This window comes from Legionella navarrensis (assembly GCF_052527415.1).
On sequence record NZ_JBNVZR010000013.1, the window covers coordinates 1 to 96,168 of the forward strand.

Here is a 96,168-nt window from a genome sequence, read left to right on the forward strand (position 1 = left end):
AATTCACATGAAATGGCGGCTGTGTTTATTTATCAATCGCGTTGTATTCGTACTTTAACAATTCGTCTTTTTCCTACCTGGATTACAAGACTTTCATCAGCATTCAATACCATGGCGGCATCCGCAATTCGCTCACCATTCACTTTAACGGCACCCTGCGTAATCATGCGATTGGACTCTGATGTGCTTTTGGTGAGGTCCAGTTGCTTTAACAGCTGGGCTATTGTCTGCTCTGCGGAACATATAATGTTCTGTTCAACGAGGTCAGTTGGAATTTCGCCTTTTTGGAATCGTTCTATAAATGCCTGGTGGGCATCGTCTGCCTGTACCTTATTATGGAAGCGTTCAATAATTTCCTTCGCCAGCTCGATTTTGATGTCGCGTGGATTGGCTCCCTGCTCTACAGATTTTCTTAGCTGAGCAATGTGAGCCAGCGATTTGAAGCTGAGTAAGTCATAGTAGCGCCACATCAACTCATCGCTAATCGACATAATCTTACCGAACATGCTGTCGGCACTTTCACTGATACCAATATAGTTGTTTAGAGACTTAGACATTTTTCGAACCCCGTCCAGGCCTTCTATTAATGGCGTCATCATAACGACCTGCGGTTCGTGGCCGTAATGCTTCTGTAATTCACGGCCCATCAGCAGGTTGAATTTCTGGTCTGCTCCGCCGAGCTCAATATCCGCTTTCAGCTGCACGGAATCGTAACCCACGATCAAAGGATATAGAAATTCGTGAATGGCAATCGGTTGACCACTGCTGTAACGCTTACTGAAGTCATCTCGTTCGAGCATTCTGGCAACTGTATGCGTGGCAGCGAGGCGAATCAAATCGGCGGCGTCCAGTTTCCCCAGCCAGTCAGAATTGAAGCGGACGATTGTTTTTTCGGGATCCAGTATTTTGAAAACCTGGCTTTGATAGGTTTGCGCGTTCGCCAGGACCTCTTCTTTCGAGAGTGGCATGCGGGTCACATTCTTACCTGTGGGATCACCTATCATCGCCGTAAAGTCACCGATCAGGAAAACAACCTGGTGCCCCTGAATCTGGAACTGGCGCATTTTGTTGATCAAAACCGTATGGCCTAAATGGAGATCAGGGGCGGTTGGATCAAAACCCGCCTTGATAATCAATGGCCTGTCTTTGGTTAATTTTTTCTCAAACTCTTGTTCGGGAAGAACTTCTTCACAACCCCGTTTTAATTCAGCACTTATGGACTCTTGATGTATCATAACGTATAAAACCTGTTTTAATGATTGACCTGACTTCTGACAGCGAGTATCTTAGCTCGGTTATTCTGTTCTCGCTAGAGAATTTATCTAACAGTTCTGTCAGGAATGCTCCGTTGTAAAAGGCGAAACATGGATCTACCAACCAATGTCTCATTAGGTAATTCGAGAAAACCATCAAAACTGCTGGCCTTAATTGCGCTTGTGGTCGCGTTTGCGTTGCCGTTTTTACTTGTCAAGACATTCCCGCACAAGCAAATATCGTATGTAACCAGCATTCCTCAGTCCCTGCAGGATTCGCAGGACACCCAGGATGCCGATGAAAGCAATTCATTATTACCGCCAGAGGATGAAAACGGAGACGACGGCGATGAAGAAAGTCCCGCTGAAGAAACCAGGGTGGAACCCGTCAAACCTGTAGCCAAACCCGCAGAACCTGTTGCCAAAACGGCTGAAAAGCCGGTCAAGGCCGCTGAAACCAAACCGGAAAGCGACTGGAAAATAATCAAAACCCGGAGCAAGGACTCTCTGGCCAGCGTATTTAACCGGGTTGGCCTGGGTCCTCAGGCTTTAAGTGCCGTCATGAAAGACAATCCTCATAACAGCACCCTGTCGCGCCTGAAGCCTAATCAGGAAATACAGCTGCTGATAAAAAACAAATCGTTAGAAAAAATGATTATGCCGTACACCACGACGCAATACATTGTGTTTTACCGGGAAGGCAATCGTTATCGCAGCAAGATTAATACGAGAAAAATGAACAGTTATAATCATTTTTTAACTGCTACCGTGAAAGGCTCTCTCTACACCACCGCCAAGCGTCAGAACATACCCTACAAGCTTATTCGCCAAATGACCGAGATTTTTACCTGGGACATCGATTTTTCGAAGGGCGTGCGACAGGGTGACCATTTCAGTATTGTTTATAAGGCGTTCTATATAGAAGACAAGCTGGTCAACACGGGTGATATTCTAGCGGTTTCCTATACCAGTCATGGTAAAACCTTCCAGGCCGTACGGCATACCGACCGCTCGGGTCGAACGGATTACTACAGCCCTCAAGGGAACAGTCTGAAAAAGGCATTTATCCGTTATCCCCTGCGTTTCAGTCATATCAGCTCTACGTTCAGCCTGTCACGCTATCATCCCATTCTTCATTATCGCCGCATGCATAAGGGTATTGATCTCGCCGCGCGTATCGGCACCCCCATCCAGGCTACCGGTGATGGCCGTATTGAGATTATTGGCCGCCAGAACGCCTATGGCAACATGATAAAAATCGCGCATAACAAAAAATACAGCACCATTTACGGACACATGCTTAAGTTTCAAAAAGGCCTAAGCAAGGGCGATTACGTCAAACGCGGCCAGATTATTGGCTACGTCGGCCAGACTGGTCTGGCATCGGGCCCTCATTGTCATTATGAGTTCCATATTAACGGTTCACCCAAAAATCCAGCGACCATCGACCTGCCACGCGGAGATCCTCTCTACGGCCGCGAATTGGCCAGTTTTAAGGCCAATACTCAGACCTTACTGGCACAACTGCATCTTTATGAGCAAGGCCGTCTGGCCAGCGCCAATAAGCCGCCGCATCGAGCCTGACAAACGGGCCGAGCGCAACAAAGCCTAATACCGTTGTAACACCGTATAAAATACGGAAGTTAAAAAAAACAGGCGAAGTATACTGGCGGAGAAAAAAAATAATAATAAGAGAGGATATTTATGCACGATTTAAGTTATTTCCGCGCTCATCAGCATCTTGCGCCATTCTGGGCTGTTAAGCCGCATCCCGGTATACGAGGGTTTATGAGTCAGGCTGATAGAAGTGATCAAATTGGGGATGTGGAGCAGTTAACAGGTAAGGTTTCCGTACTTATTTCCGATCCGGAACATCCGGGCAGGCAGCTGGTGATCTGGGGGCAAACGATGTCACTGCCAAGGGATAAAAGCTGGCTGGTAATAGACGGCACCAAAATCGTATTGTCGGCTGAAAAACAAGCCTCTCCCACAACGCCTATAGGCGCTCCTTCAAGTTCTCCAGCCTTTTTTGCTCAGACTCCTGCCATGAGACCCAGTCAGCCTGATACAGAACATACTATCAAGGCGCAGCTAGCCCGTTTTGAACAGGAAGTGATAGAAAAATATTTCGGACGAGGCGGGCGTGTTGGATTGACATTTGGGGATCAATTAATGTCAATGTCCACACCCGGTTCAGATGAGTATTTGCTGACATATAAAGCGCAGATGTTGGCAGGCACTGATAGCAATGGGCAAGCGAAGATGTTTCAAAATATTAATGAATCAAAACGTATACGGCTGGATTTTTCCCCTGCGGCAGAAGCCAGTTCAAGTTCAGGGTATATGTATTAATGTGTCAATTCCTGTGACGCCACTCACCCCCGTGTGATGTGGTGTGGCGGGAGAGTCTTCTCCCCCTCAAAAACAACCTGCTCAGACTAAGCCTGAACCTCACGGCGATTTAACCTTATAATATTTGTGCTCTATCAATATTGAATCCCAGGATAGGGTGGACAAGGCAATAGTACCGTTTCCATTTAGTTTTGACATGTAATCATCACCCCACAGGCGGAGGCTAATTGGAAGAGCGGGGATTTATTCTCCAGCGTAGCATTGTGCGCAAATCATGGATGGTTCCCCGCCTGCTCGGGGACGACATGTATTGGCATCGCCTGCAATATTTCTACCTGTCAAAACTAAATGGAAATAGTACCAGATCACATATCGACCGGCGGCAGCATGATTTTGCAGAGGCCTGAAGCGTTCGACGATATCCGACAACTCTCCGTTTCCTGCATTCTTGCCAGTGCAAATGTAGTGGAATGATACGCAAAAATCTATCGCCATATAGTCCAATTGTACGCAATGAAATCAACCTAAACACCCGTAGAAACTACGGTAATAACGGGGCAGCACTTTGTTTATAGTCAGCGACTTTAAACAGACTTCAAGGTATGGATACGGCTATGAAAGCACCCATTATTGATTACATTCAACCCTCTGATTTATCAGACTTTCTGAAAGACAATGCGTCCTTTGAACTGGCCTCCGATGGATACGATATCGCAGCATTTCAACAGGATAACGCGATCATTTGTCACTGGTTTGAGCAGTTGCGGTTATTGTTTGAAGGCTGGCTTACCGAGCGTGGTCAAACTATGGATTTATCGGTGCTTGCCATGACCGGCTCCCGCAGCTTTGGCATGTCGTATACCGAGTCTGATTTGGAATGCGCCATCGTCTCGGATAATTTTGACGATTTTCTGCTGTTTGCAGCATTTTTGAATGACCGCTATGTCAAAACGCATGTATTCGAAGCAAAGAAAACGCAGGCCGGTCTGCCCTTGCTTACAATCAGAAAAAGAAGCTCACATTTTCAGTGCCCGCTGCTGGATACGTTATACCCTGATAACGCATTACCCAAACTGGAAGTAACGTTTCGACATCCTTCTGTGCATCAGACAATCCAGCAGGCAGGCGCCTGTTTTTTTGAAAAACTTCCGGAGGATGCTAAAAAAAACTACGTCTATAACAAGCGTTATATAAGTCAATCGCTAAAAAAAGCACAGGAAAGCTCAGACGCCTCCTCTAGACAATCACTCCTGGAATTAAGAGACAACCTGATGCAGGCCATCATGATCTTCAGACAGGGAGCCTTACAGGAAACCCCCGATTTCAATCAGCATGTTTTAAGACAGGCAATCGAATTACAGGCCGGAAACCAAACCGCTTATGGCGATCAGATACCTGAAACTATCGGCCGTGAGTCGGACATATTGATATCGGGCTATTTATCCAAAAATAACCCGGATAACGAACAGTCGTATTTATTTTCCTTACTAAAACAACGACATCGCATGACACCGGATGACTGGGCGTTGGGGCAGGAATGCTTTGAGCGCGACACACCTTTTTTCAATTTCTTTAAAATGCACCGCGACAGCCTGTCCAGCCAGTTAAAAATAGCAGGACAGTATCTTACTGCCGTGCCAATTATTACCTTTAACCATCGGGGGGAACTGTACGTTTTACTGATGGAAAATCCGGGCCTGTATCGTTCGTCGGACGTCAATGAAACAGAATGGACGGCGCACGGAACCAGAGTGGACTCCAGGGAAGAATCCCTTCTGCAAAACAAGGATTTATGGGATTTGTTCCAACACATCAGCCGTGGCGACTCCGTGCAGACAATCCTGCTTGCGGCAGTCTATCGGCGCGTAACGGGTATGGGTATCAACGTCAACCCCGAACACCTGAAGTCTATACATCCCATCGACAGAAAAACCGCTGGATTTGAAGAAGAAAATCCGTTTTACCAGACGTCATATTTTCATCTGCATCTTGGTGATCGCCAGCCTGAACAGATCATCCATTCCTGCCAGGCACCGTCATCCAGCCGCTACGGAAAATGGACGGAATGCTTCAAGGTGAGCGATCTGGTCAGCGCTGTTAAAGAAACACCGCACAAAACAAAAAAACGCGAAAGCTATCAGCTTGAACATCGCGGTAAGCAACTGACCGTTCGCATCACATCCATGCGTTTTATTCTTGCATTGAGCTGCATGACAGATATTGCCAAAGATGATGACATCCAGAGTCCCTGGGATATCGGCGGGCTGTCTACTTTAGAGCGCTCATTGACGTGGATCAAAAATCGCGAAGATGCACGCGTACAAAACACCCTGTTTTCAGAAAAAACCAATATAGTGAGTTCAGCCCGTATTCATGCCTACGCCAACAAAGCGGGTATGAACGAAGAGAACCTGGCCTTGCTCACGCTAAAACGCGAGCGAATCGTGTTGCATCATGTGCTGGCACAACTCACCATCAAAACACAAATACAGGATAAAGATGAGCTAAAAACATTCAGCGATCGGCTCATGGAGCAATATCAGAAGGCGTTTGCTGATTCCTGCGGGCAATACAACGCACAGTATGAAAACACGCATGCCCAATACTGGCAGATTGCGACACAACATCCTCTAGACCGGGATTTACCACTCGACAACAGCCTGTCTCCGGCTGAGCTTGTGGCCTGGGGGGAGATGCATGCTTTATATGAAAAACTCAGCAAAAACGTATTAAGCGATCGACACAAGGCAATTTACCATTTGACGGAGTCGGATCAGAGCATTGCGGTTGCAATTGCCGCCTGCCAGTGCTGGCATCAGAGCACATCCTCAGCTATCAGTCAGGAAGTGGCACGTTTGATTGATCATGATCTGGCCGATGGCAAACTGAAGGCCCTGGAAAGCTGTGCTCTCGATCAACAATATTTTTTTGGCGTCACCGGCCCGGTAGCCAGCGGTAAATCAGTCAGCGAAGGGTTGGCAAAAATCCTGCTGAAGGGGAGACCGGCTGCCTTTATCAGTTCCGATGAATGGAACGATATACTGGTCGCCTGCCTTGATTTGCAACACTACAGCAAACAACGTGGCCCCCTCTCTCTGGCTGAAGCCTGGTTTATTAAAAACCTGATTTGGGATCTGACCGAGACCATGGCTGCCAGTGGCCGAGGCGTTCACGGTATTCAGGAAGCCATGAATCCGGTTTCGCTGCGTATTCCCCCCTCAGCCATCAGCACCGTATTTATCAACACCGCAAAACCGGATCAAGCCGTAGATCGGGTGAAGGCGCGCGGCGAGCGAACCGGTAGATACGTGTCCGGATCGTCAACATTCAGCTCGTATCGCTGGCCATGGCATCAGATTCTACAGGTACTGAACACGGGCATGAGCAAGCGCTCGAATCTCGATATTCGCATCATTGACACCGACATCAGCCATAGCTTCGGCTCTGATGCGGCCTGTATTGCTACGCTGCGAAACCAGGTTCTCAATATTCTTAATCCTGATGCATTTATCGCCATGGTTAATCGCGGTTACATGATAAACCCTGCGCCACAAAATGCAGGAGATGGATGGTTGATGACCACGCCAGATACCGACCGTTTGCAGACAGAACTGGAAAAATTATTTGATGACCAGTATCAGCTCACCATACAAATCAACGGCCAAAACATAAGCCACGCTGAACTATGTCCGAATTCATTCACCAATAACAATAATAAAGGAGTAAAAACCATGTCTGAATTCACCACCTGGGTACATCGCCTGTCCCTGGAAAATACAGCGTACCTGTCGTATTATGGCCATCAGGATCTGTCTGCTGAGGCACGAAGCGCATTGAGTATCACCGGCCGTGATGAGTTTTATGCGATTCGTCAATCGTTGTACCAATTGGCCATTGTGCTGCAAAAAGACAGTGTTGACGATATGAAAGCCGCACTGTTCCAGTCCAATAATGCCGCCGAAGACGGCTTTGTATTCCCGGCGATTGCTGACACAGCAGGCCTGTCTCAAAACCTGACTGCACTGAGTAAAATCCGTGACGAGGCACGCAGCAAATATGGCAAAGAACATGCAGACGAACTGTTGATCAAAACCTTTCTCCTGCATGATCTCGGAAAAATGAAAGCGTTTATAGCCATATTCAGACTGGCGCCATTAGAGACTGTTTCTGCCGCCAGCGGTGATCTGTATCTGTACCATTGGATGAAATCACACCCTGAACTGCAGGCCTTTTTTAAGGAGTTTGCCAATTGGGTGGATGTGTTTGACGGTCTGGGCTACAACCCACAAAAGCTGTCTGAAGCGGGCTATGTTGGTCTGTTAACCATCATTAATCAGCATCTGGATAAACTGCAGCAGTTAAACCAAAGCAATCCTGATTATCGTGGGAATAACGTGGAAGTGTATAATGCGTATCTGTTTCAAAAAGCAAAAGCGGCACAGTTACCCCTGTCAGATTTTTCGTTTCTGATTGATGAAGCAACGCGCAGAACGCCCTGGTCCAGCCTGCTGGATGAGCAGAAAAACTACCTGGTCATGTTGATTTGGTACTGCCCCCTGATTTTTGTCAAAGAATTAAAGGATGGCGAACGTGTGCTGGTCGATCCGATTCAGGTTCGTGAGCAGTTTATATCCGAATGGCTCAGCGGAAAGCATCAGAAAATCACCGCCGAATTAACGGACTTTATGATTAACAATATGGAGTCGGACGACTTTCTGTTTTTATTCAATATCACGGGATTGATTCATCACACAGCAGCTCAGGGCGGCAGTCATTTTGCAACACCCTTAAGTACCGAAGAGCTGTTCACCCGTCTCTTTCCCTTCGTGCTGGATGTGGTGAAACATAATCGGCATGATGTGCTGGTACAGGCAGCCAGTGAACGCGGTTTGAATAAATTCCAGGCCCTGCAGGCGGTAGAACTGCCGGCGTCCATGTTTTCTCTGCTGCTGCAAGGCACGAAACCAACGTGGCGAGCCATTGACTTCTCAAGCCCCGACTGCAAGGCAAGCTATCAGCGCTATGTGAGCCAGCTTCAATCCACCGCGGACAGCTCCTGTTCATCAAGCAGCAGCTATCCAATGTTTTTCTCCGCGGCTCGTTCAATCCCCGATATGAGCGTCCCTGTCCCTGTTGAAGACGATAAAAGGCCGGCCCTTCTGTAAGTCGCCTTGACAGTCAGATCCTGACCCATAGCCCATATCAGCGATAGCGTTATATGGGCTACAAAATGAAGTCTGGCGAGCTGGCGGGATATTGACCCGCACTGTGTAGAATGTACAATGCCCCTGATATTCAGACAGAATCAGCCAGACAATCCGAGTTTAAAATGCCAGAACCTTCAAAAACACATTACGAAATACTCCAGGTAGAGTGTACAGCTAACCCTGTTGAGATAAGAAAGTCGTATTTATCGCTGGTAAAAAAAGTGCACCCCGATCATAATCCTCATCCTTCTGCTGGCCAGGCATTCGATAAACTGCAACAGGCATACCTGATACTTAAAGATCCCATCGCGCGGAAAGAATATGACAGACAGCTCATGATAGAGAACTCAGACGAGTATTTAGACAATATTATGGATCTGGCCGTCAGCTGCTGCCCTGTATTTTAAGGCTTGCCGGGGTCACAGCCCTCAGGTAAAGAAATACCGGCAGACCAGAACACTGGCTACCACACCGGCAAAGTCTGCCAGCAAACCAGCTGGTATGGCATGGCGGGTGCGTTTGATGCCAACAGCACCGAAATACACCGCCACCACATAAAACGTGGTTTCCGTGCTGCCCATCATGGTGGCAGCAGTTTTTGCAATGAACGAATTGCCGCCGTGTTCGTGAATCAGATCGGCCATAATCCCGATTGACGCGCTACCGGAGAAAGGGCGAATCAAGGCCAGCGGTAACAGCTCAGACGGCATGCCAATGGCGCTGAGCAATGGCGCCAGCAGCGCGCTGAGCAGGTCAAAAAAACCAGAGGCACGCAACATGCCAACGGCCACCATCATGGCAACCAGATAAGGGATGATGTTGACACTGGTTTCAAAGCCTTGTCTGGCACCGGTCACAAACACATCAAACACACTGACTTTTTTTATCAGCGCGTACAATGGGATGCCGGCCACAAACATCAGCAGCAGCCAGTTGGAAAGATGATTGGCAAAATCAATCATATTGTTCAAGCCTCTTGATGCGATACGCGGGAAGTCTGGCCAGCTGCCTTACCGCAATAATAGCCACTGCGGTTGAACAGAGGGTTGCAACAAGCGAGGTCACGATTACACTGCCTGGATTCAGGCTGCCGTTAGCGGCCAGGTAGGCAATGGCGGTCATGGGTATCAATTGTACGCTGGAGGTGTTGATGGCCAGAAACGTGCACATGGCATTGCTGGCCTGGCCTGCATGTTCATTCAGTTTTTCCAGTTCCTTCATGGCCTGCAGACCAAAAGGCGTAGCCGCATTGCTGATCCCAAGCATGTTAGCGGCAATATTCAGCACCATGGCACCCATGGCAGGATGCTCGGTAGGAACGTCTGGAAACAGTGGTTTCATGATGGGTTTCAGAGCACGCGCGAACAGGTTGACCAGGCCAGACTCTGTTGCAATGGCCATAATACCCATCCACAAGGCCATGATACCAGTCAGACCCAGAGCAATTTCAAAGCCAAGTCTGGCCGACTCGGTGACGGCATGTGCCACCTGATCAATACGTCCCTGAACGGCGCCGACAATCACAGACAGAAATATCATCGACAACCAAATAATATTAAGCATTCCTGTACCTCTGAGCCTTCGCAGGTTAGAATTCGCACATCAACCCCATTCAAGGAGCATCATGAACTCGTTTTCCCGACATTATCGGTTCATACGCATGGCCGCCCTGACAGGTTTTCTGCTGACAGGCTCTCATTCATATGCCCAGCCGCAATCGCCCGAAGCAGCCGATAAAGCGATCGACAAACTATATCACAGCCTTGGCAACAACTCGACCACTATGGCGGAGCGACTGGATGAAATCAGTGCAGGCTTTCTCGGTGTACCGTATGTACTCGGGGCTTTGGGTGAAGGGCCGGAAGGACGCTTTGATCGTTCTCCTCTGTACCGAACGGATGGTTTTGACTGCGAAACATTTGTAGACACCGTGCTGGCGCTGGCTTTTGGGCAAAACAGAGCCTCATTTCAACAGTGTATCAAGAACATTCGCTACCATCAGGGCAAGGTTGATTTTCTCACTCGCAATCATTTTATGTCACTGGACTGGGACGGCCATAATCAGCAACAGGGATATATTAAGGATATAACGCAGACATTCCGTAATAAAGACAATCAGCCGGTTGCGCTGATGGCAACGGCTCTGATCAACAAACCGTCCTGGTATCAGCATTTGACCCTCAGCCACATCAAACTGCCAGGCGCCAGCGAAGCCGAGCGAACAGCCGCCCTTGAAAAACTGCAGGCTGAAGGCAGTCAACTGCCTAAAACGGAAGCGCGCATTCCTTATATTCCCTTCACGGCGCTGTTTGATAAAAACGGTCATCCTGACACACGTTTGATTGCTCAGATTCCTGACGCATCTATTGTTGAAATCGTCAGGCCAAACTGGGATCTGGAAAAGAAAATTGGGACGCGGCTGAATGTTTCTCATCTGGGTTTTGCGTTCTGGAAAGGTGAAACGCTGATTTTCCGGCAGGCTTCGTCTCAGCTTGACAAGGTGATTGATATTCCTTTGATCGAATACCTTGAGCAGATTCGCTCAAGCCCGACCATCAAGGGAATTAATGTTCAGGCCATTCTTCCGCAAAAGCCTTTGGGTAAGAACTGCCGGGTGTATTGATATGGGCCACGGCCTGACCGATATTGCGAGCCCGGCTCAGTTTGAAGCCAGCATCTGAAAAAAACGTCATCCCGAACGCGTTCAGGATGACGTACTTCTTTAAGAGCGACAACAGAGCAAATCTGAAGTATAATATGACATATGAATAATAAATTGACCATAGGAACCATGCCGTGCCGACAGAATGGAAAAACCTGCTCACTCAATTGAATAAAGATGCCGACGCGGTCAGCGGCGAGGATGTAGCGGCATTGCTTGCCGATGATCCCTGTATACCACGAGCCGATCTGGATGGGCTGAGCCCGATGCACTATGCCGCCCTGCACGGGTATGACCGCTGCCTGAGATACCTTTTGCGCAGCCATCCAGCCGTGCAAGACATGGTCAATTATCCCAGTGCTGCGGGCATGACGCCCTTGCACCTCGCCACTCTGGGTGGGGACGAAAACACCGTGGCCTTATTGCTGGAGCACGGAGCGGATCCGCGGTTGAAAAACAAACTGGGACAAACGACTCTGCATACGGCCCTGACCTTTCTGCCTGGCGACAAGGTTCGTGACAAGGCAAAAAAGACCGCCATTTTCAACCTGCTTCGCAGCAAGGATACCAGCTTGATACGCGTGACGGACTTAAGTGGCAATACGGTAGCCCACCAGATGGTACTGGATGATTTCGATGAGTTGCTGGCTGAACTGGCGCAATCAGATGCACGCGATCTGTTACTGAAACCGAATTTTTTTGGCCGCACTCCGCTGCACGTGGCCATCATCAACAATCATGCCCCCTGCGTTGCCGTGCTGACACGAATTCCGGCCTGCCTGCTGGTGAGTGACAGCAACAGACGTCTTCCCCTGCATTATGCGGCGCAGAAAGGCAGTTTAATGATGTTCAGGAGCTGCCTGCCTCCAGGGAAAGAGGCTCTGCAAAAGGACGATTACGGTCTTGATGCACGTGCTATCGCTGAGCAAAACAAGCGGGATGACATCGTAGCCTGTCTCGATGAAATCGCACAGGCAAGTTGTTCATGCTGACATTTTATGTTGACACGCCCTGACGTTTTGAAGCTCAGGAAAATGACAATTGACTGAATGTGTGACACGGAGGAATGTGGAATGCTTAGTCGGATTAATCTGGTGTCCAATGAAGGATTAGAGCACGAAATCGACGAGGATTTATTGTCTCGTGTAAACCATCACCTGGAGGGCATGAACCGATTGATCGATCGCTTCAACCAGCTCCCTCCGGGTTCGCCTGCCGCATCGTATTTGCTGGTACGCCTGTACGAGAGACAAAAGCTCGTTGACGACTCCATTCAAACCGAACTTTCTGTGGTATCCGGTTTATATCCGCCCCTGATAAAACAGTACATTGAATCCTTTCATCATCAGTTCATACCCAGTCTGCAACAGGAGTTTGAGACGCGCGGTGTATTGTCGTTTACCGAGCCTGCGGTAAATCAATGGGATATTGTCACCAATAAACGCGCGGGGAAATTGCCCGAGGCTCATCAGTTTCGACGTGGATCTGAAATCGCCCGTATTCTGGCCGGCATCAACCGAAGCACGCTCTCGAAGCCTTCCATGGAGAATTATTGGCAACTCATGAAAGCGAAGCGGGAAATTGGTTTGCTGTTGACCGGGAGTAAGGCCTTGAGTAAGAGCGAGGAAATGCCGCTTGAAAACCTGATTTTAAAGGTTAACAAAACGATAGAAATGGTGTTATTGAAAAATCCACAGCTGCAGTCCCGCCTCACTCCGGAACCATCGCTCGCGTCAATGGTGATTGAAAACTTCCCTCTGGACAGGCTTGCTGAGATGATAGCACCTCTGGTGATGCCGCGTTCGTCAAGCTCGTCCAGTACGGATGACAACGATCCCTTAACAGACTATTGGGGCAGCATCGGTTATAACGTGCAATACCTCGGTGGCGGCAATGCACATAACATATTGTTGACCGATCCCATAACCGCGGAGCAACGCGTGTTGAAAATCTCCCCTCGATTAGGCAATGCGACACGTTGTGTCGATCGTCTGCGCTATACCGAGGCCAGCGATCATCTGGCAACTTTATATAGTAGCCGATCTGGCCTGCAGACTGAGGATGGAAGATTGTGGACAATGGAAATAACCGAATATTGTGCTCAGGGTGATTTGCTGGCCCACAGCAGACACCAGGTCAACCCACAGGAGCGTTTGCGCAGCGCGGCCGATATGTTTACGCAAATGTCGACTGCGCTGCTCCGGGTGACGCGTAACAATGCCTTGTTTGTCGATATGAAACCGGGTAATTTTTTGATTAATGCGGCGGGTCGTCTGGTGATAGCAGACACAAAATCGTTTCTGGACACGCCAGGCAAAACCTTCAGTCAGGCCCAACTGCATAGCGATCAGAGCGCTTTGATTACGGCAGGTTTCAGCCCGCCGGAGCTGGCACGAAGAAGGGATTCGTCCCACACCGACAAGCACCACGCGTATCTGATGGGGTTGAATCTGTATCTGTACCTGACACAAAAACCTTATGAAGCAATTATTGACGGCCTGAATGTAAATCCAGATGCGATTCGTTTTGATGATCCTGTGTTCGCCTCGAAGGAAGGGCAGGAATATCAACGCTTGATTGAGGGCCTGTTGCAGCCCGATCCCTCTCAGCGTCTGGGCTTGCTGGAAGCCCAATCTCACTTGCTGCAGATTAGACAGCTTCCTGCGATTACGCCATCGCCTTCATTCGCGGCCTCGTCCAGTGTACCCAGCCTGGCTCCTCCCCCGGACGATGCGACGCCACATCATACGCCGGCAAAGCATGAAGAATACCGATGGCTTATCGTGTTTATACGTGTTTTGCATGAAAATTTTGCCAAAATGGGCACGGCAGGCAGGTGCCCGAAAAACATTGAAAAAATGTTAAACAGCCGATCCTTAGGAGAAATAGGCGCGATAGCCTATAGCCAGAGCAGCAGAAAGAAACCCTTGAGACGCGATGAGAAAATACACGAGTTATATGGCGTGTTATCCCAATTCGCACGCCCCGGCGCCGATCCACGCACGATTTTAGAAGAAGTCAGCAACCTGATTAAGCCCGAAGCACCAGCCATACGTATGAGGCCAAACTAATGCCTTGTCAATTGGCTCAAATAATACAATAGGTGCCAATCGCTATCGTGCGGTTGTGTGGCAGTTTGTAGAATTCGATATTCAGATTGGCTGAATAGTTACGCATCAGGAAAACAAACAGTTTTTCCTGCCAGTAGAAGGTCAGTGTTTTTTTGGTTTTTGATGCCATGATGTTGGGTATTTCTACCAGATAGGTGGCTCGGTCCAGCTGCAGTTCAAAGGGCAGCAGCTGTTTTTCATTTAAAACACCCAGGGCCTTCGGAATCGCGATGGTGTCCATAAAACCATAATGCAGAGTCAATTGACAAATCCTGTGATCCAGCGTTTGCAGCTCAAATCGATTTTTCAGATGAACGTGCGGGATGTTTTCAACCACGTAATTTACAATCAGGATATTTTCTGGAACCGCCATGCTCAGTTTGAGGAAATGCAGAAAGCTACCGCCGCTGCGATCGTAGGTGTCTGTGATAAAAATGGCCGTCAACCCATGCAGCTGATTCAGTGACTTATAATGCAGCTGCTTGATAATCTTGAAAATACTTTCCTGCTTCATGTAAAAATTGGTCTTTAAATAATGCAGGCCTGAATTCCAGGTATGCATAACCGTCGCCACCAGCAACGCAAAACCGGTAGGAACCCAGCCACCGGTGAGGAACTTATGTGAGTTAGCGCCGAGAAAAGCCAAATCCACCAGAATAAACCCACTGAAAACCAGAATGCTGCGCGGTAATGACCAGTTCCAGACCTTGATGGAGGCATAGGACACCAGAATCGTAACCATCAACATCGTCAGATTCACAGCAATACCATAGGCATGCGCGAGGCCGGCGGAGTTTTCAAACACATAGACCAGCATCAGCGTTCCTATCAACAGCAGCACGTTCATCTGGGGTATGTAAATCTGGCCGGCATGTGCCTTAGACGTCTGGATGATCGGAATTTTAGGATAGAGCCCTAACAAAATAGCCTGTTTGGTCAAGGAGAAAGTGGCTGAAATAACAGCCTGTGACGCAATGACGGTGGCCAGGGTTGAGATTACCAGCAGGGGAATAAAAAACCAGTCTGGTGCGAGAGCATAAAATGGGTTTGCAATCGCCTCGGGATGCTGCATGAGATTAGCTCCCTGTCCGAGGTAATTCAGAATCAGACAGGGAAAGGCCACAAAGAACCAGCTTATGCGAATAGCGTCTTTACCAAAAGCCCCCATGTCCGCATACAGCGCCTCGCCACCGGTAACAACCAGAAACACCCCACCCAGCAGAAAAAATCCCTTCATGCCGTTATCATACAAAAACTCAAAGGCATAATAGGGGTGAAAGGCCTTCAGTACGTAGGGGTATTGGATAACCTGAACCACGCCAAGAATGGCAATGGTTATGAACCAGACAAACAAAATGGGGCCAAAGGCATTACCAATTTTCCCCGTTCCCCAGGATTGAAAGGCAAAAACCAAAAAAAGAATAATGCACGAGAGCACCTGAACCATATCCTCAAAACGCGATGAGATCATTTCCAGGCCTTCGATGGCGCTGATCACCGATATCGCGGGTGTCAGCATCGCATCTCCCAGCAACAGACCGGCGCCAAAAATGGCAATAAGATAAAACAAACCAGCCCGTTTCGTGTTTTTTTGCTTTATCAGCGCCAGCAGAGCCAGAATACCGCCTTCCCCATCGTTATCAGCACGAAATACCAGCACCAGATATTTCAATGAAATCACGATGATCAAAGACCAGACAATAAGCGACAGAACACCGAGAATATCCAGTGAGGACAGCGAAAGGCCACTCAGGGTTTCGCGCATGGCATACAATGGGCTGGTACCAATATCACCAAACACCACCCCCAGCGAGCCCACCACCAGACCCAGTGAGACTTTTTTGTTATGCATCAGATTTTTGTTTCTGCTTTATTCAGGACATCATCAGAATATAAACCAAACCAGGATTTAAAGCGAAGAAATGTTATGATTGCGAATTACACGTAGATCCTTGATAATAAAAAGTCTATCAGCGAGAGGAGCGGACATGACAAGCAGACGATTTGCGAAGCATCTGGCAGGTGTCAGCCTCTTATCGCTTATTTTATCGGGTTGTTTCCATCCTCCGTTTAATAACTTCAAGCCCTATAACAGGGCACCCAAAGACGCGGTCATTGGCGCAGGAGTTGGTACTGTGATTGGAGCGGCAGCTGGTACGCCCCTGATAGGGACAGGAGTGGGCGCCGTCGCCTTTACCGCCCGGGGACTGTACAAGGACAGCAGAGCCAACGTGTTGCGCGAACTGAAACGGGCGACCATACAATACGTTAATTATGGCGATACACATACCCTGATCGTGCCCACTGATCGCTTTTATGTATTTAATTCATCCCGGCTGAACGAAGCCTGTTACCCAGGCCTGGTACTCATTGCTAAATTACTGCGGTTCTATCCCAACAGCACGATATACGTGGCAGGATTTACAGACAATATCGGCACCAGATACCATAAAAACAAACTGTCCCAGGCGCGTGCGGAAACCATGCTGACCTTCCTGTGGGCCAACGGCATCCAGGCACAGCGGTTAAGTGCTGAGGGCTATGGTGACAAACACGATGTTTCGGATAACAGTATCGTGCATGGAAGCGCTCAAAACAGGCGCATTGAAATCCAGTGGTTTAATAACCCGGCGCCTCAGGCTTCCCGCGCCATGCCTTATTCTGGTGCGACCAAATAAGCGGATTGACCATGAACTCACGATTTTTAGGTGGTATTCTCCTCATCGTAGGAACGTCTGTTGGGGGAGGCATGCTTGCTCTTCCTGTCGCTAATGTTGCCGCAGGATTCTGGTTGTCTTCACTGATGCTGATTCTTTGCTGGGGCATCATGACCCTCGGCGCTCTGTTTATTCTGGAAGCCAGTCTTTATCTGCCACGGGGCACTCATATGGTTTCCATGGCGGCAGCGACGCTGGGGAATCCAGGCCTTGTTCTGGCCTGGGGCAGTTATCTTTTTCTGCTGTATACCTTGTTATCGGCCTATATTTCCGGCGGCGCAGACGTGCTGGGCAGTCTGGTGGTCACAAGCGGCCTGTCCCTGACAGGCTGGCAGGCCAGCACGCTGTTCACTCTGATATTTGGCCTGATTGTGTATGGCGGTATTCGCCGGGTTGACCTGCTCAATCGTGTGCTGATGTTTGGCAAGCTGGCAGCTTTTGGCCTGCTGACACTGATGATAGCGCCACATGTCAATCTCCATGGTCTGAGTGGCGGCAGCGCACGCTTCATTACAGGCAGCGTCATGATTTTGATTACGTCCTTTGGTTTCGCCATCATCGTGCCCAATCTGCGGGATTACTTCAATGACGATCTGAAAACCCTGAAAAAAGTTGTGCTCATCGGCTCGCTGATCCCACTGCTATGTTATCTGGCCTGGGACGCGGTTATCATTGGCAGCCTGCCCACGGAGGAATTGACCCGGCTGATGAGCAGTGATCACAGCACCAGTGAACTGGCCGCGATTTTGTCAGATACCGTCAACAGCAGCCTGATTAGTTCCAGTTTCAATTTTTTTACATCAATCTGCATGTTAACCGCATTTCTCGGGGTTTCTCTGTGCCTGATAAGCTTTCTGGCCGATGGCTTGCGGGTGGAGCAACGCGGCTGGGTGGGACTGGCTTTGTTCCTGCTGACGTTTCTGCCGCCCCTGCTGATTGTAATCTATTATCCCGGGGCTTATCTGCAGGCATTAAATTACGCAGGAATATTCTGTGTGATTTTGTTATTGCTTCTGCCTGCCTTGATGACTTTATACGGGCGTCGAAAGTATAAGACAGATTTTCGGGTGCCGGGTGGACAATTGACCCAATGGCTTGTTATTGTGTGCTCTACCGGTTTGCTCATTCATTCCGGATGGCAATTATTCTACACGGTATCTTGACAGCAATTCCCTTGATACGATACCATAATTGAATTATATTTAACCAAAGAGCTTTAAATTAGTGCTTAACTCGAAATTCATTGGTGGGCTTTTACTGATTGTGGGTACCTCCATTGGCGGAGGCATGCTTGCGCTGCCAGTGTCCACAGCCGAGGTCGGATTTTCCAATTCACTGGTTTTTCTTGTGTTATGCTGGCTCATCATGACCACCGGCGCCCTGTTGATTCTCGAAGTTAATCTGCGTCTTCCTGCTGGCAGCAACATGGTTTCCATGGCCAGACATACCTTGGGATTACCCGGCCAGATTGTTGCCTGGTGCGCGTATCTTGTGCTGCTCTATGCCTTACTGGCTGCTTATATTTCCGGTGGCAGCGATGTGTTTCATGGTCTGCTGAGTCAAGTGAATATTAACATGCCGGAATGGATAACATCACTGCTGTTTACCGGTGTTTTCAGTCTGGTGGTTTATGGTGGTATTCGTTCCGTTGATTACGTGAACCGGGGGCTGATGTTTGGTAAGCTTGGCGTGTACTTACTGCTGGTGATCATTATCAGCCCTCATGTTGATTTATCTACCCTGAGTGGCGGCTCGCTGAAGGCCATTACCGGCAGCCTGATGATCCTCGTCACGTCATTTGGATTTGCTTCCATTGTGCCCAGTCTGCGTGACTATTTTCAGGATGACGTTGTCTCCTTACGCAAGGTTATTTTATTCGGCTCGCTGGTACCGTTAAGCTGTTATATCCTGTGGGACGCAGTGATCATGGGTACGGTGCAGCGCGAAGGCAGTGATGGCCTGATTGCCTTGATGAATAATGAGCATGCAACCAGTGGTCTGACGCAGGCACTGAGCACGGCTGTACAGAGCTCGCTGATCAGCGGCTTTTTTGGCTTTTTCACCTCGATTTGCATGATCACAGCCTTTCTGGGTGTATCTATTGGCTTATTCGATTTTCTGGCTGATGGTCTGACACTGAAAAAGACCGGGCTGCAGGGGAAAGGGACGCTGGCCTTAACATTCCTGCCACCGCTGGCAATTGTCCTGTTCAACCCAGGCATCTATCTGCATGCTCTGGGTTATGCGGGCATCTGCTGCGTTATTCTGCTTCTGCTACTGCCTTCCCTGATGACGTGGCAAGCACGTCGCCTGGATCCTGACAGCAGCAATCGCCTTGTGCCCGGTGGCAACAAAACACTGACGGTACTTATTGTGGCGGCCGTGATGATTCTGTTACAGCAGATACTGATGTAACATTCCGCCGAACCATGACCGCTTCTACTCTGCCTTGTTTTCCTGCTATCATTCCTTTTTTTCCTTGATACTCATCACGTGCTCACTCAATCCTGTGAAACCCTGTCTGGAGTTGGTCCGGCCATAGCCGACAGGCTGGCCCGCTGTGGCATTAAAACCATTGCTGATCTGCTGTTTCATCTGCCCTATCGCTATCAGGACCGAACGCGCATCACGCCGGTTCAGGATTTACGCCTGAACGATTATGCGGTCGTCAGCGGACGCATCACCAAAACAGAAGTGACCTATGGCAAGCGGATGATGCTGTATTGCTACGTGGAGGATAAAACCGGCCTGATTCGGCTGCGTTTTTTTCACTTTAATAAACAGCAGGCCAAAGCCTTGAGTGAAGGCAGCTGGATACGTGCGTTTGGCGAAGTGCGCCAGTTCACCCACCAAAAAGAAATGATTCATCCGGAATACCGCCTGCTGGATAACGAACACGAGCAGGTCATGGAAGAAACCCTGACGCCCATTTATCCTCTGACGGAAGGACTGAGTCAAAGCCGCCTGCGCCAGCTGGTCAGGCTTGCGCTGGCCGATTACAAAGCAGGGATGACAGATCTGGAATGGATGAGCGAGGAGCAACTGCAGGCCCATAATTTTCTGCCACTGGCCAACGCGATTGAGCTGTTACACAGCCCTCCGCCGGATACATCTGTCCAGGCGCTGGAAGAAGGCCGTCATCCTGCTCTGCAACGCATGGTCTTTGACGAATTGCTGGCACAACGCCTGAGCATGCAGTTTGCCCGGCAGCATCTTCAGCGTCTGACGGCGCCGGTCATACCCATCGAGACCAGGCTGCGGTCGCAGTTTCTGGCTCAGCTGCCCTTTGCGCTGACTGGCGCACAGGAAAAAGTCTGTGCCGAGATAGCCCACGATTTAACGCTGGACAAACCCATGCTGCGGCTGGTGCAAGGCGATGTGGGCTGTGGGAAAACAACCGTGGCCGCACTGGCGGCTCTGCAGGTCATTGCCCATGGTTATCAGGCGGCACTGATGGTACCGACGGATTTGCTCAGCGAACAGCACATGTTGAATCTGCAACGCTGGCTGGCTCCCCTGGGGATTAACTGCCGTCGCCTGAGTGGAAAAATGAAAGCCAGGGAACGCCGTGAAACCCTGGCCAGTCTGGCTGCCAATGAGTGCCAGCTGCTGATAGGCACGCATGCTCTGTTTCAGGATGGTGTTGAGTTTCACAGACTGGGATTAATTATTATCGACGAACAACACCGCTTTGGAGTAGAACAGCGTTTGCTGCTACAGCAAAAAGGTCAGCAGGATAACAGCATCCCCCATCAACTGCTCATGACGGCTACTCCTATTCCCAGAACGCTGGCCATGACCCAGTTTGCTCATCTGGATATATCCGTCATTGACGAGCTGCCTCCGGGGCGCATTCCCATCAACACCGCGATTATCAACCAGGCAAAACGTGAACCGATTATTCAACGCCTGGAAGCAGCCATTCAGGAAGGCAAGCAGGCTTACTGGGTTTGTACTCTGATAGAAGAATCGGAAGCCATGCAATGCACCGCAGCGACCATAACCGCGGAAACCCTGCAAAAGCAATTACCACAGACCCGGGTTGGTCTGGTTCACGGACGCATGAAGGCGGTGGAAAAAGAAGCCACCATGGCCGCGTTCAAGCAGGGCGAACTCGATCTGCTGGTTGCTACCACCGTCATTGAAGTCGGAGTGGATGTGCCCAATGCCAGCCTGATGATCATTGAAAATGCCGAACGTCTTGGTCTGTCCCAGCTGCATCAGCTTCGTGGCCGCGTCGGCCGCGGTAACCAGCAATCTCATTGTCTGTTATTGTACCAGACTCCCCTCTCATCTGTGGGCACCGAGCGGCTGCGCATCATGCGCGCAACCAACGACGGCTTTCTAATCGCAGAAAAGGATTTGCAGTTACGCGGCGCCGGTGAAGTGCTGGGCACGCGCCAGACCGGCTATCGCAGCTTCAGACTGGCCGATCTGACTCGCGACAGCGCATTGCTTCCCGCTGTTGCGGAAATGGCCCGGGAATTACTGCACAAGAGTCCCGCTACCGCCCAAAAAATAGCCCGGCGCTGGCTGGGCGACTTTGAACAGTTCCTGCAGGGCTGATGTCTTGTTTCTGTACAATCCTTGATCCAAAAATCGACTATACTGAAATGCAGGAGACCATGATGCCCGTGCGTCGCGACGAGTGAATCGGCCTTTCAGCCCATTCAGGAGAGACGGTTTGACAACAACACTGGGAACAGAGAGCATACCGTTGACAGGCAGGTTCGAATCCGCTGATCTGTCAAAACTTGTTTACATGGAGCAGATAAGGCTTATCGGCAGACAGACCCCTGCTATCATGCTTGGCGAGATCTTTGCCTCCGGCTTTCTTTGTTTTGCTCTCTGGAATGTATTCCCTCACTGGCAATTAATTTACTGGATGGCCTTTATACTGTTTACGTCTGTCTGGAACCGCAGTTTTCTGGCCTGGTATGTTCAAAAAATCAAGCCCAATGATTCAACCAGAATCTGGACTGCCCTGTTTTTAATCGGCGCTTTTTGTTCAGGTATTGGCTGGGGAATCACGGGACTGATTTTTATGAACACTCCGGAATTACTCCATCAAACCTTCGTTGTCTTCATTCTGCTGGGCGTAACCGCGGGTGCCAGCACGTATTATTCGTCTATTCCCAGTTCATATACATTGTTTCTGTTGCCAGCCATTCTGCCCTTTTCATACTGGTTATTTACTCAGGGAACCTCATATTTGTTTCTGGGAGTGGGCAGTCTGATATTTGTTACGGCCATGTTGATCAGTTCATTTTACGCCTCGCGACTGCTCAAATCGGCCATTACATTACAGTTTGAATTGCGCAACATGGATTACGATAACAAGCTGCTGGAAAAAAAAGTAGCGGATCGCACGGCCGCTCTGGAAAAGGCACTCGACTTCACCAAGTCCACGCTGGAGTCAACTACCGACGGCATCATGATGATTGACAGTGCCGGAAGGATTGAATATTTCAATCAAAAATTTCTGAGCATGTGGAAAATCACAAGACAACAGATTGCCAGTCAACGCACTGACCGGGTTATTCAGCTGATTGCGACACAGCTGAAGCAACCGGATGATCTTCTGATGAACATCAAACAGGTGAGCCTGAATAACGGGATTGAAACCTATATGGACCTTGATTTTATCGATGGCAAGGTGTTTGAATGTTATTCCAAACCTCACTGGCATGAAGGTGAGATTATCGGGCACGTATGGAGCTTTCGCGATGTCACGGTACGTAACAAACTGGCTCATCGAGCCAATCACGATCAATTGACCGATTTGCCCAATCGCTCACTGTTTTATGACCGTATCGAACAGGGCATTGTTTTCGCCAAGAGGCGGCACACGCAACTGACCCTGCTGTTTATTGATCTGGATAACTTCAAAACAATTAATGATACGCTGGGGCATAGCGCGGGCGATTTGTTACTCAAAGAGATCGCCCGACGCTTGAAAGAAAGCATCCGTGACAGCGACACGGTGGCACGTTTTGGCGGAGATGAATTTGTTATTTTACTTGTTGAAAGTGAGCAGACGGGTATTTTACAGCTGTCGCAGTCGCTGCTGAAGAAAATCTCCGAGCCGGTAAGGCTGAACACCCAGGATGTGGTTATTTCGGCCAGTATTGGCATCAGCATGTACCCAAAAGATGGGGATAATGCCATGTCGCTGCTCAAAAATGCTGATATGGCGATGTACCTTGCCAAGAAAAAGGGACGTAATAATGTCCAGTTTTATAATGAGATCATTTACCAGCAATCCATCGATCAGTTAAAGACTCAAACGGAATTATACGATGCTCTGGTTAATAAGGAATTTTTTATCGAGTACCAGCCGATTATCTCGCTAAAGGATGCCAGCGTCACCGGCGCGGAAGCTCTGGTTCGCTGGCATCATCCCAGCCGAGGGGTGATTTACCCGGGAGATTTTATTCCACTTGCTGAAAAAAACGGGATCATCTACCAGCTCGGCTCATGGGTGTTTCATGAGGCCTGCCAGCAAATCAAACGCTGGCATAACGAGGGTCAATATATCTGCATGTGCATTAATATATCCTACGCACAAATGAAAGGTACGATCTTCAGCGACATGGTGGAAAAATCACTGACAGAGTTTGATCTGGATGCCAGGTATCTTGAGCTGGAATTCACAGAAAAAGCAATCATGGAAAACATCGATCAAATCAAGGAAACCCTTTCTCGCTTCAATAAAATGGGTATCCAGATGGCGATAGATAATTTTGGCATAGGTTACTCCAGCATTAATTATCTCAAGGCGTTTCCCATCAACAAACTGAAAATTGATCGCTCGTTTATCAGTCAATGCGACTCGGATCCCGATAAACAGAGCATCATAAAAACCATCATATCTCTGGGGAAAAATCTGAATTTAACGCTGCTGGCAGAAGGTGTTGAAACGCTGGCGGAACTGCGTTTTCTCAAGGAAAATGGCTGCAACGAAGTCCAGGGAAATTTATTCAGCCAGTCGGTAAACAATGCGGTATTCATGGATATCCTGACCCATGATTTCAAAAAAATTATTTTTGATGCGGATATGCCTGAGAAAAATTGATATCATGCCTTAAGCCCGGAAAAAACTAATCCCATGTCGAGAGATGAATGACTGAACGCTACTGGCAGGCTAAAAAAATCACACTGATCGGTGCAGGCATCAACGCCCTGCTGGGTATTATAAAAGTCATAGGCGGCTGGGTGTTTCATTCACACGCGCTGCTTGCGGATGGCGTACACTCGTTTTCTGATCTGTTCACCGACATCATGGTCTTGTTTGCATCCAAATACGGCAGCCAGGATGCTGATGAAAAACATCCTTACGGCCACCAGCGCATCGAAACCGCTGCCACGCTGTTACTGGCGATGCTGCTCATACTGGCGGGCTTCGGGATTGCCTGGGACGCCATTGATGAACTCATCAGCAAAAGCAGCGACATGCCCGGCTGGTGGGCTTTGCCTATTGCCCTGATCTCAATCCTGGCTAATGAACTCTTATTTCACTACACCCAACACGTTGGCAGACGAATCAAATCACAACTGATCATCGCCAACGCCTGGCATCATCGCTCAGACGCAGCCTCCTCGGTTGTCGTGACGCTTGGTCTGCTGGGCAGTCTGGCCGGCTTTGTCTACCTTGATGCTCTGGCCGCCGTTATTGTTGGTGGGATGATCATCCAGATGGGTCTGTCTTATGGCTGGAACAGCGTTAAGGAACTGGTGGATACCTCCGTTGAACCCGAGGTTCTGCTTCAGCTGGAAAAAATTATCCAGGCTGTTGACGGTGTCGAAAAAATCCACCAGCTGCGCAGCCGCTCAATGGGCAGCGACATTCTCGTTGACGTACACATCCTGGTATCGCCCTGTATATCTGTATCAGAAGGCCACTTCATTGCCCAACACGTGCATCAGGCCCTGATAACCCAGCTGGATCACGTCAAGGATGTAACCGTGCACGTGGATCCGGAAGATGATGAAACAAATTGTCCGTCCATACACTTGCCCAGTCGCAGCACGATTGAAAAAAACCTGCTTTTACCCTGGAAACAGCAATTTTCATCGATTCGATACTGGCGTTTACATTACCTTGATGGCACAATGCGCATCGATCTGATACTGGACACCCATGTTGACAGGGCGGATGAACTCCGTGCCCGCATCAACTCGGACTTAAGCCATTTTCCCGAGATCAAAAGCGTTCGCCTGTTCTCTGAACACAGGGTTCTGGATACTCACTAAACGAGAATATTATGCTGGCCACGGCCGCCTCATTGAAATTAATTTTTGCTCTGATCATTGTCGCCATTATTTTGCTGGCTGGCTGGTACCCCTTTAAAAAGAGAGCCAGCTCTGATGGTGAGCACTTTGACTTCCCGATCGGCGAAACGCTGGCGACCGGTGTTTTTCTGGGAGCGGCCCTCATGCACATGCTGCCGGAAGCCAATACGGAATTCAACCAGATGGGATTCCATTATCCCTATGCCTTCATTATCACCGGTGCCGTGTTTCTGTTTTTTTTATGGTTTGAACACCTGGGTAAGGAGTTGTACCACCACCATGAAACCAATCATCCGGCCTTTGCAATCCTGGCCTGGGCCATGCTGTCCATTCACTCGCTCATGCTGGGGGCGGCGCTTGGCCTGAACCATAACCGCTCGCTGGTTATCATGCTGTTTATCGCCATTATTATTCATAAATGGGCTGAAAGCTTTGCCATCGCCATGCAGTTAAACAAAAGCTCGCTCAGCCGCCGGAACAGCCTGTTATTTTTTATCAGCTTCAGCATGATGACCCCGCTGGGTATCTTTATTGGCTGGTATTTTGACCATGGCATCGAAACCCATTCCCTGTTTGATCCCATTCTCATTGCTGCGTCTGCCGGTACGTTTTTGTACCTCGGTACGCTGCACGGCCTCGAACGCTGCGTTATGGTCGAACGCTGCTGCAATCTGCGTGATTTCAGCTACGTCATCATAGGTTTTCTGCTTATGGCATCTGTTGCGGCTTATACCTGATCAAAACTTCAGTCTATACTATGTACATATAGTCAAACGGAGTGAGGCAGGGAAATGAGCCGAGTCAAAAAGGGAAAACACCACACGGAAGCCATGGGGCTGATTAACAGACCCAAATCTCAGAATACTCTCCAGCATAAACAGCACTACGACAGAATAGCCTGCGTCTTCCAGGGCGGCGGTGCTCTGGGAGCCTATCAGGTCGGTGCTTACCGCGCCTTACAGGAAAACGGCTACACCCCCAATTATCTGGCCGGCGTATCCATTGGCGCCATTAACTGCGCGATTATTGCCGGAAATCCACGCGAGAAGCACCTGGAAAAACTGCATGCGTTCTGGGATTTGATTACGCCGCGGCTGCTGACGGATATGTTCATGGATGATTACACAAGTTTCGACATCACCCATCACATGCACAACCGGATGGGAGCGATGCGAGCCTTGATGTGTGGACTGGACGGCTTTTTCAAACCACGATTTCCACCGCCAACTCTCTTTTCGGAAGATACACCCGACAAGCTGAGTTATTACGACACATCGGAGTTGAAAAACACGCTGGAAAATCTGATTGATTTTGATTTAATCAATCAAAAAAAAGTGACGCTTTGTCTTGGCGCAGTAAACGTGGTGTCGGGTGAGATGATTTTTTTCAACAATCAGAAAATGGAAATCACAGCGGATCATGTAATGGCCAGCGGAGCGCTGCCACCTGGCTTCCCAGCTATCAAAATTGGCGATGATTATTTTTGGGATGGTGGTATTTACGCCAATACGCCTCTGGTTACGGTGATGGATGCTCTGCCTGAGCTGGACACGCTGTGTTTCGTGGTCGATTGTTTCAAGCTGCAGGGGAAACTGCCCAAAAATATGGATCAGATGGAAGAGCGGCAAAAGGATATCCGCTACGCCAGCCACTCCCGCCGTTTAACCAATGTGTACGCCAGTCGCCAAAACCTGCAGATAGCGATTGAATATCTGGGTAAAAAATTACCGGCAAAACTACGCAATGATCCGGAGATTCAGCAAATTCTCGCCCTGGGGCACGCGAAGCGGTTTAGCGTGGTACACGTTATTTACGAGGGAACGCCCTACACCCACTCCTTCAAGGATTATAATTTTGTGCGCTCTGCCATTGATTACCGCATGGAGGCGGGTTACAAAAATACTGTTGATATTCTCAAAAACCGCGAATGGGAAAAACAAACCTGCCAGACCATGGCCTGCTCTATCTATGGTGTACCGCCCAGCTATTTTGAGCAGCATTAGAGCGTCGAATGATTTAACGCAGCATGTTGGGCCTTGGCCTAATGGCACTACCTTAAGGATAAAATCCTATCCTCCAACGTCCCGCGACTTGTTCGCGGGATCCAGAAATCTACGCACAGAGCAAGATTCATGGATCCCGCGAACAAGTCGCGGGACGTAGGATTGGTAAAATCTTATCCAAAATTACTTAAGGTATCGAGGCTAATTGTTGGGCCCTGGCCCAACCTGCTGCCAGTGCCTCATTAACATTCAATCCCGGCGCTTATAGATCAAAAACCTTGTTGATAGACAGGGTTAATGCCTGAGTACCTACACGCATCGTATCTTTGGTGAATAAAGTGCCTGACGTCGTGTATGCGGTTGAACCCACACTGGATGAATTGGTGAAAGCCTGTTTGTGCGGCGTTTCGTTGTTGCCTGTCATGGCATAGGTGTAGGATGCATCCACGAACCAGGTAGGGCTGATGAAGTACGTCATACCCAGCTGAGCGGCGCCACCCCAGGCCCAGATCGTCGGGGATGAATAACTGACCAGCCCGGTCACGTTGACTGTCACACCTTCATAGTCAGCATAGCCGATGGAATAATAGTTCTTTGAACGCAGGTTAAATAAGGAAGGACCGGCTCCCAGGTACACAAATTTATTACCAAAAGAGCGCCCAATAAACGCCAGCAGAGACATTTCATGACTGGTGGTTGCCTGAACAGAATCAGCAATCACGTAACCGTAAAGTGAACTGGTTGCTCCTGTACTGCTGACCATCGTTCCTGTCTGTGGAATATACAGATCGGAGTTGGTTGCCGTAGCTCCGAGATATTGATAGGAAAATTTAATCCCAAAGAGATTATCAGTCCCTGCGAAATGCTTAAAATAACCAAGCTGCACTTCTGGTGCAAATGTGTTGTCCGTATTATGGAACGGAGCACCGGTTCCCTGGGCTATTCCGTTAGAATTGGAACCTGTACTGGTCTGAATATTGGAGATACCCTGCCCCCAGGACTTCTGTGTAAGCTCTATGGAATTATAATTACCGCCAAGTCCAAGAAAAAAACCATCATGCATTAAATCCGGTTCAACAGCACCCATGCTGCCTGCAAGGCAGACACCGGCACACAACACATTCGTACTTAAAAACATCCATCTATTCAAAATATTACTCCCTGTTGATTACAAAATATGGGGGCTCATAGTGCCAGAAATAATCAAGGCTGGAAAGCCTTGATTCAGGCAAATATTTACGGTCAGGCACAGGTAAATTATACAAATCGGCTGCTGAAGTGTATAATCGCCCAAAGTCACCACAACAACAGTGGAATAATTATGGGAAGCATATTTAATATGTTCGGGCCCTCTCCCATCAAGCCCATTGAACAACATATCTATAAAGCCTACCAGTGTGCCAAGCACCTGCTGCCATTTTTTGAGGCCGCATTAAAGCAGGACTGGAAACTCGCCGCTGAAATCAATGATAAGATTGCAGCGCTTGAAAAAGAAGCCGATCTCATCAAGCGAGACCTGCGCCTGCACCTCCCCACTGGCCTGTTTCTTCCTGTATCACGCACTGATCTGCTGGAACTTCTAAGCGCCCAGGATCGTATTGCCAATCGCTCCGAAGACATCGCCCAGCTGGTGCTCAGCCGCAAAATGATTCTGCCGGCCCCCCTGGCCGACGTATTCATGCCTTTTTTGAGCTGCAGCCTTGATGCGTCCAAACAGGCATGCAAGGCCATTAATGAGCTCGATGAACTGCTTGAAAGCGGGTTTCGTGGCAGCGAAGTCAAAATCGTTGAAGAAATGATCGTCACCCTCGATAACATCGAACACGTCAGCGACGACAAGCTGTCTGATATCCGCCAGCGGATTTTTCAGCTTGAAAAAGACCTGCCCGCGATCGACATCATGTTTCTCTACAAGCTGGTACAATGGGTCGGTGATCTGGCTGATCATGCCCAGACCGTTGGCAGCCGACTTCAAATTTTAATAGCGCGGTAATTTTTTCTATGGATTATTCATTCGTCATACTTTGTATTGCTGTCGCACTGTGTTTTTTTATGACATGGGGTGTTGGCGCCAATGACCTGGCCAACGTGATGAGCACCACCATGGGCTCCAAAGCGGTCACAGTCAGACAGGCCATGATCATTGCGGTTGTGTTTGAATTTGCCGGCGCATTTCTGGGCGGCGGCGGTGTCACCGAAACCATGCGGGATGGGATCATCAACAGCAGTCAGCTGCACGATCAGCCGCTTATTCTGGTGGAAGGCATGCTCGGCGTACTGCTCGCCTGCACGTTCTGGATGAACATGGCCAGTTACCTTGGCGTTCCAGTGTCGATTACCAACGCACTGGTTGGCTCCATGGTGGGCTTTGGAGCGGTTGTTCTGGGTACGGATGCTGTTCACTGGGATCAGGTCACACGCATTGCCATGGGCTGGGTTACCTCCCCCTTAATTGCCGGTGTCACAGCCTACATCCTCTTCATCAGTATTCAACAGACCATTTTTGTTAAAAGCGACCCACTGGAAAAAGCCAAGCTGTATATCCCTGTTTACCTCTTCCTGGTTGGTTCCATTCTGTCTTTTATTACGGTGTTCAAGGGCCTGAACCATTTTGGGATTGAATTAAATCTAAAGCAGAATCTGGCGGTTACACTGGCTACAAGCGTCAGTATCACGGCAATTGGCATGTTGATAATCAAGCATATTCCCGAGACACCGCACATTCGACGCCGCGAGAAATTTTTGCAGGTTGAGAAATATTTTGCCGTTTTAATGGCGCTTACCGCCTGTGCCATGGTGTTTGCGCATGGTTCAAACGATATCGCGCTGGCTGTTGGCCCATTAACGATTATCCACAGTCTGGTGACAAACCCAGGACAATCGCTGGCCGTCGATAACTATCCGTCATGGATTATTCTGCTGGGCTGCACCGGTGCCGTATCTGGTCTGCTGATTTATGGCCGCAAGGTCATTGAGACGGTGGGAAGTTCTATCACCGCATTAACGCCCAGCCGTGCATTTGCCGCGACCCTGGCTGCGGCAACCACCGTCGTGGTTGCTACCAGTACCGGTATTCCGGTATCGGCCACTCAGACTCTGGTTGGTGCGGTACTTGGGGTCGGTCTGGCACGTGGTATCGGCGCCTTGAACCTGATTGTGATTCGCAATATTTTTATGTCGTGGATACTGACGCTGCCAGTGGCATCGTTGTTGACCATTCTGGCTTACAAAGGGCTGCATGCCGTCATTGGCTAGTGCCTTATCAATATTCAATCCTGGGGTAGGGTGGGCAAAGGAGCGACAGCGACGTGCCCACCAGGCATTGGCACAGCGCACAACCGTGGTGGGCACGTCGCTGTCGCTCCTTTGCCCACCCTGCCGGTTTTTAAATTAAAACTCAGTCCAGATTGGCTCTTGTTTATCCAGTGGAACAGCGTTGTCTCTCAATCTGGCAATACGTTCGTGTTTTTTGATTTCCTTTTTTTGCGACTCTGATTTTTCATGATCGCGATCAAAGGCATACATAAACCTGTCGTATGGGCTAACATAAGATTTATCAATATCGTTCATACTCATTGTTGAATCTGCTCATTCTGCGTAAAATGCAATTTTATCGGGTTTTTCTGTAAGTTACCATTGGAAGAAGCGCAATGACCATAAAAAAAGCTGAATTACACGTGCATCTCGAAGGCACCATCCCACCGCATCTGGCCGTCCAGATTGGCCAGCGTAACAACATCAGTCTGCCGGAGGGATTAATTTCCGCCGATGGCAAATCCTATAATTACAAGGATTTTCCTGATTTTTTAAAGGCCTATGATGCCGTCGCCGCTGTCATCAAACACCCTCGCGATTACTACGATCTCACCTACGACTACCTGAAAACCTGTGCCGAAGCCGGTGGTATCTATGTTGAAATGATGTACTCGCCTGATCACGCAGAACAATCCAGCGGCATTCCATCCAGCGAACACCTGCAGGCCATCGATCAGGCCATCCGTGATGCGCAGGCAAAGCACGGCATCCTGGGGCGTATCATCATTACCGCTGTGCGCCATTTTGGTGTTGATTCAGCCATCAAGGTTGCCAGTCAGGCCCTGAAGGAAACCGTGCCCTGCATCGGCGGCTTTGGCCTGGGAGGAGACGAGTTCAATTTCCCCCCCCGCCTTTTTGAACGACCCTATCAGATTGCAGCCGAAGGCGGTCTGTTTTGCACCGTGCATGCGGGTGAGTTTGCACCAGCCAGCGGTATGATGGAAGCAATGGATTACCTGCCCATTCAGCGGATTGGTCATGGCGTCATGTCCATGCATTCTCCCGAAACCATCGCCCGTCTGCTCGACAAAAACATCGCACTGGAAATCTGCCCATCGAGCAACATTGCACTGGGTCTGTTCCCGGACATGGCCAGTCATCCCCTGCGTCAGCTCATGGATGCCGGCATCTCCATCAGCCTCAATTCAGATGATCCGCCGTTTTTTAATACAACGCTGGGTAATGAGTACGACCGTGTGCAGCAGTTCCACCAGTTCTCTGACAGCACCATGCTGAATTTTACCCGCATGGCGCTGAACGCTGCCTTCGTGGATGAAGAAACAAGGAAAAGACTGCTCGACCGTTTAAACTAAGGATGGACACTATGCTTTCCAGGATGGGGAGAATAATCAAAGACTGCAACCCGGCCAGCTATACCGGTGTGTTGACGCATAGCCTGGCCTGGCTGACTGCCGGCGGAGAGGAAAGAGTTTATAAAAATACGCAGTACGATGAAAAAAGAGCAACAATCGAGGAACCCATCGACATCTATTGTGTACACGGAACAGCGGATCGGGCCGGCGCGTTTAAAAAAATAGTGAAGCGTTTACTCAAGACGGACCTGCCGACCAATATCCGCTACATCTATCTTGTGTCTTTTGAGGGGCGCTTTCAGGGGAATAGTATTGAGTTTTTTTCTCATCAGCTCCTGGCAAAAATTCAGGCTAACAAGAGTGGCGTTGTTGATCTGATTGGGCATTCCCGTGGAGGACTCGTTAATGCCTGGTTTGCGGAGAATCTGGCAATAGAAAATAACATCCGGGTTCGTAAGCAGTTTGGCTTGGGAACACCTTATTCAGGCTCCGATCTGGCCCTGCCCATACTCGCTGAGTTTTCCATGTCAGTTGAAGAAATGAAACCAGACAACAGGTTTCTAACGGATCTTCAGGAACAGATTCTCGTTTCCAAAAGCCAGTATTATTTTGTGGTGGGCGGTGATGATATCATTGTCCGCGACGGACGCTCGCATATTCCTGCCTACGTTGAGCAACATCCTGAATCACTTATTAAGCTGCAGACAACGCATGGCCACCTATCCATGATGACCTCAGAAAAACTGGTCTACCAGATTAACGCCATTCTAAGAATGTCTCCCATTGGCACGGTTAAGCCAGCAATCATGTTTCATCCCATTGCAGACATCGAGCCCATACCGGACTACAAGCCACCGGCAAGCCAGGCAGCCAGTTCATCGGCCACTCCGGATGAGAGGGAAGATGATGACGATACAATGTCTTTGTTTGCACCCTGGTAGACTGGTGCTCTCTCGATATTCAATTCTGCCGTAGGGTGGGTAAAGGAGCGTAGCGACGTGCCCACCATGGTCGTGCACTGTGCCAATGACTGGTGGGCACGTCGCTGTCGCTCCTTTGCCCACCCTACCCCAGGATTAGATATTAATAATGCACAAGACACCAGTATGCCTCAATGAATCAGGAGTTTTTGATCAACACTTGGCCCTGCTGAATCATGCTGGCGCCCAGCTGATACAAAACCTGCTCCTGAGGCAGTAGTAATGATACTTCTGCTTCGGTCAGGCCCAGATTCAGAACAGGCAGAAAACTGGCTGTTTCGATGTAAAATGAAGAATGTTCCCTGATCCAGGGACGGTTCTGTGCGCCACCATAGCCGGCAAAGCGGCCAACAGAGGCATGCGCCTCCCAGTCACTGAATCCGTCCCCCATGAGGAAGGCTCGCTGTGTATCGGGCACAATCGTGGCAATCTGCCTGTTTTTGCCCTGAGACTGCACAAGATAGCTGCTCGAGTCAAAGCCTCTGTAGCCGCCCTGCTCATCAAAATACAGATCAACCGCCAGCACCTGATTTTCAGTCATGCCAAGTGAGAGAGCGAGCGGAATAATGGTTTCCTTGATACCGCCAGACAAAATATAAATACGTTTGCCGAGGCGACGTAACACATTAAGGGTGTCCTGCACATCGGGTGAGATTGCCTGGAGATAGAGTTGGGCCAGCACGGTCATCTGCTGTTTATCTGGCCTGACCAGATCCAGTCGCTTTTTGTAAACCTCAGGATTAAGGCCCGTGCGATCCATGCAGCGCTGACTGATAGCCCGGGTTTCGGCACCCACGCCGTTGAGTTCTGCCAGCTCATCCAGGCCTTCTATCTGGGTGATGGTACTGTCGCAGTCAAAAAAGAAAACATCGAAAGCCTGCTTTGGGCGCCACGACGGATTATCGCTCATTATGCCAGTGCCATTTCCATTGATTGCCGTAGTTTTTTCATGGCATTTTTTTCCAGCTGCCGCACCCGCTCTGCCGACACACCGTATTTGGCGGCCAAATCGTGCAGAGTGGCCTTGTCCTCGTTTAGCCAGCGCTGCTGCAGGATATCCTGGCTGCGTTCATCAAGGCACTCGAGCGCCACGTATAAGTCGTCGCGTCCCTGTGCTTCTCTGTCTTCCGCCTCAATGATTAAGGCCGGATCGCTGCGATGATCGTGCAGATAGTGGGCCGGTGACTTGAAACTGTCTTCTTCTTCATCGGACAAAGGGGCATCGTAAGGCGTATCCATGGCATTGAGGCGTTGTTCCATACGGACAACCTCTTCGCGGGGTACGTTCAAATCGCTGGCGACCGCATCAACTTCTTCGTTGCTCAGCCAGCCCAGACGGGTTTTCATCTGTCGCAGATTAAAAAACAGTTTTCTTTGTGCCTTAGTGGTCGCCACCTTGACGATACGCCAGTTGCGCAAAACAAATTCATGAATTTCAGCCTTGATCCAGTGAACCGCGAAGGACACCAGACGCACTCCAATGCTCGGATCAAAACGCTTAACGGCCTTCATCAGACCAAGATTGCCTTCCTGAATCAAATCATTGAGAGGTAAACCATAACCAAGGTAGCCACGGGCAACCCGGACCACGTAGCGCAAATGCGCCAATACAAGACGGCGGGCACTTTCGATATCACCCTCATTCTGAAAACGCTCGGCACACTGGTGCTCTTCCTCAGCCGACAGCATGGGAATCTGATTCACCTGATAGATATAGGCATCAAGACTGCCAATCGGAAGAGTTAACGATGCCAGTTGCAGTGCTTTACTCATACGACTCTCTCCAGTTAAAAACACAAGGCATGTAATGTTCAATTATATCAAATTTTACGCACATGAGTACAGATCTTTTAAACATACATCACGAAGCGCCATCATTGCGATTATCTCTTTTGTATTGAGTCGACTCCGTTAACACGCCCATATTACATATAAGGCTCAATCAATCCAAGCTGTCGTTTGACGGATAATTTCGCGCCCAGCCAGCCCAGACAAATCGCAACCAGCACAATCATATACGCCTGTTTGACCGAAAGACCCAGTAAAGGATAGTGCATGTGATACACCAATGCCAGTTCATCGACCGCCAGCGCTACGCTCAGCATAAAAATATTAACGAATAATACCGCAAAAACGGCTCCTGCCAAACCATACCATACCCCTGTATACAAAAATGGGCGAAGAATATAGGCATCCGTGGCGCCTATCAGTTTTAAAACCTGAATTTCCTCATGACGGTTATGGATAGCCAGCCGCAGTGTATTACCCACAATCAAAACCACTGCCGAAGCCAGCAGAGCCATGACTGCATGGGCAATATTGGCAACAAAACCCGTGATGGCATGCAGACGACTGATCCACTCCATATCCAGTTTGGCCTGTTCCGTCTGGTTCAGCACCTTCAGGCGTTCAAACAGCTGCTTTAATTTCAAGGGATCGTTGACGGTTGGTGTCGGCACAACATCGATGACTGACGGCAGAGGATTATCAGGCAGATAGGCCATGATATCCTGCATGCCTTCCTGTTTCTGTAATTCGGCCAGGCCTTCGGCCCGGGTTTTGAGAGTAGCCTTGCCTACGCCCTCAACAGCCCGCACCTGTTCAAGAAATGACTGCTCTTCGGCAGCCGTCAGAGGCGATTTCAGGTACAGTGAAATATGACCACCCTGTTGCCAGTCTGCCGTCATTTGCCTGAGGTTGTCGGTACACACCCAGAACAGCGTAGGCAGAGTAAGGGCAATTGCAATCACAATAACCGTCATCATGGTCGCCAGCGGGCGGCGGCAAAGGAGATTAAAGCTGTTCATTGCGGCCTGAAGATGACAGGCAGCCTGAGCACGCAGCGCATTCAGCATAAACGCCCTCCTTTCAGCATAATAATGCGATGACGCATGCCAGCAATCAAGGCCAGATCGTGCGTAGCGATGAGAATGCTGACCCCAACCTGATTAAACTGCTCGAAAATTTTCATGATTTCGGACGATAGCCCCGGATCAAGGTTACCGGTTGGTTCATCCGCCAGCAACAGAGCGGGTTTATGCACTACAGCCCTGGCCAGACCAACGCGCTGCTGCTCACCTCCGGATAAATGGCGGGGCAGCATTTTTTCCTTGCTGAGCAGACCAACCATATCCAGAGCTGCGTGTACACGCTTGGCAATCATCGCCGGCGCCATGCCCTGAATATCGAGCGGCAGAGCTACGTTTTCAAACACAGAGCGATCGTGCAGCAGATTGGGCGACTGAAACGTGATGCCAAGACTGCTGCGATAGGCAGGAATTGCTTTTTTATGAAGCTGGTTCAAATGCGTGCCGTTGACGATAAGCTGTCCTGAAGACGGAGTTTCCAGCTTTGCAATTAATTTTAACAGCGTGCTTTTTCCAGCACCAGAATGACCGGTAAGAAAAGCCATCTCACCCCGCTCCAGTTCAAAATCGACCTGGCTGAGCGCCTCAAAACCGCCGGGATACCGCTTGCTGACCTGATTGAATTTAATCATCATTAAATAGTGCTCTAACCAATTGCTCCGCGTCAAAGGGACGTAAATCGTCGATACTTTCACCCATACCCAGATAACGAAATGGTATCGCTAATTCGTTGGCAATAGCAAACAGTATTCCGCCTTTTGCCGTGCCATCCAGCTTGGTCATGGTGATTCCGGTCAAACCGATCGCCTGATGAAATTCACGGGCCTGATTCAGGGCATTCTGTCCAATGCTGGCGTCCAGAACCAGCATGGTTTCATGGGGTGCGTTCGCATCGAGCTTGCCCATCACTCGTTTGATTTTTTTCAGCTCTTCCATCAGGTTGCCCTGGGTGTGCAGGCGTCCGGCAGTATCTGCGATCAAAACATCGTATCCGCGGGCGGTGGCCGCCTGCAGAGCATCATAGACAACCGATGCGCTGTCGGCGCCGGCCTGTTGTGCTATCACGGGGATGTGATTTCGCTCTCCCCAGACCTGAAGCTGCTCAACGGCTGCAGCACGAAAGGTATCGCCAGCCGCCAGCATGACTTTTTTGCCCTGCTGCTGATACATTCTGGCCAGCTTGCCGATGGTGGTGGTTTTGCCCGCTCCGTTCACGCCCACGGTCAAAATAACAAACGGCAGCCCGCCCGATGGCTCGGGATTAAGTGGTTTGACGTTATTCAGCAGGATTTGGTTGAGTCGCTCTTTCAGGGCAGCAAACACGGCGTCGCCGTCGAGAAGCTGTTTACGCGCCAGCCCCTGCTCCAGCTCCTGTAAAATAGTCTGTGTCGTGGCGACACCCAGATCAGCGCTCAACAACAGCGTTTCCAGCTCTTCAAACACAGCGGCATCAATGGCCTTACGTCCCAGCAGCAGGCGGCTGACGCTGTCTCCCAGCTGTTGACGGGTTTTGCTCAGACCACGTTTGAAGCGGGCAAACAAGCCCGTTTTTTCCTGCGGCTCTTCAACGATGGGCGCGGGCGCGGGGACGGTCTGCTCATCCACCTCAGGCGGGTTGGCATCGTTCGTGTTGTCTTGATTTCGCTTGAACCATTTAATCATAGCTATATATACAAATCCGGAAAAATATGGAATTCTACCACCTTTTTTGCTTTGGAGTTAATCCATGCGTTTCGTCTTTACAATTCTGCTGTCAATGCTGTCCTGGCAGGCCATGGCCGAGGTGCAGCAGTTCACGCTGGACAACGGTATGAAAATCATCGTCAAGGAAGATCATCGCGCTCCGGTGGCGGTAACCATGCTCTGGTATAACGTAGGCTCGGCGGATGAGCCAGGGGGCCTGACCGGAGTTTCTCATGCGCTGGAGCATATGATGTTCAAGGGAACCAGCGACTGGCCGCTGGGTGCGTTTTCCAAAAAAATTGCCGCCATTGGCGGGCAGGAAAATGCCATGACCAATTACGATTACACGGCCTATTATGAAAAAATCGCCGCTTCGCAGTTGCCTGTCAGTCTGGAGCTCGAAGCGGATCGCATGCAGAATCTGTTGCTGAACAAGGATGAATTCGCGAAAGAAATTGAAGTCATCAAGGAAGAACGGCGGATGCGTACCGACAACAACCCGCAATCGCTGACTCTGGAGCGCTATCTGGCTACGGCTCATCTGTCTGATCCCTATCATCATCCCATTATTGGCTGGATGAGCGACCTGCAGCAAATGAGCATTGAAGACGTAAAAGCCTGGTATCAGAGCTTTTACGCACCCAATAATGCCACCCTGGTTGTGGTTGGCGACGTGAATCCTGACAACGTGCACGAACTGGCCAGACTGTATTTCTCTCCCATCGGAAAACGTCCTCAGTTTGTACGCAAAAAGCAGACAGAACCGCCTGCCATGGGAGCCAAATCGGTGCAGGTACACGCTCCGGCTGCCATGCCTTTGATGATGTTTGGCTACACTGTGCCCAGTGTTAAAACGGCACAAAAGGAATGGGAGCCCTATGCACTGGAAGTGATTGCCGGTATCCTGGATGCAGGGGACAGCTCACGCTTTGCGAGCAATCTGGTTCGTGGCAGGGAGCTGGCCAGCAGCGCCGATCTCTACTACAACCTGTACTCCCGCTACCAGACTCAGTTTATCTTTTATGGCTCTCCAGCCCGTTTCCACAGCCTTGCTCAATTCAAGGAAGGTGTCCTGGGTGAAATAAAAAAACTGCAGCAGACGCCAGTCAAGGAAGCCGAATTGAAGCGGATCAAGCTGCAGATTATTGCACAGAAAACCTTTGAAGAAGATTCCATTTTTGGCCAGGCCATGGAGCTGGGGCTGCTGGAAACCGTTGGCCTTGGCTGGCAGACAGCCGATAAATACCAGGAACGTATCGACGCGATTACACCGGAACAGATTCAGGACGTAGCCAAACGCTACTTTACTGAGAACGCTCTGACTGAGGCATCCTTAATACCTATAGCGCAACCTGAGGTGAAACAATGAAAAAATGGTTGATAACCCTGGCCGTGCTGGCCTTTTCAATACATCACGGCGCCTGTGCCGCGCAGTTCAAGACAGAACGCTGGCAAACGGCTAAGGGAGCGCGTGTGGTGTTCTATAAAGCCATGGACGTGCCCATGCTGTATATCAATGTCGCTTTCGCCGCCGGCTCGGCCTACGATGGCAATACCTTCGGTATCAGCGCGTTAACCGCTCAGCTACTGAATCAGGGCAGTGGCAGCCTGAACTCATCACAAATGGCAGAAAAACTGGCCGACGTTGGAGCTCAGTATAACAGTGAAACCAGCCGTGACATGACAGTGCTGCAGCTTAAAACGCTGACCAAACCTGATGCATTGAACCAGGCTGTAGATACTCTGAGCATGATCATCAACAAACCTGCTTTTCGCCAGGACGCCTTCAATCGCCAGAAAAATCAGCAGCTGATTGCTATTTCCAGAGAGCAGGAGTCGCCTGACAGCGTAGCTAACATTGTATTTTTTAACAAACTATACCAAAACCACCCCTACGCTCATGCCATTAACGGTAATGCCAACAGCGTGCGCGCACTGACCATCCGGCAGGTGCGTGATTTTCACAAACGCTATTACGCAGGCAGTAATGCGGTCATTGTGCTGGCTGGCGCGATTGACAGCGACAAGGCTCACCAGATAGCGGAGCAGTTGACTCAGGGCATGGAAAAGGGCGAGCCCGCAGCGGCCATACCCAAAGCCAATCGCCAGCGCAGCCGGGAGGATGTGATAGTACCCTATCCCTCGTCGCAGAACAGCCTGCGTCTTGGGCAGATTGGCATAAGTCATGACGATCCCGAGTATTTTCCGTTGATGGTAGGTAACTACATCCTGGGTGGTGGTTCAATGACCTCTCGCCTGTCTCAGGAAGTCCGCGAAAAACGTGGCCTGACCTATGGTATCAGCAGCCAGTTTATTCCCATGCCCGGCGATGGCCCCTTTATCATCAGCCTGTCGACCAAAAACAGTCAGACGTCAACAGCACTGCAAGTGACCGAAGAAACACTGGCCGGTTTTCTGGCCAGTGGGCCCAGCGAGGAAGAGCTGATGGCTGCAAAGCAATACATGGTGGGCAGCTACCCTCTCTCATTGGCCAGTAACGGTGATATCGCCAGCATTTTACTGCGTACCAGCTTTTATAATCTGCCAGAGGATTATCTCGATACCTATATAGCCCGTGTTGAAAACGTCAGCGTGGCGGACATTAAAAAAGCCTTCGACAGCCATATTCAACAGAATGACATGTTGCTGGTATCGGTCGGCGCCGAGCCTTCTGCCGCCAAAGGGGGAGAAAAACCCAAATCAGACAAATCGGCATGAACCAGCACGTTCGCATCATTGGCGGTCTGTACCGCGGTAAAAAGCTCAGCTTTCCTGATATTGAGGGCCTGCGGCCAACACCGGATCGGGTGCGGGAAACGCTGTTTAACTGGCTGATGTTTGAGGTACGTGGTGCGCATTGTCTTGATGCGTTTGCCGGCAGTGGTGCCCTGGGATTTGAGGCCTTGTCGCGTGGGGCGGCACAGGTGCTGCTGGTGGAGGCCTCACAGGTTGCCTGTCAGTCTCTGAAACGTCATGCTGAATCGTTTAAATCACCGGCTATCCAGGTGCTGTCAGGAGACGCTCTGCGGTATCTGGAAACAACGAACGTATCATATGATCTGATTTTTCTTGATCCACCCTTTGCCAGTGATGCCATGACGCACTGTCTGCAGCGCATCGAAACGTCACAGGTATTGAAACCCGGCGGGCTGCTGTATACCGAATCGCCTTCGCCGCTGCAGTTGGATCAGACGATCTGGCTTGAGCGTAAAGCAAAAAAAGCAGGGCAGGTCTATTATGCTCTGTATGAGAAAAAAGAGCGTTAGGCCAAGGCACGAAACAGACTCACTTCTCCATGGAAACGGAGAAGGGAGCGGCTCTGTGCGTACATTAAGCATGTTATCGAAAAGCTGGCTTTTCATCTTCACTGTCAGACGATACGTCATCCACCTGCGAGGATGAGGCTGGCTGCGAGCGGGGCGGCGCAATGGCCGGCAAACCGGTTGGTTTAAAAAAGCTGCCGCAATCAGTCAATCTCAGTGAAAGTCCATGCGTATCGACGCCAAACAATCTTGACACGTCCTCGGGAGAAACAACGCTGGAGGCACCGGGCGCTAAGGATTCCAGAGCACTGATAACCCCATCCTGATTGCTGCGGGCAGCCTGCATGAGTGAAGACAGAATCCCGTCCGTACTGCCTCCCGTTGCAGGAACAAGGGAAACAGGCCGCTGCATGGAAGCCCCTGCCCTTCGCGGCACGCTCCCTATGGAGCTGCCAAGGCTGTTGAACTGCGCCTGCGCCAATATCAAATCAGCAACTCTCGGCATCCCTGCTGCCTCCGCGAGCATCAAAGCGGTTTTACCCTCATCATTGACAAGATTGATATCTGCATCATAAGCCAGCAGGAGTTTGACAATCGGCAGATACCTCGTTTCTCCTTCCCTATAAATGGGCTCGCGAAGCTCAGCGCCACAGGCAACCATCAGCGCCGTATTACCAACGGTGTCTCTTACATTAACATCCATACCGGGGCGAGTCAGAAAAAACTCCAGCATCTCCGGTGTGCCGGCCGAGGCAGTAAATACCAGTGCCGGACAGCCGTTGCCAACATACAAGTCAGGGCCATTTTCTGCAATAAATCTGGCCAGAGCTGGAATGTTACCCTCGATAATGTAGCTAAGTACGTGGTTTTGCCGGGTGGAATCAAAACTATCCGGATTCCAGATCCCAGTCGCCAGAAAATCGCTTAAAAATTCAGCGGCATAGGGTATGACCGCACTCAGCACCTCAATGGCCTTATTGACATCGGCACCGTTATCTATCATGAACTTTGCGTTTTCCAGTCTTTGTCTGGTAATGGTCGACGCGGCAAACAGCATGGAAAGCTGGCTGGACATGCTGTTCGTAGACAAATTAAAATCAGCTTTGTGCTGCCTGAACAGCTCCAGTGTTTTGGTGTTCCCGTAAATCGCCGCAAACACCAATGCCGAGCTGCGCCTGTATTTCACACTGTTGGCACTGGCTCCCTTCTCCAGTAAAAGCTGTATGATTTTATTATCCGCTTTAAATACTTTACAGGCATGAATCAGCAGGCAATCTTTTGTATCTTCAACAAGCATATTGGCGTGATTACCGGGTTTTGCCAGCAGTTTTCTTGTTTTTACAACATTGCCATCCGTAATGGCCTTAACCAGTGTGGCAGGTGCATAGTCCTCTTTTTTCGCTGTCGACGACGCGACGGGTACTGCTTTTCTCGCTACGGATACCGTTTTTACAGGCGCAGGTTTGAGCACCGGCTGGCGGGGTTTTGGTGGTACCATTCGACTTGAAGAAGAAACCGCGACAGGACGGGCAACACGGGTCGAGGCGACAGGCCTGACCGGCTCAGCAACAGGAGGCAGCCCCAACAGGCTGCGCCGGTGGCTTTCAAACGTCGTCAGAGGCTGCTTCAGTGTATCCACCCAGATGTTCTGCGCCATTCGAGTCAATTCAGGCCGGTCCTGGAGAATCAGGGTTTTCGTCTGGTTCATCCAGTCAGCATCAGTCGATGGCCGGGTCTCTTGAACCGGATCAACCGCTTCCTGGTTCAGATGCTGAACCAGCTCCTGAAAGGCCCGGACAAGGTATCCCAGCTGATGTGGGTTTTCAGTCTGGTAGATTCGCAGGCGCTGCGTGCTGCGCGTCAGCGTCGTATATAACTCGTTCATAGCCGTAATGCTGTTTTTGAGCGCCAGATTGACGGTTTTTTCCTTAGCACGATGCTGAACCGGCTTTTTCGAGGCGCTGGCTGTTTGAGAGGATGCTGCGAGGTGTTTATTGGCAGCATAAAAGCGATTGTCGCTGAAAATATCCCAGACAATGATGTCTTCGTATTCAAGCCCTTTGATCTCCGTCGGACTGAAGACCAGTGGGTGATTCAGCTTCTGGCGTAACTCCGGTGCCAGTGCCGGGCGCGTTACAATCGCGACGGACGCTTTATGTGCTATCTCCTGTCTCAGGGTTTCAAGCTCTTCACCCACAGGCAATCCGGACTTGAAGCCGACCTGCCCACTTCGACAGCCCTCGCGCGCCGCATCGCTGCGAACTATCAAGGGATAATCGTGTTTGTCAGCCAGACCACCGGCAATGTCCAGCTTGAGCGATAAAGCCAGATTGGCTGCATCAATCACGTGGTTTGGGCAACGGTAAGGATAATTAAGCGTAATCGTTTCTGCCTGCAAGGCATGCTCAAGCCAGGCCCGCAGAGAATAATATGCGCCAGCGCCTATATTCTGATGGGTATCAATCCCAAAAGCGACACGACCTGATAATCGATTCAGCAGTCTGGCCTGCGCGGGAGAATAGTCCTGAGCTTCATCCACGGTAATACCGGAAAACAGGACAGGCAGGGAGCCAGACGGCTGATACAGCAAGGGATCAAGGCAACGGTCTGCTGCCAGCGCATCCTGATGTCGTTTTACACTCTGGTAAAATTTGGTTCGGACGCTTTTTTGTATCAGTGGATCATCAAAATTCAGTTGCGATGTGCGTGTTCCAATCGCCAGATAATCCTGCAGCGAAGAGCAACCGGCAACCACCAGTCCTTCCTGATAAAAAGACTCCTGCAACGCATCCTCTTCCCCCTTTGGAGCTGCTGTCGGTTTTCTCTTACCCTTGGACGGCGTCGGCAGGCATTTTTTAAACCTGTTGAAATTTTTAAGGAAAAACGATCGACTTTCCTCGCGGCTTAAAAACCGTTTACCGTGGGTTCCGCCCGGATCCGCGGCCAGGAGGATATCACGATAATTCGTGAAATGAACCGGATCCGATGGCAACAGACCATACCCCGGCTGGCTGCGCCTGATCTCCTGCATGCGTCGACGCAGTTCGGGCGATTCAGAGACGTAGGCAAAACGCGGCGCGGTATCCATTGCAGGAGCATTGCTCGACTGGGCGACCGCTTCCACTGGCATAAACAAACCGTCATCCTGCGCCTGACGTACCCAGGAATTTAACAGAGCCAGGGCATCACAGGATTTACCGGAACCGGGTGGTCCGGACATAATTAACGGCCACTTTTTGACGAAAAATACCTGTTGCTGGGCATCATCCAGACAAATAAAACGATCACGGTAATAGATGATATGGTTAAGCTGGTTTTCCGGCTCGCTGCTGCGCTCAAGCGGTGACTCTGTGCTCATCTGGGCCGTATGCTCAGCGCTACTGTCTTTGACCGGAATGATTTTTTTGCCAGTCAACAAAGACTCCATGGTTTTTACGGAGGATTTGTGTGTTTTCCTGGCTAGATCGTATTTGTGATCAGGTAGCTCCCTGTAACAGCAAAGACCGACCTGACCGTTGACGCTGACATAGGTGAACAGCAATCGACCCTTGCCCCTGTCGCGACCATCATCAACCCCTTTGGCCGCGGCAAAGACAGGGTTACCATTCAGCGACCAGCCTTTCAGTTCGTGGAGTCGGGCCGATCGGGTATCCAGATGAGTCAGACTGTCAATGCAGTCAGCATAGCGCTCTGCGATATCGTCCGATACGATCAGCATGTCATAATAACGAATCGTCATGATGAATCTACCTTTTTAATTAGTGAAACCGGGGTCTGTTGACAGTTCAACGCCCTGGAGCGCTGAATGATTGAACAATGAGCCTAAAGCCGTAGGTTGGGCCTTGGCTCAACAATTAGCCTGGATGCCAATCCCATGTTGGGCCAAGGCCCAACCTACGGCTTTACGCACATTGTTACATTCGGTGCTCGGAGGTGACTTCAGCCAGCTCCGGGCCTTTATTCGGTTTAGGACGTCCATCTGCTCTAAGCGGAGTATTCAAAAACGAATACCGATTACGACTGGGAGCAGGAGCAGGAACATCCTCTACAAAGCTGGCCAGACTTTCATTAAAAAAGTCATCCGCCGCCTGCTGGGTTTCCCTGGCTGATGGAGCGACTACAGTCGCCAGCATCGTTCCCATAGACAGCATGCTGGACGAAGAGGACATAGAGCTGCTGGCCTGGCTCGATGACACTGCGCTGGCAGATGCCGATGGCTCAGCCTGGCCTGGCCAGTACCAGCCGGAAAAAATCTGCCCGGCATAACGCAATGCCTCGTAAAAACCACTGACCAGACGTGTCACATAGCCCGTCGCTTCCTCGGATTGTGCTGCCTCACTGGCCAGAGCCTCGGCCTTAACCTTCTCAAAATAGGCTGCTGCCAGTTCCGGTGTCAGTATGATCGTGGGATGCGCCGCAGGAAGAGCAATTTCTGCCGGTCTGTTGATTTGAGTCTCGACAGGCTCGCTGCTACTGGCCTGGTCCGATACCGCCATCGTTGCCTTGCTTGCGTTTGCCAATACTGACAAAGACGGGTATAAGGCTTGAATCTCAGTGAAGCTGTTAAGGCAGTTCTGTAAGCGCTTCGTATGATCTGGGTTTTGCTTACGCGCATCATTGGCCGCCGTCAATTCTGTCTGGGCTATATACATCTTCTCCAGCATAGCGTTAAATGCCAGCCCAATTGCGTCAAAATCTGGTTCCCCGTTATTTTCCAGCAAGCGATTGAAGGCATCCAGCTTGTTCTCCAGGTCGCTCAGGCTCTGATTTTCCCGTTCCAGATCATCATGCGTTGGGAACACGGCCATGGCATTCTGAACCCTCTGTACGGCGGCAACCGGGATGTAGCGCATCACCGCATAAACCAGGTGATCTGTAAATGCCGCTTTCAACAGCGCCATACCGAGGCATTTTAAGCCAATCAGGGTGATTAAACCGGCTTTTTTCCAGGAAGAACTGGCCGGGTCAGCGCGTACGTCATCAAACTCACGTCGGCGTGACCAGATTTCCTGACCAAAATTAATCATAACCCGGCTTAAAAAAATCGAAGCCAGAATCACGGCTCCCGGAATGGTCGCTGCCGCACCGACCGCCGCACCCACGCCAAGCGCGGTGAAGAAGGCCTGAAGGACAGCGGCACCCGTGGCCACCGACACAACCGGAATAATGACCGCAGCCCACAGAGAGAGAAAGCTGGCCAGCTGATATAGCGTACTCAGCACCTGGACAGCTATTCTCGGCCAGTTATTACGCGATTTATTGAACTCTACCTCCATCACGGTCAGGTCTAGTTGCGGCTCATCCTTGTTATCTTCCTGACGAGCCTGGTTATCGGCTTTGAAACGTTCAACCGATGTTTTAACCGCTCTGGCACGCTCCCGCAGTCGATCAAAGTACAATTGACGGCTTAAATTTACAGCCGGGCGCAGGCTCTGCAGCTGCGGTGGATATTGCTTCCCGAGCGTATTTTCTTCGACTTGCAGAGAAGCATCCTGCAGCAAAGGCTGCGCATCGTAATCATCGTCTTCATCCCGCAATGGAGCAATCTGTGGCAGTTTTGCAAGAATGTCGCTTAAGGCGTTTATCGCTTCCATTTGTTGCTCGACGCCATTCTGGCGCTGCTGTGATGCCTCAAGCGACATGAGAAGGTAGCGATTGATCAGAGCCAGTCGAATCACGGCATGATTTTGTGGATCGCTGAAATTCAGGTGTTGAATCAAAAACTGCAGCTGGTTTTGCGTTTCCTGCATTGCTGGTGTCGGCGCATCCTGATGCAGGCGCAGATCCAAATCATAGAAGGCTCTCACCATGTCTGTCACAGAGCGCTCGTCCTTCCGGGCTTTAAACAGAAAGGTAACGCAGGTTTCGGCCGTGGCAAGCGGATTCATGTCTCGGATGGCTCGATACTGTAGATAATACATGGCGAAGGCATCGCGCTGGTCGTCGTTGCTTTCTAAAGGATACCGGGCATAGTGCAGGGCGCTGTCTTCGATGGATTTTTGAATACTGATGCCGAGCAGAGGATACAACTGGTTCTTGGCCATATCGACCAGCCCTGCTACCTGGTCTTCCAGCATGCCATGCATGGGCGCGGCCAGTTGTCCAATCAGCGCAAACAACTGCTGCTGAAGATCTTCGCTTTGCAAAGCCTGCAGGGCCAGACGCCCAAGAAATGGATAGGGAAACAAATTCATGACGAGGTTGGGATCAATTCTGGAAATCAGCGTCCCGGCCTGACTGGCCAACAGTCTCCCGGCCCAGGCCAGAGCGCTTTCCTGTTCCCGAACGCCGAGCAGGCCCTGCATGACTCTATCCATCATCTGCTCATGGCTGGGCAGCAGATTACCGACAGCCAGCGGATCACTCAGCAAAGGCATCAGTGCGGGAAGATTATGCGCCTCAAGCCCGTTATTAAACTGCGTGTATGCATTAAAAAGGTTACCTTGCTCCGTTCCCTGCAGACAATAATTTAAAAAATTATTTAAAAAATTATCGTCAGGTCTGTTGCTGTCTGCCGGAATCACCGACCAGGCAAAACGCATCAGCTGCCGGGTCAGAGTCAAGACGGGCGTATTGGCTATCTCTCCCATCACAGCCTGTCTCGCACTGTCCCAGGTTCCTTCATGCATTAATGAGGTAATACGCATGGCGGTGACTGACGATTCCAGCGTTATTTTCCTGATGATAAGGTTTATGTTCCGACGCAGGGCGCGGAGATATATCAGCTTATTGTCGATCAAACTGGCTTCAGGTCTGTCATTGCCAACCAAATTCTTCAACCGCTTGCATTCGGCTGACTGCGTGTCCAGACCTGCCAGCATCGCACGCAAGGCCATTTCAACGGGTGGAAACAAATTTGCCTGCATTTGGGTCAACACCAGCTGATGTGGCGTCAGTACACGCGCATACGGGGAAAATAGTTTTGCCGGACAGTTTTCAGCCAGCTGGCGCAGAGAGTTCAGATTGTCTTCATCTCCGGGAAAACAGGCTTGAAGACAATCGAAATCCTCAATTGTCGGCTGGCTGCCAGATTTCAGCCTGCTGTAAATATCCGATAGTAAATGGTTGTAGCTTAGTATCTCTTCCGAGATATCTTCCCTTGGATTATCAATCACTGCTTCCAGCTGATGGCAAAACATTGACCGCAGAGACTCCGTGAGACAACGGGCAATCGCCGGCTCGAGAAAGTCAGCCTGAAAAGATTTATAAACGTCAGACGTATTAAACGCTTTACAAACTTGTCTGGCTTTCAGCAGTTCGTTCAATAAGGCCTGCGGCGACTGATTGTTGTCACGGGCAGCGGCCAGTTCAACCTCGATATTTTTAAGACGATGCACCGCCATCAGGCTATATAGTTGAGGGTTGCTGGCAAGGTTCGTCAAGTTCGGTTCATCAGCCTTCCTGGGAGCAATTTTCCGTAAATACTTCGCCAGGGACAGCCTTGGCGTCAACACAGACTGCGGAATACAATAATCGGCAAAGCTCCTGGTCGGCGTTACTGTCGGCGAAACCTCTGCCCAGTAGGCGTGAAACAGACGTTCCTGACGTCTGGGATCATCAATGCCGGCCTGCGTGACCAAATCGAAAAACGCAATGACCAGCAGAAGCTCGCGGCCATCGGGACTGCCTTCACCCAGCAGACGCTCCAGGGCATCCGGGCTGCTGAAGTACCGCCGAACCGATTCGGGAACAAAGGACAACATCCTGGCGTAAAACAAACCAAGCCCGTTGTACGCTGTTTCAGCCGCCGCAGCCACCGTTGCCTGAAAGGCCGTGGCGGTCTGGCGGAAACCCTGATAGTAATTGCTTGTTTCTTCAAGCCAGGGAGGTAACACGCCCGGCATAATCTGGTTGGGTAACGACGCCAGGTGGTCAAAATGAGTAAACGCGGTAGCGAGACTGCGTATTCGGGCGACAGGGTCCTTGTCCGTAACCGCCAGCCCTGTTGTTGCACTGAGTATGCCCGCTACGTCGGCCACAGCGCCTACGCATTGCTGCACAGGCTGCAACAGCGTGTCCTGAATGATCTCCTGAATGGATTCAATGTGCACGCCGGCCGTTCCCAGCAGCGTAGTGCGTGCCGCAGATAATTCCGGTTTACCGACGGGTAAAACGCCTTTTTTAAGAAACTCCAGCCTGCGGCTGGTTTCAATGCAGCGCGACAGGAAAGGCAGCAGCTGACGAATAACAGTATCCAGAAGACGCCTGTTCATGGGCAATTGCGGCATACTGATTTGCAAAACCACCTTCAGTATATTGATGGTTTTTTGGGGAAATACCTCAGACGAACCATTATATTGACTAATGGTGTCGAGCAGAGCCGTCAGCATTTGTGCGTTTTTGCGCGGAACATAATTCACACCCGTATTAGCCGCAACCCGCTCACACAGCCGCTCAAGAACAAAAGGCAGGGACAGCAGCGAATCAAGATGGGCAATCCAGGCCTTGAGAAGATCCTGATATTCATCGCCCGCCGGCAGCATACTAATCGATATACTGGCGGACATGTCAGAATCAACATTCAGCAGACGAACAGCCTGTTCTGCGTTTTTACGTGCCTTATCGAGCTTGCTTAAATAACCGGTTTTGATAAGTTTCACACCCACCGGATCCGATTCGGCCTGCTGCACCTCATCGACCATCGTCTGGGCGAAGGCAATGACTTCAGCAAACATCGGACTGTCGGATTGCAGAGGCTCGCTGGCCAGTGAGGCACATAAGGCTGCCCACTTTTCCGCCTGCAGTACCGTCTGACGGCGAAACGCGATATGCAGATGAAAGGCATAGACATCGCGGTGATAATCGGCCTGATCAAGGCTGAAACCACAGAAATCCAGCATAAACTGACTGAGTTCTTTTTTATTAGTGGCTATTTGCAAGACACATACTCCCAAAACAACGGTTACCCTGCGCAGGCAGATGTGCACATTATAAACACACTAAGCTTAAGGAATTATGAAGATCCCATGTCTGGCATTAGCACACCTCTGTATTGGGCATTTTTTATATAATTTGCCCTTCCCGCCTGCGCGGGAATGACAGTCCACCGTTTTGTCCAGTACTGAGTTTACACAACTTATCCGAACCGCGACCGTCAGGAAGCGGAAACCATGGGTTCGCCTGTTACGGCATTTTCTCTGCTGACCAGGAGCATAAAAGCTCCGCTATCTTACGGTCACGGCTAGGACAGATTGCCTGTAAAAAGGACTGGAAACTGAGATGTTCCTGCCTTGCCTTGACAAAGCAGGCTGCTTCCTGTTTCAATCAGATTAGTATCTACCGAACCGCTAAGTCTGAATAAAGATGACCAGAAAGTTACTCATAATCATGGCGACATTGCTCCTGCTGGCAGGCTGTCGTAACACAACGTTTATGAAACCTCCAATTAATGACCCCAGCGACGATGCCACCATAAAGCTGGCGGAAGCCGCCTCATCGGTCAGCGATTCCATGATGGAAATGGCGAAAGTAGAAAAAGTGATTACGCCACCCACCAAAGATAATACCCTGACTATCCCTAATGCCTATAACCTGCAGGCCAGGGCATCAGTTGACTGGTCGGGTCCAATTGAAGAGCTGACCGCCCGCATAGCCAAAGCGGGTAATTTCCGCCTCAGAGTGCTGGGCAAGTCGCCTTCACTGCCCATATTGATTAGCCTGAACATCAGGGACGAGAGCCTGGCTGAAATTCTACGCAACATAGATTATCAGGCCGGAACCAGAGCCTACCTTCACGTTTATCCTAACAGTCAGGTTGTTGAATTACGTTATGCAAAAATTTATTCCTAAACTACTCGTACTCAGCCTCGCGCTGCTGGTGGCCTGCCATCAGGCCCCGCCTTATGTGGGCAACACTGACTCGCTGGCGGGTCTGCAGGCAATGGCCAATACCAAATCGGCAAAAACCAACAGCAAACGCAAAATGAGCCGTATCCGGCAAATGGCTTTGCGCGAAATCGCTCTCAGCCTGGGCGCTCAGGCGGGTCTGGCCGCGCGCGCCAATCAGATTGACAAACAGCTGGCAAAACAGGCCCGTAACCTCGATATGATATACGATTTTAACTCGCTGGTTCTTGAGCACAGCATCCTGCCGCCCGTTTTGCTGGAAGGACGCAATACGCTTAATCTGGCCGATGCCCAGAACATCCGGGTATCTGACCGAACCTACAAGGTGTCCAAACAGGCCCATTTTATTACTACACCGCCTAACTGGCGTCAGTACCTGTGGATGGACTACAAAAAACCGGAATATCCCAACCAGACCCTGCTGCCCAAAACCAAACAGGAGCGTAAGCTCTGGTGCCTTTATGTGGCCAAAGGCTGGAAAAACGGTACCGAACAGGCAAATACCATTCTCGAGGAAAGCATCGCCCGCCTAAAAGAAGATTACACCGGTATGATTCTGTACAGGAAACTGCTGGCCATGAACATGGTGTCGCCACCTTACGTTTCTAATACCGACCTGGGCGTCACGGGTGACGCGTCTGAGATTCACATTGATGATCGCGTGTTGCGCATTACTGCTCTGCCTGGTCTGAATGTTAACAGTAACGAGTGGCGTGCTGCCGTCGCAAAAGATGAAAACGCACTTGAGCAGTTTAAAAACATGGAAAAGCTTGCTCAAAATTCGCAGATCGTCATCACCGACAAGGCATGGCAACCCACGATAGCACCGGTGAACTGAGTATGGCCAATGTCAATTTCATGCCGGATGAACCGTCGCGGTTTACGCCGGTCTTTATGGATAAAATGCTTCAGCACGCTGAAAACCTGAACGCATCGGATATCACCATTCAAACGGGTTCGCCTATCTTTGCCGAAGTATATGGCCGGCTGGTCAAAATAACCAACCGTGCCTTATCCAACACAGAGCTGGGGGATTTGATTAACTCGATTTATGGACCGAACGCCACCACGCAGTTGCTTTCGGGTAAGGACATCGACACGCATTACGAATTTCGCCCCAACCGTGGCGTTCGTTATCGCTACCGGGTTAATGCCACGTCCTGTCTCGTTGAGGGTCACGATTCCATACAGATTACGCTGCGAACCATCCCTATTACGCCACCGAAACTGGAAACCATGATGCTGCCAGATAACATTCTGGAAGCTCTGGCACCGCAGGAAGGCATTGTGTTCATCACGGGTGCTACCGGGTCTGGTAAATCGACCCTGCTGGCCTCCATTATTCGAGACCTGATCGAAAAGGAAGACTCAAACCGTAAGGTATTAACCTACGAGTCCCCGATTGAGTTTGTTTATGACGAAATTGAAACGATTTCGGCCATCGTCAGCCAGTCTGAAATTCCGCGTCACCTGCCTGATTTCGCTGATGGCGTCCGAAACGCGCTGCGTCGCAAACCCCGCCTGATTATGGTGGGAGAGGCCCGCGATGCCGAGACCATCAGTGCCGCGCTGGAAGCGGCGCTCACCGGACATCCGGTATACACCACGCTGCATACCTCAGGCGTGGCAGAAACCATGCGTCGTCTGGTTACCTCGTTTTCTGGTGAAGAGCGTCTTGGTCGCACCATTGATATTCTCGAAACCATCCGCCTGTGCATCTGGCAGAAGCTGGTACCAACAGTTGATGGCAAGCGTGTTGCCCTGCGTGAATACCTCATTTTTGATGAGGCCGTTCGTGACATCCTGCTCGAGGGCGATCCTAACGACGTAACGACCAACACCCGTAAGCTGGTGCGTGAGCGCGGTCAGCTGATGACAGTTGATGCCAGAAATAAATTTGAACAGGGTATAATCAGTGAGCGGGTTTATAAACTGATTATGGCCGGAACCAAAGACTACCAACGCGAATAAGCTGCCTGTCAAAGCGCACAGGCAGCCCCTTCCTCAGACAAAGCCCCCAAAAAGCAGGCCTTACTCATCCGGAGGCATAGGCGTGGATTTGATATCAGGCTGATCAGGGGATTTCATGCCGCCTTTATCCAGAACCTTACCGCTAAGCTGCTTGGACATCTGCCCCGCTGCCTTCGTAGATGATTCAATGGGCTTATCCAACTGCCTCTTCACGTCCTCCGCCCAACCTGCTGTTTCTCCACCGATAGTTTCCGGTTGCCCACCAATCCAGCGTAATACCTTGTCAGGCAGAGAGGTAATCAGGGTAAAGGACTTTTGTACCACCGTCAGATACATGGTTGTATAGATCAGAATAGAGAAGAAGAAGCCATAAATACCGGCCCAGCCGCCATAACCCACGCTGCTCGTTGCCATCTGATTAGTTGGCGAAGGCGTGGACGGCATAGTAGCGGCATTCTTAATCTGCTGAGCAAGCCCGGTCGCATTAGGATCGCCCTGAATAAACATCACCACTCGGGAAAAGCCTGCGTTGATAACCCAAATCCCGACATAGGATAAAATGATGGCAGCAATGTAGCCTACAATCATCAAAGCAGGCCTTAAAAAGACGTTCATCAGAATCATAATCGCCTGCTCGCCCTTACCAAAGGGCCCCTCTCCTTCCGGATGGGTTATGCCCAGCGCCACGATAGGTGCTGCCACCATCGCTTCAATGACAGCCATCAGCCAGCCGATTGCCCCAAAGGTAAAGATCATATAGGGAAGGAACGGGACGTAATAGGCCGTGACGAAGCCCAGAGCCACCATGGTTCCCATCCAGGCCAGTAACAAAGGCATGATGAGAGCAATAATGGTCATGACAAAAGGACCAAAAATAGAACCCATGATGGCGGTATCAATAACATACAGCCACATATCATTGGCAAAATTGATGAAGTTGACGCCCATGTTCGCCAGTGCTACGACAGGGTTAATATTCGGCTGCTGCAGGAACGAGACGCCATACAGGAATATTTTGGACATACCCTGCAAAGGAAGGATAAGACAGGCAACCACAATCAGGTTCACCAGAGCATTAACAAAGTTCAGCACGAACATAAGCAGAACTTTCAATATCAGGTCATAGAAAATAGCACCGAGCAGCTTACCCCAGCAGATGAAAAACTTCCAGCAGGGGAAATCTATTTTCGGCAGTTCCAGCTTGGGTGGCAGTATATTGGGAATCAGCTTCATCACAAACTGCGGTGCGGTATTACCGGGTTGTCCTGGCAATACTATCAATACGGAGTTGTTAATAAAGCCAAACACCGTGGACGCAGTAGGACCCGATACAGCCTTGGCAGTCAGAGGATTCACATTAGGTGCGGAAATGGCCGAGGCACCGTCTGAGTTCGAACCCGCAAAAAAGCTGCTCAGACTGTCTACGTCGGTGGAAACACCCTGCATCCAGACGCATAAGTTGGCATAAGGTCCTGTACAGCCGGTCGATCCAAAGGGCGAGGTCATGGTCGCCGGATCAAAGGTACTTTGCTGCAGCTGGGAATCGGTGTCTGTAGGTGTTCCATCTTCAGATACCCCGCCGGTTGTCATGTTGGCGTTATTAATCGATACCAGATCAAAGAAGTAACTACCGGCAACAATCCAGCCCTGCTCCTCAGCCGCCTGGATAAACGCACGCTGCTGATTCGCTGCGGCACTGTTGCTGGCCTGATTAACGAGATTCAGGGTCGGCAGCATGATGGCGTTATAATCCGATACAGCTCCCTGAAATTCCGTTCCATTAAACAGCGCCCCGCCCATCATGGAGCCATCTACACCCCATCCCGTACAATCAACCGAATAGCTGGTACAGGGTCCGCCCGTATTCAGCATGGGCACGCCGAATGCCTGCTGAGCCATGGGCGTTGCAGGCTGGTTGCCACTGGACGTGCCGCTGCCACTGGATGAAGGACTGGTTCCGGCAAAAACGGAAATGCCGGTGGTGGTTCCTGATATGCCGGCGCCTGTATTTTGCGGCGTCAAAATCGGGTTGTTGTTCACCATAATCTGGGCAACAGTCGACAAATCCATATACATTTGCTGTACCGCAATGGAGCGGGATTTTTTCATGGTGTCTATTTCACCCTGTCCAAGCGTCGTGATGGCACCGAGGGATGACACGTTGAATGGAGCCCAGGTTACGGTGCCGCAAATGCCATTCAGGGAGTTGTAAGGCCACTGTGTAATATCAAAGTTGGGTAATGGAACATTGTTGTTGGCGTTGGGCGATGTATTCAGGTTTTGAACCGCAATGGCGTCAAATGAATTAATAAAACTGGGCACCTGCATATTACAGAACTTCGACATGGGCGAGTTGAGATCAGCCTGCTGGCCCTGCGGCACATAACAAGGGCCGGACTGGTTGTTTTGCTGGTTCAGATAGCTCTGTCTCGTTTTGGTTAAAATCTGCTGCAGTCCCAGCATACAGACCTGCCCGGACAAAATGGTAGACGCGCCGCTGGCGATATCCGTATTACCACCGGTGATAGACGTAATGGGATTAATCTGCTGCTGCACAACCACGCCACCCCGATTGAGGTAGCTGAGTGCTGAATTCCATACTTTGTCGGCTGCACCAACCCCCTGAACCACGACCCACATCACGAAAATCTGCATCATGCAATAGCCGGACGCCTTGGGGATAAGCAGCGCCAGACCAAGGGTGGCACGTACCGGAACCCACATGGAAGACCATTTCTGCCCCAGCATCTGACCTTCATGGGCCGTGTTGACTGTCGAAACCAGCAGGGTATAGGTGATTACAATCCCGCCCAAAGCCAGTACGGCAGCGTTAAATACTCCAAACATGTTACCCATAATCTGGCTGCCACTGCCATGCAGCACGCCATCCACAATACCAAAAATGTTGGCCAGAAAAACAACGGAATAATCTGTCGGTGGTGGAGCAAAACTCAGGGAGTCACCGGAAGCCATAGCCAAAACAGGAAAAACAAGAAGGAGCAGACCCAGCGCGTTTTTATTCATGAGCGTTCACCTAAAAGGCCTCGTTTGTACCATTCCTGAAAGGTGCAGCCCAGTTTCCGCTCCTTAATCTGGAAATACCAGAAATGATAGCGAAACGCGAGAACCAATCCGATACTGGTTACAACGAGACTGACAATTGTGGCTTTCCAATTACCAGAAACGAGGTGCCATAGTGCGTAGACAAACACAGCAGAGGCCATCACAAGCATAATCATACTCAAACGATAAAGGCCCCTCGCACGGTCAGCCAGATCCTTCTCGCTTAAATTCTGCGCGGCAACCATCTCGTTAAAGGAATTACCCGCATCCTCAACATTCACAGGTTCAGGAACAACCATTTTCCTGATACCGTTTCCAAGGTAGGTCGTAAAGGATCGGATACGATCAAAATCCATCCATGCGCGAACATTGAATACGCTCTTCACTAAGCCGGCAATACGGGATTTTTTTTGTTTTTTCATATTATTTACTATTTGAATAATAGACATTTGTTACCCTTACTATACTATAGTATTTAGTTTCTGGTATTTCCATATATTAATTAGAGCGTAAAAAAAGAGTAAAACATGCCTGATCTCAGCCACGAAGCCTCATCCCAATACTGGTTCGACTACGTAGACCCGATGATTTATCGAGTCATTACCTTTATGGAAAGTGTTGAAGACTGGACTCTGGATTACGATCCGCTTCTCGAAGACGCATTAAGGCGTCTGGGTGATGAACTGGACGACATTGAAAAGGTCGATATGAGCATGCTCAATCAGGAGGAGGCTTTTATCCGCCTGGTAGGCAACATCAAATCCGGACGTGGCCTGCGACTGCTGCAGGCGATAGACACCGTACATCCGGGCAGCGCGTCGCGCATCCTGGTACACGCCGAAGAAACCAGCATGGGCAATAACGATGCCGCTTCTTTTTTTCTGAAACGCAACATCACATTCGAACGTCTGCGCCTGCTCGCCCGCGTATTTTCTGAATATCGATTACAACTGGTAGCCCGCGCTCTTGAAGGAGAAGAATAAATGCAATCAACCAATCGTTATCTTTTGCCAGGTCTTTTGCTGGCTGTTTCAAGTGCCGTATTTGCCGATGACCCCGCCGATCAGGGTGTCGTCACCGATCCCGGTGCCCCGCCGGTCACGAACACCAGCAACAGCGACGCAGCCAATTTAACCGTTTACCTGCAGAATCTGGGTAAATATTTTGGCTACGACCTGACTCAGTATTGCACAACCGGCGGCAGCTGCAGCAGCAACAGTCAATCCGGCGGCAATTCAGGCTCCGGTTCAGGTTCAGGCAACAGCTCCGATTTCAGTAACACGCTGCTTAATCCCAGGATAACCAGCGGCGCTCAGCTGGGCCTGTTTAACAGTTATCTGGGCTCGCTGTTGGGTGCCAGCTCTTCATCGCCCCTGGTTCCTTCTGATTTTCCCAAGTACAGTCAGATCAACAATTCTCTGGCTGGAGAGTCATTTACCTATCAGAACTACTCAACAGCCTCACCGCAGAACGTGTCTGTTTCGCCCATCATTGATCAGCAAAGCTACCAGACTGATCCAGTCAGTCAGGCGGTGTTGAATCTGTTGGCTACCCCTGATTCCAGTTATTGCCAGTTTAACAATTCCGCACCATCCTGCCAGCCGCCCTTTTTCCGCGAGCAGATCATGATTAACGTGGCGGGTCCACTGAATCAACTGGCCACCGATGTGGTCTTTACGCCCGCACAGAATATTCCTCTTGTTCCACAGTTGAATATTGATACGCTGCTCACCCCCTTGATGTATACGCCCTCCTCGGCAGACTCTTCAGGGTCTAAAACCTCAACACCGACCATTGGTCTGGCAACAGACAGCAGCCCGCCCGGATTAACCGCGCAGACCCAGGCACAGCAGGCCATGAACTTCATTCGTTACGCCACTTCAGCGGTTAATACCCTGCCTCTACCCACGCGCAGCACATATTCCGCGCTCTTTGACCAGGCAAGCAATGCCAGTAAAAATGTATCACCAGCTGACCAGGCAAACGCTCAGGTGCAGATTGCCTCTTACATCACCCAGCTTCGAACCGTAGCAGCTCAAAACTCCGTTGCGGTCAGTAACCTGTACTACGCCCTGTCACGACGCCTGCCGCAAGACAACGGAAACGCCATTAACCAGGAAAACCCGGGCATGTCTGCTTCTGGCGACAGCACCGTAAGCAGTGAAGCCATGAACGAATTTATTATGGCCAGCTGGCGTCTATACAACCCGGCTGCTGGCTCTGACAACAAAAATCAACAGCAGTGGCTGACCAAGATCAATCAGGGATCAGCGGCCTCCGTGCAGAAGGAAATAGCCGTGCTGCTGGCGGAAATCAATTATCAATTGTACCTGACTCGTCAGCAACAGGAGCGTCTGTTGATTACGCAGTCAATGATCATGCTGCAAAACACCAAAATGATGCCTCTCAGCCCAAGCATGGGTGCTACATCGGGTGGCACGGATACCAGCGATGCCAGTACCGCCGCCACTACGCTGCAGAGTGGACAATAATCTGCCCCCCTCCGCCTGGATGCCTCGGTATCCGGGCAGACCGCTTTACACACGATGCGCCTCCCGTACCATCAGAAAAATATATGCTAAGATTATAAAATTAACACAGGTATAGACTAGCAGGGATACGCGTTCATGCCGAAAAAAACCAGGGTCAGAAACGGTGCCAATGCCAAAGCTGCGTACATCGATCTTGCTTTGCAGGGAGGTGGCGCTCACGGTGCCTATACATGGGGTGTGCTCGATCGCCTGCTGGAGGAGCCCCACCTTATCATAGAGGGGATTTCCGGAACCTCCGCGGGCTCGATGAATGCTGCGGTTCTGGCCAGCGGCTATGTTGAAAATGGTCGTCATGGCGCACAGGAAGCGCTGGCTCATTTTTGGAGACGGGTATCCGAATCGGCAGCGTACAGCCCTTTTCACCGTGGCCCGATTGACATGTTTCAGGGCAAATGGACCCTCGATAACTCACCAATGTTTATCGCTGTGGATCTCATTTCGCGCTTTTTTTCACCTTATGACCTGAACCCAGGCGCATTAAATCCACTGCGCAACATCCTGAAAGAAAGTATTGACTTCGATAACCTGCGAAAAACGTCCATCAAATTGTTTATCACAGCCACCAACATTCGTACCGGCCGCGGAAAAGTGTTCCGAAATGCGGAAATAACACCTGACGTATTATTAGCCTCAGCCTGTCTTCCGATGATGTTTCAGGCCGTTGAAATTGATGGCGAAGCGTATTGGGATGGTGGTTTCACGGGGAATCCAACCATAACCCCCCTGGTGCAGGAGTGCGAATCAAGCGACACCGTGCTGGTACAGATTAACCCCGTTGAGCGACTGGGAACACCCCGCTCGGCACGGGAAATACTGAACCGCATTAACGAAGTGGCCTTTAATGCCACGCTCTTAAAAGAGCTGCGTATGATAGCCTTGCTGCAACAGGTTGCTGTTTCCGGTACCAGTGAAGGGGCGCGCTGGGCCAAAATGCGTATGCATCGAATTACCAGCGACAAAATGGTTGAGCTCGGCTCGTCTTCCAAACTCAATGCCGAGTGGTCGTTTCTGTGCATGTTGCGTGATGAAGGGCGACTCAATGCCGAGGTTTTTCTCATGGAGCATGGCAAGGACATTAACAAACGTTCCAGTTTTGATTTGCAGGCTCTGCTGTAAATACCGTCACTCTTTTGCGGATAGAATCTGCTCTTTAGCCGCATTCACCAGCGCCATGGCGCCAAATTTTAAAACCGGATTAACAAGTCGGGTAATTTTTTTTTCCCCAGCCAGCTTCCATCCCAAAATAAAGATGGGGGTTATGATTAAGAGCAGGATGCCCCAGTTTTCCCGGGCACGCCGAATCAGCGCCTGTTCGTGCAGGCGCGTGGTCTGGCGGTATTCATTTAGATTTTTTTCCAGAATCGCGCGTTGAATCAGCAGTTTTTTTCGCTCACTGGCCATCCACGCCCCCGGCACGCTGCAACAAAAGCTGTCTGGTTTTTTCAAAGCTCATCTGCTGTAAATTGAATAATAAATATTTAGCGAGAGCCAGAACAGTCAGCAGATTGAACACCGTAACACAAAGTACGGAAAGGAGGAGACTGTGACTGAACTGCATAATGGAATAACCAAGCAACAGCATGCTGGAGGCCCAAAGGCTCATCATCACCACCAGCAACAGGCAGATGGTCAGCAGAAGAGGGAAAATGCTCAGCCCTGCCAGCCTGGACTCAAGGCGGACAAGAGCAATAATTGTTTTCAGAACGGCCAGTCTGCCTGTAACATAGCCGTCCAGGTCATCCAAAACACTCATTACTTTCTAAGCAGGCTGGACAGAAGAAACCCCACACCCGCGGCGATGGCTATAGAAGCCAGAGGATTTTTCTGAACCTTTCTCAATAACTCATCTGAGTATTGTTTAATCGTTTCTTCGGCATCATGCACACCGTTCATGCCCTCTTCGTACAATTCGCCGGCGTATTTTTTGCTCTCGTTGAGCAGTTCAGCCGCTTTGTCGCTGACATGGGCACGCGAGCTGCGCCCCTCTTTTTTGGTTTTTGCCTGATTTTCGTTTACCGTATTCATGATGGTTACTCCCTGTTCACGGTTAAAATCCGTCTGCGTACTTACTATAGTAGCTAAACCCAGATTTGTCACCCTGAACAGGATGGATGGTTCCCCACCTGCGCGGGGACGACACATGTGTACTAGGAACGATGAAGCGCTTCAGAGAGCTTGTTTATTACCGCCTCAACGGTGACCAGCTCCATGGTATGCTCCCCGTGAGCATGCGTGCCCCACACATTGGTTTCACCGGTTTTTTTCAAAACCTGCTCTACCGCCTGCGGATAGCAGTCAACCGCCAGATGACGAAACGTATAAGGCCCCGACACGTCCGAACTGGTTACCGCGTGCAATGCCACGACCGGGGTACCCACGGATGCAGCCATGTGCGATGGCCCCGTATCGGGACACAGGACCAGCCTGGCCTGACTGATCAGGGCCAGCAGCTGTTTGGGTTTGGTTTTGCCGGCAAAATCAAGACAGGAAGGTACCTCAGCCATGATGGCATCAGCCAGCTGCCGATCAAATGGTCCGGGTCCACCGGTTAAGACCACACTTAAATTCCAGGTTGCCTGCACATGCCTTATCACCTCGACATAACGCTCAACCGGCCAGCTGCGCTCAGGCTTACTGGCCGCAGGATTAACAACCAGATAAGGCCCAATGCCGTTCAACTGCCTGCGTACCCAGGCATGCGATATTTCATCAAGCGGCATATCCCAGCGCAGATTTTTAACCTTCAGAGCCTCCGTTGGAGCAGCCTGCTCTTCGAATACGCTCAGGCCAAGGGGCTCGGCAAATTTCAGAAAACCTTCCAGAGTATGATCATTACCCGGTCGAATACGCTCTTTAACAAACCAGCCATGGCCATCTTTGGCACGCAGAGCATCGTAGCCCACTTTACGTCTGGCTCGAATCAGAGGGTACAGCAGGTTGGCGCGAAAGCTGGCCTGCGCGGCCAATAACACATCAAACTGACGATGACGAAACTGCTGGTTAAAACGCCAGTAATCTGCCAGAGAATCCGGTTTGTCGATCACAACAAACTCAACCCGATCCATGCCCTCTACCAAATCATAGGCGGGACGAGAGATGACCCAGGTGATCGTCGCGTCTGGAAAGCCTGTCTGCAGGGCTCGAATCAACGGCACCAGCATCAGCACATCACCCAGTGCTGAGAGACGGACAACGCAGATAGAATTAATCATGTTGCAGAATAAAGCAGGAGCCGCAGTAAGGGCAGGTTTCCTTACCGGTCTTTTCAATAGGCAAATACACTTTAGGGTGAGCGTTCCACAGCTCCATTTCATCGGTAGGACAGCTCAAGGGCAGATCTTTTTTATGTACGATGTACATTTTTTCGGTGCTGGCCGGTTGTTTTGCTTTTTCACTCATCTCTCATCTCCAGTGCCACAAATCAATGTGGCGTATTATCCAGTATTTCCGTAATTTTCGCTATGATCTCGTCTCGGCTTTCTTCTTTGTCACAGGCAAAAGCCGTGGCATCCTTCCAATGCCTGAGCCAGGTCAGCTGACGCTTTGCCAGTTGTCGGGTTGCCGCAATGCCCTTGTCGCAAAAACGAGCGTAATCATCCCTGCCCGCCAGATAATCCAGAGCCTGTCGGTAACCAACGCAACGCATGGCCGGGCAGGCTGGCGGCAAGGCCCAGCTGGCCTGCAGATGCGCTACCTCATCCAGAAAACCCTGCTCGAGCATCAATTGAAAACGCTGGGCAATGCGGGCATGCAGCCAGGCCCTGTCTTCAGGCATTAATAATAGATTAACAAAGGAAAAATTCACATCGGGCCCCTCTTCTGCCAGGCGGCTGGACATGGGCTGGCCACTGAGATGAAACACCTCCAGTGCACGCTGTATTCTCTGGCTGTCGTTTGGGTGTATCCGGGCTGCCGACAGGGGATCAACCAATTGCAGTCGCGCGTGCATGGCTTCCCAGCCCAGCTTCTGAGCCTCGGCAAGCAGGCGCCCGCGCAGTGCTTCATCCGCATCAGGCAAAACGGCCAGCCCCTGCTGCAGGGCCTGAAAATACATCATGGTTCCACCAACCAGTAAGGGAATATTTCCGCGCTGAACAATAGCCGGGATTAATTCCTGAACCGCCTCGCAAAACTGCGCTGCCGAAAAGGATTGCGGTGGATCCAGGATATCAATCAAATGATGGGGTGCTGCGCGCAGTTCGGCTGCTGTGGGTTTGGCGGTGCCAATATCCATGCCCCGGTATATCATGGCCGAATCGACGCTGATAATCTCAAAGGGAAAGCGCGTGATAAGATCACAGGCCAGAGCGGTTTTACCTGAAGCCGTTGGCCCCATCAGACAGAATACCCTGTTACGCATGAAACACATCCCGGCATAAATCAAGCGACAGGGGCTTCGCAAACGCTTCGGCCCCAGGCTTCGTTACCTGTAAGCGAAAATAATCGAGGTACTCGTCGTAGCGCTCATTCAACATGGTTTGACTGTCCATTACATGGTGTTTGATTAAAGCCTCAAACAAAACATCAGAAGCGGGTTCACCCTCTTGCAGCGCAGCAATGATATCTGCCAGCAGCGCCTTGATGGATAAACCGGGGAGTAACTGCGGCAGAGAGCGAATCCGCATTGCCCCCTCACCGGTCTTTTCCAGCTCAATCCCCAAAGACTGTGTGCAGGATTTGACATTTTGCCAATGCGCTTCCGTCAGCGAAACATCCACATAAACAGGAACCAGTAAGGGTCGGCTCGCCAGCGGTCGGGGGCTTTTACGCAGGGCATCGAGCATAAAGGCTGCCTGCAGGGCACGAATATCAACCAGATAAGAATCCTGATCCAGCACGAAAACGGCAAAATGCTCGTTAAGAATCAAGGGTGCCGCCATGCTCAATTCCGGTGCCGCCGGCGGTGGGCTGTATTGATAATCCACCAACACATCCCGCTCACGCACCGCGTCTCGTCGTGGCTGGACCGCCAGGGGATGCGCGGCAAAATCCGTCTCGATAATGGGGCTGACCTGCTCCAGCCGCTCCTGTAACTGTGTGCGGATAAAATCGTGTACGTAACGCGGCTGCTGAAAGCGAACCTCGTGTTTGGTCGGGTGCACGTTGACATCGACCTCAGCCGGGTCAATGGTAAAATACAGCAGGCAGGAAGGAAAACGCCCGGGATGAAGGATTCCTTCATAGGCCTGTTTAATGGCATGGTTGATCAGCTTGTCTTTCACCATGCGCCCGTTCAGATAAACCCAGACTTTATCACTCTGACTGCGTTGATTGCTCAGATCACTGATCCAGCCGTGCAGACGCATCCCGGCATGCGTCTTATCCAGAGTAAGCGATTGCTCGATAAAGGTCTTACCCAGCACCCGTGCAATCCGGGCTGTGCGTGTCAGCTCATCCGTCGCAGCCGCCAGTTGGAGCTGCGTCTTGCCGTTGTGATTCAACGTGATACTGATTTCTGGTGAGCCCAGCGCAAAACAGCGGACAACCTTATCAATGGCCTGAAATTCAGAACGCTCGGACTTGAGAAATTTTTTCCTGACTGGCGCATTATAAAAGATATCGCGTACGTCGATGGTGGTTCCTGGCGCCCGCGCACAGGGTTGCGACTGCCCGCTTTGATTATCCAGCAGCATTCCACTCGCCTGCCCTGCCGGCCGGGAGCTGATGGAAACCCGTGCCACCGATGCAATGCTGGCCAGCGCTTCGCCACGAAACCCCATACTGGTGATGGCGTAGAGATCCGTCAGTTGCCTGATTTTGCTGGTGGCATGGGCGGCCAGCGCCAGAGGCAGATCGTCGGCGTGTATCCCTGATCCATTATCACTGATTTTGACCTGATTCAGACCACCATAGCCAATATCAATAACGATATTATCCGCGCCGGCATCCTGAGCGTTTTCTAACAGCTCTTTGACAATGGAGGCCGGTCGTTCAATGACTTCACCAGCTGCTATCTGATTGGCTACCGCCGCGCTTAACTGCCTGATTCTCATACTCATGTCAGCGGTTTCGCCCGTTGGCTCCTTGCCTTACTCAGATTGTTCATCGGATTTCTGCTGTTTACCAACGCCTCAATATAGGAACCGTGTGGTGGGTATTCCCAGAAATATTGCTTCAATCCCTCAAATATTGATTGGGTCAAACGAGCCTGATATTGCGGGCTGTTCAGATTTTTTTCTTCACGCGGATTAGAGATAAATCCGGTTTCAATCAGAATGGATGGAATATCCGGCGACTTAAGTACCATGAAACGTGCCTGCTCCACTTTGCGATTATGCAGGCTGGTCATGGTATCAAGATTGCGCAGCACCTGATTACCCATATGCAGACTGGCGGCAATGGTTGCTGTCTGCGACAAATCGATCAACACCGTTCGCACCAGACCGCTTTGATCGTCGAGTCCGCGCAGATTCACCCCACCCAGCTCCGAATAGTTTTCTTTTTCAGCCAGCCAGCGAGCTGCCTCACTGGTTGCGCCCCCCTGCGACAAGGCAAAGACCGAAGCGCCGTTGGACTGTTGATTAATAAAGGCGTCGGCATGGATGGAAATAAACACATCGCCGTTGTATTTTCTGGCAATCGTCAGCCGGTCGCGCAGGCCAACGTAATAATCACCCTTACGCGTCAATACAGCACGCATGCCGGGTTGTCTGTCGATAATCTGTTTTAATCTGGCAGCAATTGCCAGTGTCACATTTTTTTCAGCGACACGATGCGGGCCGATGGCACCTGGATCATGGCCACCGTGTCCCGCGTCAAGCACCACAACCACATCGCGGGGTGATTTACTGCGGGCTGGCTGGACAGGAGGTGGTGGTGGTGTCCGGCTGCTGACGGTAGTTCTCGCTGGAGCCGCAGAGACCTTGATTTCAGGCACATGACTGGCAGAAATATCCAGCGAAAAGGCGTGCTGTGCGCCCGGTGAGGGAGCACGCAGGCTGACGGCATCGCTCACTTCAAATACCAGACGCAGGGTACTGGGATTGGGATGTCCGCTGCGAACCCGTTTGATCAGGGCGTTATTCAGGCGCAGTCGGTTCAGATCAAAGGAGAGGCTGGTGTTGTCCAGATCCACAACCACGCGGTTTGGGTTGGTCAGAGTAAAGACTTTATGAACAATCGCTTTGTCAAGACGAAAATACAGGGAAGCCTTTCCCGCGTTTTGCGTGATCTCAACAGATTGCAGCCTGGCGGCCATGATCTGACAAGACAGAAGCAACAGTCCCAACAAGAGTGCGCTGCGTTTCATCATAGTTTCCCTGCAAGGCAAGCCAACATGTTTTCTCCAGACTGGCTTAAGGCCTCAATTGTTAAGATACGACCGTGATCCGGTATGGCCAGGGCAAAACGTAAATCCACCTCTAATGCATTTCCTGCCGCACGTTCCGGCCATTCAATGCAGGAAACAGCCTGATCGGTAAAATAATCTCTAAAACCGAGGTATTCCAGCTCCGTTTCATCTTCTATACGATACAGATCAAAGTGGTGAATTTGCAAGCCTTGACAGTCATAGCTTTCCACCAGAGAAAAAGTCGGGCTTTTAATCGCACCCGTCACACCAAGCGCGCGCAGCATCGCACGGATAAAGGTTGTTTTACCTGCACCAATCTCACCCTGAAAACTGAGCACAGCCGGGGCTGTCAGACAGCCTGCAAAAGAAGCAGCCAAATGGATGCTGGCCGATTCATCGGCTAATTCAAAGGTTTGTATTGTCATATTAAATCATTTATCAATTGTCGTAACCAAGGCATCAAATCACTGGCCAGCAGGCCTCGCTGGCCCTCACGCGCCGCTGCCAGATCGCCGGCGCGGGCATGCAGCCAAACCCCCAGTCTGGCCGCATCTGCCAATGACAGCCCCTGCGCCGCCAGTCCGGCAATCACACCACTTAATACATCCCCCATCCCGGCGGTCGCCATACCGGGGTTGCCAGCATCACAAAGGTATAGAGCCGATTCATCTGTGCACACCAGTGAACCACAGCCTTTTAAAACAACCTGTCCACCAAAATTTGCCTGCAGCATCGATACGGCGTGATAGCGATCCTGCTGTACATCCGATACCGTGCACGCCAGCAGACTGGCCGCCTCACCGGGATGAGGGGTCAGCACCCAGTTGTCGTCATGCTGGGGAAACTGCGCCAGTAATCGCAAGGCGGAGGCATCAATAATCATGGGAAGCTGGGAGGCAATCACCTGATGAAAGAGCTGCCTGGCCCAGTCGCTCGTACCAAGGCCTGGGCCAATGATGCAGTGAGATGCCCGGTTGATCAAGGGAAGCAGATCGTCAACACGCCGTATCCCATGCACCATCAGCTCAGGCAGACAGGAAGAAGCCTGTCCTGCGTGTTCAGGTCGTGTGGCAATGCTGACCATTCCCGCCCCTGTTCGCAGGGCCGCCTGGGCGGCGAGGAAAACGGATCCCGCCATGCCGTAATCGCCGCCAATAACCAGTACGTGGCCAAAATCACGCTTATGCGAGTTTCGCGCCCGCTGAGGCAATAGTGGCAGAGACGGCTGAGCAGCCAGGGTGTGCGCTATAGGCTGGATGGTCGACAGACAGGCGCCAAGGCCGAGATCATCGCAATGCAGTTCACCACAGTAATCCGGCCCGTCCAGTGTTTTCATCCCGGTTTTGCAGGCGATGAAGGTTACGGTTGCGGCAGCTTTGACGCAGATTCCCATGGCCTGTCCAGTGTCGGCCTGCAGACCGGAGGGCAAGTCCATTGCTAAGACGGGTAGCCCGCTGCTGTTAATAAGCTGAATGGCCGCCATCATGGGCTCCTGAACAAGACCTTTCAGGCCTGTGCCCAGCAAGGCATCGACAATCAAATCAGTGTCCTGCTCTACCATGTCGTCCATATACTGGCAGGGGATGCCGGCCAGTATGGCTTCCTGAGCCGCAGCTCTCGCCGCCGCAGGCAGTTGATCCGCTGCCTTGAACTGGTGGATGGTAACCAGATACCCTGCTGCATGCGCCAGGCGCGCCAGCACATAGCCGTCACCGGCATTGTTGCCACTGCCACAAAAAACAGCCAGTCTGTGAGCGTTGGGAAATCGTTGCTGCAAAAAAAGAAAGGCCGCAAGACCGGCGCGTGCCATCAAATCGGATTCGCTTACGCCAAGACCCGTGATTGCGGCTTGTTCGCAATCACGAATCTGGCTGCTGTGAAAAAGAGCAATACCGTTAGTCAGCATAAGCGCCTCACGTGTGGTAGATAAGCTGTCGCTACTCTTTTTTTACCAGAGTCAGCGCGGGTTTGTTCCGCTTTCTGGCTGCGTCAGTGATAGATGTGGTTTCTGGTGGAGGCGGTTCATTGTATTCCTCGCCAAACTCCATGCCTCGCCCGTTTTCCTTGGCATATATCGCCAGCACCGCACCGGGCAGAACAAAAATCTGCACCGTTAAACCGGAAAACCGTGCGGTAAACACAATTTTATCATTGTCGAGATGCAGGCCCCGGCATGCCTGTGGCGAAATATTCAGCACGATCTTGCCATTATTGACATGCTCCTGCGGCACTTCAACACCCGGATATTCTGCATTAACCAGAATATAGGGCGTCAAACTGTTGTCAACAATCCAGTCATATATCGCTCGAATAAGGTAGGGTTTATTTGAGGTCATATTCATCATCAGGCCGCCCTTAACTGCCTCTCAACTTCCGTCATGCTTGACTGGAACGAGTCACGCTTGAATACACGCTGCATATAGGCATGCAGGGCTTTGGCATTCGCAGGGATGTCAATGTTCAGCTGAGGCAGGCGCCATAATAAAGGAGCCAGAGCACAATCCAGCAGTGAAAACTCATCACTCAGAAAATAAGGCTTGTCAGCAAAAACCGGCTCCAGACTCACCAGGCTGTCAAGCAGGTACTCACGAGCCTGATCGGCATCGGTACCGGATTTAATCTGTTGTAATAACTGATACCAGTCCTGTTCAATGCGGTGCATCATCTTGCGTGTTTCAGCACGGGCAACTGGATAAACGGGCAGCAGGGGTGGGTGAGGAAAACGCTCGTCGAGGTATTCCATGATGATTCTGGCTTCGTATAATACCAGCTCACGATCAATCAGGGTTGGCACGGTACCGTAGGGATTAATCGCCAGCAAATCATCGCTGGCTTCGCCCTGGGTTGCCTGCAAAATTTCAACATTCACACCTTTCTCTGCCAGAACAATACGAACCTGATGACTGTATACGTCATCACAATCGGAATACAGAGACATAATTGTACGCTTTGCAACAATAGCCATGAGCCACTCCTGGATAAATCAAATGACCTTAAGAACTGAATTTTCATTCTGCAACTTAAGGGGGAACGTTGTGTGCGAGTTTTACGGTTAACGGCATGCCCTGCTACGCTACAAAGCGACACAGTCCGCGAACCAAGGAGATCCCGACGTGAGCACTGTCAGGAATTCCTGCCCGAAAACCACCATTTTAACATATTTTTCATAAAGTGGGGCATTCACCTCGCTTATTTCTGTTTTAAATCCTTCCAATACAGTTTTTTCAGCCGATAAACAATTAACAAAAAGACCGCCAGAAACGCCAGAACAAAGATACCCATTCGCTGTCGCTCCAGTTTAACCGGCTCCGCCACATAAGCCAGAAAGCTTACTAAATCGAGGACGGAGCGATCAAACTGCTGTGCCGTCATCTGACCATCGGTCACCCGTACCAGATGCGATATCGCTGCATTCTTTTCCGACCCGTTGCGCACCACCGCCCGCTCTCCGTCCAGTGCAGCCAGCACATTCGGCATGGCAACATCAGGAAACAAGGCATTGTTCACGCCAAAGGGCCTTGATGGATCATTATAAAAACTCTGCAGGTAGGTATACAGCCAGGACGGACTGCGCTTACGTGCTATCAGGGACAAATCCGGGGGGACAACACCAAACCACTGTCGGGCATCTTCTGGCGGCATGCTGATCTCGATGGGATCGTGGACTCGTGCCTTTGTGAAAATAAGGTTACTCTGTAAGAGATCCGTGTCAATTTCACCATCGAAGGTTGTCAGCCCCAGATCACGTGCCATACGGTTATAACGCATATATTGCAGGGAGTGGCAGCCGGAACAATAGTTCATGTACATTCTCGCTCCACGCTGCAGAGCCGCCCTGTCGTGCCAGTCTATATCGACAGGCATGAGAGGCAGGGTCGGGCCGAGACTTGACTGCGCAGCACCGGCAAACACCATCAGGGTCAGAAATTTCTGGATATGTTTTAGCATCATTTTTCGATCCTTTCCGGCACGGACTGATGGCTTTCCCAGCGGCTGTAAAATGGCATTAACAGAAAAAAGGCGAAATACAGAACCGCAAACACCCGGGCAAGTATCTGCCGTGCCGGCGTCAGGCCAACTGTGCCGAGGTAACCGAGCACCACGACCGTTATCACAAAGATGAGCAGAGCCAGACGTGAATACGTACCTTTATAACGCATGGATTTTACTGGGCTGTGATCCAGCCAGGGCATGAACAGCAGCAGCAGGATAGCAGAGCCCATCCCCACGACCCCAAGCAGTTTATTCGGGATGGCACGCAAAATACTGTAGAACGGCGTCATGTACCAGGCTGGCGCAATCAAATCTGGCGTTACCATAGGATTCGCCGGGGTAAAATTGTCATGTTCGAGAAAATATCCGCCCATTTCCGGCGCAAAAAATACAATCGCAAAAAAAATCATTAAAAACACCAGCGCACCCACTGAGTCTTTCAGGGTGTAGTACGGATGAAACGGAATGCCATCCAGCGGTCGCCCCTGTTCGTCCACGTGCTTTTTGATATCAATGCCTTCGGGGTTGTTGGAGCCCACTTTATGAAGAGCGACGATATGCAGATAGACCAGACCAATCAAAAGCATGGGAATAGCGACGATATGTAAGGCAAAAAAGCGCTGCAGAGTGGCATTAGAGACATGGTAATCGCCTCGTATCCAGGTCACCAGACTATCACCAACATAGGGGATTGCACCAAACAGGGAGGTAATAACCTGAGCCCCCCAGTATGACATCTGCCCCCAGGGGAGGAGATAACCGAAAAAGGCCTCCGCCAGCAGCAGGATAAACAGTGCCATCCCAATCAGCCAGACCAGTTCTCTGGGCTTTTGATAGGAACCATACAACAAAGCCCGGAACATATGCAGATAGACCACAATAAAAAAAGCCGAGGCACCCGTTGAATGCATATAGCGCAGCAGCCAGCCGTAGTTGACATCACGCATAATGTATTCGACTGAGGAAAATGCGTCTTTGGCGGTGGGAGTATAAAACATGGTCAGCCACAACCCGGTCAATAACTGATTGACCAGCACAAGTAAGGCCAGCGAACCAAAAAAATACATAATATTAAAGTTTTTCGGTGCGTAATACTCGCTGACGTGTTTTTTCCAGGTACTCATTAGAGGGAAGCGTTCCTCAATCCAATTTGACAAGCCACTCATGCCTTGCTTTTCCTTGCTCAGATTTAACCGATTTCTATCATATGCTCGTTAACAAAACGATACGGCGGCACTTCGAGATTGATTGGCGCAGGAACGCCTTTAAATACTCGACCGGCCAAATCAAAGGTAGAACCATGGCAAGGGCAAAAAAAGCCACCCGGCCATTGCGGACCCACTTCATTGATGACTGGAGTATATTTGGGTGTGCAGCCTAGATGCGTGCAGACGCCGACCAACACAAGGTATTCAGGATTTATGGAGCGATGTTCGTTTTTGGCGTAATCGGGTTGTTGCTCAACAAGCGATTGCGGATCACGCAATAAAGCATCGTTTTTAGGCAACTGTGCCAGCATTTCCTGGGTACGCCGAACGATCCAGACTGGCTTGCCCCGCCATTCGACGGTAGCCTGCTGACCGGGTTCAATTTTACTTAAGTCAACGAGAACGGGAGCGCCGGCTGCTTCTGCCCTGGCACTGGGCAGCCAGGAGGATACAAAGGGCGTGAGCGCACAGGCCACACCAACACCGCCAAGTACACCGGTTGCGCCCAGCAAAAATTTTCGCTTTTGCTCGTCTATGGATTCTTCTGAACCGTCTTTATTTACTTCAGATTCGGCTTTTTCAGTCACTGTTGTCCTGTCCTGTAAAATCAATCCGTTAGGTAACACATGCCAAAAGTATGACAGTTTATGTTATATCAAAGATTCACGTATTAGGGAAGGCTCAGGATGGAGGTAAAAAAAAACCCCGCATTGTGCGGGGTTGTATTTGAATTATCGTTTTGAGTACTGTGGAGCGCGGCGTGCTTTGTGTAAGCCGATTTTTTTCCGCTCGACTCGGCGTGAATCGCGAGTCAACAGACCTTTGGCACGTAATTTCTTACGGAATGAATCAGGATTTGGCTCAGCATCGGCTGCCAGATCATGCTCATCGTAAGCAACCAGTGCACGGGCGATACCCAGACGGATGGCGCCGGCCTGACCTGATATACCACCACCAACAACGGTAGCATATACGTCAAATTTGCTGGTCACGTCAACAGCTTCAAACGCCTGACGGACAACCATGCATGATGTCTCACGACCGAAATAATCTTCGAGCGCACGGTTATTGATTTTTATTTCGCCTTTCCCTGGTCGCAGGAACACGCGAGCAGTAGAACTTTTACGACGACCTGTACCATAGTATTGCTGCATCTCAGCCATAATACTTATTCCTCAATCTCAAGTTGCTTGGGTTGCTGTGCTGTATGTGGGTGTTCGCTTCCAGCATACACTTTCAGCTTACGATACATCTCTCTTCCCAGCACATTTTTAGGCAGCATACCCTTAACAGCCAGTTCAATGATACGAACAGGGTTTGAGTCCTGCAGCTTATCAAAGGAAATGGATTTGATACCACCAGGAAAACCGGAATGACGATAGTACATTTTTTCCTTGAACTTCCGTCCTGTGACAGCAATTTTTTCTGCATTAACAACAACGATGTAATCACCGGTGTCTACATGCGGGGTGTATTCTGCTTTATGCTTGCCACGCAAACGTCTTGCAATTTCGGTAGCAACACGACCCAGAATTTTATCGCTGGCGTCGATGATGTACCAGTCACGTTTTACTTCGTGAGCTTTGGCGCTAAATGTTTTCATTAAATTAACTCCGAACCGCCTACTATAGGTAATCTTTCAATCTTGGACGGGCGATTTTAACCAAAACTGCTTCAACCTACAAGTAAATTAGAATAAAACTTGCAGACAAATTAAATATTTTATGAATTTACCCTAAAATATTCGCTTACTTTCCGATCCGTTTCGATCGAAATATGAACTAAAATCTGTCTATACGTGATTATCAAGCAGCAATTGTTCTGCTATTTGATTATTAATCAGACAGGTTTCGATAATTGTATCAATATCTGCTTCTGATTCATATCTGAACCAGAGACTTTCTGGATAGATTACAATGCATGGGCCTGAAGCACAACGTCCCAGACAGCCGGATTTGCTGACTCGAATTTTACCCGGGCCGAACATGTCCAGCTCCAGTAAGCGTGTTTTCAGGTAGTCAAAGAAGTCTTCTCCGCCTGTATTGGCGCAGCAGGCCTTGCCTGCTGCCTTTTGATTTGTGCATACAAATACGTGTCGATTATAGTGACTCAAAATCTCAGGTTCCTCGTTGCTCGATTTTAGATTTCAATTTCAGTCCGGGCTTGAATGTGACCACCCGTCGCGCCACAACAGGAATTTCCTCTCCTGTTTTTGGATTACGGCCAGGACGCTGTGGTTTATCTCGCAGAGTGAAATTGCCAAAGCCCGAGAGTTTCACGTGCTGCCCGTTCTCAAGGGAGTGACGTATGGTCTCGAAAAACTGGTCAACCATGTTTTTAGCATCCGGTTTGAGCAGCCCCAGCTCATTACACAGTGTATCCGCAATCATAGCCTTACTCAGTGCATTCACGATTAGTCCCTCAATGTAATTGCAAATCGTTCTTCCAGTTTTGTAATTATAGCACTGATTGTTTGATTAATTTCAAGATCGACCAGAGTACGTGTTTTATCCTGCAGAGTCAGGGCGATTGCTACGCTCTTTTTGCCGGCTGGAATGGATTCACCTGTGTACACATCAAACACATTAAACTGCTTCAGCCAGTTCTGATCCACGGTTTCCCTTACCAGTTGTTCAATCTGGGCCATGGACACGCTGTCATCAACCAGCAGCGATAAATCCCGGCGGATTTGAGGAAAACGCGATATGCCCTGATATCTGGGTGTGTCAGATTTTGTAAGCCCTGGCAGTCTGATTTCAAATAAAACCACATCATCCTGCAAATCCAGTGCATCGGCAATTCGTGGGTGCAGCACGCCGCACCAGCCAATTGGCTCCTGATCAAGAACAAGCTGTGCCGACTTCCCGGGATGAAGAGCATGATGCTCAGCGGGTTCGAATCGAACATGAGACAGATTGAGAGCCGCAAACAAAGCCTGTAAATCGCCTTTCAGATCAAAGAAATCAAACCTGCGATTTGTTTCGTTCCAGCTCATGGCAGCGCATTCGCCGGTCAACAGGCCACCCAGACAGGGTGTTTCAACGCTGCCGCCCTCCTTCGCTTCAAAAATCACACCCTGTTCAATAAACTTTATGGCAGTCTGTTGACGATGCATATTATAAATCATCGAGGCGATCAGGCCTGGCCACATACCGGCGCGCATTTGAGCCAGCTCGGATGAGATGGGATTCAGCAGACTGATGGTGCCAGCGTCAGGATAGAGAACACTTTGCAGCTCAGGATCCACAAAGCTGTAACTGATGGTTTCGTGATAGCCACGCGCCATGAAAAAATTCAGAGCGCTCATCGCCAGCGACTCGATGGGATTGATAGCACCGGCGCACACGGCCGCCAGCATCGTGTCTCCTTTGATGTTATCGTAGCCGTAAAGACGGATAACCTCCTCGACCAGATCCACATCCAGCTGTATGTCCATGCGGTGCGACGGAACCTGAACATCCCATTGAGACGCGCCCTGCTTAATCGTCATACCCAGGCCCTGCAGCATCAGCTGCATGTCGGAATCAGGAATTTCAAGCCCGGTCAGCTGCCTGACTTTTTCTGGCCGAAAGGCAACGCTGCGGGCTGGCGGCATGTGCTCAGGAGAGGACAGCATCGAAATGGGGCCAGCTTTACCGCCGGCAATTTCAAGAATCAGAGACGTGGCCCGCTCAATAGCCAATAAGGGCAGCGCTGGGTCAACACCTCGCTCATAGCGTTGCGCCGAATCTGTACTCAGACCAAAACGACGGGCGACCCCGGCGATTGATATTGGATTAAACCAGGCACTTTCCAGGAAAATGTCGCAGCTTGTTTCATTCACTGCACTGAACTCACCTCCCATCACACCAGCCAGCGCCACTGGCTGAACCGAGTCGGCAATCACAAGCTCTGTGCCCTCAAGTGTAATCGTCTGTCCATCGAGCAATGCCAGAGACTCATCTTTCCGGCTTTTGCGAATAATCATATCGCCCTGCAGACGGCTCAAATCCATCGCATGCATGGGCAATCCAAGCTCCAGCATCACGTAGTTTGTCACGTCAACAACGGGATGAATGACGCGGATACCCGACCGGCGAAGTCGCTCGCGCATCCACAGAGGGGTTACAGCACGCGGATTTAAGTCGCGGATAATACGGCCGCTGTAGAGAGGACAGGCCTCTTTAAACTGCAAATCAATGCGCTTCTGTTCGTCGATACCGGGCGCCACGTTCCACGCAGGAAGTGGCTGTAATTCTGTTTGCGTCAGAGCGGCTACCTCACGGGCGACACCACGGATACTCAGGCAATCAGCACGATTGGGGGTTAACTCAATGTCGAAAACCACGTCATCAAGCCGCATGTAGTCACGAAAAGAGGTACCGAGAGGGGCGTCTTCATCCAGTTCGAGTATACCTTCGGAGCTTTCAGCCAGCCCCAGTTCACTGGCGGAACAGAGCATGCCCTGCGACAACTCGCCACGCAGACGGGCTTCCTTAATGACCAGACCACCCGGCAGACGGGCGCCGATCTGGGCAAGAGCCACAGTCAGTCCGGCGCGCACGTTCGAAGCGCCACAAACAATTTTCAGCGTTGATCCTGTGCCGGTGCTGACCTCACACAGACTCAGTTTATCAGCCTGTGGATGCTGGCTGGTACTCAGCACTCTGGCCACCACCACGCCATCGAAGTCCCCGGCAACCGGGCTAATCGAATCTACCTCCAGACCCGCCATGGTTAATCGTGATGCCAATTGTTTCGCATCCCATGCCGGATTCACCCACTCACGCAACCAGATTTCACTTACTTTCATCGTCGATACCTACTTAATGCCTGTGTTTCAGGATGTCCCTCTGGACGGCCCCTGGAATTGATTCAAAAAATTCAAGTCGTTTTCAAACATCAGTCGCAGATCGTCAATACCAAAATACAGCATGGCGAGTCTGTCTATGCCCATACCAAACGCCCAGCCCTGGTATTCATCCGGCGAGATGTTTACATTGGTGAGCACGTTTGGATGCACCATTCCACAACCCAGTACTTCAAGCCAACCGGTGTATTTGCACGAACGGCAGCCCGCACCGGAGCATTGTGTACATTCGATGTCTACTTCGGCTGATGGCTCGGTAAACGGAAAATAGGATGGCCGGAAACGCAAGGCCAGCTCCCTGCCGAAAAAACTGGCAAAAAAATCTCGCAGCAGACCACGCAGATTGGTCATGGTAGCCTGTTTATCAATTAATAAGCCTTCCACCTGGTGAAACATGGGGGTATGAGTCATGTCTGAATCGCAGCGATACACGCGACCCGGAGCGATTAATCGCAAGGGAGGCTCAATGGATTCCATTACACGGATCTGTACAGGTGACGTATGCGTTCGCAGCAGGCGGCCGTCACCAAAATAGAAGGTGTCGTGCATGGCCCGTGCGGGATGGTGCCCTGGAATATTCAGGGCTTCAAAATTGTAGAATTCGGTTTCAATTTCCGGCCCGTCGACGATATCAAAGCCCATACGGCTGAAATAACTGTTTATGAACTGTTTGACCTGGGTCACAGGGTGAATGGAGCCGGATTGTTTCTGTCGTCCGGGCAGGCTGATATCAATGCGTTCAGCTGCCAGTTTTTTTTGCAGGTTTTCTTCTTTGAGAAGCCGCATTTTATCTTCGATCAGGGTGCTGATTTCTCGTTTCACCACGTTGACCAGTTGCCCCATTTTAGGCTTTTCTTCGGCGCTCAGATTCACCAGATTTTTTAGAATCTCGGTCAAACGCCCTTTTTTTCCCAGATAATCGACTCGAATGGCTTCCAGAGCATTGACGTCTTGTGCGGCACTGATCGCCTGGGCAGCTTGTTGCTGCAAATCGGTAATGTCTTGCATGATATAGTAACCTGCATGTAAAAAAGGAGGCCGCGGCCTCCTCTAGTTATATCAATTTATACGGCAAATCCATTCAATATTAAATCAGGATTCAATATTGACGAGACATCAGGCTAATGCGGCTTTCGCTTTTTCAGCGACTGCTGCGAAACCTGGCTTGTCGTATACAGCCATATCGGCCAAAACTTTACGATCAAGTTCAATGGACGCTTTTTTCAACCCATCAATCAAACGGCTGTAAGACATACCACATTCACGCGCCTGAGCGTTGATACGGGTAATCCACAGAGCGCGGAATTGGCGTTTTTTCTGACGTCGATCACGATAGGCATACTGGCCAGCCTTAATTACCGCTTGTTTCGCAACACGGTAGGTACGACTACGGGCACCATAATAACCTTTGGCCTGATCTAAAATTTTCTTGTGACGGGCTTTCGCCGTCACACCACGTTTAACTCTTGGCATTTTTCATTCCTCCCCTTAACTACCGTGCAACATACGAGCGGCCAAACGTGCATCGCACGCTTTGAGTGTGCCATTGGCAACACGCAGCTGACGTTTCTGCTTGGTCGTTTTCTTGGTGAGGATGTGGTTTCTGTAAGCACGGCGGCGCTTGATGGCACCACTTGCTGTTTTGCGGAAGCGTTTTTGCGCTCCACGGTGTGACTTTAACTTCGGCATAACGAAATACTCCGCATTTGTTCTAACTGCATAAATGACAGGCTATTGTTGGATTCGTTCTAAAAAGCAGGACGCATCAACAAAACCCACAAGAGACATCGTTCACTTGAACTGGCTGAGACATACAGACTCTCAGAACAGGACAAATGAGCAAAGCCCTTATTTTTTCTTTGGCGACAACACCATCAACAACTGGCGTCCTTCACGTTTCGCATGCTGCTCAACCACGGCGTATTCGGCCGTATCCTGCTGCAGACGCTCCATGATCTTCATGCCAATGTCCTGGTGAGCCATCTCACGACCACGAAAACGCAGCGTAATTTTGACTTTGTCACCATGATTAAGGAAACGTACCAGGTTGCGTAGCTTGACCTGGTAATCCCCATCTTCCGTCGTTGGACGGAATTTCAACTCTTTGACCTGAATCTGCTTTTGCTTTTTCTTTGCTTCAGCTTGTTTTTTACTCAGTTCAAAAAGAAACTTACCGTAGTCCATTATTTTACAGACAGGAGGTCTGGCTGACGGCGATATTTCTACCAGATCAAAACCACCTTCTTCTGCCGCACGCAAGGCTTCACGGGTTGAAACAATCCCCATCTGGTTACCTTCAGCATCAATTAAGCGTACCTCAGGTACGTTGATCTGCTCATTGATTCGTGCGCGATCACTGTCACGTTTATTTTGTACGGTAATAGTCTAATCCTCCGGCTGATTTTAGTTACGACCTCTGGCTTGTACTTCTTGCCCTAACAGGTCGCAGATTGCATCAATACTCATGATGCCAAGGTCTTTTCCTTCGCGTGTGCGAACGGAAACAGTCCTGTTTTCCACTTCTTTATCGCCAATTACCAATAAATAGGGAACTTTTTGCATGGTATGCTCGCGAATTTTAAAGCCAATCTTCTCATTTCTCAAGTCAAAGTTGGTTCGAAAGCCTTGTTTTTGTAAAATTTGTGTTACTTCGCTGGCATAATCATTCTGTTTTTCACTGATTGTCAGCACAGAAACCTGTTCTGGAGCCAGCCACAGAGGGAAACGACCGGCATAATGCTCTATCAGAATTCCCATGAATCGCTCCAGCGATCCGAGAATGGCACGATGCACCATTACCGGAATGTGCCTGCTTCCATCTTCAGCGATATAACTGGCATCAAGACGTTCGGGCATGGAGAAGTCTACCTGAATTGTTCCGCATTGCCAAATACGGCCCAGACAGTCTGACAGAGAGCATTCAATTTTAGGCCCGTAAAAAGCCCCTTCTCCCGGCGCATCAACCCAGGTGATGTTGCGATCGCGTAAGGCGTTTTTCAAGGCTTCTTCGGCTTTATCCCAGACGGCATCGCTGCCTACGCGTTTTTCAGGTCGCAGAGCCAGACGGTATTTTATCTCGTCAAAGCCAAAATCAGTGTATACCGATTCGACCAGCTCCAGAATCATGGCGACCTCTGATTGAATCTGTTCTTCGGTACAGAAAATATGCCCGTCATCCTGAACCATGTTGCGTACGCGCATCAGTCCGTGCAGGGATCCTGATGGCTCGCAGCGATGGCAGTTTCCAAATTCGGAAAAACGCAGGGGCAGATCGCGATAACTCTTGAGTCCGTTGTTGTATACCTGGACGTGACAGGGGCAACTCATGGGCTTGACCACGTAATCGCGGTTTTCGGTTTCTGTCACAAACATATCATCGCGGAAATTTGCCCAATGGCCTGATTTTTCCCACAGCGAGCGATCTACCAGCTGTGGTGTCTTGATTTCCTGATAGCCGAAACTTTTCAGCCGCTGACGGATGTATTGTTCGAGGATAATATAGACTGCCCAGCCTTTGGGATGCCAGAAGACCATGCCAGGGGCGATATCCTGAAAGTGAAACAGATCCATGGACTTACCGAGTTTACGATGATCCCTTTTTTCTGCTTCTTCAATGCGATGCAGATAAGCGTCCAGCGCTTTTTTATCGTTCCAGGCGGTACCATAAACACGCTGCAGCATGGCATTACGCTGATCGCCACGCCAGTAGGCCCCAGCCAGTTTGGTTAATTTGAATGCTTTCAGATGCCCGGTTGATGGAACATGAGGGCCACGACACAGATCTTCAAAATCACCCTGCCTGTACAGCGACAACGCTTCAGTGGCAGGAATATCGGCAATAATTTCCGCTTTGTATTCTTCGCCAATCTGACGGAAATACTGAATCGCTTCATCACGTGGCAGCACGCGGCGGCTGATGGGCAGGTTTTCTTTGGCCAGAGCCTGCATTCTGGCTTCAATCAGAACCAGATCTTCGGGGGTAAAAGGACGTTCGTAGGCAAAATCGTAATAAAAGCCGTCTTCAATGACCGGACCGATGGTCACCTGAGCCGTTGGAAACAATTGCTTGACAGCCTGCGCCAGCAGATGAGCTGTGGAGTGACGGATGATTTCAAGGCTGGCTTCATGTTTGTCTGTCACGATAACCAGTGCGCAGTCATGTTCGATGGTAAATCCCGTATCGACCATTTGCCCGTCAACGATTCCGGCAAGGGCCACCCTGGCGAGTCCTGGACTGATTGAGTGAGCAATATCGTATACGGTAACCGGGTGTTCGTAGTGTTTTATCTGTCCATCAGGCAATGTAATATTTGGCATTTTGCGCACCTCTTCGTCCACCAGGCCGTTAAACCTATCAGAAAACCACACGAAAAAAACCCTGCAATGCAGGGTTAAGATGGTAGGCACGAGTGGGATCGAACCACCGACCACCACCATGTCAAGGTGGTGCTCTACCACTGAGCTACGTGCCTAAAATTCGTTCTCCGTCAGGAGTGGGATAGAGTATATAAAAGCTATTGCAACAAAGCAATTGTTTCTTGCAGGAATCATAAAAAAGTTTGGCAAATCAGAAACGGACTGCCTTTTGGTCTGCGGCGAAACTGGTATATAATATGTCATGATAATCCATTACGAACCAGCCAACAGGACTCCCGTGTCTGAGACAAACCGCATCGCCCTCACCAGCGATGTATGCATTCCGCTCGGCGAAATTGAAATGAATCCCATTCGTGCTCAGGGCGCTGGCGGTCAAAATGTAAATAAAGTTTCAACAGCCATTCATTTGCGTTTCAACATTGCTGACTCGTCACTGCCAGACTTGTATAAGGCCCGCCTGCAACAGGTTCGTGATTACCGTATATCGTCTGATGGAATTATCAACATCAAGGCGCAGAAGTATCGCAGTCAGGAATCGAATCGTGAGGACGCGCTGCAGCGCCTGATCAATTTAATCAACAAGGCGATGATCGTTCCCAGACAGCGACGCCCGACCAGGGCATCGCGGCAATCCGTCAAAAAACGGCTGGACAGGAAAACGAAACGGGGTCAGCTTAAAAAACTGCGGGATAAGCGTGTTGGCCCGGACTTCAGCTGATACCGGCGTTAGACACTGAGTTCAGCCAGGCCAGAAATTTTTCGTCTACGTACTCACTGCCCGCAATACTCAGATGATGACTGTCCCGATAGAGCAGATGCTGCTGGCGCTTCAAAGGGCATTGCCCTTCGTGGCATAAAAATGGCGTGGGATTAAAAATAAGCAATCCGCCCTGATTCTGGCTGAGCCGCCTCAGTAAATCTGCGTATTCCTGCTGTCTCGACAAAACGGCGCCCGTCTGCAGATAACAACCGGCTTTGGGAGCCAGTGGGCGATCAATGCAGCGTTCCGGCATAAAGGGCACTTCAGGAATGTCCTGAAACAGAACCACTTTTTTTCCAGCTTTTTCCAATGCCTGTACTGTTCGGGCCAGCCCATTATAAAAGACCTCCAGCCGTGAGATATCAGCCGTCTGGGCGCCCCTGTCCTGCAGTACAAAATGCGAGGGGGAATGTTCGCCCATGTGTTGTGCCGCATACCCTGTTTTACTGATATAAAACGGCCCCAGAGAGGCCAGCACCACCGTGTCTATGGACGGATTATCCATAATCAGTTTCAGAGCGCTTTGATTGGCCTCAACGCAGCGATCCTCGCTGCCCAGCCAGTAGCTCTGTACGTTCAGTAAGGGAGGGCATCCGCTCTCCCCCACAAACAGCCAGTTCGTCGAGGCATCTTCTTTCAGCAAACCGGGGAACAGGTGATCCGCATGACTGTCTCCCCACAGGGCCTTCGTTGGTGCACCGGTTCTTGTCTGCATACACCAGGTCAGTGATTTTTTTTGCTGGCTGCCGGCGTTACAGGTCGCTGCCAGCTTTCGATATTGTTCAAATCCTTTGATGTCATCGGTCAGCGATTGCCTTGCCTGCACAAGACCCCGCCCGTCCAGCCCCTGATTCATATAGATAAAAAAGGCCAGTCCACTCAGAGATAACAGCATCAGAACCAGTATCTGAGCGCTGACAGCCGCATGACGCCTGCCCGCGGGGGAAAAGCGAATGGGGTTTTCGAGAAATGCCCAGGTCAGCCAGGCAAGAACAGCGCTCGCCAGCAGAAGGCTTAACGTCAGCGCGTTCGACAGAGTGCCAGAGTAAATGATGCGCGCAAAAGACAAGAGCTCCCAGTGCCAGAGATACAGAGGATAGCTGATCAGCCCGACAAAGGTTAAGGCCGACAGACTTAAGAGACGCTGATTGACCCAGGCCGTTGGCGTAGCCAGCAGTATCCCGGTGCACAGAGTGGGCAGTAATGCTGCCCATCCAGGATAAATCAGGCGGCTGCTGAAGAGCATAATGCCAAGCGATAAAACGATAAGGCTGGCAGCGCTCAGCAGATTTATAACGATGGGATGTCTGGCTATGCCCTGATTGACCGGCAGACAGGCCAGAGCGCCTCCCAGACCTAACTCCCAAAAACGAGACGGCGGAAGATAAAACGTTGTCACACCATGATGTCTGGCCCGCAGCACATTGAATAAAAACGAGAGGCAGACTACCCAGGTGATGGCCGATAAGGGTTTGAAGCGTTTTTTCCAGATGATATAGATAAACACGGGCCAAATCAGATAGAACTGCTCTTCAATCCCCAGCGACCACAAATGCAATAAGGGTTTTAATTCGCTGCTGACGTCGAAGTAGCCTGACTCTTTCCAGAGCAGAATATTGTTGAGAAAAAAACTGCTGCCCAGAATATGCTTATTCAGATTTTTGTATTCTTCGCTCAAAAGCAGAAAATACCCGGCGATCATGGCCGTCAGCAGCACCAGAATAAGAGCCGGAAAGATACGGTTGATTCGTTTGATGTAAAATGTTGACCAGCGAAAGCGCTGGCTGGCTACCTGCTGAATAATGATGGACGAAATCAGAAAACCGGAAATCACGAAAAACACGTCAACACCGATGAACCCGCCGGGAACCAGGGCGGGAAAGGCGTGAAACAACACCACGGACAAAACAGCAATCGCCCGCAGCCCGTCGATGTCTTTTCGGTAATGTGTGTCCATTGGCAAAGCAGGATCCATCGGTAAGCAGAATAGGAAATCAGGGTGTGGAGTATTTCATTTCAAGGCAGGTATGTCAAAAATCGCTCTATGCGGAACATGGCCGCATAGATCGATTGGCAGACAAGGCTTACTGGCGGGGTGGCCGGCTGTTGTACGTTGCCACTCTGGCGCCCCAGTCGAGCAGATTTTTATTGCAATCGTCCTTGTCCAGTATCACCTCAACAAAGCACAGGCAGTTCAGCGTGGGCAGAATCTTCATGACCTCGAGCAACTCCTGCCAGGTTGAGACCTTAAAGCCACGCGCCTCATGGGCGGCACCGTTAAATACGGACACCAGATCCTTGTACTGCCAGTTATTGATGACATTGTAGGGGCCATCATGAATCTGAACCTCGATGGTGTATGAGGCATTATTCATCAGGAAAATAATGGGTTTGTAGTCATAGCGAATCAGAGTTGATATTTCCTGAGCACTCATCTGGAAGGAACCATCGCCTATCAAGGCAACAACCCGCTTTTTATCACCCAGAGCCGCCTGCATGCCCAGCAGAGCACCGACCGACCAGCCAATCGATCCATATTGCATTTGTATTTCGAAGGGACAGTCAACCGGCAGCTGCAGTTTCATGCTGTTAAACCAGGAGTCTCCGGTTTCTGCCAGTATGGCATGTTCCGAACTTAACAGGGCCTGAATCTGACCAAACAAAAACCGCGTGGTGACCGCAGTATTGCGTTCATCCGGCTGATCATACAGGGGCGCCTTACCGGCAATCCGCTGATACGCTTTCAGTGAGCTGTCGTTGAAGGTCAGCCGCGACTGCAGCCCTTCGAGGAAATCGCCCATGGTCACGCCGGTGTACACTTGCCCAAGAACCGTGATTTTGCCTTCTTCAATAATAATGGATTTTTTGGGCTGAATATTACAGACATGTCCAACCGTGGTGTAATCGTTAAAATTGGGACCAATAAACAGGTACATGTCGCTTGATTCAACAATTTCCCCGCAGCCGGGTGTACTGACAGGCCCCCAGTAGATTCCCATGTAATTAGGGTGCTCTTCGGAAACGAAGCTCTTGGCGTCTGGCATGGCCGCCAGTCCGTAGCCACAGGCGGTGCTGAGAGACTCCAGTAAACCATCGCCTCGCCAGTGTCGCGCGCGGCTGCCAACGATCAGCACTGGCTTAACAGCCGCATTTAATTTTTCTGATACATCACGCAGCGCCTCGCTCAAGGCCGACGTATCGCTGGAGCGGCGGTTGTTCAGCGCGCGCCGGGTAGGCGTTGATACGCTCATGCCGGCGATATTACAGGCAATTTCGATATAAACCGGTTTGTTCCGTTCCATGGCGATAGCAATGGCTTCATCAATCTGAAACGGGGCGTCGGCAGGACGGTGAATAAATACAGTGTGAGCGGTTACGTGCTCAAAAATACGACGGACGAAATCATTATGTTCCGTTGCCAGCGTATGATGGAGAATCTCGGCGTCCTGAATGGAGTTGGTATTGGGTCCGCCTGAGATAACAATAAGCGGCAGGTTCTCGGCGTAGGCTCCGGCAACTGCATTCAATGCACTGAGCGCGCCTACACTGAAGGTCACAACCAGAGCCGATACACCCTTGATACGGGCGTAGCCATCCGCTGCGTAGCCGGCGTTTAATTCGTTGCAGCAGTTGATCATGTTGAGCTGCGGATGCTTAAGCAGTTCGTCAAGCAGACTGAGATTATAATCGCCTGGAATGGCAAAATAGGAGGCGATACCCAGTTCTTCCAGTCGCTGCGCGAGATAGGTTCCAACCGTTGTCATGTTCACTCCCTTGATTTAGATCATGGTATCTGGTCAAAGCGTAGCTGGTATATCAGGAAGGAGCAAGTTGTGAGCGATTTTAACACATATCCTGGATAGGCTGTCATTGCGAGCGTCAGCGAAGCAATCCACGTTCGGAGCACGGAACCATGGATTGCTTCGCTGACGCTCGCAATGACTAAGATCGGGTTTATCTTTTGTAAAATCGCCTGCTTATGCTTTCGTCCTGCAAGTCTGGAGAAAGGATAGTCAGGCAGGCAGTGGGTCGCGGCCGCACCTGCCAGTGTCGGACAGCCGGATCAGGCCTCTTCGCTGACACTCAGAATAACAATGGGTTCAACAGGCACATCAGAATGTCCGCTGTTGTTGCCGGTTTTTACTTTACCAATCGCATCAACTACGTCCATGCCTTCAACCACTTCACCGAAGACGCAATAGCCGTAGCCCTGAGCGTTTTCACCGGTGAAATTCAAAAAGCTGTTATCAACCAGATTAATAAAAAACTGCGCCGTAGCCGAATGCGGGTCGTTCGTTCGCGCCATGGCAATAGTGCCGCGCTTGTTGGGTTTGGCTGATTTGGCTTCGTTTTTAACTGGCTCGTTCGTTTTTTTCTGAGACATGTCAGCCAGCATGCCGCCGCCCTGAATCATAAATCCGCTGATCACCCGATGAAAAATTGTGTCATTGTAAAAGCCACTTTTTACGTATTCGCGAAAGTTGTTCGCTGTGTTCGGGGTGTTTTCATCATCCAGGTTAATTTTGATAACGCCGGCGGATGTATTAATAACGATCATGAGATCTCCTGTTAATTAAATAAAAATCAGCCATTATAAAGCAGGCTGAGTCTGACCTGACCGGGGATTGCCAAGAATCAGATCGCGCATTCTAGCACAAACATCGTGCATTACGTGAATATTATGAATACTTGCCAGGGCGGTGAACAGATTCGCCTTCTGTTTGAACAGATGATGCAAGGAAGCACGGCTGTGGTTCTGACAGGTGTAGCAGGTACAATCGGCCATGACCGGTGAAAAATCATTGGCGAAAGACGCTTTCTTAATCTGCAGCCGGTGATTGTCGTATTCGCTGTCAAAGCGCAGCCAGTGTCCATCCGGCACCACACGACCACAATATAAGGCGCCATGGCGTGCATTTCTTGTCGGGGCAACGCAGTCAAACATGTCGATGCCCTGCGCCACCACGTCCAGAAGATCCTGAGGCGACATGCCGACGCCCATGGTGTAGCGAGGCTTGTTTTCCGGTAAAAAACGCCTGACCCACTGAACAATCTGCACCGTTTTTTCCATATCAAAGCCAACGGTTTCACCGCCGATTGCGATGCCATCGGTATTCATGGACGCTACAAAATCAGCGCATTCGCAGCGTAAATCCTCGTAGATTCCACCCTGAACGATACCAAACAAAGCCTGGCTGTAACCATAACGCGACTGAGGAAACTGCTGGTGGTACACCATGGATTGCTGCAGCCAGCGATGCGTTCTCACCATAATACGCTGCACCTCGTCACGCGAAGAGCCATCCGGGGTGCATTGATCAAAGGCCATAATGATATCGGCGCCGATGATTTTTTGCGTTTCCAGCGACATTTCAGGGGTCATATGAATCAGGCGCTGACTGTCTGGCAGAGTAAAATGAGCCCCCTCTTCATCAATCGTGCATATTTCACGGTTCTTCGACAGGCTGAATACCTGGAAGCCACCGCTGTCGGTTAACATGGGGCCGTGCCAGCCCATGAACGGATGCATGCCGCCGGCCTGTTCGATCACGTCCATGCCTGGCGCGCACAGCATGTGATAGGTATTGCCGCCCAGAATAATCTGGCTGCCCGCAGCGCAGAGCTCGCCGGGCATCATGTTGTTGACACCAGCACGTGTTCCCACGGGCATGAAAACAGGGGTTATAAATTCACCATGCGCCGTGGTAACACGGGTTACGCGTGCTTCGGTATGCGCATGTTTTTCTATCACTTGACAAGTAAAGGCAGTCATAAGGTTCGATTCGGAATAAAGCGGATAAACAAGGTTGTCAGTAAAACACCGGCAAAATAAAGCAATACCCAGCCCGGCATTGAAATACCCAGCCATTGCCAGGTGATTTCACCGCAATCTGCGGCACCCAGGAATAAAGCGTGCAGAATATCACGCCAGGGGAAATAACGCATCAATACGTCCATGGTCGGCAGGCATGAGGCGATTTGATCCGGAGGCAGGGACTGCAGCCATAACTGACGGCCGGCAAAATACGGGCCGGCAAGTGCCACCAGACATTGAACCACGCTCAGCAACGTTCGCTTTCCGGGGCGTCTGAGCATCAGCAGGGCACTGGTAATCAGCACAATCATCACACAAAAACGCTGCATCAGACACAGAGGACAGGGTTGCAGCCCTTTTACCCGCTCAAAATAAAAAGAACAGAGCAAAACGAAAAGCGTGATCAAAAATACCGCTCGGTGCCCGTATCGGTTAAGCCAGTTAATCATGGTTGTGGCAACATATATTCAACAGCCTTTCTGATATCCTCGTCACTGCAATCACTGCATGTACCTTTGGCCGGCATGGCATTAAGCCCTTTGATGGCCGAGGCTACCAGACCATCGAGTTTTTTCGCAGTCAAACGAGGTTTCCAGTCCGCCTCATCACGAAATTTCGGCGCGCCAGCCAGACCGGTTTTATGACAGACCACGCAGTGTTTGTCATATATTTCCTGACCAGACAAGGCCTTGGCAACCGGTTGTGCGGCCGGAGCCACCGCGGGTGCTGAGGCAGCAGGCTCGGTGCGTACGCTGCCAACGGGCTGAATACGCTGCTGGATCTGCTGACGCTCATAATCTTCAACAGCCCAGGCAGACTGAATAAAAGCGCATAATAAAACGATCAGGCTGATTCGCATGATAATCCTCTAATAATCAATAGCACGATAATACCGATACACCGCTCCAATTTCCAGCCTGAGCGCACATGTGGAGCCCGTCGTACCGCAAAAAGCTTCCCAAACGATCCTCTTTCGATGATACTATTTACCTGAAAAATTGCCAGGAGGCATAATGGGAGTTATTTTGCTGTCTATTTTAGTCATCGCGATTGCTTACGTGTGCGGCTCACTGTGCTCGGCCATTATCGTCAGCCAGATGTTCGCTCTTCCGGATCCACGTACGGAAGGTTCTCATAATCCCGGTGCAACCAACGTGATGCGTCTGGCGGGAAAAAAATACGCCGCACTGGTATTACTGGGTGATATGCTCAAAGGCTTATTGCCCGTTATGCTGGCGAGATTTCTGGAAGTACCTGACGCAGTGGTCGGCTTCACCTGCCTCGCGGCGGTTGTTGGTCATATGTACCCTGTTTTCTTTGGTTTTAAGGGTGGCAAAGGTGTGGCCACGGCGCTGGGCGCATTTCTGGGTCTGCATTTTGTGATGGGCGTTGTGCTGGTAGCGACCTGGTTACTGGTGGCCAATATTTCGCGTTATTCTTCTCTGGCCTCGATGGTTACCATCACGCTGGCGCCGCTGTATGCCATTGTCAGTTCGGGAAACGTAAACAGCTTCCCAGCTCTGGGCATTATTACCATTCTGGTGCTATACCAGCATCGCAACAACATAACCCGCCTGATAGACGGCACAGAACCCGAGCTGCGGATTCGGCATAAACAGCTATCAGATCTGACCGACGATATTCTTAACAAATCCATCGCCGATGATATGGAGGTCTCTGAGAAAACCAGTCAGGCGGAAGAAGCACCCGCAGCTACGGCCGGAAAAAAACAAGAGCCCGGGGAAAAAGAACAAGGCTGAACGCTACACAGCATACCCCGATTATGGCGTGTCAGCCAGGTCGGGGATCCTGACTACTTTGTCAGCTGACTCTCACCCAATGGCCAGCGTGCCCTGACATCAATCCCCAGCCCTGAATCCAAATCTCCGGCAAGCGCATGCAGGCATCCGGCATAGGCAACCATGGCGCCGTTATCCGTACAAAATTCAATACGCGGGAAAAAAAGCTCTCCCCCGACCTTTTGCATCATATCCTTTAAAGCAGCCCGTAAGGCACGGTTGGCACCGACACCACCGGCTATCACCAGTTTTCTGGCACCGGTCTCGGCCACGGCCCGCTGACACTTAATTACCAGCGTATCCACCACCGCCTGCTGAAAGGCTGATGCGATGGCTGAGCGCGCCCTGTCGTTTTTCTGGCTGGCCAGCCAGGCTGTCAGCGCATGCGTTTTCAGCCCGCTGAAACTGAAGTCCAGGCCGGGCCGGTTGGTCATGGGACGCGGAAAAGCTGGTAAGTCAGGCTCGCCGGACGAGGGGAAATCCCGGGCATAACGATCAGCCAGATCCGCCAGTACGGCGCCTCCGGGATATGGCAGGCCCATCAACTTCGCCGTTTTATCAAAGGCCTCACCCACCGCATCATCAAAGGTATCCCCCAGAAGTTCATATTCACCCAGAGCACGCGCTTCCAGCAACTGTGTGTGACCACCTGATACAAGCAGAACAAGAAAGGGAAATTCCAGCTCAGGCATGTCCAGTCTGGCCGCCAGAATGTGTGCTTCCAGATGGTGCACTGCCAGCGCCGGTATGCCCAGAGCAAAGGCCAGGCTTTTGGCAAAACAGGCTCCCGTCAGTAAGGCACCAATCAAACCGGGTCCTGCCGTATAGGCAACGGCGTCCAGCTCCGACTTTTTCATGCCAGCCTGAGCCAGCACCTCATCCACCAGCGGGACAAGATGCTTCACATGATCACGTGAAGCCAGCTCAGGTACGACCCCGCCGTATTGACGGTGCAGAGCAATCTGCGAATACAGCGCCTGAGCCAGCAGACCTCCACGGGAATCATAAATGGCAACACCCGTTTCGTCACAGGACGATTCAATACCTAAAACACGCATTTCTACCTCTGAATCAGAAGAATTAACATCGATGGAGCGACGCGAGTATAACCGGATTTTATCTCAAGTGGATAAAGACGTATCAAATATACTTGACGGAGTTCGCAACTGCCACTAGAATTGCCAGCCTATTACTTTTAATTATACCAGAGGATTAGTTAATGCCCACAGTTCGTGTGAAAGAAGGCGAAAACCCCGAATATGCACTGCGTCGTTTCAAGCGCTCATGTGAGAAAGCCGGCGTTCTGACTGAATTACGTCGTCGTGAGTTCTACGAAAAACCCACTGCTGAGCGTAAACGCAAACAGGCAGCTGCTGTAAAACGTCATCTGAAAAAGATTTCACGCGATACATCTGCCCGTCGTACGACCAAACACCGTCGCAAATAATGATGTCCCTCAAAGAGCGTCTTAATAACGACCTGAAAGATACCATGCGTGCCCGCGATAGCAAAAAGCTGGGTACGCTGCGCTTGATTACCGCGGCTATCAAACAGATAGAAGTTGATGAGCGTATTGAAGTAGACGATGCCCGCCTGCTGCTTATTCTGGACAAGCTGGTAAAACAGCGGAAAGAATCAATAGCACAGTTTCAGGCTGCCAGTCGAGATGATCTGGTCGCTCAGGAAGAATATGAGTTAAGCATTATCACACCTTACCTTCCCGAACCGGTGTCTGAAGCCGAGATCAATTCGTTGATTGAACAGACCATGAACGAACTCTCTGCCACAAAAATAAGTGACATGGGTAAAATCATGGCCCACATTAAGCCTCAGCTGCAAGGTCGTGCTGATATGGCCAAAGTAAGTGCGATAATCAAGTCAAAACTGAGCCAGTAGGTTTAACGTGGCAGGCTTGATCCCGCGGCCATTTCTTGATGAACTGCTTCATCGAACTGACCTCGTCGAATTAATCGATTCCTATGTGCCGTTGAAAAAGCGAGGCAACAGCTATCTGGCCTGTTGCCCGTTCCATAATGAAAAATCCCCTTCATTCAATGTGGTAGCAAAAAAACAGTTTTATCACTGTTTTGGCTGCGGCGTCAGCGGAAATGCCATCAGCTTTGTCATGGCCTACCTGAACCAGGGCTTTACCGATGCCGTGGAAACACTGGCTTCGCGTGTCGGCATGACGGTTCCGCGCGAAGGTAATCCGGAAAAAACTCAGCAGACCCTCAGCCTCTATCAATTACTCGGTCGCGTCAGCCAGTACTACCAGCAAACTCTGAAACGCGCGGGCACCGAAGCCATTGCCTATCTGCGCAATCGGGGTTTAAGCGGTGAAATAGCCAAACGCTTTCAAATTGGCTACGCTCCAGCCGGCTGGCATACCCTGGAGCAGGAATTCCGCCCGAATAAAGCTGACCTCATTGCTACAGGAATGCTGATCCAGAAAGACGACGGCAAAACCTATGATCGTTACCGCCACCGGATCATGTTTCCCATTCATGACCGTAACGGGCGTATCATCGGATTTGGCGGGCGGATTATCGATCCCAATGACAAGCCGAAATACCTCAACTCACCCGAAACCATCATTTTTCAGAAAAACCGCGAATTGTATGGCCTGCATCAGATTCTGCAGCAAAACCAAAACGTCAGAAATATTCTGATTGTCGAGGGCTATCTTGACGTTATTGCGCTGGCGCAGCACGGCATCAACAACGCTGTGGCCGCTCTGGGCACCGCAACCAGCACCTACCATATTCAGCTGCTGAGCAAGCACACCAGACAGGTCGTGTTCTGCTTCGACGGCGACGAAGCCGGTAAAAAAGCCGCATGGCGTGCCCTGGAAAACAGTCTGGCGATGATCGACAACGATCTCGACGCCCGTTTTGTTTTTCTGCCCGATGGTCACGACCCCGACAGCCTTGTGCGCGCCGAAGGAACGGCTGCCTTTCTGGCCCGCATCGATGCCGCCATCCCGCTCAATCAATACCTGATGGAAACCCTGAGCGCCGGCATCGACACCCAGAGCGCCGCCGGCAAAAGCCGCCTCATCAACGCAGCCAAACCGCTTCTGCAGCTGATGCCAGACGGCGCGTGCAGACAATTGCTCATTGATGATCTGTCGCGCGCTACACGCATAGAAAACCATCGCGTTACGCAGCTGATTAACGATAAGACCGCCGCGGTGGTCAACGAAACGCAAAAACCCATTAGTCGCTCCCCCATTCGCCTGGCTGTATCGCTGATTCTTCAACATCCTGAGATCTATCAGAAATGCCAGGAACAAATCGATATCGACGAACTGGACGGCCCCGGCCAGGAAACTCTGCAAAAAATATTACGTCAGATAGCGCAAAACCCTGGAATGAATACCGCCAGCCTGATAGAGTTATGGCGCGAAACAGAACTGTTCGAATCACTGGGAAAACTGGCTGGATGGGACCATCAGGTGCCTGATGATGCACTCGTCAATGAGTTCATTGATCACATCCATTTTCTGAAAAAACAAAATATTGAAAATAAAATTAGCGAATTCCTTGCAAAATCAAGAAAACAGGGCTTAACTAATTCTGAACAATTAGTCTTGCAGGATATGATACAGAAAAATAAGCAGCAAACGGCACGTGATAAAAAATAACGCACGTTTTGCTGGTATGTTTGGAGCTGCGGGTTTATAATCGAGGCCTTTTTGTAGCTTTTAATCACTCATCTGATAAGTGCCTATGACCACTATAAATGATCAAGAACAGCAACGCTCGAATGACCAGGATCAACAACGATCACAAATAACCAAAGTGATCAGTCTGGGACGGGAACAGAATTACCTGACTTATGCGCAGATTAATGACCTTCTGCCCAACATTGTTGACACCGAACATTTTGATGTTATCACCAGCATGCTGGAAGGCATGAACATCAAAGTATTTGAAATACCACCCAGCGAGGATGAGCTGGCGCTCCTCGGCAACACCGAAGAGGCGCCGGAGGACGTTGACGAAGCGGCCGGCGTGCTGCTGTCTGTCGATAAGGAAACCGGTCGAACCACCGATCCTGTGCGTATGTACATGCGGGAGATGGGTACGGTTGAGCTTCTCACCCGTGAAGGTGAAATCCGCATTGCCAAGCGTATCGAAGAAGGTATTTACCAGGTTCTGCGTTCATTGGCTCACTACCCCGAGACCGTGCAGCTGGTTCTTGACGATTACGACCGCTTCATCGGCGAAGAAATGCGTCTGAGCGAAATCATCAGCGGTTTCTCCGACAGCGAAGAAGAAGCCCCACCGGCCAACATCGGTTCCATGCTCGACGATTCACAGCAGGGCGATCTGGCTGTTGCGGAAGACGGTCCGGCCATTCTGGATGATGAAGATGGTGATGACGGCGAAGGCGGCATCAGTGAAGTAGATGACGGCCCCAACCCTGAAGTAGCCAAAGTCTATTTTGACGAACTGCGCGAAAGCTTCAACCTTGCCACCGCATCCTTGCAGGAACGGGGTCGAACCAACAAGAAAACCGTTGAACTGCTCGACGCCATGTCAGAGTCGTTTCTAAAGCTGAAACTGACATCACGACAGGTAGACAAGCTGACACGCCATTTCCGCCAGCTTCGCAATCACATCCGCGAATTTGAGCGTAATATCATGCGCCTGTGTATTGAAAAAGCACGTATCCCGCGTAAGCTGTTCATTGACACCTTCCCGGGCAAAGAGAGCGATCTTGCCTGGCTGGAAACGCTGATCAAAGCACAGGAAAAGAAACTCGACTTATCGCGCATCGAAGAATACCGCGAAGAAATCACCCGCCTGCAGACCAAACTCGCCTCTTTTGAGGTTGAATACGGTTTGACCATCAGCGAAATCAAAGACATCAACAAAAAGATGTCGCTGGGTGAAGCCAAAGCACGCCGCGCGAAAAAAGAAATGGTGGAAGCCAACCTGCGTCTGGTTATCTCGATAGCCAAAAAATACACCAACCGCGGCCTGCAGTTCCTGGATTTGATCCAGGAAGGCAATATCGGTTTGATGAAAGCCGTTGATAAATTCGAATACCGACGCGGCTACAAATTCTCAACCTACGCCACCTGGTGGATACGACAGGCGATAACCCGCTCCATCGCGGACCAGGCCCGTACCATCCGAATCCCCGTGCACATGATTGAGACCATCAACAAACTCAACCGCATATCACGTCAGATCCTGCAGGAAACTGGCCGCGAAGCCACGCCGGAAGAACTGGCCGAGAAAATGGACCTCAGCGAAGATAAAATCCGCAAAGTCCTGAAAATCGCCAAAGAACCGATCTCCATGGAAACCCCGGTAGGCGACGACGAAGACTCACACCTCGGTGATTTCATCGAAGACAGCAATATCGAGTCCCCAATCGAGAGAGCCACGGCTGAAGGCCTGCGCGAAGCAACACTGGAGATTCTCGAAACCCTGACCCCACGCGAAGCCAAAGTGCTGCGCATGCGTTTCGGCATCGAGATGAACACAGACCACACCTTGGAGGAAGTAGGCAAACAATTCGACGTAACCCGCGAACGCATACGTCAAATCGAAGCCAAAGCCCTGAGAAAGCTCCGCCACCCCTCCCGCTCCGAAAAGCTACGCAGCTTCCTCGAAGGAGACGAAGGCTAAATATAAAATAATCCATCGCCACAGCAAATTGTTGTGGCGTAATTCCCTCTCAACGATTACAATATCCCCGTTTCGGGCCTATAGCTCAGTTGGTTAGAGCAGCGGACTCATAATCCGTTGGTCCTAGGTTCAAGTCCTAGTGGGCCCACCAATAAAATCAAGTAGTTACGAAGAATTTCAGAAAATTCAAAAAAGTCGTGTAGACGCAATGTAGACACTTTCAGGAAATAAATTTAATTTTAGACAGTTTGGATTGTTAAATATGTACTCTGTAAATAGTAAATTTCAAATGTTGTTTCTTGTCCTTTCAGTAAGTTCTCTTATATCTTCATGCACAATGATAGATAACCAAATATGTGCTGGTTGTCAAAGACCTTTATCGAAAGAGGCTGCTCTAAAATATAAAAACACTTCATTAGCGGACTTTATGAAAGAGCGCTTCACTGATCAGCTTGGTCGCGCTACAGGCTTTTATAATAAAGAAACGTCCAAAAATTCTATCAATATTCGATTGCTCGCCAATAAAATAGAAAGACCATATGCCGATATAAGGAATTTCTGCCAAGCTCATGGCGGAAATTTAGTAATTAAGCAGGCTTATTATACCCCACCTCCAGGTTTATATATTTCTGAAAATGATATAAAACAAGCCGTGTTTTACACCTACAAAAATGCAAAGGCATCTGCGCCATCCCAAATTACTATTAATAATATGATTGGCTCTGAGACTTATAATGTTAATAAACAGGATTATGCTTTAGGTGCGGCACAAAACGAATATTTAAGACTAAAACATAACGCCAATATCACAAATAACTCATTTGAAGCTCTAGATTACAGAAAAGCTATACGTGAGGGGAAAATAGGAAAATATTCGTGCATAAAAAATAAAAATAACTTATGGTGGGTTTCTATAAAGCCTTATAATGTAGAAAAAGATGGTAGTTATACTTGGATAAACACTCAGTTAATATTTGGTGAACATTAATAAAATAAAAACCCAGTTTTAAGTAATAAAAGAACCTACTGCAACGTCCAATAAAGGAAAAATAATGAAAAAATCAATCTTAATCGGAACACTTCTAGCCACATCATCCAGCTATGCATTGGGGCTCAGAAATGCTGAAATACTTGAGCATCATTCATGGTTTAGTGGCTCAGATAGTAAAGTTGCTATAACTTCTGGCCACATAGAGAATGGTACCAACCTTTATTTGTCGTCCTCTTCAACTGGTGCACGAGCAAATAATGCCAGAGGCACAGTTAACAGTAATATTTATACCAATGGCTCGCATAGCTTCTCTATATATAACACCTCTGGAAGCGACCAAACTTATACTATAAATATCAAATTGTGCGCTAACTCCACCTATTGTTTCCATGATCAAACAACCGTCAGAATTTACAAAGGTGGATCATATTCAAACAATTCAAATAGTTATCTAACTTGTTCATTTTCTTATGCCGGAAATTACACATTAGAGGCAACAACATCAATTTCAGGAGACACTTCCTCTAGTGCAAGTGATCGAGCATCTATTTATGTAACTAAATAATGAGTTAACATAAAACCATTATTTTAAGGGACTACTATGAATAAAAAAATTTTGATCTCTATATCTTTAATCTTGGCATCTTCTGTATTTGCCATGAACTCAAATCAAGCTGTCATACTTGAGCATAAAGCAAAAGTTACCGGTGCAGATAGCCAAGGTAAAGCCATAAGTGGGCATCTAAATAATGGCCCTCTTATTTATCCCGCCAAGACAAAAGGTTCATCAAATATTGCCTTAAAAGGAAAGGCGCATACATTAGCTCCAACAAAATAATTATGGGAATGTTGGGAGTGTTCATCTAGCTTGGGCGAGGTGACACAGTTAGATGAACACTCTCCAAATGTTAAAACACTGTAATTGCCACACTATCACAGACTGATACTTGCTTTGGCGACATTATCACCTTCGATCAATTAGTCAAATAATAAA

General features: G+C 50.2%; 84 protein-coding genes and 2 tRNA genes. 38 read left to right on the plus strand and 48 right to left on the minus strand.

What is annotated here, in order from left to right:
• Positions 1–32: 32 nt before the first annotated feature.
• On the minus strand, positions 33–1,235 hold the full coding sequence (gene tyrS, locus ACQUTA_RS08770; protein ID WP_444987863.1) for a tyrosine--tRNA ligase: 1,203 nt from the start codon (positions 1,233–1,235) through the stop codon (positions 33–35).
• Positions 1,236–1,364: 129 nt separating this feature from the next.
• On the opposite strand from tyrS, the gene ACQUTA_RS08775 reads away from it, so the two are divergent.
• From ACQUTA_RS08775 to ACQUTA_RS08790, 4 genes are all read left to right on the plus strand, one after another.
• The gene (locus ACQUTA_RS08775; protein ID WP_444987864.1) at positions 1,365–2,837 is read left to right on the plus strand and encodes a peptidoglycan DD-metalloendopeptidase family protein; all 1,473 of its coding nucleotides are present in this window, start codon (positions 1,365–1,367) and stop codon (positions 2,835–2,837) included.
• 120 nt (positions 2,838–2,957) lie between these two features.
• Positions 2,958–3,605, plus strand: coding sequence for a hypothetical protein (locus ACQUTA_RS08780; protein ID WP_444987865.1), 648 nt, complete (start codon positions 2,958–2,960; stop codon positions 3,603–3,605).
• A 614-nt stretch (positions 3,606–4,219) separates the two neighbouring features.
• Entirely contained in the window at positions 4,220–8,770 is a 4,551-nt protein-coding gene (locus tag ACQUTA_RS08785; protein WP_444987866.1) for a P-loop nucleotide/nucleoside kinase family protein, read from the plus strand.
• A 110-nt stretch (positions 8,771–8,880) separates the two neighbouring features.
• Entirely contained in the window at positions 8,881–9,219 is a 339-nt protein-coding gene (locus ACQUTA_RS08790) for a J domain-containing protein (protein WP_444987867.1), read from the plus strand.
• A gap of 21 nt (positions 9,220–9,240) precedes the next feature.
• Here the strand turns inward: ACQUTA_RS08790 and ACQUTA_RS08795 are convergent, their stop codons facing one another.
• Together ACQUTA_RS08795 and ACQUTA_RS08800 are read right to left on the minus strand one after the other, a co-directional pair.
• A complete protein-coding gene (locus ACQUTA_RS08795; RefSeq protein WP_444987868.1) occupies positions 9,241–9,774 on the minus strand; it encodes a spore maturation protein in 534 nt (177 codons plus the stop codon).
• Complete coding sequence (locus ACQUTA_RS08800) at positions 9,767–10,375, minus strand: nucleoside recognition domain-containing protein (RefSeq protein ID WP_444987869.1); 609 nt, start codon at positions 10,373–10,375, stop codon at positions 9,767–9,769. Before ACQUTA_RS08800 ends, ACQUTA_RS08795 begins: the two co-directional genes overlap by 8 nt.
• 61 nt (positions 10,376–10,436) lie before the next feature.
• Between ACQUTA_RS08800 and ACQUTA_RS08805 the strand changes: the two genes are divergently transcribed.
• The 3 genes from ACQUTA_RS08805 (at position 10,437) to ACQUTA_RS08815 (ending at position 14,545) form a co-directional block, all read left to right on the plus strand.
• Complete coding sequence (locus tag ACQUTA_RS08805; protein WP_444987870.1) at positions 10,437–11,435, plus strand: N-acetylmuramoyl-L-alanine amidase-like domain-containing protein; 999 nt, start codon at positions 10,437–10,439, stop codon at positions 11,433–11,435.
• Between the two features lie 173 nt (positions 11,436–11,608).
• Positions 11,609–12,466: an ankyrin repeat domain-containing protein gene (locus ACQUTA_RS08810; protein ID WP_444987871.1), complete on the plus strand. Its 858-nt coding sequence runs from the start codon at positions 11,609–11,611 to the stop codon at positions 12,464–12,466.
• An 81-nt stretch (positions 12,467–12,547) separates the two neighbouring features.
• Positions 12,548–14,545 carry a protein kinase domain-containing protein gene (locus ACQUTA_RS08815; protein WP_444987872.1) on the plus strand — a complete coding sequence of 666 codons (1,998 nt, stop codon included), beginning with the start codon at positions 12,548–12,550 and terminating at the stop codon, positions 14,543–14,545.
• 16 nt (positions 14,546–14,561) lie between these two features.
• Here the strand turns inward: ACQUTA_RS08815 and ACQUTA_RS08820 are convergent, their stop codons facing one another.
• Complete coding sequence (locus ACQUTA_RS08820) at positions 14,562–16,436, minus strand: potassium transporter Kup (protein ID WP_444987873.1); 1,875 nt, start codon at positions 16,434–16,436, stop codon at positions 14,562–14,564.
• Between the two features lie 136 nt (positions 16,437–16,572).
• Between ACQUTA_RS08820 and cmpA the strand changes: the two genes are divergently transcribed.
• From cmpA to ACQUTA_RS08860, 8 genes are all read left to right on the plus strand, one after another.
• Positions 16,573–17,262 carry a C-OmpA-like family protein CmpA gene (gene cmpA / locus ACQUTA_RS08825; RefSeq protein ID WP_444987874.1) on the plus strand — a complete coding sequence of 230 codons (690 nt, stop codon included), beginning with the start codon at positions 16,573–16,575 and terminating at the stop codon, positions 17,260–17,262.
• An 11-nt stretch (positions 17,263–17,273) separates the two neighbouring features.
• Positions 17,274–18,464 carry an amino acid permease gene (locus ACQUTA_RS08830; protein WP_444987875.1) on the plus strand — a complete coding sequence of 397 codons (1,191 nt, stop codon included), beginning with the start codon at positions 17,274–17,276 and terminating at the stop codon, positions 18,462–18,464.
• A gap of 61 nt (positions 18,465–18,525) precedes the next feature.
• Complete coding sequence (locus ACQUTA_RS08835) at positions 18,526–19,716, plus strand: amino acid permease (RefSeq protein WP_444987876.1); 1,191 nt, start codon at positions 18,526–18,528, stop codon at positions 19,714–19,716.
• A gap of 78 nt (positions 19,717–19,794) precedes the next feature.
• Positions 19,795–21,867, plus strand: a complete 2,073-nt coding sequence (gene recG / locus ACQUTA_RS08840; RefSeq protein ID WP_444987877.1) for an ATP-dependent DNA helicase RecG — start codon at positions 19,795–19,797, stop codon at positions 21,865–21,867.
• A gap of 118 nt (positions 21,868–21,985) precedes the next feature.
• The gene (locus ACQUTA_RS08845) at positions 21,986–24,376 is read left to right on the plus strand and encodes a putative bifunctional diguanylate cyclase/phosphodiesterase (protein WP_444987878.1); all 2,391 of its coding nucleotides are present in this window, start codon (positions 21,986–21,988) and stop codon (positions 24,374–24,376) included.
• A 47-nt stretch (positions 24,377–24,423) separates the two neighbouring features.
• Positions 24,424–25,554 (plus strand): cation diffusion facilitator family transporter, encoded by a 1,131-nt coding sequence (locus ACQUTA_RS08850; RefSeq protein ID WP_444987879.1) that lies wholly within the window; start codon positions 24,424–24,426, stop codon positions 25,552–25,554.
• Positions 25,555–25,568: 14 nt separating this feature from the next.
• Positions 25,569–26,330 carry a ZIP family metal transporter gene (locus ACQUTA_RS08855; RefSeq protein ID WP_444987941.1) on the plus strand — a complete coding sequence of 254 codons (762 nt, stop codon included), beginning with the start codon at positions 25,569–25,571 and terminating at the stop codon, positions 26,328–26,330.
• A gap of 54 nt (positions 26,331–26,384) precedes the next feature.
• On the plus strand, positions 26,385–27,596 hold the full coding sequence (locus ACQUTA_RS08860; RefSeq protein ID WP_444987880.1) for a patatin-like phospholipase family protein: 1,212 nt from the start codon (positions 26,385–26,387) through the stop codon (positions 27,594–27,596).
• Positions 27,597–27,858: 262 nt separating this feature from the next.
• Here the strand turns inward: ACQUTA_RS08860 and ACQUTA_RS08865 are convergent, their stop codons facing one another.
• Complete coding sequence (locus tag ACQUTA_RS08865; protein WP_444987881.1) at positions 27,859–28,746, minus strand: outer membrane protein; 888 nt, start codon at positions 28,744–28,746, stop codon at positions 27,859–27,861.
• A gap of 171 nt (positions 28,747–28,917) precedes the next feature.
• Here ACQUTA_RS08865 and ACQUTA_RS08870 point away from each other — a divergent pair, with 171 nt between their 5' ends.
• The gene (locus tag ACQUTA_RS08870) at positions 28,918–29,589 is read left to right on the plus strand and encodes a TIGR00153 family protein (protein ID WP_444987882.1); all 672 of its coding nucleotides are present in this window, start codon (positions 28,918–28,920) and stop codon (positions 29,587–29,589) included.
• A gap of 8 nt (positions 29,590–29,597) precedes the next feature.
• Positions 29,598–30,851: an inorganic phosphate transporter gene (locus tag ACQUTA_RS08875; RefSeq protein WP_444987883.1), complete on the plus strand. Its 1,254-nt coding sequence runs from the start codon at positions 29,598–29,600 to the stop codon at positions 30,849–30,851.
• Between the two features lie 135 nt (positions 30,852–30,986).
• Here the strand turns inward: ACQUTA_RS08875 and ACQUTA_RS08880 are convergent, their stop codons facing one another.
• Positions 30,987–31,172 (minus strand): CBU_0585 family protein, encoded by a 186-nt coding sequence (locus tag ACQUTA_RS08880; protein ID WP_444987884.1) that lies wholly within the window; start codon positions 31,170–31,172, stop codon positions 30,987–30,989.
• A gap of 74 nt (positions 31,173–31,246) precedes the next feature.
• Between ACQUTA_RS08880 and ACQUTA_RS08885 the strand changes: the two genes are divergently transcribed.
• Together ACQUTA_RS08885 and ACQUTA_RS08890 are read left to right on the plus strand one after the other, a co-directional pair.
• Entirely contained in the window at positions 31,247–32,224 is a 978-nt protein-coding gene (locus ACQUTA_RS08885; RefSeq protein ID WP_444987885.1) for an adenosine deaminase, read from the plus strand.
• 11 nt (positions 32,225–32,235) lie between these two features.
• A complete protein-coding gene (locus ACQUTA_RS08890) occupies positions 32,236–33,165 on the plus strand; it encodes an esterase/lipase family protein (RefSeq protein ID WP_444987886.1) in 930 nt (309 codons plus the stop codon).
• A 178-nt stretch (positions 33,166–33,343) separates the two neighbouring features.
• Here the strand turns inward: ACQUTA_RS08890 and ACQUTA_RS08895 are convergent, their stop codons facing one another.
• From ACQUTA_RS08895 to ftsY, 5 genes are all read right to left on the minus strand, one after another.
• Positions 33,344–34,114 (minus strand): HAD-IB family phosphatase, encoded by a 771-nt coding sequence (locus ACQUTA_RS08895; RefSeq protein WP_444987887.1) that lies wholly within the window; start codon positions 34,112–34,114, stop codon positions 33,344–33,346.
• A complete protein-coding gene (gene rpoH / locus ACQUTA_RS08900; protein WP_444987888.1) occupies positions 34,114–34,977 on the minus strand; it encodes an RNA polymerase sigma factor RpoH in 864 nt (287 codons plus the stop codon). The genes ACQUTA_RS08895 and rpoH overlap by 1 nt, the downstream gene beginning before the upstream one ends.
• 152 nt (positions 34,978–35,129) lie before the next feature.
• Positions 35,130–36,059, minus strand: coding sequence for a permease-like cell division protein FtsX (ftsX, locus tag ACQUTA_RS08905; RefSeq protein WP_444987889.1), 930 nt, complete (start codon positions 36,057–36,059; stop codon positions 35,130–35,132).
• Positions 36,053–36,703 (minus strand): cell division ATP-binding protein FtsE, encoded by a 651-nt coding sequence (gene ftsE, locus ACQUTA_RS08910; RefSeq protein WP_444987942.1) that lies wholly within the window; start codon positions 36,701–36,703, stop codon positions 36,053–36,055. The genes ftsX and ftsE overlap by 7 nt, the downstream gene beginning before the upstream one ends.
• Positions 36,696–37,733: a signal recognition particle-docking protein FtsY gene (ftsY, locus tag ACQUTA_RS08915; protein ID WP_444987890.1), complete on the minus strand. Its 1,038-nt coding sequence runs from the start codon at positions 37,731–37,733 to the stop codon at positions 36,696–36,698. Before ftsY ends, ftsE begins: the two co-directional genes overlap by 8 nt.
• Positions 37,734–37,797: 64 nt before the next feature.
• Between ftsY and ACQUTA_RS08920 the strand changes: the two genes are divergently transcribed.
• Genes ACQUTA_RS08920 through rsmD form a run of 3 tightly spaced genes read left to right on the plus strand, consistent with a single transcriptional unit; the run spans position 37,798 to position 41,020 of the window.
• Positions 37,798–39,123 (plus strand): M16 family metallopeptidase, encoded by a 1,326-nt coding sequence (locus ACQUTA_RS08920; protein WP_444987891.1) that lies wholly within the window; start codon positions 37,798–37,800, stop codon positions 39,121–39,123.
• Positions 39,120–40,472, plus strand: a complete 1,353-nt coding sequence (locus tag ACQUTA_RS08925; RefSeq protein WP_444987892.1) for a M16 family metallopeptidase — start codon at positions 39,120–39,122, stop codon at positions 40,470–40,472. Before ACQUTA_RS08920 ends, ACQUTA_RS08925 begins: the two co-directional genes overlap by 4 nt.
• Positions 40,469–41,020, plus strand: a complete 552-nt coding sequence (rsmD, locus tag ACQUTA_RS08930; protein WP_444987893.1) for a 16S rRNA (guanine(966)-N(2))-methyltransferase RsmD — start codon at positions 40,469–40,471, stop codon at positions 41,018–41,020. The genes ACQUTA_RS08925 and rsmD overlap by 4 nt, the downstream gene beginning before the upstream one ends.
• 73 nt (positions 41,021–41,093) lie before the next feature.
• On the opposite strand, the gene ACQUTA_RS08935 is transcribed toward rsmD, so the two are convergent.
• Both ACQUTA_RS08935 and ACQUTA_RS08940 read right to left on the minus strand, forming a co-directional pair.
• Entirely contained in the window at positions 41,094–44,756 is a 3,663-nt protein-coding gene (locus tag ACQUTA_RS08935) for an ankyrin repeat domain-containing protein (RefSeq protein ID WP_444987894.1), read from the minus strand.
• A gap of 175 nt (positions 44,757–44,931) precedes the next feature.
• A complete protein-coding gene (locus ACQUTA_RS08940) occupies positions 44,932–49,896 on the minus strand; it encodes a hypothetical protein (RefSeq protein WP_444987895.1) in 4,965 nt (1,654 codons plus the stop codon).
• A 448-nt stretch (positions 49,897–50,344) separates the two neighbouring features.
• Between ACQUTA_RS08940 and dotD the strand changes: the two genes are divergently transcribed.
• Genes dotD through dotB form a run of 3 tightly spaced genes read left to right on the plus strand, consistent with a single transcriptional unit; the run spans position 50,345 to position 52,834 of the window.
• Positions 50,345–50,806, plus strand: a complete 462-nt coding sequence (gene dotD, locus ACQUTA_RS08945) for a type IVB secretion system lipoprotein DotD (protein WP_444987896.1) — start codon at positions 50,345–50,347, stop codon at positions 50,804–50,806.
• Positions 50,787–51,701: a type IV secretion system DotC family protein gene (locus ACQUTA_RS08950; protein WP_444987897.1), complete on the plus strand. Its 915-nt coding sequence runs from the start codon at positions 50,787–50,789 to the stop codon at positions 51,699–51,701. The genes dotD and ACQUTA_RS08950 overlap by 20 nt, the downstream gene beginning before the upstream one ends.
• A 20-nt stretch (positions 51,702–51,721) precedes the next feature.
• Positions 51,722–52,834, plus strand: coding sequence for a Dot/Icm type IV secretion system ATPase DotB (dotB, locus tag ACQUTA_RS08955; protein WP_444987943.1), 1,113 nt, complete (start codon positions 51,722–51,724; stop codon positions 52,832–52,834).
• 60 nt (positions 52,835–52,894) lie between these two features.
• On the opposite strand, the gene dotA is transcribed toward dotB, so the two are convergent.
• Positions 52,895–55,858 carry a type IVB secretion system protein DotA gene (gene dotA / locus ACQUTA_RS08960; RefSeq protein ID WP_444987898.1) on the minus strand — a complete coding sequence of 988 codons (2,964 nt, stop codon included), beginning with the start codon at positions 55,856–55,858 and terminating at the stop codon, positions 52,895–52,897.
• On the minus strand, positions 55,855–56,346 hold the full coding sequence (gene icmV, locus ACQUTA_RS08965; RefSeq protein WP_444987899.1) for a type IVB secretion system protein IcmV: 492 nt from the start codon (positions 56,344–56,346) through the stop codon (positions 55,855–55,857). Before icmV ends, dotA begins: the two co-directional genes overlap by 4 nt.
• Positions 56,347–56,424: 78 nt before the next feature.
• On the opposite strand from icmV, the gene icmW reads away from it, so the two are divergent.
• The 3 genes from icmW to ACQUTA_RS08980 all read left to right on the plus strand — a co-directional run bounded on the left by icmW (position 56,425) and on the right by ACQUTA_RS08980 (position 59,565).
• On the plus strand, positions 56,425–56,880 hold the full coding sequence (gene icmW / locus ACQUTA_RS08970) for a type IVB secretion system protein IcmW (RefSeq protein WP_444987900.1): 456 nt from the start codon (positions 56,425–56,427) through the stop codon (positions 56,878–56,880).
• Positions 56,881–58,389, plus strand: a complete 1,509-nt coding sequence (locus ACQUTA_RS08975) for a hypothetical protein (RefSeq protein ID WP_444987901.1) — start codon at positions 56,881–56,883, stop codon at positions 58,387–58,389.
• A gap of 135 nt (positions 58,390–58,524) precedes the next feature.
• Positions 58,525–59,565 (plus strand): patatin-like phospholipase family protein, encoded by a 1,041-nt coding sequence (locus tag ACQUTA_RS08980; RefSeq protein ID WP_444987902.1) that lies wholly within the window; start codon positions 58,525–58,527, stop codon positions 59,563–59,565.
• Positions 59,566–59,571: 6 nt separating this feature from the next.
• Here ACQUTA_RS08980 and ACQUTA_RS08985 read toward each other — a convergent pair whose 3' ends face one another.
• The 26 genes from ACQUTA_RS08985 to ACQUTA_RS09110 form a co-directional block, all read right to left on the minus strand.
• Entirely contained in the window at positions 59,572–59,850 is a 279-nt protein-coding gene (locus tag ACQUTA_RS08985) for a hypothetical protein (protein WP_444987903.1), read from the minus strand.
• Positions 59,840–60,202 (minus strand): hypothetical protein, encoded by a 363-nt coding sequence (locus ACQUTA_RS08990; protein WP_444987904.1) that lies wholly within the window; start codon positions 60,200–60,202, stop codon positions 59,840–59,842. The genes ACQUTA_RS08985 and ACQUTA_RS08990 overlap by 11 nt, the downstream gene beginning before the upstream one ends.
• Complete coding sequence (locus ACQUTA_RS08995) at positions 60,202–60,474, minus strand: ElaB/YgaM/YqjD family protein (RefSeq protein WP_444987905.1); 273 nt, start codon at positions 60,472–60,474, stop codon at positions 60,202–60,204. The genes ACQUTA_RS08990 and ACQUTA_RS08995 overlap by 1 nt, the downstream gene beginning before the upstream one ends.
• Positions 60,475–60,596: 122 nt before the next feature.
• Positions 60,597–61,661, minus strand: coding sequence for a glycosyltransferase family 9 protein (locus ACQUTA_RS09000; protein ID WP_444987906.1), 1,065 nt, complete (start codon positions 61,659–61,661; stop codon positions 60,597–60,599).
• A complete protein-coding gene (locus tag ACQUTA_RS09005) occupies positions 61,654–61,848 on the minus strand; it encodes a zinc-finger domain-containing protein (RefSeq protein ID WP_444987907.1) in 195 nt (64 codons plus the stop codon). Before ACQUTA_RS09005 ends, ACQUTA_RS09000 begins: the two co-directional genes overlap by 8 nt.
• A gap of 22 nt (positions 61,849–61,870) precedes the next feature.
• The gene (miaA, locus tag ACQUTA_RS09010) at positions 61,871–62,809 is read right to left on the minus strand and encodes a tRNA (adenosine(37)-N6)-dimethylallyltransferase MiaA (RefSeq protein ID WP_444987908.1); all 939 of its coding nucleotides are present in this window, start codon (positions 62,807–62,809) and stop codon (positions 61,871–61,873) included.
• Positions 62,802–64,448: a DNA mismatch repair endonuclease MutL gene (gene mutL / locus ACQUTA_RS09015; protein WP_444987909.1), complete on the minus strand. Its 1,647-nt coding sequence runs from the start codon at positions 64,446–64,448 to the stop codon at positions 62,802–62,804. The genes miaA and mutL overlap by 8 nt, the downstream gene beginning before the upstream one ends.
• The gene (locus tag ACQUTA_RS09020; protein ID WP_444987910.1) at positions 64,445–65,701 is read right to left on the minus strand and encodes an N-acetylmuramoyl-L-alanine amidase; all 1,257 of its coding nucleotides are present in this window, start codon (positions 65,699–65,701) and stop codon (positions 64,445–64,447) included. Before ACQUTA_RS09020 ends, mutL begins: the two co-directional genes overlap by 4 nt.
• Positions 65,698–66,165, minus strand: coding sequence for a tRNA (adenosine(37)-N6)-threonylcarbamoyltransferase complex ATPase subunit type 1 TsaE (tsaE, locus tag ACQUTA_RS09025; RefSeq protein ID WP_444987911.1), 468 nt, complete (start codon positions 66,163–66,165; stop codon positions 65,698–65,700). Before tsaE ends, ACQUTA_RS09020 begins: the two co-directional genes overlap by 4 nt.
• A complete protein-coding gene (locus ACQUTA_RS09030) occupies positions 66,162–67,646 on the minus strand; it encodes an NAD(P)H-hydrate dehydratase (RefSeq protein WP_444987912.1) in 1,485 nt (494 codons plus the stop codon). The genes tsaE and ACQUTA_RS09030 overlap by 4 nt, the downstream gene beginning before the upstream one ends.
• Before the next feature lie 31 nt (positions 67,647–67,677).
• Positions 67,678–68,082, minus strand: coding sequence for a ClpXP protease specificity-enhancing factor (locus ACQUTA_RS09035; RefSeq protein WP_444987944.1), 405 nt, complete (start codon positions 68,080–68,082; stop codon positions 67,678–67,680).
• A gap of 2 nt (positions 68,083–68,084) precedes the next feature.
• Positions 68,085–68,705: a stringent starvation protein SspA gene (sspA, locus tag ACQUTA_RS09040; RefSeq protein WP_444987913.1), complete on the minus strand. Its 621-nt coding sequence runs from the start codon at positions 68,703–68,705 to the stop codon at positions 68,085–68,087.
• A gap of 224 nt (positions 68,706–68,929) precedes the next feature.
• The gene (locus ACQUTA_RS09045) at positions 68,930–69,655 is read right to left on the minus strand and encodes a cytochrome c1 (protein WP_444987945.1); all 726 of its coding nucleotides are present in this window, start codon (positions 69,653–69,655) and stop codon (positions 68,930–68,932) included.
• Between the two features lie 32 nt (positions 69,656–69,687).
• Positions 69,688–70,899 carry a cytochrome b gene (locus ACQUTA_RS09050; protein WP_444987914.1) on the minus strand — a complete coding sequence of 404 codons (1,212 nt, stop codon included), beginning with the start codon at positions 70,897–70,899 and terminating at the stop codon, positions 69,688–69,690.
• A gap of 23 nt (positions 70,900–70,922) precedes the next feature.
• The gene (petA, locus tag ACQUTA_RS09055) at positions 70,923–71,528 is read right to left on the minus strand and encodes a ubiquinol-cytochrome c reductase iron-sulfur subunit (RefSeq protein WP_444987915.1); all 606 of its coding nucleotides are present in this window, start codon (positions 71,526–71,528) and stop codon (positions 70,923–70,925) included.
• Between the two features lie 144 nt (positions 71,529–71,672).
• On the minus strand, positions 71,673–72,104 hold the full coding sequence (rpsI, locus tag ACQUTA_RS09060; RefSeq protein ID WP_444987916.1) for a 30S ribosomal protein S9: 432 nt from the start codon (positions 72,102–72,104) through the stop codon (positions 71,673–71,675).
• Between the two features lie 5 nt (positions 72,105–72,109).
• Entirely contained in the window at positions 72,110–72,544 is a 435-nt protein-coding gene (gene rplM, locus ACQUTA_RS09065) for a 50S ribosomal protein L13 (protein ID WP_444987917.1), read from the minus strand.
• 189 nt (positions 72,545–72,733) lie between these two features.
• Positions 72,734–73,057 carry a (2Fe-2S) ferredoxin domain-containing protein gene (locus ACQUTA_RS09070; protein ID WP_444987946.1) on the minus strand — a complete coding sequence of 108 codons (324 nt, stop codon included), beginning with the start codon at positions 73,055–73,057 and terminating at the stop codon, positions 72,734–72,736.
• A 1-nt stretch (position 73,058) separates the two neighbouring features.
• Positions 73,059–73,352 carry an integration host factor subunit alpha gene (locus ACQUTA_RS09075; protein WP_444987919.1) on the minus strand — a complete coding sequence of 98 codons (294 nt, stop codon included), beginning with the start codon at positions 73,350–73,352 and terminating at the stop codon, positions 73,059–73,061.
• 2 nt (positions 73,353–73,354) lie between these two features.
• Entirely contained in the window at positions 73,355–75,733 is a 2,379-nt protein-coding gene (gene pheT, locus ACQUTA_RS09080) for a phenylalanine--tRNA ligase subunit beta (RefSeq protein WP_444987920.1), read from the minus strand.
• A gap of 27 nt (positions 75,734–75,760) precedes the next feature.
• Positions 75,761–76,798 (minus strand): phenylalanine--tRNA ligase subunit alpha, encoded by a 1,038-nt coding sequence (gene pheS / locus ACQUTA_RS09085; protein WP_444987921.1) that lies wholly within the window; start codon positions 76,796–76,798, stop codon positions 75,761–75,763.
• A 108-nt stretch (positions 76,799–76,906) separates the two neighbouring features.
• On the minus strand, positions 76,907–77,263 hold the full coding sequence (rplT, locus tag ACQUTA_RS09090; RefSeq protein ID WP_444987922.1) for a 50S ribosomal protein L20: 357 nt from the start codon (positions 77,261–77,263) through the stop codon (positions 76,907–76,909).
• A 15-nt stretch (positions 77,264–77,278) separates the two neighbouring features.
• Positions 77,279–77,479 (minus strand): 50S ribosomal protein L35, encoded by a 201-nt coding sequence (rpmI, locus tag ACQUTA_RS09095; protein ID WP_444987923.1) that lies wholly within the window; start codon positions 77,477–77,479, stop codon positions 77,279–77,281.
• 159 nt (positions 77,480–77,638) lie between these two features.
• Complete coding sequence (gene infC / locus ACQUTA_RS09100; RefSeq protein WP_444987947.1) at positions 77,639–78,172, minus strand: translation initiation factor IF-3; 534 nt, start codon at positions 78,170–78,172, stop codon at positions 77,639–77,641.
• A gap of 21 nt (positions 78,173–78,193) precedes the next feature.
• Positions 78,194–80,107 (minus strand): threonine--tRNA ligase, encoded by a 1,914-nt coding sequence (gene thrS / locus ACQUTA_RS09105; RefSeq protein WP_444987924.1) that lies wholly within the window; start codon positions 80,105–80,107, stop codon positions 78,194–78,196.
• 80 nt (positions 80,108–80,187) lie between these two features.
• Positions 80,188–80,262 (minus strand) — tRNA-Val (locus ACQUTA_RS09110).
• Between the two features lie 146 nt (positions 80,263–80,408).
• Here ACQUTA_RS09110 and arfB point away from each other — a divergent pair.
• Positions 80,409–80,885 carry an alternative ribosome rescue aminoacyl-tRNA hydrolase ArfB gene (gene arfB, locus ACQUTA_RS09115; RefSeq protein WP_444987926.1) on the plus strand — a complete coding sequence of 159 codons (477 nt, stop codon included), beginning with the start codon at positions 80,409–80,411 and terminating at the stop codon, positions 80,883–80,885.
• Here the strand turns inward: arfB and ACQUTA_RS09120 are convergent.
• The 6 genes from ACQUTA_RS09120 to ACQUTA_RS09145 all read right to left on the minus strand — a co-directional run bounded on the left by ACQUTA_RS09120 (position 80,878) and on the right by ACQUTA_RS09145 (position 87,601).
• On the minus strand, positions 80,878–82,884 hold the full coding sequence (locus tag ACQUTA_RS09120; RefSeq protein WP_444987927.1) for an acyltransferase family protein: 2,007 nt from the start codon (positions 82,882–82,884) through the stop codon (positions 80,878–80,880). The two genes, arfB and ACQUTA_RS09120, sit on opposite strands and share 8 nt — an antisense overlap.
• A 127-nt stretch (positions 82,885–83,011) precedes the next feature.
• Positions 83,012–84,691 (minus strand): thiamine pyrophosphate-binding protein, encoded by a 1,680-nt coding sequence (locus tag ACQUTA_RS09125; protein WP_444987928.1) that lies wholly within the window; start codon positions 84,689–84,691, stop codon positions 83,012–83,014.
• Between the two features lie 299 nt (positions 84,692–84,990).
• A complete protein-coding gene (locus tag ACQUTA_RS09130) occupies positions 84,991–85,485 on the minus strand; it encodes a peptidylprolyl isomerase (RefSeq protein WP_444987929.1) in 495 nt (164 codons plus the stop codon).
• Between the two features lie 33 nt (positions 85,486–85,518).
• A complete protein-coding gene (gene tgt / locus ACQUTA_RS09135) occupies positions 85,519–86,700 on the minus strand; it encodes a tRNA guanosine(34) transglycosylase Tgt (RefSeq protein ID WP_444987930.1) in 1,182 nt (393 codons plus the stop codon).
• On the minus strand, positions 86,697–87,191 hold the full coding sequence (locus ACQUTA_RS09140; RefSeq protein ID WP_444987931.1) for a disulfide bond formation protein B: 495 nt from the start codon (positions 87,189–87,191) through the stop codon (positions 86,697–86,699). Before ACQUTA_RS09140 ends, tgt begins: the two co-directional genes overlap by 4 nt.
• Positions 87,188–87,601 (minus strand): c-type cytochrome, encoded by a 414-nt coding sequence (locus ACQUTA_RS09145; RefSeq protein ID WP_444987932.1) that lies wholly within the window; start codon positions 87,599–87,601, stop codon positions 87,188–87,190. The genes ACQUTA_RS09140 and ACQUTA_RS09145 overlap by 4 nt, the downstream gene beginning before the upstream one ends.
• A 154-nt stretch (positions 87,602–87,755) precedes the next feature.
• Here ACQUTA_RS09145 and plsY point away from each other — a divergent pair, with 154 nt between their 5' ends.
• Positions 87,756–88,502 (plus strand): glycerol-3-phosphate 1-O-acyltransferase PlsY, encoded by a 747-nt coding sequence (plsY, locus tag ACQUTA_RS09150; RefSeq protein ID WP_444987933.1) that lies wholly within the window; start codon positions 87,756–87,758, stop codon positions 88,500–88,502.
• Positions 88,503–88,555: 53 nt separating this feature from the next.
• Here the strand turns inward: plsY and tsaD are convergent, their stop codons facing one another.
• On the minus strand, positions 88,556–89,599 hold the full coding sequence (gene tsaD / locus ACQUTA_RS09155) for a tRNA (adenosine(37)-N6)-threonylcarbamoyltransferase complex transferase subunit TsaD (RefSeq protein WP_444987934.1): 1,044 nt from the start codon (positions 89,597–89,599) through the stop codon (positions 88,556–88,558).
• Between the two features lie 161 nt (positions 89,600–89,760).
• On the opposite strand from tsaD, the gene rpsU reads away from it, so the two are divergent.
• The 8 genes from rpsU (at position 89,761) to ACQUTA_RS09195 (ending at position 96,012) form a co-directional block, all read left to right on the plus strand.
• Entirely contained in the window at positions 89,761–89,988 is a 228-nt protein-coding gene (rpsU, locus tag ACQUTA_RS09160; RefSeq protein ID WP_444987935.1) for a 30S ribosomal protein S21, read from the plus strand.
• Between the two features lie 2 nt (positions 89,989–89,990).
• Positions 89,991–90,437, plus strand: coding sequence for a GatB/YqeY domain-containing protein (locus ACQUTA_RS09165; protein WP_444987948.1), 447 nt, complete (start codon positions 89,991–89,993; stop codon positions 90,435–90,437).
• 7 nt (positions 90,438–90,444) lie between these two features.
• Complete coding sequence (gene dnaG, locus ACQUTA_RS09170) at positions 90,445–92,184, plus strand: DNA primase (protein ID WP_444987936.1); 1,740 nt, start codon at positions 90,445–90,447, stop codon at positions 92,182–92,184.
• Positions 92,185–92,269: 85 nt separating this feature from the next.
• Positions 92,270–94,183: an RNA polymerase sigma factor RpoD gene (gene rpoD, locus ACQUTA_RS09175; RefSeq protein ID WP_444987937.1), complete on the plus strand. Its 1,914-nt coding sequence runs from the start codon at positions 92,270–92,272 to the stop codon at positions 94,181–94,183.
• A gap of 74 nt (positions 94,184–94,257) precedes the next feature.
• Positions 94,258–94,334, plus strand: a tRNA-Ile gene (locus ACQUTA_RS09180).
• A 111-nt stretch (positions 94,335–94,445) separates the two neighbouring features.
• Positions 94,446–95,171, plus strand: coding sequence for a hypothetical protein (locus ACQUTA_RS09185; RefSeq protein WP_444987938.1), 726 nt, complete (start codon positions 94,446–94,448; stop codon positions 95,169–95,171).
• A gap of 64 nt (positions 95,172–95,235) precedes the next feature.
• A complete protein-coding gene (locus tag ACQUTA_RS09190; protein ID WP_444987939.1) occupies positions 95,236–95,739 on the plus strand; it encodes a hypothetical protein in 504 nt (167 codons plus the stop codon).
• A 36-nt stretch (positions 95,740–95,775) separates the two neighbouring features.
• Complete coding sequence (locus tag ACQUTA_RS09195) at positions 95,776–96,012, plus strand: hypothetical protein (protein WP_444987940.1); 237 nt, start codon at positions 95,776–95,778, stop codon at positions 96,010–96,012.
• Positions 96,013–96,168: the final 156 nt, after the last annotated feature.

What these genes read in the sequence shown, in the direction of transcription:
- rsmD (WP_444987893.1), top strand. Translation starts at nt 40,469, where the DNA reads ATGAACCAGCACGTTCGCATCATTGGCGGTCTGTACCGCGGTAAAAAG.
- ACQUTA_RS09130 (WP_444987929.1), bottom strand. Translation starts at nt 85,485, where the DNA reads ATGATCGTTATTAATACATCCGCCGGCGTTATCAAAATTAACCTGGAT.
- ACQUTA_RS08815 (WP_444987872.1), top strand. Translation starts at nt 12,548, where the DNA reads ATGCTTAGTCGGATTAATCTGGTGTCCAATGAAGGATTAGAGCACGAA.
- plsY (WP_444987933.1), top strand. Translation starts at nt 87,756, where the DNA reads ATGGGAGTTATTTTGCTGTCTATTTTAGTCATCGCGATTGCTTACGTG.
- ACQUTA_RS08990 (WP_444987904.1), bottom strand. Translation starts at nt 60,202, where the DNA reads ATGAGTGTTTTGGATGACCTGGACGGCTATGTTACAGGCAGACTGGCC.
- tyrS (WP_444987863.1), bottom strand. Translation starts at nt 1,235, where the DNA reads ATGATACATCAAGAGTCCATAAGTGCTGAATTAAAACGGGGTTGTGAA.
- ACQUTA_RS09005 (WP_444987907.1), bottom strand. Translation starts at nt 61,848, where the DNA reads ATGAGTGAAAAAGCAAAACAACCGGCCAGCACCGAAAAAATGTACATC.
- sspA (WP_444987913.1), bottom strand. Translation starts at nt 68,705, where the DNA reads ATGGCTATTGTTGCAAAGCGTACAATTATGTCTCTGTATTCCGATTGT.
- tgt (WP_444987930.1), bottom strand. Translation starts at nt 86,700, where the DNA reads ATGACTGCCTTTACTTGTCAAGTGATAGAAAAACATGCGCATACCGAA.
- rpmI (WP_444987923.1), bottom strand. Translation starts at nt 77,479, where the DNA reads ATGCCGAAGTTAAAGTCACACCGTGGAGCGCAAAAACGCTTCCGCAAA.
- ACQUTA_RS09145 (WP_444987932.1), bottom strand. Translation starts at nt 87,601, where the DNA reads ATGCGAATCAGCCTGATCGTTTTATTATGCGCTTTTATTCAGTCTGCC.
- ACQUTA_RS08780 (WP_444987865.1), top strand. Translation starts at nt 2,958, where the DNA reads ATGCACGATTTAAGTTATTTCCGCGCTCATCAGCATCTTGCGCCATTC.
- ACQUTA_RS08860 (WP_444987880.1), top strand. Translation starts at nt 26,385, where the DNA reads ATGAGCCGAGTCAAAAAGGGAAAACACCACACGGAAGCCATGGGGCTG.
- ACQUTA_RS08920 (WP_444987891.1), top strand. Translation starts at nt 37,798, where the DNA reads ATGCGTTTCGTCTTTACAATTCTGCTGTCAATGCTGTCCTGGCAGGCC.
- dotA (WP_444987898.1), bottom strand. Translation starts at nt 55,858, where the DNA reads ATGAATAAAAACGCGCTGGGTCTGCTCCTTCTTGTTTTTCCTGTTTTG.
- ftsE (WP_444987942.1), bottom strand. Translation starts at nt 36,703, where the DNA reads ATGATTAAATTCAATCAGGTCAGCAAGCGGTATCCCGGCGGTTTTGAG.
- ACQUTA_RS08895 (WP_444987887.1), bottom strand. Translation starts at nt 34,114, where the DNA reads ATGAGCGATAATCCGTCGTGGCGCCCAAAGCAGGCTTTCGATGTTTTC.
- tsaD (WP_444987934.1), bottom strand. Translation starts at nt 89,599, where the DNA reads ATGCGTGTTTTAGGTATTGAATCGTCCTGTGACGAAACGGGTGTTGCC.
- ACQUTA_RS08805 (WP_444987870.1), top strand. Translation starts at nt 10,437, where the DNA reads ATGAACTCGTTTTCCCGACATTATCGGTTCATACGCATGGCCGCCCTG.
- ACQUTA_RS08775 (WP_444987864.1), top strand. Translation starts at nt 1,365, where the DNA reads ATGGATCTACCAACCAATGTCTCATTAGGTAATTCGAGAAAACCATCA.
- dotD (WP_444987896.1), top strand. Translation starts at nt 50,345, where the DNA reads ATGGCGACATTGCTCCTGCTGGCAGGCTGTCGTAACACAACGTTTATG.
- dotB (WP_444987943.1), top strand. Translation starts at nt 51,722, where the DNA reads ATGCCGGATGAACCGTCGCGGTTTACGCCGGTCTTTATGGATAAAATG.
- ACQUTA_RS08820 (WP_444987873.1), bottom strand. Translation starts at nt 16,436, where the DNA reads ATGCATAACAAAAAAGTCTCACTGGGTCTGGTGGTGGGCTCGCTGGGG.
- ACQUTA_RS09140 (WP_444987931.1), bottom strand. Translation starts at nt 87,191, where the DNA reads ATGATTAACTGGCTTAACCGATACGGGCACCGAGCGGTATTTTTGATC.
- ACQUTA_RS08885 (WP_444987885.1), top strand. Translation starts at nt 31,247, where the DNA reads ATGACCATAAAAAAAGCTGAATTACACGTGCATCTCGAAGGCACCATC.
- rpoH (WP_444987888.1), bottom strand. Translation starts at nt 34,977, where the DNA reads ATGAGTAAAGCACTGCAACTGGCATCGTTAACTCTTCCGATTGGCAGT.
- ACQUTA_RS09035 (WP_444987944.1), bottom strand. Translation starts at nt 68,082, where the DNA reads ATGAATATGACCTCAAATAAACCCTACCTTATTCGAGCGATATATGAC.
- miaA (WP_444987908.1), bottom strand. Translation starts at nt 62,809, where the DNA reads ATGCGTAACAGGGTATTCTGTCTGATGGGGCCAACGGCTTCAGGTAAA.
- ACQUTA_RS08935 (WP_444987894.1), bottom strand. Translation starts at nt 44,756, where the DNA reads ATGACGATTCGTTATTATGACATGCTGATCGTATCGGACGATATCGCA.
- ACQUTA_RS08995 (WP_444987905.1), bottom strand. Translation starts at nt 60,474, where the DNA reads ATGAATACGGTAAACGAAAATCAGGCAAAAACCAAAAAAGAGGGGCGC.
- rpoD (WP_444987937.1), top strand. Translation starts at nt 92,270, where the DNA reads ATGACCACTATAAATGATCAAGAACAGCAACGCTCGAATGACCAGGAT.
- ACQUTA_RS08850 (WP_444987879.1), top strand. Translation starts at nt 24,424, where the DNA reads ATGACTGAACGCTACTGGCAGGCTAAAAAAATCACACTGATCGGTGCA.
- ACQUTA_RS09165 (WP_444987948.1), top strand. Translation starts at nt 89,991, where the DNA reads ATGTCCCTCAAAGAGCGTCTTAATAACGACCTGAAAGATACCATGCGT.
- ACQUTA_RS08980 (WP_444987902.1), top strand. Translation starts at nt 58,525, where the DNA reads ATGCCGAAAAAAACCAGGGTCAGAAACGGTGCCAATGCCAAAGCTGCG.
- ACQUTA_RS08790 (WP_444987867.1), top strand. Translation starts at nt 8,881, where the DNA reads ATGTACAATGCCCCTGATATTCAGACAGAATCAGCCAGACAATCCGAG.
- ACQUTA_RS09190 (WP_444987939.1), top strand. Translation starts at nt 95,236, where the DNA reads ATGAAAAAATCAATCTTAATCGGAACACTTCTAGCCACATCATCCAGC.
- ACQUTA_RS08975 (WP_444987901.1), top strand. Translation starts at nt 56,881, where the DNA reads ATGCAATCAACCAATCGTTATCTTTTGCCAGGTCTTTTGCTGGCTGTT.
- ACQUTA_RS08785 (WP_444987866.1), top strand. Translation starts at nt 4,220, where the DNA reads ATGAAAGCACCCATTATTGATTACATTCAACCCTCTGATTTATCAGAC.
- ACQUTA_RS09020 (WP_444987910.1), bottom strand. Translation starts at nt 65,701, where the DNA reads ATGATGAAACGCAGCGCACTCTTGTTGGGACTGTTGCTTCTGTCTTGT.
- rpsI (WP_444987916.1), bottom strand. Translation starts at nt 72,104, where the DNA reads ATGGCTGAGATGCAGCAATACTATGGTACAGGTCGTCGTAAAAGTTCT.
- pheS (WP_444987921.1), bottom strand. Translation starts at nt 76,798, where the DNA reads ATGCAAGACATTACCGATTTGCAGCAACAAGCTGCCCAGGCGATCAGT.
- ACQUTA_RS08890 (WP_444987886.1), top strand. Translation starts at nt 32,236, where the DNA reads ATGCTTTCCAGGATGGGGAGAATAATCAAAGACTGCAACCCGGCCAGC.
- ACQUTA_RS08800 (WP_444987869.1), bottom strand. Translation starts at nt 10,375, where the DNA reads ATGCTTAATATTATTTGGTTGTCGATGATATTTCTGTCTGTGATTGTC.
- ACQUTA_RS08795 (WP_444987868.1), bottom strand. Translation starts at nt 9,774, where the DNA reads ATGATTGATTTTGCCAATCATCTTTCCAACTGGCTGCTGCTGATGTTT.
- rplM (WP_444987917.1), bottom strand. Translation starts at nt 72,544, where the DNA reads ATGAAAACATTTAGCGCCAAAGCTCACGAAGTAAAACGTGACTGGTAC.
- rplT (WP_444987922.1), bottom strand. Translation starts at nt 77,263, where the DNA reads ATGCCAAGAGTTAAACGTGGTGTGACGGCGAAAGCCCGTCACAAGAAA.
- tsaE (WP_444987911.1), bottom strand. Translation starts at nt 66,165, where the DNA reads ATGACAATACAAACCTTTGAATTAGCCGATGAATCGGCCAGCATCCAT.
- ftsX (WP_444987889.1), bottom strand. Translation starts at nt 36,059, where the DNA reads ATGCTGAATGCGCTGCGTGCTCAGGCTGCCTGTCATCTTCAGGCCGCA.
- ACQUTA_RS08875 (WP_444987883.1), top strand. Translation starts at nt 29,598, where the DNA reads ATGGATTATTCATTCGTCATACTTTGTATTGCTGTCGCACTGTGTTTT.
- ACQUTA_RS08950 (WP_444987897.1), top strand. Translation starts at nt 50,787, where the DNA reads ATGCAAAAATTTATTCCTAAACTACTCGTACTCAGCCTCGCGCTGCTG.
- ACQUTA_RS08985 (WP_444987903.1), bottom strand. Translation starts at nt 59,850, where the DNA reads ATGGCCAGTGAGCGAAAAAAACTGCTGATTCAACGCGCGATTCTGGAA.
- ACQUTA_RS08870 (WP_444987882.1), top strand. Translation starts at nt 28,918, where the DNA reads ATGGGAAGCATATTTAATATGTTCGGGCCCTCTCCCATCAAGCCCATT.
- mutL (WP_444987909.1), bottom strand. Translation starts at nt 64,448, where the DNA reads ATGAGTATGAGAATCAGGCAGTTAAGCGCGGCGGTAGCCAATCAGATA.
- ACQUTA_RS09185 (WP_444987938.1), top strand. Translation starts at nt 94,446, where the DNA reads ATGTACTCTGTAAATAGTAAATTTCAAATGTTGTTTCTTGTCCTTTCA.
- ftsY (WP_444987890.1), bottom strand. Translation starts at nt 37,733, where the DNA reads ATGATTAAATGGTTCAAGCGAAATCAAGACAACACGAACGATGCCAAC.
- ACQUTA_RS09195 (WP_444987940.1), top strand. Translation starts at nt 95,776, where the DNA reads ATGAATAAAAAAATTTTGATCTCTATATCTTTAATCTTGGCATCTTCT.
- ACQUTA_RS09125 (WP_444987928.1), bottom strand. Translation starts at nt 84,691, where the DNA reads ATGACAACGGTTGGAACCTATCTCGCGCAGCGACTGGAAGAACTGGGT.
- ACQUTA_RS09120 (WP_444987927.1), bottom strand. Translation starts at nt 82,884, where the DNA reads ATGGACACACATTACCGAAAAGACATCGACGGGCTGCGGGCGATTGCT.
- ACQUTA_RS08880 (WP_444987884.1), bottom strand. Translation starts at nt 31,172, where the DNA reads ATGAGTATGAACGATATTGATAAATCTTATGTTAGCCCATACGACAGG.
- thrS (WP_444987924.1), bottom strand. Translation starts at nt 80,107, where the DNA reads ATGCCAAATATTACATTGCCTGATGGACAGATAAAACACTACGAACAC.
- pheT (WP_444987920.1), bottom strand. Translation starts at nt 75,733, where the DNA reads ATGAAAGTAAGTGAAATCTGGTTGCGTGAGTGGGTGAATCCGGCATGG.
- icmW (WP_444987900.1), top strand. Translation starts at nt 56,425, where the DNA reads ATGCCTGATCTCAGCCACGAAGCCTCATCCCAATACTGGTTCGACTAC.
- ACQUTA_RS09050 (WP_444987914.1), bottom strand. Translation starts at nt 70,899, where the DNA reads ATGAGTGGCTTGTCAAATTGGATTGAGGAACGCTTCCCTCTAATGAGT.
- cmpA (WP_444987874.1), top strand. Translation starts at nt 16,573, where the DNA reads ATGACAAGCAGACGATTTGCGAAGCATCTGGCAGGTGTCAGCCTCTTA.
- icmV (WP_444987899.1), bottom strand. Translation starts at nt 56,346, where the DNA reads ATGTCTATTATTCAAATAGTAAATAATATGAAAAAACAAAAAAAATCC.
- rpsU (WP_444987935.1), top strand. Translation starts at nt 89,761, where the DNA reads ATGCCCACAGTTCGTGTGAAAGAAGGCGAAAACCCCGAATATGCACTG.
- ACQUTA_RS08830 (WP_444987875.1), top strand. Translation starts at nt 17,274, where the DNA reads ATGAACTCACGATTTTTAGGTGGTATTCTCCTCATCGTAGGAACGTCT.
- ACQUTA_RS09030 (WP_444987912.1), bottom strand. Translation starts at nt 67,646, where the DNA reads ATGCTGACTAACGGTATTGCTCTTTTTCACAGCAGCCAGATTCGTGAT.
- ACQUTA_RS09045 (WP_444987945.1), bottom strand. Translation starts at nt 69,655, where the DNA reads ATGGTGTTTGCCGGTGCTGCGCAGTCAAGTCTCGGCCCGACCCTGCCT.
- ACQUTA_RS08925 (WP_444987892.1), top strand. Translation starts at nt 39,120, where the DNA reads ATGAAAAAATGGTTGATAACCCTGGCCGTGCTGGCCTTTTCAATACAT.
- arfB (WP_444987926.1), top strand. Translation starts at nt 80,409, where the DNA reads ATGATAATCCATTACGAACCAGCCAACAGGACTCCCGTGTCTGAGACA.
- ACQUTA_RS09000 (WP_444987906.1), bottom strand. Translation starts at nt 61,661, where the DNA reads ATGATTAATTCTATCTGCGTTGTCCGTCTCTCAGCACTGGGTGATGTG.